At 59.3% G+C, this 113496-nt stretch carries 109 protein-coding genes and 1 riboswitch (1 of these 110 running past the window's edge); of the genes, 63 read left to right on the top strand and 46 right to left on the bottom strand.

Annotated elements, in window-relative coordinates; genetic code table 11:
• Window positions 1-58: 58 nt before the first annotated feature.
• Window positions 59-379 carry a thioredoxin gene (gene trxA, locus QD336_RS10920; RefSeq protein ID WP_269347108.1) on the top strand — a complete coding sequence of 107 codons (321 nt, stop codon included), beginning with the start codon at window positions 59-61 and terminating at the stop codon, window positions 377-379.
• Between the two features lie 48 nt (window positions 380-427).
• Here the strand turns inward: trxA and QD336_RS10915 are convergent, their stop codons facing one another.
• The 8 genes from QD336_RS10915 to QD336_RS10880 form a co-directional block, all read right to left on the bottom strand.
• Window positions 428-1807 carry a bifunctional folylpolyglutamate synthase/dihydrofolate synthase gene (locus QD336_RS10915; protein ID WP_499170637.1) on the bottom strand — a complete coding sequence of 460 codons (1380 nt, stop codon included), beginning with the start codon at window positions 1805-1807 and terminating at the stop codon, window positions 428-430.
• An 88-nt stretch (window positions 1808-1895) separates the two neighbouring features.
• Window positions 1896-2792 carry an acetyl-CoA carboxylase, carboxyltransferase subunit beta gene (gene accD, locus QD336_RS10910; protein WP_499170636.1) on the bottom strand — a complete coding sequence of 299 codons (897 nt, stop codon included), beginning with the start codon at window positions 2790-2792 and terminating at the stop codon, window positions 1896-1898.
• A gap of 27 nt (window positions 2793-2819) precedes the next feature.
• Window positions 2820-3659, bottom strand: coding sequence for a tryptophan synthase subunit alpha (trpA, locus tag QD336_RS10905; RefSeq protein WP_499170635.1), 840 nt, complete (start codon window positions 3657-3659; stop codon window positions 2820-2822).
• 4 nt (window positions 3660-3663) lie between these two features.
• The gene (gene trpB, locus QD336_RS10900) at window positions 3664-4884 is read right to left on the bottom strand and encodes a tryptophan synthase subunit beta (RefSeq protein ID WP_499170634.1); all 1221 of its coding nucleotides are present in this window, start codon (window positions 4882-4884) and stop codon (window positions 3664-3666) included.
• Between the two features lies 1 nt (window position 4885).
• Window positions 4886-5548: a phosphoribosylanthranilate isomerase gene (locus QD336_RS10895; RefSeq protein ID WP_499170633.1), complete on the bottom strand. Its 663-nt coding sequence runs from the start codon at window positions 5546-5548 to the stop codon at window positions 4886-4888.
• 102 nt (window positions 5549-5650) lie between these two features.
• On the bottom strand, window positions 5651-6418 hold the full coding sequence (locus QD336_RS10890; protein ID WP_499170632.1) for a M48 family metallopeptidase: 768 nt from the start codon (window positions 6416-6418) through the stop codon (window positions 5651-5653).
• Window positions 6419-6487: 69 nt separating this feature from the next.
• A complete protein-coding gene (locus QD336_RS10885; protein ID WP_499170631.1) occupies window positions 6488-7720 on the bottom strand; it encodes a polyhydroxyalkanoate depolymerase in 1233 nt (410 codons plus the stop codon).
• Between the two features lie 125 nt (window positions 7721-7845).
• Window positions 7846-8688: a fumarylacetoacetate hydrolase family protein gene (locus QD336_RS10880; protein WP_499170630.1), complete on the bottom strand. Its 843-nt coding sequence runs from the start codon at window positions 8686-8688 to the stop codon at window positions 7846-7848.
• A 128-nt stretch (window positions 8689-8816) separates the two neighbouring features.
• Here QD336_RS10880 and QD336_RS10875 point away from each other — a divergent pair, with 128 nt between their 5' ends.
• On the top strand, window positions 8817-9419 hold the full coding sequence (locus tag QD336_RS10875; protein ID WP_499170629.1) for a nitroreductase family protein: 603 nt from the start codon (window positions 8817-8819) through the stop codon (window positions 9417-9419).
• A 104-nt stretch (window positions 9420-9523) separates the two neighbouring features.
• On the opposite strand, the gene gyrB is transcribed toward QD336_RS10875, so the two are convergent.
• From gyrB to QD336_RS10850, 5 genes are all read right to left on the bottom strand, one after another.
• Window positions 9524-11959 carry a DNA topoisomerase (ATP-hydrolyzing) subunit B gene (gene gyrB, locus QD336_RS10870; RefSeq protein ID WP_269347118.1) on the bottom strand — a complete coding sequence of 812 codons (2436 nt, stop codon included), beginning with the start codon at window positions 11957-11959 and terminating at the stop codon, window positions 9524-9526.
• Window positions 11960-12115: 156 nt separating this feature from the next.
• Window positions 12116-12481, bottom strand: a complete 366-nt coding sequence (locus QD336_RS10865; protein WP_006311080.1) for a helix-turn-helix domain-containing protein — start codon at window positions 12479-12481, stop codon at window positions 12116-12118.
• Window positions 12478-13047, bottom strand: a complete 570-nt coding sequence (locus QD336_RS10860; RefSeq protein ID WP_499170627.1) for a Smr/MutS family protein — start codon at window positions 13045-13047, stop codon at window positions 12478-12480. Before QD336_RS10860 ends, QD336_RS10865 begins: the two co-directional genes overlap by 4 nt.
• Complete coding sequence (gene mltA / locus QD336_RS10855; RefSeq protein WP_499170626.1) at window positions 13044-14156, bottom strand: murein transglycosylase A; 1113 nt, start codon at window positions 14154-14156, stop codon at window positions 13044-13046. The genes QD336_RS10860 and mltA overlap by 4 nt, the downstream gene beginning before the upstream one ends.
• A complete protein-coding gene (locus QD336_RS10850; RefSeq protein WP_499170625.1) occupies window positions 14153-14851 on the bottom strand; it encodes a Tim44/TimA family putative adaptor protein in 699 nt (232 codons plus the stop codon). The genes mltA and QD336_RS10850 overlap by 4 nt, the downstream gene beginning before the upstream one ends.
• Window positions 14852-14991: 140 nt before the next feature.
• On the opposite strand from QD336_RS10850, the gene QD336_RS10845 reads away from it, so the two are divergent.
• Both QD336_RS10845 and secB read left to right on the top strand, forming a co-directional pair.
• Window positions 14992-15522: an FxsA family protein gene (locus QD336_RS10845; protein WP_499170624.1), complete on the top strand. Its 531-nt coding sequence runs from the start codon at window positions 14992-14994 to the stop codon at window positions 15520-15522.
• 103 nt (window positions 15523-15625) lie between these two features.
• The gene (secB, locus tag QD336_RS10840) at window positions 15626-16108 is read left to right on the top strand and encodes a protein-export chaperone SecB (protein WP_004444254.1); all 483 of its coding nucleotides are present in this window, start codon (window positions 15626-15628) and stop codon (window positions 16106-16108) included.
• A 99-nt stretch (window positions 16109-16207) separates the two neighbouring features.
• Here the strand turns inward: secB and dnaQ are convergent, their stop codons facing one another.
• From dnaQ to QD336_RS10815, 5 genes are read right to left on the bottom strand one after another with little or no spacing between them, the layout of a single operon-like run.
• Window positions 16208-16906: a DNA polymerase III subunit epsilon gene (gene dnaQ / locus QD336_RS10835; protein ID WP_499170622.1), complete on the bottom strand. Its 699-nt coding sequence runs from the start codon at window positions 16904-16906 to the stop codon at window positions 16208-16210.
• 20 nt (window positions 16907-16926) lie between these two features.
• Window positions 16927-17508 (bottom strand): dephospho-CoA kinase, encoded by a 582-nt coding sequence (gene coaE, locus QD336_RS10830; RefSeq protein ID WP_499170620.1) that lies wholly within the window; start codon window positions 17506-17508, stop codon window positions 16927-16929.
• Window positions 17508-18368 carry a shikimate dehydrogenase gene (locus QD336_RS10825; RefSeq protein ID WP_499170619.1) on the bottom strand — a complete coding sequence of 287 codons (861 nt, stop codon included), beginning with the start codon at window positions 18366-18368 and terminating at the stop codon, window positions 17508-17510. The genes coaE and QD336_RS10825 overlap by 1 nt, the downstream gene beginning before the upstream one ends.
• Window positions 18361-18960, bottom strand: a complete 600-nt coding sequence (locus QD336_RS10820) for a Maf-like protein (protein WP_499170618.1) — start codon at window positions 18958-18960, stop codon at window positions 18361-18363. Before QD336_RS10820 ends, QD336_RS10825 begins: the two co-directional genes overlap by 8 nt.
• A gap of 31 nt (window positions 18961-18991) precedes the next feature.
• Window positions 18992-19813, bottom strand: coding sequence for a pyruvate, water dikinase regulatory protein (locus QD336_RS10815; protein WP_269347127.1), 822 nt, complete (start codon window positions 19811-19813; stop codon window positions 18992-18994).
• 408 nt (window positions 19814-20221) lie between these two features.
• Here QD336_RS10815 and hemE point away from each other — a divergent pair, with 408 nt between their 5' ends.
• The 8 genes from hemE (at window position 20222) to QD336_RS10775 (ending at window position 28981) form a co-directional block, all read left to right on the top strand.
• Window positions 20222-21256, top strand: coding sequence for a uroporphyrinogen decarboxylase (hemE, locus tag QD336_RS10810; protein WP_499170617.1), 1035 nt, complete (start codon window positions 20222-20224; stop codon window positions 21254-21256).
• Window positions 21253-21798 (top strand): protoporphyrinogen oxidase HemJ, encoded by a 546-nt coding sequence (gene hemJ / locus QD336_RS10805; RefSeq protein WP_499170615.1) that lies wholly within the window; start codon window positions 21253-21255, stop codon window positions 21796-21798. The genes hemE and hemJ overlap by 4 nt, the downstream gene beginning before the upstream one ends.
• Window positions 21799-21984: 186 nt before the next feature.
• Window positions 21985-23250 carry a transcription termination factor Rho gene (rho, locus tag QD336_RS10800; protein ID WP_004444236.1) on the top strand — a complete coding sequence of 422 codons (1266 nt, stop codon included), beginning with the start codon at window positions 21985-21987 and terminating at the stop codon, window positions 23248-23250.
• 89 nt (window positions 23251-23339) lie between these two features.
• Window positions 23340-24665 carry a tRNA uridine-5-carboxymethylaminomethyl(34) synthesis GTPase MnmE gene (gene mnmE / locus QD336_RS10795; RefSeq protein ID WP_499170614.1) on the top strand — a complete coding sequence of 442 codons (1326 nt, stop codon included), beginning with the start codon at window positions 23340-23342 and terminating at the stop codon, window positions 24663-24665.
• Between the two features lie 60 nt (window positions 24666-24725).
• Window positions 24726-26609: a tRNA uridine-5-carboxymethylaminomethyl(34) synthesis enzyme MnmG gene (gene mnmG, locus QD336_RS10790; protein WP_499170613.1), complete on the top strand. Its 1884-nt coding sequence runs from the start codon at window positions 24726-24728 to the stop codon at window positions 26607-26609.
• Between the two features lie 12 nt (window positions 26610-26621).
• Complete coding sequence (gene rsmG / locus QD336_RS10785; RefSeq protein WP_499170611.1) at window positions 26622-27239, top strand: 16S rRNA (guanine(527)-N(7))-methyltransferase RsmG; 618 nt, start codon at window positions 26622-26624, stop codon at window positions 27237-27239.
• A 19-nt stretch (window positions 27240-27258) separates the two neighbouring features.
• Window positions 27259-28053: a ParA family protein gene (locus QD336_RS10780; protein WP_269347133.1), complete on the top strand. Its 795-nt coding sequence runs from the start codon at window positions 27259-27261 to the stop codon at window positions 28051-28053.
• Window positions 28054-28099: 46 nt separating this feature from the next.
• Entirely contained in the window at window positions 28100-28981 is an 882-nt protein-coding gene (locus tag QD336_RS10775; RefSeq protein WP_269347134.1) for a ParB/RepB/Spo0J family partition protein, read from the top strand.
• Window positions 28982-29042: 61 nt separating this feature from the next.
• On the opposite strand, the gene QD336_RS10770 is transcribed toward QD336_RS10775, so the two are convergent.
• The gene (locus QD336_RS10770; RefSeq protein WP_269347135.1) at window positions 29043-29255 is read right to left on the bottom strand and encodes a DUF1674 domain-containing protein; all 213 of its coding nucleotides are present in this window, start codon (window positions 29253-29255) and stop codon (window positions 29043-29045) included.
• Window positions 29256-29383: 128 nt separating this feature from the next.
• On the opposite strand from QD336_RS10770, the gene htpX reads away from it, so the two are divergent.
• The 4 genes from htpX (at window position 29384) to purH (ending at window position 35291) form a co-directional block, all read left to right on the top strand.
• On the top strand, window positions 29384-30349 hold the full coding sequence (gene htpX, locus QD336_RS10765; RefSeq protein ID WP_499170609.1) for a zinc metalloprotease HtpX: 966 nt from the start codon (window positions 29384-29386) through the stop codon (window positions 30347-30349).
• Window positions 30346-31731, top strand: a complete 1386-nt coding sequence (locus QD336_RS10760) for an RsmB/NOP family class I SAM-dependent RNA methyltransferase (protein ID WP_499170607.1) — start codon at window positions 30346-30348, stop codon at window positions 31729-31731. The genes htpX and QD336_RS10760 overlap by 4 nt, the downstream gene beginning before the upstream one ends.
• Before the next feature lie 125 nt (window positions 31732-31856).
• The gene (locus QD336_RS10755) at window positions 31857-33524 is read left to right on the top strand and encodes a heparinase II/III family protein (protein ID WP_499170667.1); all 1668 of its coding nucleotides are present in this window, start codon (window positions 31857-31859) and stop codon (window positions 33522-33524) included.
• Between the two features lie 150 nt (window positions 33525-33674).
• Window positions 33675-35291 (top strand): bifunctional phosphoribosylaminoimidazolecarboxamide formyltransferase/IMP cyclohydrolase, encoded by a 1617-nt coding sequence (gene purH, locus QD336_RS10750; RefSeq protein WP_269347138.1) that lies wholly within the window; start codon window positions 33675-33677, stop codon window positions 35289-35291.
• 87 nt (window positions 35292-35378) lie between these two features.
• Here purH and QD336_RS10745 read toward each other — a convergent pair whose 3' ends face one another.
• Entirely contained in the window at window positions 35379-36911 is a 1533-nt protein-coding gene (locus tag QD336_RS10745) for a UxaA family hydrolase (protein WP_499170606.1), read from the bottom strand.
• A 42-nt stretch (window positions 36912-36953) separates the two neighbouring features.
• A complete protein-coding gene (locus QD336_RS10740; protein ID WP_499170666.1) occupies window positions 36954-37646 on the bottom strand; it encodes a FadR/GntR family transcriptional regulator in 693 nt (230 codons plus the stop codon).
• Window positions 37647-37900: 254 nt separating this feature from the next.
• On the opposite strand from QD336_RS10740, the gene QD336_RS10735 reads away from it, so the two are divergent.
• The 9 genes from QD336_RS10735 (at window position 37901) to QD336_RS10695 (ending at window position 47250) form a co-directional block, all read left to right on the top strand.
• Complete coding sequence (locus QD336_RS10735) at window positions 37901-39466, top strand: sugar ABC transporter ATP-binding protein (protein ID WP_499170605.1); 1566 nt, start codon at window positions 37901-37903, stop codon at window positions 39464-39466.
• Window positions 39467-39474: 8 nt separating this feature from the next.
• A complete protein-coding gene (locus QD336_RS10730) occupies window positions 39475-40497 on the top strand; it encodes an ABC transporter permease (RefSeq protein ID WP_499170603.1) in 1023 nt (340 codons plus the stop codon).
• A 76-nt stretch (window positions 40498-40573) separates the two neighbouring features.
• Window positions 40574-41515, top strand: coding sequence for an ABC transporter substrate-binding protein (locus QD336_RS10725; RefSeq protein WP_499170602.1), 942 nt, complete (start codon window positions 40574-40576; stop codon window positions 41513-41515).
• Between the two features lie 96 nt (window positions 41516-41611).
• Entirely contained in the window at window positions 41612-42625 is a 1014-nt protein-coding gene (locus QD336_RS10720; RefSeq protein ID WP_499170601.1) for an aldo/keto reductase, read from the top strand.
• Window positions 42626-42629: 4 nt separating this feature from the next.
• Entirely contained in the window at window positions 42630-43451 is an 822-nt protein-coding gene (locus QD336_RS10715) for an amidohydrolase family protein (RefSeq protein WP_499170600.1), read from the top strand.
• A 3-nt stretch (window positions 43452-43454) separates the two neighbouring features.
• Window positions 43455-44465, top strand: a complete 1011-nt coding sequence (locus tag QD336_RS10710; protein ID WP_499170599.1) for a zinc-binding alcohol dehydrogenase family protein — start codon at window positions 43455-43457, stop codon at window positions 44463-44465.
• The gene (locus QD336_RS10705; RefSeq protein WP_499170598.1) at window positions 44462-45595 is read left to right on the top strand and encodes a mannitol dehydrogenase family protein; all 1134 of its coding nucleotides are present in this window, start codon (window positions 44462-44464) and stop codon (window positions 45593-45595) included. Before QD336_RS10710 ends, QD336_RS10705 begins: the two co-directional genes overlap by 4 nt.
• Window positions 45596-45606: 11 nt before the next feature.
• Entirely contained in the window at window positions 45607-45936 is a 330-nt protein-coding gene (locus tag QD336_RS10700; RefSeq protein ID WP_010972585.1) for an L-rhamnose mutarotase, read from the top strand.
• Between the two features lie 36 nt (window positions 45937-45972).
• Window positions 45973-47250 (top strand): L-fuconate dehydratase, encoded by a 1278-nt coding sequence (locus QD336_RS10695; RefSeq protein WP_499170597.1) that lies wholly within the window; start codon window positions 45973-45975, stop codon window positions 47248-47250.
• Here the strand turns inward: QD336_RS10695 and cobD are convergent.
• Window positions 47232-48278, bottom strand: a complete 1047-nt coding sequence (gene cobD, locus QD336_RS10690) for a threonine-phosphate decarboxylase CobD (RefSeq protein WP_499170595.1) — start codon at window positions 48276-48278, stop codon at window positions 47232-47234. The genes QD336_RS10695 and cobD overlap by 19 nt on opposite strands.
• On the opposite strand from cobD, the gene cbiB reads away from it, so the two are divergent.
• Window positions 48277-49233 (top strand): adenosylcobinamide-phosphate synthase CbiB, encoded by a 957-nt coding sequence (cbiB, locus tag QD336_RS10685; protein WP_499170594.1) that lies wholly within the window; start codon window positions 48277-48279, stop codon window positions 49231-49233. The two genes, cobD and cbiB, sit on opposite strands and share 2 nt — an antisense overlap.
• Here cbiB and QD336_RS10680 read toward each other — a convergent pair.
• Both QD336_RS10680 and cobO read right to left on the bottom strand, forming a co-directional pair.
• Window positions 49220-50677: a cobyric acid synthase gene (locus QD336_RS10680; RefSeq protein ID WP_499170593.1), complete on the bottom strand. Its 1458-nt coding sequence runs from the start codon at window positions 50675-50677 to the stop codon at window positions 49220-49222. The two genes, cbiB and QD336_RS10680, sit on opposite strands and share 14 nt — an antisense overlap.
• 1 nt (window position 50678) lies before the next feature.
• On the bottom strand, window positions 50679-51296 hold the full coding sequence (gene cobO / locus QD336_RS10675; protein ID WP_499170592.1) for a cob(I)yrinic acid a,c-diamide adenosyltransferase: 618 nt from the start codon (window positions 51294-51296) through the stop codon (window positions 50679-50681).
• Between the two features lie 134 nt (window positions 51297-51430).
• A riboswitch (cobalamin riboswitch) is annotated at window positions 51431-51649 on the top strand.
• A gap of 159 nt (window positions 51650-51808) precedes the next feature.
• Between cobO and QD336_RS10670 the strand changes: the two genes are divergently transcribed.
• From QD336_RS10670 to QD336_RS10640, 7 genes are all read left to right on the top strand, one after another.
• Window positions 51809-52195: a DUF1636 family protein gene (locus QD336_RS10670; protein ID WP_499170591.1), complete on the top strand. Its 387-nt coding sequence runs from the start codon at window positions 51809-51811 to the stop codon at window positions 52193-52195.
• Window positions 52192-53229 (top strand): cobalamin biosynthesis protein CobW, encoded by a 1038-nt coding sequence (gene cobW / locus QD336_RS10665; protein ID WP_499170590.1) that lies wholly within the window; start codon window positions 52192-52194, stop codon window positions 53227-53229. Before QD336_RS10670 ends, cobW begins: the two co-directional genes overlap by 4 nt.
• Window positions 53230-53293: 64 nt before the next feature.
• Window positions 53294-56644 (top strand): cobaltochelatase subunit CobN, encoded by a 3351-nt coding sequence (gene cobN, locus QD336_RS10660; protein ID WP_499170589.1) that lies wholly within the window; start codon window positions 53294-53296, stop codon window positions 56642-56644.
• Window positions 56644-57999, top strand: coding sequence for a precorrin-3B synthase (gene cobG, locus QD336_RS10655; protein ID WP_499170665.1), 1356 nt, complete (start codon window positions 56644-56646; stop codon window positions 57997-57999). Before cobN ends, cobG begins: the two co-directional genes overlap by 1 nt.
• Window positions 57996-58628, top strand: a complete 633-nt coding sequence (locus QD336_RS10650) for a precorrin-8X methylmutase (RefSeq protein ID WP_269347158.1) — start codon at window positions 57996-57998, stop codon at window positions 58626-58628. Before cobG ends, QD336_RS10650 begins: the two co-directional genes overlap by 4 nt.
• On the top strand, window positions 58625-59392 hold the full coding sequence (locus tag QD336_RS10645; protein WP_269347159.1) for a precorrin-2 C(20)-methyltransferase: 768 nt from the start codon (window positions 58625-58627) through the stop codon (window positions 59390-59392). Before QD336_RS10650 ends, QD336_RS10645 begins: the two co-directional genes overlap by 4 nt.
• On the top strand, window positions 59389-60150 hold the full coding sequence (locus QD336_RS10640) for a precorrin-3B C(17)-methyltransferase (protein ID WP_499170587.1): 762 nt from the start codon (window positions 59389-59391) through the stop codon (window positions 60148-60150). The genes QD336_RS10645 and QD336_RS10640 overlap by 4 nt, the downstream gene beginning before the upstream one ends.
• Here the strand turns inward: QD336_RS10640 and QD336_RS10635 are convergent.
• Window positions 60117-60899 (bottom strand): cobalt-precorrin-6A reductase, encoded by a 783-nt coding sequence (locus QD336_RS10635; RefSeq protein ID WP_499170585.1) that lies wholly within the window; start codon window positions 60897-60899, stop codon window positions 60117-60119. The genes QD336_RS10640 and QD336_RS10635 overlap by 34 nt on opposite strands.
• On the opposite strand from QD336_RS10635, the gene cbiE reads away from it, so the two are divergent.
• The 3 genes from cbiE to cobM are packed head-to-tail and all read left to right on the top strand — an operon-like array spanning window position 60898 to window position 63340.
• Complete coding sequence (cbiE, locus tag QD336_RS10630) at window positions 60898-62157, top strand: precorrin-6y C5,15-methyltransferase (decarboxylating) subunit CbiE (RefSeq protein WP_499170584.1); 1260 nt, start codon at window positions 60898-60900, stop codon at window positions 62155-62157. The two genes, QD336_RS10635 and cbiE, sit on opposite strands and share 2 nt — an antisense overlap.
• Entirely contained in the window at window positions 62151-62570 is a 420-nt protein-coding gene (locus tag QD336_RS10625; protein ID WP_269347248.1) for a cobalamin biosynthesis protein, read from the top strand. The genes cbiE and QD336_RS10625 overlap by 7 nt, the downstream gene beginning before the upstream one ends.
• On the top strand, window positions 62567-63340 hold the full coding sequence (cobM, locus tag QD336_RS10620) for a precorrin-4 C(11)-methyltransferase (RefSeq protein ID WP_499170583.1): 774 nt from the start codon (window positions 62567-62569) through the stop codon (window positions 63338-63340). The genes QD336_RS10625 and cobM overlap by 4 nt, the downstream gene beginning before the upstream one ends.
• Here cobM and QD336_RS10615 read toward each other — a convergent pair.
• Complete coding sequence (locus tag QD336_RS10615) at window positions 63295-64425, bottom strand: cobalt-precorrin-5B (C(1))-methyltransferase (protein WP_499170581.1); 1131 nt, start codon at window positions 64423-64425, stop codon at window positions 63295-63297. The genes cobM and QD336_RS10615 overlap by 46 nt on opposite strands.
• Window positions 64426-64483: 58 nt before the next feature.
• Here QD336_RS10615 and cobA point away from each other — a divergent pair, with 58 nt between their 5' ends.
• From cobA to QD336_RS10600, 3 genes are all read left to right on the top strand, one after another.
• Window positions 64484-65272 (top strand): uroporphyrinogen-III C-methyltransferase, encoded by a 789-nt coding sequence (gene cobA, locus QD336_RS10610; RefSeq protein WP_499170579.1) that lies wholly within the window; start codon window positions 64484-64486, stop codon window positions 65270-65272.
• A complete protein-coding gene (locus QD336_RS10605; protein ID WP_499170577.1) occupies window positions 65269-66585 on the top strand; it encodes a cobyrinic acid a,c-diamide synthase CobB in 1317 nt (438 codons plus the stop codon). Before cobA ends, QD336_RS10605 begins: the two co-directional genes overlap by 4 nt.
• Before the next feature lie 222 nt (window positions 66586-66807).
• Window positions 66808-68058: a cytochrome-c peroxidase gene (locus QD336_RS10600; RefSeq protein WP_499170576.1), complete on the top strand. Its 1251-nt coding sequence runs from the start codon at window positions 66808-66810 to the stop codon at window positions 68056-68058.
• Here QD336_RS10600 and leuB read toward each other — a convergent pair.
• The 3 genes from leuB to QD336_RS10585 all read right to left on the bottom strand — a co-directional run bounded on the left by leuB (window position 68039) and on the right by QD336_RS10585 (window position 70375).
• Complete coding sequence (leuB, locus tag QD336_RS10595; RefSeq protein WP_269347172.1) at window positions 68039-69151, bottom strand: 3-isopropylmalate dehydrogenase; 1113 nt, start codon at window positions 69149-69151, stop codon at window positions 68039-68041. The two genes, QD336_RS10600 and leuB, sit on opposite strands and share 20 nt — an antisense overlap.
• Window positions 69152-69372: 221 nt before the next feature.
• Window positions 69373-69978, bottom strand: a complete 606-nt coding sequence (leuD, locus tag QD336_RS10590; protein ID WP_010972565.1) for a 3-isopropylmalate dehydratase small subunit — start codon at window positions 69976-69978, stop codon at window positions 69373-69375.
• Window positions 69979-70144: 166 nt separating this feature from the next.
• On the bottom strand, window positions 70145-70375 hold the full coding sequence (locus QD336_RS10585; RefSeq protein ID WP_269347173.1) for a hypothetical protein: 231 nt from the start codon (window positions 70373-70375) through the stop codon (window positions 70145-70147).
• A gap of 110 nt (window positions 70376-70485) precedes the next feature.
• On the opposite strand from QD336_RS10585, the gene QD336_RS10580 reads away from it, so the two are divergent.
• On the top strand, window positions 70486-71397 hold the full coding sequence (locus QD336_RS10580) for an HpcH/HpaI aldolase/citrate lyase family protein (protein WP_499170664.1): 912 nt from the start codon (window positions 70486-70488) through the stop codon (window positions 71395-71397).
• Entirely contained in the window at window positions 71394-71600 is a 207-nt protein-coding gene (locus QD336_RS10575) for a DUF1737 domain-containing protein (protein WP_499170574.1), read from the top strand. The genes QD336_RS10580 and QD336_RS10575 overlap by 4 nt, the downstream gene beginning before the upstream one ends.
• Window positions 71601-71618: 18 nt before the next feature.
• On the opposite strand, the gene QD336_RS10570 is transcribed toward QD336_RS10575, so the two are convergent.
• Window positions 71619-72059, bottom strand: a complete 441-nt coding sequence (locus QD336_RS10570) for a metallopeptidase family protein (protein ID WP_269347174.1) — start codon at window positions 72057-72059, stop codon at window positions 71619-71621.
• A 332-nt stretch (window positions 72060-72391) separates the two neighbouring features.
• On the opposite strand from QD336_RS10570, the gene rplU reads away from it, so the two are divergent.
• The 14 genes from rplU (at window position 72392) to QD336_RS10500 (ending at window position 84618) form a co-directional block, all read left to right on the top strand.
• Complete coding sequence (rplU, locus tag QD336_RS10565; RefSeq protein ID WP_065114387.1) at window positions 72392-72706, top strand: 50S ribosomal protein L21; 315 nt, start codon at window positions 72392-72394, stop codon at window positions 72704-72706.
• Window positions 72707-72746: 40 nt separating this feature from the next.
• Window positions 72747-73016 carry a 50S ribosomal protein L27 gene (gene rpmA, locus QD336_RS10560; protein ID WP_003492686.1) on the top strand — a complete coding sequence of 90 codons (270 nt, stop codon included), beginning with the start codon at window positions 72747-72749 and terminating at the stop codon, window positions 73014-73016.
• Between the two features lie 131 nt (window positions 73017-73147).
• Entirely contained in the window at window positions 73148-73780 is a 633-nt protein-coding gene (locus tag QD336_RS10555) for a GNAT family N-acetyltransferase (protein WP_269347177.1), read from the top strand.
• On the top strand, window positions 73777-74367 hold the full coding sequence (locus QD336_RS10550) for a GNAT family N-acetyltransferase (protein WP_499170572.1): 591 nt from the start codon (window positions 73777-73779) through the stop codon (window positions 74365-74367). Before QD336_RS10555 ends, QD336_RS10550 begins: the two co-directional genes overlap by 4 nt.
• A gap of 214 nt (window positions 74368-74581) precedes the next feature.
• Window positions 74582-75652, top strand: coding sequence for a GTPase ObgE (gene obgE / locus QD336_RS10545; RefSeq protein WP_269347181.1), 1071 nt, complete (start codon window positions 74582-74584; stop codon window positions 75650-75652).
• Window positions 75649-76818, top strand: a complete 1170-nt coding sequence (proB, locus tag QD336_RS10540; protein ID WP_499170571.1) for a glutamate 5-kinase — start codon at window positions 75649-75651, stop codon at window positions 76816-76818. The genes obgE and proB overlap by 4 nt, the downstream gene beginning before the upstream one ends.
• Window positions 76811-78097, top strand: a complete 1287-nt coding sequence (locus QD336_RS10535) for a glutamate-5-semialdehyde dehydrogenase (protein ID WP_499170570.1) — start codon at window positions 76811-76813, stop codon at window positions 78095-78097. Before proB ends, QD336_RS10535 begins: the two co-directional genes overlap by 8 nt.
• Window positions 78098-78139: 42 nt before the next feature.
• On the top strand, window positions 78140-78724 hold the full coding sequence (locus QD336_RS10530; protein WP_499170663.1) for a nicotinate-nucleotide adenylyltransferase: 585 nt from the start codon (window positions 78140-78142) through the stop codon (window positions 78722-78724).
• Between the two features lie 69 nt (window positions 78725-78793).
• Window positions 78794-79282: a ribosome silencing factor gene (gene rsfS, locus QD336_RS10525; RefSeq protein ID WP_269347186.1), complete on the top strand. Its 489-nt coding sequence runs from the start codon at window positions 78794-78796 to the stop codon at window positions 79280-79282.
• Window positions 79283-79441: 159 nt separating this feature from the next.
• Window positions 79442-79924: a 23S rRNA (pseudouridine(1915)-N(3))-methyltransferase RlmH gene (gene rlmH / locus QD336_RS10520; RefSeq protein WP_499170569.1), complete on the top strand. Its 483-nt coding sequence runs from the start codon at window positions 79442-79444 to the stop codon at window positions 79922-79924.
• A 158-nt stretch (window positions 79925-80082) separates the two neighbouring features.
• Window positions 80083-81480 (top strand): murein hydrolase activator EnvC family protein, encoded by a 1398-nt coding sequence (locus tag QD336_RS10515; protein WP_499170568.1) that lies wholly within the window; start codon window positions 80083-80085, stop codon window positions 81478-81480.
• Entirely contained in the window at window positions 81470-82798 is a 1329-nt protein-coding gene (locus QD336_RS10510) for a S41 family peptidase (RefSeq protein ID WP_269347189.1), read from the top strand. The genes QD336_RS10515 and QD336_RS10510 overlap by 11 nt, the downstream gene beginning before the upstream one ends.
• Before the next feature lie 62 nt (window positions 82799-82860).
• Window positions 82861-84060 carry a divergent polysaccharide deacetylase family protein gene (locus QD336_RS10505; protein WP_499170567.1) on the top strand — a complete coding sequence of 400 codons (1200 nt, stop codon included), beginning with the start codon at window positions 82861-82863 and terminating at the stop codon, window positions 84058-84060.
• A 45-nt stretch (window positions 84061-84105) separates the two neighbouring features.
• Complete coding sequence (locus QD336_RS10500) at window positions 84106-84618, top strand: RNA pyrophosphohydrolase (protein WP_499170566.1); 513 nt, start codon at window positions 84106-84108, stop codon at window positions 84616-84618.
• A gap of 43 nt (window positions 84619-84661) precedes the next feature.
• Here QD336_RS10500 and bfr read toward each other — a convergent pair whose 3' ends face one another.
• The 4 genes from bfr to QD336_RS10480 form a co-directional block, all read right to left on the bottom strand.
• A complete protein-coding gene (bfr, locus tag QD336_RS10495; RefSeq protein ID WP_269347192.1) occupies window positions 84662-85147 on the bottom strand; it encodes a bacterioferritin in 486 nt (161 codons plus the stop codon).
• A complete protein-coding gene (locus QD336_RS10490) occupies window positions 85113-85424 on the bottom strand; it encodes a (2Fe-2S)-binding protein (RefSeq protein ID WP_269347193.1) in 312 nt (103 codons plus the stop codon). The genes bfr and QD336_RS10490 overlap by 35 nt, the downstream gene beginning before the upstream one ends.
• 267 nt (window positions 85425-85691) lie before the next feature.
• Entirely contained in the window at window positions 85692-86417 is a 726-nt protein-coding gene (gene phbB, locus QD336_RS10485; protein ID WP_499170564.1) for an acetoacetyl-CoA reductase, read from the bottom strand.
• A 127-nt stretch (window positions 86418-86544) separates the two neighbouring features.
• The gene (locus QD336_RS10480; RefSeq protein ID WP_499170563.1) at window positions 86545-87726 is read right to left on the bottom strand and encodes an acetyl-CoA C-acetyltransferase; all 1182 of its coding nucleotides are present in this window, start codon (window positions 87724-87726) and stop codon (window positions 86545-86547) included.
• Between the two features lie 241 nt (window positions 87727-87967).
• On the opposite strand from QD336_RS10480, the gene phaR reads away from it, so the two are divergent.
• Complete coding sequence (gene phaR / locus QD336_RS10475; RefSeq protein ID WP_269347196.1) at window positions 87968-88543, top strand: polyhydroxyalkanoate synthesis repressor PhaR; 576 nt, start codon at window positions 87968-87970, stop codon at window positions 88541-88543.
• 60 nt (window positions 88544-88603) lie between these two features.
• Here phaR and QD336_RS10470 read toward each other — a convergent pair whose 3' ends face one another.
• Together QD336_RS10470 and QD336_RS10465 are read right to left on the bottom strand one after the other, a co-directional pair.
• A complete protein-coding gene (locus tag QD336_RS10470) occupies window positions 88604-89980 on the bottom strand; it encodes an MFS transporter (protein WP_499170561.1) in 1377 nt (458 codons plus the stop codon).
• Between the two features lie 106 nt (window positions 89981-90086).
• Entirely contained in the window at window positions 90087-94847 is a 4761-nt protein-coding gene (locus QD336_RS10465) for an NAD-glutamate dehydrogenase (protein ID WP_499170559.1), read from the bottom strand.
• Between the two features lie 542 nt (window positions 94848-95389).
• On the opposite strand from QD336_RS10465, the gene QD336_RS10460 reads away from it, so the two are divergent.
• Entirely contained in the window at window positions 95390-95959 is a 570-nt protein-coding gene (locus QD336_RS10460; RefSeq protein WP_003505223.1) for a CarD family transcriptional regulator, read from the top strand.
• A 73-nt stretch (window positions 95960-96032) separates the two neighbouring features.
• On the opposite strand, the gene QD336_RS10455 is transcribed toward QD336_RS10460, so the two are convergent.
• The gene (locus tag QD336_RS10455) at window positions 96033-96536 is read right to left on the bottom strand and encodes a L,D-transpeptidase family protein (RefSeq protein WP_499170661.1); all 504 of its coding nucleotides are present in this window, start codon (window positions 96534-96536) and stop codon (window positions 96033-96035) included.
• 286 nt (window positions 96537-96822) lie between these two features.
• On the opposite strand from QD336_RS10455, the gene QD336_RS10450 reads away from it, so the two are divergent.
• Window positions 96823-97506: a response regulator transcription factor gene (locus QD336_RS10450; RefSeq protein WP_003505216.1), complete on the top strand. Its 684-nt coding sequence runs from the start codon at window positions 96823-96825 to the stop codon at window positions 97504-97506.
• A gap of 138 nt (window positions 97507-97644) precedes the next feature.
• Window positions 97645-98100, top strand: a complete 456-nt coding sequence (locus QD336_RS10445) for a cyclic nucleotide-binding domain-containing protein (protein WP_499170557.1) — start codon at window positions 97645-97647, stop codon at window positions 98098-98100.
• A 21-nt stretch (window positions 98101-98121) separates the two neighbouring features.
• Here the strand turns inward: QD336_RS10445 and QD336_RS10440 are convergent, their stop codons facing one another.
• The 6 genes from QD336_RS10440 to tesB all read right to left on the bottom strand — a co-directional run bounded on the left by QD336_RS10440 (window position 98122) and on the right by tesB (window position 105570).
• Complete coding sequence (locus tag QD336_RS10440; protein ID WP_499170556.1) at window positions 98122-98925, bottom strand: exodeoxyribonuclease III; 804 nt, start codon at window positions 98923-98925, stop codon at window positions 98122-98124.
• 160 nt (window positions 98926-99085) lie between these two features.
• Window positions 99086-99811: an outer membrane lipoprotein carrier protein LolA gene (locus QD336_RS10435; protein WP_269347205.1), complete on the bottom strand. Its 726-nt coding sequence runs from the start codon at window positions 99809-99811 to the stop codon at window positions 99086-99088.
• Between the two features lie 49 nt (window positions 99812-99860).
• Entirely contained in the window at window positions 99861-102527 is a 2667-nt protein-coding gene (locus tag QD336_RS10430; protein WP_499170554.1) for an FtsK/SpoIIIE family DNA translocase, read from the bottom strand.
• Window positions 102528-102743: 216 nt separating this feature from the next.
• Window positions 102744-104093, bottom strand: a complete 1350-nt coding sequence (locus tag QD336_RS10425; RefSeq protein ID WP_499170553.1) for an ammonium transporter — start codon at window positions 104091-104093, stop codon at window positions 102744-102746.
• Between the two features lie 29 nt (window positions 104094-104122).
• On the bottom strand, window positions 104123-104473 hold the full coding sequence (locus QD336_RS10420) for a P-II family nitrogen regulator (protein WP_269347210.1): 351 nt from the start codon (window positions 104471-104473) through the stop codon (window positions 104123-104125).
• A gap of 212 nt (window positions 104474-104685) precedes the next feature.
• Window positions 104686-105570, bottom strand: a complete 885-nt coding sequence (gene tesB / locus QD336_RS10415; RefSeq protein WP_499170552.1) for an acyl-CoA thioesterase II — start codon at window positions 105568-105570, stop codon at window positions 104686-104688.
• Window positions 105571-105656: 86 nt separating this feature from the next.
• Between tesB and QD336_RS10410 the strand changes: the two genes are divergently transcribed.
• From QD336_RS10410 to fdxA, 4 genes are all read left to right on the top strand, one after another.
• Entirely contained in the window at window positions 105657-106871 is a 1215-nt protein-coding gene (locus QD336_RS10410; protein WP_499170551.1) for a ubiquinone biosynthesis hydroxylase, read from the top strand.
• A gap of 457 nt (window positions 106872-107328) precedes the next feature.
• Complete coding sequence (locus tag QD336_RS10405) at window positions 107329-110409, top strand: helicase-related protein (protein WP_499170660.1); 3081 nt, start codon at window positions 107329-107331, stop codon at window positions 110407-110409.
• Window positions 110410-110413: 4 nt separating this feature from the next.
• Window positions 110414-110830, top strand: coding sequence for an RNA-binding S4 domain-containing protein (locus QD336_RS10400; protein WP_499170550.1), 417 nt, complete (start codon window positions 110414-110416; stop codon window positions 110828-110830).
• A 157-nt stretch (window positions 110831-110987) separates the two neighbouring features.
• Window positions 110988-111326: a ferredoxin FdxA gene (fdxA, locus tag QD336_RS10395; RefSeq protein WP_004444038.1), complete on the top strand. Its 339-nt coding sequence runs from the start codon at window positions 110988-110990 to the stop codon at window positions 111324-111326.
• 68 nt (window positions 111327-111394) lie between these two features.
• Here the strand turns inward: fdxA and holA are convergent, their stop codons facing one another.
• The 3 genes in view from holA to leuS are tightly spaced (at most 11 nt apart) and all read right to left on the bottom strand, a layout consistent with a single transcriptional unit that may run on beyond the window.
• Entirely contained in the window at window positions 111395-112432 is a 1038-nt protein-coding gene (gene holA / locus QD336_RS10390; protein WP_499170549.1) for a DNA polymerase III subunit delta, read from the bottom strand.
• Between the two features lie 11 nt (window positions 112433-112443).
• Window positions 112444-112989: a hypothetical protein gene (locus tag QD336_RS10385; RefSeq protein WP_499170659.1), complete on the bottom strand. Its 546-nt coding sequence runs from the start codon at window positions 112987-112989 to the stop codon at window positions 112444-112446.
• On the bottom strand, window positions 112982-113496 hold the end of the coding sequence (gene leuS / locus QD336_RS10380) for a leucine--tRNA ligase (RefSeq protein WP_499170548.1). The gene runs 2116 nt beyond the window's last position; 515 of the gene's 2631 nt are visible here — the last part of the coding sequence; the start codon falls outside the window, past its right edge; its stop codon occupies window positions 112982-112984. Before leuS ends, QD336_RS10385 begins: the two co-directional genes overlap by 8 nt.

The raw sequence follows: 113496 nt of genomic DNA, 5'->3' as shown, positions 1-113496 counted from the left end.
TTCGACGCGCCCGCATCACATCGATAGCGGAAAAGATTAGCTGAAAGGAGAGCCAGATATGGCTACCGTAAAAGTCGATGCCGCAAACTTCCAGTCTGAAGTCCTTGAATCTGCCGAACCCGTCGTGGTGGATTTCTGGGCCGAATGGTGCGGTCCGTGCAAGATGATCGCGCCGAGCCTTGAGGAAATTTCCTCCGAGCTCGCCGGCAAGGTCAAGGTTGCGAAGCTCAACATCGACGAAAACCCGGAACTGGCCGCCCAGTTTGGCGTTCGCTCGATCCCGACGCTCGCCATGTTCAAGGGTGGCGAAGTGGCCGATATCAAGGTTGGCGCAGCACCCAAGACCGCGCTTTCCGCCTGGATTTCCAGCGCCGCTTGAGCATCATCCGATGGAATGAAAAAAGCCCGGCATCATCGCCGGGCTTTTTTATTGGGGAACCGTGCCGTTGAAGGCAAGGGCGTTTCCGGCAAGATAAAGCGACCCGCCGATCAGGATGCGCGGCGGCGGTCCTTCGGGATCGACACGGCGCGACAGCTCCTCCAGAGCGTGCGTCAATGACGATGTGGGCGCGGCCACCAGACCGGCATCAAAGGCAGCATGGGCAAGCACGACAGGGTCGATCGCCGCATCCGTGCCGCCAATCGGTACGGTGAAGACATATTCGGCGATATCGGCAAAAGCCTTGAAATAACCCACCGGATCCTTGGTATTGATCATGCCCGCAATGATGAAGAGCGGGCGCGGCGTCTTTTCCTCAAAACCTGCCATGGCCTCGGCAATCACTTCGCCCGCGCCGGGGTTGTGACCGCCATCGATCCAGATTTCCGCGCCCTTCGGGGCGATTTCCGCGATTTTGCCGGTCAGGATGCGCTGAAGGCGGCCGGGCCATTCCACTGAGGTCATGGCCTTTTCGATCATCCGTTCCGTCACTTCGAAACCGGCGGCCTTGACGGCGCGGATCGCAGCTGCCGCATTGGCGAGCTGATGACGGCCGGGAAGCCGCGGCAAAGGTGCATCAGCCAAGCCGAACTCGTCCTGATAAACCATGCGGCCGAATTCTTCATGTGCGGAAAAATCCTGTCCGTAGACGGAAACGGGGCAGCCAAGCCGCTCGGCCGTAGCGACGAGCGTTTCACGCGCCGCGTCATATTCCTGATGGCCGATGACGACGGGTGAGCCCTTTTTCATGATGCCAGCCTTTTCAGCGGCAATCAGCTCCACGCGATCGCCGAGATAAGCTTCATGGTCGAGCGAAATCGGCATGATGATGGAAACGGCAGGGTTATTGATTACATTGGTCGCATCGAAGCGACCGCCCAGTCCGACCTCGACGATCGCAGCGTCAGCCGGATGCTCCGAAAAAAGCAGAAACATGACGGCCGTCAAAATTTCGAAAACGGTGATCTTCTGCCCATCATTAGCGACTTCGATGCGACGCAGGGCGTCCGCGAAGACAGCGTCCTCAACAAAGCGGCCCCTCTCACCGGCGACGCCGAGACGATAGCGCTCATGCCAGTTGACGAGATGCGGCTTGGTGTGGACATGGACAGGAAGTCCGGCTGCTTCCAGTAGTGCCCGACAAAAGGCAGAGACAGAACCCTTGCCATTGGTGCCCGCCACATGGATTACCGGCGGCATTCTGTTTTGCGGATTGCCGAGTTTTTCGAGAAGACGGGAAATTCTATCGAGTGAAAGATCAAACCCCTTGGGGTGGAGCTGCATCAGCTCTTCAATGATCTTTTCGGCCTCACCGATCGCGGGCTTCGTCATGTCTTCCATTCGCCTTTCAGGCGTTTTGCTTGCCATTTGTCCGCCGCCCCAAAAAATGAAATCAGGCAACGTTATAGCATCATCCCGAAGGCAGTTTATGCCTCCGGGCGACATATTTTTTTCCTCAGGCCGAAGCGGCCAGCGGAACCACAGCGTTTGCATTGTCAGCAGGCGCTTTGGTCATGATCTTCAGCATGCTGGCCAGCGTGTCCGGGATTTCGCGACGATCAATGACCATATCCACCATGCCGTGTTCCAGCAGGTATTCCGAGGTCTGGAAGCCTTCCGGCAGCTTTTCGCGAATGGTCTGCTCGATGACGCGTTTGCCGGCAAAGCAGATTTCCGCACCCGGCTCGGCAATATGCACATCGCCCAGCATGGCGTAGGAGGCCGTGACGCCACCCGTGGTCGGGTTTGTCAGAACCACGATATAGGGCATGCCGGCTTCTTTCAGCATGTTCACTGCAACCGTCGTGCGCGGCAGCTGCATCAGCGAAAGAATACCTTCCTGCATGCGGGCACCGCCGGATGCAGGGAACATGACGAGCGGGCAACGCTCGGAGATGGCGCGCTCAAAAGCCTTGACGATAGCCTCACCGGCGGCAATGCCGAGCGAGCCGCCCATGAACTGGAATTCATGCACGACGGCAACAATCTTCAGGCCCTTCAGCAGGCCAACACCGGCAAGGATCGTATCTTCCTGCTCGGTCTTTGCACGGCTGTCGCGCAGGCGATCGGTGTATTTCTTGGAATCGCGGAATTTCAGCGGGTCCTGCGCCACTTTCGGCTGCGGCAGTGCCTCATAGACGCCGCCATCAAAAAGATCGGCAAGGCGCGCCTTGGCCGGCATCTTCATGTGGTAGCCGGAAGCCGGGATGACCCACTTGTTGTCTTCCAGATCCTTGTGGAAGACCATCTCGCCCGTTTCCGGGCACTTGATCCACAGGTTCTCCGGAACCTCCGGGCGGCGGCCGAGCATGGAATTGATCCGCGGCCGAACGTAATTGGTGATCCAGTTCAACTGTCTACTCCTGACTGGGCCGCGCGCTTATTCCGCAGCGGCGAGGCGCGATGCACGCACGCCCGTTGAAAGTCCTTTTACCAGCGTCGTAACGGCCGGCACAGTGTCGGCGGTCGCCTGCCCGTCCTTGGTCAGGCTGCCCGCAATCTGGTTGACGATGGCGGAACCTACCACCACGCCATCCGCCACGGCGCCGATTGCCTTCGCATGATCGGCCGTCTTGACGCCAAAACCGACACAAACCGGCAGTTCCGTATGCGCCTTGATACGACCGACTGCGCCCGAGATCAACGAGGGATCGGGAAGTGCTGAGCCGGTGATACCGTTCATCGAGACGTAATACACGAAACCTGAGGTATTTTTAAGGACGGTCGGCAGACGCTTGCCATCCGTGGTCGGCGTCGCCAGACGAATGAAATTGATGCCGCGCGCAAGTGCGGGAATGCAGAGTTCGTCGTCCATTTCCGGCGGCAGGTCGACCACGATCAAGCCATCGATGCCACAGGCAAGCGCGTCGTCCAGGAACTTTTCGACGCCATAGATATAGATCGGATTATAATATCCCATCATCACGATCGGCGTTGCATTATCTTGCCTGCGGAACTCGCGGGCGAGATCGAGCGTGGTCTTCAGCGTCTGTCCGCCCTTCAGCGCGCGCTGGCCGGCCAGCTGAATGGCCGGGCCATCCGCCATCGGGTCGGAAAACGGCATGCCGAGTTCGATAACATCGGCGCCCGCTTCCGGCAAGGCCTTCATGATGCCGAGCGAGGTCTGGAAATCCGGATCGCCGCCCATGAAATAGGTAATCAGGGCCGGGCGATTTTCAGCGCGCAGATCGGCAAAGCGCTTGTCCATACGTGCAGTCATGATCTTATACATCCATTCCAAGGAATTTGCTGACGGTGTGGACATCCTTGTCGCCGCGGCCGGAGAGGTTCATCAGGATGATCTCATCCTTGCCCATCTTCGGCGCACGCTTGATGACCTCGGCCAAAGCGTGGCTCGGTTCCAGCGCCGGAATGATGCCTTCGAGGCGGGTCAGCATCTGGAAGGCGTCCAGCGCTTCATGGTCCATGATCGGCACATATTCGACGCGGCCGATATCGTTCAGCCAGGAATGTTCAGGACCGATACCGGGATAGTCGAGACCAGCGGAGATCGAATGACCTTCCTTGATCTGGCCGTCCTCATCCTGCAGCAGATAGGTACGGTTGCCATGCAGCACGCCCGGCGAACCGGCAGTGATCGAGGCGCAATGTTCGTCGCCCGAAAGACCCTTGCCGCCAGCTTCGACGCCAACGATGCGGACATTCTTGTCGTCAAGGAAAGGATGGAAGATACCGATGGCGTTCGAGCCACCGCCAACGGCGGCAACGACCAGATCCGGCAGACGGCCTTCCGCCTCCAGCATCTGTGCCTTGGCTTCCTCGCCGATGACCGCCTGGAAATCGCGAACCATTTCCGGATAGGGATGCGGGCCGGCTGCGGTGCCGATCAGGTAATACGTATCCTCGACATTGGTGACCCAGTCACGCAGTGCCTCGTTCATGGCGTCCTTGAGCGTGCCATGGCCGGCCGTGACCGGCTTTACCTCGGCGCCCAGAAGCTTCATGCGGAAAACGTTCGGGGCCTGACGGGCAACATCGGTTGCGCCCATGTAAACGACGCAGGGCAGGCCGAAGCGTGCAGCGACGGTTGCCGAGGCGACGCCGTGCTGGCCGGCACCGGTTTCGGCAATGATGCGGGTCTTGCCCATACGCTTGGCAAGCAGGATCTGGCCGAGGCAATTGTTGATCTTGTGCGAACCGGTATGGTTCAGCTCTTCGCGCTTGAAATAAATCTTCGCGCCGCCGAGTTCCGCCGTCAGGCGCTCCGCGAAATAAAGCGGGCTCGGGCGGCCGGTGTAGTGCGCGCCGAGATGCTTCAGTTCCGCCTGAAACTCGGGATCGCTCTTGGCCTTGTCCCATTCCGCCTGCAAATCCAGAATAAGCGGCATCAGCGTTTCGGCAACGAAGCGGCCTCCGTAAATGCCGAAACGGCCGTCCTCATCGGGACCAGCACGAAAAGAATTGGGTGTTGGCGCGTCGTTCACTTCAAGCTCCCTTTGGGCCTTTCGACCAATCATTCACCACATCGAAAAAAGCATCGATCTTGGACAAATCCTTGACGCCCGGCGCGCTTTCCACACCGGACGACAAATCCAGCCCGCTTGCCCTGGTCTCCGCCAGTGCCTCGGTGACATTATCCTTGTTTAGCCCCCCGGAAAGCATGTAATTCACACTTTCGTCAAGTGAGCGCAGGATCGTCCAGTCGAACGAGACGCCGTTACCGCCCGGAAGCTCGGAACCGGCGGGCGCCTTGGCATCCAGCAGGAAACGATCGGCTATGCCGATATAAGGCTCGATTTTGGCAAGATCAGCGGCATCGCGAATGGAAATCGCCTTCATGACAGGCAGGCCGTAAAGCGCCTTGATGTTCAGCAGCCGCTCCGGGCTTTCACTGCCATGCAGTTGCAGGATATCCGGCCTTACGAGATCGACGATTTCATCGAGATAATCATTGTCGGCATCGACGGTGACGGCAACCACCTTGGCGGCGCCGCGGGCGGCTTCTGCCAGTCTGCCGGCAAGATCCGGCTCGACGTAGCGTGGGCTTTTTTCAAAGAAAATAAAACCGACATGGGACGCACCGCGCCGGACGGCGCGCTCCAGCGTTTCCGGTGTCTTCAATCCGCAAATCTTGATATCCGGTTTCATACCCGCGACCTGACATGAAATGCGACAAGAGTCGAGCCAAATCGCATCCATTTTTGATGGAATGTTTCACGTGAATCCAGATGGCGATGCACGTCGCCGGTTTCAATCGAAATCGATGGCGTGAAGTTTGGAGCCATGGCGTTTTAGCCAGTCCTTGGCTTCATTGGTGTGCGGGCAGAGCTTTTCGCACAGCGCCCAGAATTTCGGGCCGTGGTTCATTTCGCTCAGATGCGCGACCTCATGGGCTGCGAGATAATCGATAACCCTTTCCGGGGCCATGACGATACGCCAGGAGAAACTCAAGTTTCCATCATGGGAACAGGAGCCCCAGCGGCTGCGCGTATCCTTCATGCTGATGGACCGCACCGGCCGGCCGGCAGCGCGGGCGTGAATGGCAACCAGCCGTTCCAGATCGGCCTTTGCTTCCTTTTTCAGGAAGGTCGCGATCCGCCGTCTCAGATGCTCTGGCGTGCCGCTGACTTTCAGGACGACCGCTCCATCAGCATCTTTCGCGACGTGCGTCAGGCCCCGCAGGCTGCCGGTATGCTCAATACGATGGGAAATGCCGCGAATATCGATGGTCGCACCGGGGCGCAAACCATCGTCCGGGCTGAACTTCAAAAGCTTGCCTTCCAGCCAGCCTTGGTGCCTTTCGAGAAAATCGTCGACCTGGCGGTGATGCAGGCCCATCGGGATCGTCAGCTTCAGCGCCCGGCCACCCGGCTCGATGCGCAGCGTGATGCGCGTGGCCCGCGGGTTTTCCTTGACCGTGATCGGTACCTGCCGGCCCGCAACCGCGACGGTGCGCTGGCTCGGCGCGACCTTTTTTGGCGCCGGCGACTTCAGGGATTTTCTGAGGAGCGAAAACATGAAGCCTTCATAACCGATTCGTTCATCCCTTGGCCACGCAAATGCGAGGCCTCACCTGCCGTTTCACCCTCAGGCCGTCTGGTGTTTGCCGATGAAATCCAGCATGCGCGGCACGATTTCCTTGCGGAAGCGCGAACCGTTGAAGACGCCATAGTGCCCCACATCCGGCTGCATGTAGTGAGCGCGTTTGTCTTCAGGAATGTTCCGGCAGAGATCATGGGCCGCCTTCGTCTGGCCGACACCGGAGATATCGTCATTCTCCCCTTCGACGGTGAACAACGCGACATTGCGGATCGCGGCGGGATCGACCGCCCTGCCCCTATGCTGCATGTTTCCCTTCGGAAGCGCATGGTCGATGAAGACGGTTTCCACCGTCTGCAGATAAAATTCCGCCGTCAGGTCCATGACGGCCAGATATTCATCGTAAAATTCGCGGTGTTTTTCGGCGGAATCGCCGTCATTCTTGACGAGGTTCAGGTAAAAATCCTTGTGCGCCGTCATGTGCTTGTCGAGGTTCATGGACATGAAACCCGACAGCTGCAGGAAACCCGGATAGACATTGCGGCCGAAAGCCGGCTGCGGCCACGGCACCTGCATGACGACATTGTCGCGGAACCATTCGATCGGCTTGGCCTTGGCAAGGCCATTGACGGCGGTGGGATTGATGCGCGTATCGATCGGCCCGCCCATCAGCGTCATGGATGCCGGTGCAAACGTATCGCTATCCGCTTCCATCAGGGAAACGGCAGCCAGAACAGGCACCGACGGTTGGCAGACGGCGACCACGTGGGCGCCGGGGCCGATGTGCCGCAACATCTCGATGACATAGTCGATATAATCGTCGAGATCGAAGCTTCCGTCTGTCGCCGGTACCACACGGGCATCGGCCCAATCGGTGATGTAAATATCGGCCGCGGGCAACAATGCTTCCACGGTGCCGCGCAACAGGGTTGCATAGTGGCCGGACATCGGCGCCACCAGCAGCACCTTCGGGTCGGACTGGCGGGCCGGATCAAGCTCTTTTTTGAAATGAAGCAGATTACAGAACGGGCGCGACCAGACGATCTCCTCCGTGACGGCAACGGTCTTGCCATCGACGACCGTGGAGCCGAGGCCGAATTCCGGCTTGACGTAACGGCGGGTCAGTCGTTCAAAAACCTCGAAACCGGCATCAAGGCTTCTGCCGAAAGCCGTGCTGGACAGCGGGTTGAGAGGATTGTTGCAGGCCTGGCGCATCATATCGGCACCGGCGCGCAGCGGCGCCATGGCCGCGTGGTTCATTTCATAGAGGTGGTAGAACACTGATGACGCCTCCCTCGCGATCACGCTCTTTTTTCAACCATAGCAGCTTTTCGCAGGTGCACAAAATTTAAGGCGCCAGCGGTTTCCCGCCGGCGCCTCACTTTTCGTTGAATACCTGCCGGCGATCAGATGTCGGCGACGAAAGTCTGTTTCTGGGAACCGAGGCCCTCGATGCCGAGTTCCACGATATCACCAGCCTTCAGGTAACGCGGCGGCTTCTGACCCATGCCGACGCCGGGAGGGGTGCCGGTGGAAATGACATCGCCGGGGTGCAGCGACATGAACTGGCTGAGGTAGGAGACAACGTGGGCGACGCCGTAAACCATGGTCTTGCTGGAACCGTCCTGCATGGTCTGGCCGTTGACCTTCAGCCACATGCCAAGGTTCTGCGGATCGGCGATTTCTTCCTTCGTCACCAGCCAGGGGCCGATGGGACCGAAAGTGTCGCAGGACTTGCCCTTGGTCCACTGACCGGCACGCTCCGTCTGGAAGGCGCGCTCGGAAACATCATGCGAAACGCAGTAACCGGCGACATAATCGAGAGCATCCGCCTCGGAGACATATTTCGCGGTCTTGCCGATGACGACGCCAAGCTCGACTTCCCAGTCGGTCTTTTCCGAACCACGCGGAATGGTGACGTTATCGTTCGGACCGACGATGGCAGACGTCGCCTTCATGAAAATGACCGGTTCCGGCGGTACGGTAGCACCCGTTTCGGCAGCGTGGTCGGAGAAGTTGAGGCCGATGCAGATGAATTTTCCGGTGCCGGCAACGCAGGCGCCGATGCGCTCTTCGCTCAAGACCGGCAGGCTGGAAAGATCGATCGCGGCGATCTTCTTGAGACCCTCGGGAGAAATCGCGTCGCCGCCGATATCTTTCACATGGGCGGACAGATCGCGGACTTTTCCTTCCGCGTCGAGGATTGCTGGTTTTTCCTGGCCGGGCTGGCCAACACGCATCAATTTCATGGAACTCTCTCCCGGTTGTCAGACAAGGTGATGCATATATGAACGATGCATTCATACTTGTCACCCCTTGACTGCGCCAACTTTCGAAAAATACCTTTTCCTTCCCGGCAATCAAAAGGACACGGCCCGTGACGAACAGCAACTCCCGGCAATCCGAATATCCCGTCGACCCCCTCTTCCTCGACCGCTGGTCTCCGCGTGCCTTTGATGGCAGCCCCATGCCGACCCAGCATCTGATGACCATTCTGGATGCGGCGCACTGGGCGCCCTCCGCTTCCAACTATCAGCCGTGGCGGTTTGTCTATGCACGCAAGGATAGTGAAGACTGGCCGCTTTTTGTGGAACTTCTCATGGAAGGAAACCAGCGCTGGGCAAAAAACGCCTCCGTGCTGCTGTTTGTCGTTTCCCGCGACCACAACATCTCGCGCGAAGGTGAGAAAAAACCTTCGGCGACCCATTCCTTCGACGCCGGAGCGGCCTGGTTTTCGCTTGCCATGCAGGCGCACCTGCTTGGTTACCACGCCCATGGCATGGCTGGCATATTGAAGGACAAGATCGTTGAAAAGCTGAACATCCCGGAAGGTTATAAGGTGGAGGCCGGGGTTGCGATCGGCACGCTGACCGACAAGTCCGTTCTTCCTGATGATCTGGCGGAACGGGAGGTGCCAAGCAAGCGCCTGCCCCTTTCGGATGTTGCTTTCGAAGGACGTTTCACGGGCAAGGCCGACTGATTTCCGATCCTCCGCAAAAACAAAAGGCCCGGCGGGAATTGCCCGCCGGGCCTTTTGTTAAATTTTCGTTTCACGTGAATCGTTACGCGAAACACCCCACAGGATTAAATATCGAGGTTGGCGACGCTCAGGGCATTTTCCTGAATGAAGTCGCGACGCGGCTCCACCTCGTCGCCCATCAGGCGGGCGAACAGGCCGTCGGCGTCGGTTGCGTCGCTCACCCGCACCTGCAACAGGGAGCGAACATTGGCATCCAGCGTGGTTTCCCACAGCTGTTCGGCGTTCATCTCGCCAAGGCCCTTGTAACGCTGCATGGAAAGACCCTTGCGGCCGGCTGCGAAAATCGCATCCAGAAGTGCCCGCGGACCGGCCAGTTCCATGGTGCCGTCCTTGCGCTGAAGAACCGGCGGCGTGGCATAGATATCCCGCGTGCGGCCTGCGAGCTGATCGATATGGCGAGCATCGGCGGAACCAAGCAGACCCATATCCAGCGTCGAGACTTCCTTGACGCCGCGTACCATGCGCTCGAAACGCAAACCGCCATCCTGCAGCACCGTACCGGACCAGCCGCGTTCGGTTTCTTCCGCGATCATGTCCAGACGCCGGGCCACTTCGGTAACGGTTTCCTGTGCCCGGGCGGCATCGGCCGAAAGCTCGGGGTTCAGCGCGCCGGCAATGGCCGCCTGTTCCACGATCGAGCGGCTGTAACGCGAATGCAGGCCATCGATCAGCGAGCGCATGCGCACCGCGTCCAGAATGACTTCACGCAGATCGGCGCCGACGCGGACTTCACCGGTGCCGAGCGTCAGCGATGCTTCCTCGATACCCATGGAGATCAGGTACTCTTCCAGCGCCTTTTCGTCCTTCAGATACTGCACGGATTTGCCGCGCGTGACCTTATAAAGCGGCGGCTGGGCGATATAGAGATGGCCGCGTTCGATCAGTTCCGGCATCTGGCGGAAGAAGAAGGTCAACAGCAGGGTACGGATATGGGCGCCGTCGACGTCAGCATCCGTCATGATGATGATCTTGTGATAACGCAGCTTGTCGGCGTTGAACTCATCCTTGCCGATGGAGGTGCCGAGCGCGGTAATCAGCGTGCCGATTTCCTGGCTGGACAGCATCTTGTCGAAACGGGCGCGTTCAACGTTCAGGATCTTGCCGCGCAGCGGCAGGATGGCCTGGCTTTCGCGCGAACGACCCTGCTTTGCGGAGCCACCGGCCGAGTCACCCTCGACGAGGAAAAGTTCGGATTTCGCCGGATCGCGCTCGGAGCAGTCGGCAAGCTTGCCGGGCAGAGAGGCAATATCCAGCGCACCCTTGCGGCGGGTCAATTCCCGCGCCTTGCGGGCGGCTTCACGGGCAACAGCCGCTTCCACCACCTTGCCGACGAGGATTTTCGCATCGGACGGATGTTCCTCCAGCCAGGTGGAGAGCGCCTCGTTGACGAGGCTTTCCACGACCGGGCGTACTTCCGAGGAAACCAGCTTGTCTTTGGTCTGCGAGGAGAACTTCGGGTCAGGCACCTTCACGGACAGGATGGCGGTCAGGCCTTCGCGGCAGTCTTCGCCCTGCAGGCTCACCTTTTCCTTTTTCATGATGCCGGAGGTTTCGGCATAGGAGGTGACCTGGCGGGTCAGCGCGGCGCGGAAACCGGCCATGTGGGTGCCGCCATCGCGCTGGGGAATGTTGTTGGTGAAGCACAGCACGTTCTCGTGGTAGCTGTCGTTCCACCACAGCGCGACTTCGACGGTAATGCCGTCCTTTTCGCCCTTGATGGCAACGGGCTTGTCCACCAGCGGTTTCTTGGAGCGATCGAGATAACGGACAAAAGCCTCAAGGCCGCCATCGTAAAGCAGCTCTTCCTGCTTGACGTCGGAATGACGCTTGTCGGTCAGCAGAATGCGAACGCCGGAATTCAGGAACGCGAGTTCGCGCAGGCGGTGCTCGAGCGTCGCATAATCATATTCCGTCATGGTGAAGGTTTCGGAGCTTGCCAGGAAGGTGACTTCCGTGCCCGAGCGGCCTTCATATTCGCCAATGACAGAGAGCGGTGCGTCGGCGACACCATGGGTGAAGCCGATTTCGTGCAACTTGCCATTGCGGCGGATGCGAAGCTTCAGCCAGACCGAAAGCGCATTGACCACCGAGACGCCCACGCCATGCAGACCGCCAGACACCTTGTAAGAGTTCTGGTCGAATTTACCGCCCGCATGCAGCTGGGTCATGATGACTTCGGCAGCCGAAACGCCTTCGGAGGAATGAATGTCGGTCGGAATGCCGCGTCCGTTATCGGTCACCGTCACGGAGCCGTCGGCATTCAGCGTCACCGTCACCAGATCGGCATGGCCAGCGAGTGCCTCATCGATGGCATTGTCGACGACTTCATAGACCATGTGATGCAGGCCGGAACCGTCATCGGTATCGCCGATATACATGCCGGGCCGTTTGCGCACGGCATCAAGGCCCTTGAGGACCTTGATCGAATCGGCTCCATATTCTGCGTTCGCGCCGACTTCGCTTGACGATGTTTCGGTCATAAGTACTCTTTCCAAAGTTTTCCTGGCCAGGCTTTCAGTGAGAAGGCCTGAAGCCAGCGAATCACTCAAATCCGACATGCGACTATAGAAATTCTACACCCAATCCCAAAGGCCGCATGCTTCAGGATGCTGAATAAAGCAGGGGATAGAGGGGTTTCAATCGCAAGAACGGCTTTTTTGCAGCACGGCTGACAGTTCCTCTACCACACTCGGCGGCAGCTTGCGAATATCCCGTGCAAGACGGTTGGCGAAAGCCGTATATTGCGGCGGCAGGCCCACCGTATCGATCACCACCTTCGGGTCTGACGAACCGGCCAGAAAGAACAATTCCTCCGCCTCGTCCCAGATGATGTTGAAATAACCGGCAATGCGCTGCAGCAGATCGAAGCTCGGTTTGCCGCGCTTGCCATGCTCCAGCGCCGAAAGATAGGCCGGCGACACGCCGATGGCTGCAGCCATTTCCTTCTGCGTGACGCCCTTGCGCTCGCGAAGCTGCCGTACGGCTTCCGCAAAGGGGGTCATGATTTTTCACCACGCCGCCGCGAAAGCCGCACATAAAGCGCACCATCGCCACCGTGATTGGCCGACGCATCCTCATAGGACGAGATCAGATGGCGATATTCCGGCTTGGAGAACCACATGGGCACCGCCCTTTTTAACGCACCATCGCTGCCGATGGAGCGCCCCTTGCCGGTGATGACCAGCACATGGCGAAGACCTCGCTCATGTGCCCGCAGCAGGAAATCAAGCAGTACCGCATGGGCTTCGCTCTGGAACATGCCGTGCAGGTCGATCCGCCCTTCCAGCGGCAGCAGGCCACGGGTGAGCTTGCGCTTGACCGGTTTTTCCATCGGCTGATGGGTTTTCGGCTTTTTATCCGGAGTCACGGCCAGCGCTTCCGCCGCTTCCACAAGCATGCGCGGAAAGGCGCTTTTGCCGGTTTGCGGGACAACGGGCTCGGCAGGCATCTCTTCTATGTCATCGAAAGCCAGCAAGTCTTCCAGCCTGCCGGAAATAGGCCGCGTGGTTTTTGCGACCTTTCCCCACAGAACACGTTCTTCCTTGCCGAGCTTGCGACTGCCTTTCATCGCCGATACCTTTCCGCAGCGACCCGCGGCAGCAATATATAAAAATCGGCCTCGTTGCGCACCGTGCCGGCAAGCTCTCCCGCTTCGAAACCGGAACCGGTGAAAATATCGCCGCGTGCCGGGCCGACGATGGCCGAACCCGTATCAAGCGCCAGCATCAGCCGGGCGAACGGCTTTCCATCATCGAGATGGGTCAGCGTCGGCGCATGGATGAAGAAAGGCAGACCGAAAGTGTGGATCAGCCTGTCCACTGCAAGCGCCCGACCCGCCACCAGCGGCACCTTGGCGGCCGCGATCGGCCCCATGTTCAAACCGGCGACATCCGCCTCCCGGAAAAAAATGTAGGAGCGGTTGTGCCACAGCACCCCATCCACCTCATCGGGATGGTCGGTGAGCCATTTGCGGATCGTCTGCATCGAGATGGTTTTAGGGTCGAGTTCGCCGCGATCGAGAAGCAGCCGCCCGATCGGCGAAAAGGCGTGACCGGCCTTGGCCGCATAGGTGATGCGCTTTATCGCGCCATCCGGAAACACCAGACGCGCCGCACCCTGCACATGGACGAAGAACAGGTCGACCTTCGATCTCGCCCAGGCGATCTCAAGACCCCTACCCTCCAGATATCCCTCATCGATGGCGCGGCGATCGGGAAAATGGGAAATGCCATTTTCATCCGCCTTGCCGAAAGCATAGGACGGATCAAAGCCATTTGGCCGATTATTGTCGTCGATATCCACCAGTTCCGGCGGCCGTTGGTAGATCGGGTAACGCCAGACATCATCGGGTGTGGCGGAGACTTCCAGTTCGGGCTCGTAAAAAGCGGTCACGAAACCGCTTTTTCCCTGAGCCGGGGAAATCCTGAACGGCACACAATTGGTTTCGAAAAACTGGCGCGCCTGTTCCGGGCTGTTTACCTGGCTTTTTTCCGCGAGTTCCAGAAGTGAAACCAGCTCCGCCGCCGTTATCCCAAGCGCACCGGTCCGGTAGGGTTTCGCATTGCGAAGATGAGAGAGGATGGTTCCCATCGCCGGAAAAAGCTTGTGGGGATCGTCTTCCCGCCATCCGGGCAGATCGCGGAAAGAAACTTCGTCGATCAAAAAGGGCGTATTCATTGCTCGGATTCGGTGGCGATCAGCTTCCAGTTCGGATCGCGCGAGCGGATGTCGCGCGAGAAGGTCCAGATGTCATCCACCTCCGCAACCGCCTCCGGATCGCCATCCACCAGCTTGCCGTCCTTGTCATAGGTTGCCGAAATCAGCTGGCTGACAATCCTCAGCGTAACCTGCACTTCGGAATCGCGAACGCTCGCCTGGGTGATGTCGGCTTTCTCGATGCCAACGAAGGTGGATTTCACCACTTCACCACGGCTTTCCCGTTCGGAAATCGCCGCCTCGAAACCGTCGAAGACCTCCTTCGACAGAAGGTTTTTGAGTGTCTTGCGGTCGCCGTCGGCAAAACCCATGACGATCATTTCGTAGGCCATGCGGGCGCCGTTCAGGAATTCCTTGGGCCGGAAGGACGGATCCTTGGTCATCACGTCGCGCAGCGATGCATTGAGCGGTGTATCGGCAGGCGCAAGCGCATCCGCCTCAGCAAAGCGGTTCTCATCCTCCGCCTCGCTGCGCTTCGGCAAGGTCACGACCTTGTTATCGTCCGCGACAGGACCCTTTGCCACGTCACGGGGGCTATAGGGGTCGAATGGCGGCTTTTCATTGCCCGTGCGACGGCCAAGGACACTGCGCAGCTGAAAGAAGATCAGCACCGCTGCAACGAGAAAAAACAATGTGATAAAGTCACTGAAGCCCATCTTTTACCAAAACCGCCATTTAAATTCGAAAACCACACCATCATATAGTCTGCATCTTATCATCATTCAAATGTGCAGATTCAATCATCGGTGTCCCGGGAACCGGCAATCTGCCAGAGATGCACACGCAAGGCTAGAAGATGCGTTTTTCCTTTCTCCCCATCGTCATCCTGATAATGCCCATTCTCGAAATTGCCGGCTTCATCATCGTCGGCAAGGCGATAGGCCTGTGGCTGACGTTGGCGCTTGTCCTGTTCACCTCGTTCCTGGGGTTGCTCATACTGCGTCTCGGCGGCATCGGCATGGTGAGAAATCTTCAGGATGCGGGCCGCACTGGTGCGCAGCCGGCGGATGAACTCGTCAACGGCGCCATGCGCGTTGTCGCAGGCATCCTGCTGTTCATCCCCGGCTTCATCACCGATATTCTTGGCCTCCTGCTTCTGTCGCCGGCCATTCGCCGGTTTTTCTGGAAGGCTTTCGGACCACGCGTGGTCGTCTCTGGCTCATTCAGGCAGTCCGGCCCCCAGTCGGGTTCCGGGTTTCGAAATGACCGGGGACCTGCGGGCAATTCGAAGGTGGTGGATCTGGATGAAGAGGAGTTTCACCGCGAGGGGCCGAAAGATTCTCCCTGGTCGCAGAAGCCCGATGATCGCGACCTGCCCAAACCCTGACCGCCCGGCGGAATGGGATGGCGATGACCGATCACGGAGGGTTGTAAGCCCCCGGTCGAAATGATAGACCGCCTTCCACGAATTCACGCCGCGAGGAACCGTAATGACCGCTGAAAATGGCGCACAGGGCGCAGTTAGCCCTTCTCTCAACATTCTTGCCCAGTACATCAAGGATCTGTCCTTCGAAAATCCGGGTGCTCCCCGTTCGCTGCAGGCCCGTGAGAATGCGCCGTCGATCAACATCAATGTCAATGTCAACGCAAACCCGATCTCCGGTTCGGATTTCGACGTTGTTCTGACGCTGAATGCGGAAGCCAAGGATGGCGACAAGGTCCTGTTCGCAGCCGAGCTGGTTTATGGCGGCGTGTTCCGCATCGCCGGTTTCCCGCAGGAACACATGCTGCCGGTCCTCTTCATCGAGTGCCCACGCCTGCTCTTCCCCTTCGCCCGCCAGATCATTGCCGACGTCACCCGCAATGGCGGTTTCCCGCCGCTGATGATCGACCCGATCGATTTCGCGCAGATGTTCGCGCAGCGCGTCGCCGAAGAACAGGCGAAGGCCCAGGTTCAGGCCGTACCGAACTAAGCGGCGCCCAAGGCTCTGCATGGCAGATAAAACAAAACCCGGGTTCTTCGCMCGGGTTTTTCTTTGGCCAGATTTGCGGTTTCAGCAACCGAGTAAACCTCAGTTCTGGTAGCGGTTCCAGATCGCCTTGTCGCCCATGCCGAGAACGAGTTTGCCATGGGCCGCAGCCGTCTCCGCGTCGAGCCTCGATGGCAAGGCTCTCGGTCGTTGCAGAGGCTCCAGCGGAACGTCTTCCTCAATGATGATGGTTTCCTGTCGCGCCGCGGAGCCGAAACCGAGCGCCGTCTGACGTCCACCAATCATTTCGATATAGACTTCGGCCAGAAGCTCGGAGTCGAGAAGCGCCCCGTGCTTGGTGCGGTGGGAATTGTCGATGCCGTAACGTCGGCAAAGTGCATCCAGCGAATTCGGCCCCATGGGGTGCTTGCGGCGGGCAAGCGAAAGTGTGTCCGTCACCAGATCGGCAGAAACCGGCTCGATGCCAAGGCGCGCGAATTCCGCATTGATGAAGCCCATATCGAAGGTCGCATTATGCGCCACCCAGCGCGCACCATCGAAGAAGTCACGGATCTGTTCGACAACGTCTCCGAATTTCGGCTTGTCCTTCAGAAACTCATCGGTAATGCCATGAACGGCAAGCGCATCCGGGTGAACCTTGCGATCCTCCGGGCTGATATAAAGATGCAGCGTGCGGCCGGTGGGAAAATGATTGATGAGCTCGATGCCGCCGATTTCGATCACACGATCCAGCTTCGATTCGAGGCCCGTGGTTTCCGTATCGAAAATGATCTCACGCATTCATCTCTCCGCGGCGCGACTCAAGCGCCCAGTTTCTGCAAAATCTCTCTTACCTGATCCCGCGCCGCTTCGACACCATTTCCGGAATCGATGATGAAATCGGCGCGCCGGCGCTTCTCCGCATCGGGCATCTGCCGCGCAAGGATCATTTCGAATTTCTCCTCCGTCATGCCGGGTCGGGATAAAACCCGCTCACGCTGGATTTCCGGCGCGCAACTCACCACCACGACTTTATCGACACGGCCTTCCGCCCCGGTTTCGAACAACAGGGGTATGTCGAGCAAAGCGAATTGCCGCCCTTCTTTCCGCGTCTCCGCCAGAAAGGCTTCCTGTCTTTTGCGCACCAGCGGATGAACGATCTCTTCCAGCCTGCTAAAATTAGCCGGATTCTGCCGCAGTGTATCGCCGAGTTTCTGGCGGTCGACCATGCCGGCGATGGTGGTGCCCGGAAAGGCGACCTCGATCAAGGGAACGGCTTCCGCACGATAAAGCCCGTGCACGACCTCATCGGAATCGAGAACTGGAACACCCTCTTCGGCGAAGAGCCTCGCCGTCGTCGTTTTTCCCATTCCAATCGAGCCGGTGAGACCAATGACGATCATCAATGTTTCTCCATATCCTCGATGATGAGGGAGCGGAGAGTTTCATCCACCTCCGGCATCCTGCCGAACCACCGCTTGAAACCGGGTTTCGCCTGATGGAGCAACATGCCGAGCCCATCGACGGTAGCCATGCCCTGCTCTTCCGCCATCTTCAGGATCGGCGTTTTCAACGGAACGTAGACGATATCGGTGACGACGGCATTGGCGGCCATCGGCGAAAAATCGAGATGTGGCGCCTCGGTTCCATCCATACCGAGCGATGTCGTATTCACGAACAGCCCGGCACCCTGCATGACCTCCTGAAGAGCTGCCTGGGGATGGGAAAAGACCCGCGGGCCAAAACGGTCAGCCAGTTCGCGGGCACGTTCGACCGTGCGGTTCAGGACGTGAATTTCGGAAATACCCCGATCACGCAGGGACTGAATGACCGCCCGGCTTGCACCACCGGCACCGAAAACCACCGCCCGATCGGTATTGTCCCAGCCCTTATGCCGTTCATCCAGGTTCGAGACGAAACCGTATCCATCCGTATTGGTAGCCTGGAGTTTCCCCTCCTCCATCCAGATGGTGTTGGCGGCGCCGAGTTCTTCCGCCAAAGCGTCGGGCCTGTCCGCCAGCCGGTAAGCCGCTTCCTTGTGGGGAATGGTGACATTGCCGCCGACCGCTGCACCGGGCTTTCCTTCTTTCAGCGTCGCAATGAAATTCGCGAAATCGTCCGGGGAGACCTCAACGGCCTTATAGGAACCGGCGATACCGAATTTTTTCAGCCAATAGGAATGGATGATCGGCGACCGGGAGTGCTTGATCGGGTAACCGACAACGAAGGCATCTATGGTTAATGTTTCACGTGAATCAGCCATCGATGACATCCATGTCGCGCAGTTTCGTTAAAAGAGGCAGGAGTGGCAGGCCGAGGATCGTGAAATAGTCCCCCTCGATGGAGGTGAATAGCTGGATTCCCTCTCCTTCGAGCTGGTAAGCGCCAACACTGCTCAAGGCTTTTTCTCCCACCCGCTGCAGGTGACGGGAGACAAATTCGGGAGTCAAACTCCGAACCAAAAGCTCGGCGCTGGAAATGGTCTTCCACACGACCTCACCCTTGCGAACAAGAACGGCCGCACTGTTCAGACGATGGGCCTTGCCGGACAATGAAAGCAGATGCGCTTCGGCTTCCGCCATTGTTTTTGGCTTGTGATAGACACGGGAACCGAGCGCCATGGTCTGGTCGCAGCCGAGAACCAGCGCCTGCGGATGAAGCGCACTGACCGCAAGGGCCTTGGCCCTTGCGAGTTCCAGTGCGACCTCTTCCGGGCTGGCGCCTTCTCGCTCCAGCTGCTCATCAAGCGCGCGCTCATCAATATCCGCCGGGATCGCCGAAAATGTCAGCCCCGCATTGCGCATCAACATCTGGCGGGATGCGCTGGACGAGGCGAGGATCAACTCTTGTTTCATCGACTGTCTGCTCCGAATGGTGCAATCGGGATTATCGCGTCCTCGGGCGAAGGGCAAGGATCGCCGCGGCCGTTTCCTCGATGGAACGGCGTGTGACGTCGATCAGCGGCCAATTGTTGCGGGCGCAGAGCGCCCGCGCATATTTCAGCTCTTCCATGATGGTGGCGCGATCCGTATAACGGCCGCTGTCAAATCCACCCGTTGCACCCAACTCCCGGTTTTCACGAACCTGCGATATGCGATCCGATGTCGCGACGAGACCAACGATCAAAGGCCGGGTGGTGGCATAAAGGCTGTCAGGCAAAGGCACATTGGGAACAACCGGAATATTGGCGGTCTTTATGCCCCTGTTGGCAAGATAGATGCTGGTCGGGGTTTTCGACGTACGGCTGATGCCGATGATGACGACATCCGCCTCGTCATAGGTCTCCGGCATCTGTCCGTCATCATGGTCCATGGCAAAATTGAGCGCTTCGATTCGCGCGAAATAATCGGCATTCAGCGCGTGCTGCGCCCCTACCCGCCTTCTCGACGGCGCACCGAGATAGGTCTGAAAGATACCGATGATCGGTTCGAGGACATTGACGCAGGGCACGCCGATCGCATGGCAGCGCAGATCCAGGAATTCGGCCAGCTGCTGATCAACGATAGTATAAAGAACGATGCCGGGTTCCTTGTCGATGAGATCAACGACCTGCGCGAGCTGTTTCTGGTTGCGGATCATCGGATAGACATGTTCCACCGGCATGGAGGCATGGAACTGAGCCGAGACGGCGCGGCCGGCCGACATCAGAGTCTCTCCCGTTGAGTCCGAAATCAGGTGCAGATGGAAGAAGCTTTTTTTGTTCTCCACGCTGTTTTTCTCCCCCTGTTGATAAACCGGGACAAGTTTCTGAATTGTCCGACGGATCGAACCGCGCCGTGAATAAAGTGGTGTTTTTCCACAATCCGCAAGTGGCTTCTCTCGCCTTCGCGGCGCCTGTGAATTATTGGAAGAATGCGAAACTATTCAAAATTTTCCCCAGATTATCCACAGATACGGGGTTTTTCTATTTAGATATAACTATTTGAAATTATTTATCTAATTTCTGTTTTCCAGATTATTGACAAACAGACGCGGCAACAATCTGCGCAGGCGCGTTTAAAACGTCACGACTGCGGCATTTCGACTGGAATGATTTTAATCCTTGCTACCCACAGACTCTAAGAAATAGAAAATCTTTTAAATCTCTTTGATTTTATTTTTTAGAAGCTGGGTGCCATGAGCGAACGCAAGGTAATGACGGTGTTGAACGGGAAGACGGTCACACCGCCGCCCATATGGCTGATGCGCCAGGCTGGACGTTATCTTCCGGAGTATCGGGAAACGCGGAAGAGTGCCGGAAGTTTCCTGGATCTCTGTTATAACCCCGAACTGGCGAGTGAAGTGACCCTTCAGCCCATCCGCCGGTTCGGGCTGGATGCCGCCATTCTCTTTTCCGACATTCTGGTGATACCCGACGCGCTTCATCGCAACGTGTCCTTCAGCGAAGGCAAAGGTCCGGCAATGGACCCGATCGACGTGAGCGGTATCGAAAAGCTCGATGCCTTGAATGTCATGGCGCATCTTTCGCCTGTTTTCGAAACGGTCTCGCGTCTGCGCAGCTCATTGCCGGATGAAACGACGCTTCTCGGTTTTTGTGGTGCGCCCTGGACGGTTGCGACCTACATGATCGCCGGTCACGGAACGCCGGACCAGGCGCCGGCGCGGCTGTTCGGTTATCAGGAGCCGGCCGCCATGGAAAAGCTGCTGGCTTTCCTCGCGGATGTCTCTGCCGATTATCTGGTGGCGCAGATCGATGCCGGGGCTGACGCGGTTCAGATATTCGATTCCTGGGCCGGTGTGCTCGGCGAAAAGGAATTCGAGGAATATGCGATAAAGCCGGTCGCTCGAATTATCGCATCGGTGCGTGCCCGCAGGCCTTCGGCAAAGATCATCGCTTTTGCCAAGGGTGCGGGTTATCTTCTGAAAGATTATCGCCGCAAGACGGGTGCTGACGCTATTGGCCTCGATTGGTCCGTACCATTGAGCTTCGCCAGGGATTTGCAGAAGGAAGGCCCGGTGCAGGGCAATCTCGACCCGATGCTGATGGTGGCAGGTGGTAAGGCCTTGCAGGATGGCATCGATGCCGTTCTGCAGGCGCTCGGGCAGGGCCCGCTGATTTTCAATCTCGGCCATGGCATCACCCCGCAGGCTAACCCGGAAAACGTCACCCGGCTGGTTGAACGGGTGCGCTCGGTTGGAGGCGCGGGATGAGCGAGGAAAAACAGACCTCGGCACGCTCCGGAAACAAGGCGGCTTTGCGTGCCGGCGTCGCACTCGGTGTGTTTGCCGCTTTCATCGCGCTGCTGTTTTACGCCGATCCCGCCGATCTCTATCTCTGGATCAAGGCGCTGCATATCATCGCGGTGATTTCCTGGATGGCGGCGATTTTTTACCTGCCGCGGCTTTTTATCTATCACACCGATGCGCCCGTCGGTTCGCAGCAATCGGAAACCTTCAAGGTGATGGAGCAGCGGCTGATCAGGGTGATCATGAACCCGGCGATGATGATAAGCTGGGTTTTGGGGCTTTATCTCGCATGGTCGGTTTATGGTTTTTCCGGCGGCTGGCTGCATGCGAAGATTGGGCTGGTGGTGCTCCTGACCGCGACCCATGTTTATTTCAGCCGCAGTGCGAAACGTTTCGCACGCGATGAAAATAAAAGACCGGCCCGTCACTGGCGGTTGATGAACGAAGTTCCAACCGTTCTGATGATCCTGATTGTCATACTTGTGGTTGTGAAACCCTTTGGTTAAGACGGTGAGGCGATAAATTTCGCGGAATTCGTGCTTTCCTCTTGCAGCGGCCGTGTTCAATCGCTATTTTCAGGCCACTCATCTTCGTGGCATGTGAATTATTCAGTCATCTGCGGTATCTCCCACAGCATCTGATTCGCGAACACGCCCTCCCCCGACATTACATTATCAAACGGTCTTCCCTTCATGGCTGAAATGAAGCTTCAGGAACTTAAGAGCAAATCGCCTACCGACTTGCTGACTTTTGCCGAATCCCTGGAAGTTGAAAATGCGAGCACCATGCGCAAGCAGGAGCTTATGTTCGCAATCCTCAAGGTTCTCGCGAGCCAGGACATCGAAATCATCGGCGAAGGCGTCGTTGAAGTCCTGCAGGACGGGTTCGGGTTCCTGCGTTCCGCAAACGCAAACTATCTGCCGGGCCCGGACGATATCTATATCTCGCCCTCGCAGATCCGCCGCTTCTCGCTGAAAACAGGCGACACGGTCGAAGGGCCTATCCGTGGCCCCAAGGAAGGCGAACGTTATTTCGCGCTTCTCAAGGTTAATACGATCAATTTCGATGACCCGGAAAAAATCCGTCATAAGGTTCACTTCGACAATCTGACGCCGCTTTATCCCAATGAGCGCTTCAAGATGGAACTGGATGTTCCGACCTCGAAGGATCTGTCGTCGCGTGTCATCGATCTCGTTGCACCGCTCGGCAAGGGCCAGCGCGGATTGATCGTGGCGCCGCCGCGCACCGGTAAAACGGTTCTGCTGCAGAACATTGCCCATTCCATCACGGCAAACCATCCGGAGTGTTATCTGATCGTTCTGTTGATCGACGAGCGTCCGGAAGAAGTGACCGACATGCAGCGTTCGGTGAAGGGTGAGGTTGTGTCCTCCACCTTCGACGAACCGGCTGTACGCCACGTCCAGGTCGCCGAAATGGTCATTGAAAAGGCAAAGCGTCTTGTGGAGCATGGCCGTGACGTCGTCATCCTGCTCGACTCTATCACGCGTCTTGGCCGCGCTTACAACACCGTTGTTCCCTCCTCCGGTAAGGTTCTGACCGGTGGTGTGGATGCCAACGCCCTGCAGCGTCCGAAGCGTTTCTTTGGTGCTGCGCGTAACATCGAAGAAGGCGGTTCGCTGACAATCATTGCGACGGCGCTTATCGATACCGGCAGCCGTATGGACGAAGTTATCTTTGAAGAGTTCAAGGGTACCGGTAACTCGGAAATCGTGCTTGACCGCAAGGTTGCCGACAAGCGCATCTTCCCGGCGCTGGATATTCTGAAATCCGGCACGCGTAAGGAAGACCTGTTGGTGCCGCGCCAGGATCTGCAGAAGATTTTCGTTCTTCGCCGCATTCTCGCGCCGATGGGAACGATGGACGCCATCGAATTCCTGATCGACAAGCTGAAGCAGACCAAGAACAATTCGGATTTCTTCGAATCGATGAATACCTGATCCGAACCTTAGTCGGATTCATCATAAGAGCTTTAAAGCCGTATCCGTTCATTCGGGTGCGGCTTGACTGTTTTAGACCGAGGTGAACGATGTCAGCTTCCGCCGATACGATTTATGCGCTGTCCAGTGGCGCCCTGCCGGCAGGCGTTGCCGTTCTCAGGATCAGCGGTTCCAGGGCTTTTGATGCCTTGAAGACGTTGACAGGTCGTGACCTTCCTTCACCCCGGAAAACAAGCCTGTGTTCGATTCGGAATCGAAACAATGATATTATCGACCAGGGACTGGTGATTGTCTTTCCGGGTCCTAATTCTTTTACGGGCGAAAATTGTGTTGAGATCCACAGCCACGGTAGCCGTGCGGTTATCGCTTCGATTTTTACCGAACTCGAGAATCTCGAAGGACTGCGGCCCGCGGAAGCCGGTGAATTTTCCCGCAGAGCCTTTGAAAATGGCAAAATAGATCTGCTCGAGGTCGAAGGCTTGGCCGATCTGTTGCAGGCGGAAACGGAAATGCAGCGGCGGCTTGCGGTTGAGCAGAGCACCGGCCAATTGTCGGAGCTCTATGACGGCTGGGCCAGCCGTTTGACCCGTGCCCGTGCCTTCATCGAAGCGGAACTGGATTTTGCCGACGAGGAGGATGTTCCGGATTCCGTTGCAGCCCAAGTTTGGGACGCGATGGTGGAGCTGAAGGGTGAAATCAGCCGTCACCTGGAGAGTGGTGGAAGCGGCGAAATCATCCGCGATGGTTTTAAAGTGGCGCTTATGGGCGAACCGAATGCGGGTAAATCGACGCTGCTTAACGCGTTGAGCGGCCGCGACGTAGCGATTGTGACCGACATCGCCGGTACGACAAGAGACGTTCTAAGTGTCGACATCAATCTGGACGGCTATCTGGTTCGGATATTCGATACGGCGGGAATTCGCGAGACGCAGGATGTGGTGGAACAGGAAGGCGTGCGGCGTGCGGTTCTGACTGCGGAAACCGCCGATCTTATCTTATTGCTGCAGGATAAAGATTCGATTCCGAAACGATCCACTACGTTCGAGAACCGGAGTTATTTGCACGTCAGAACCAAAACGGCACTTTTTTCTCCCGATTCGAATAATGGTTTTGATCTGTCTATCTCAGCCAAGGAAGGCATAGGCCTTGACCAATTGCGCTCAGTGATCAAGCGGGAGATAGAAAAGAGGGTTGGTGCCGGGCAGACATTGGTTCCCGCGCGTGCCCGTCATAAAAAACGACTTGAAGAGACGCTGAACTATGTTAGTGATGCGCTCGATTCTGAGACCCTCGACCTTGCGATAAGGTCGGAATATTTAAGACTCGCGGCAACATCGCTTGGACGGATCACCGGCCGCGTCGATGTGGAAGATTTGCTCGGCGTGATCTTTTCGGAATTCTGCATAGGAAAATGATTCACGTGAAACATTGGCGACCGAAGGGTAGTGCCGATGTTGAGAACAGGGCGCAGGAATATGCACCAGTCATTCGATGTCATTGTTATTGGGGGTGGTCATGCGGGCAGCGAAGCTGCGGCTGCTGCTGCGAGACACGGCGCTAAAACAGCGCTGGTAACCCATAAACGCGAGACCATTGGCGTCATGTCCTGTAACCCGGCGATTGGTGGGTTGGGCAAGGGGCACCTGGTTCGTGAAATCGATGCACTGGACGGTTTGATGGGTCGGGTCGCCGATGCGGCTGGTATCCAGTTTCGCATGCTCAACCGCAAGAAAGGGCCTGCGGTCCGCGGCCCGCGGACACAGGCCGACCGAAGACTTTATCGCGAGGCCATGCAGCGCGAGATAGATGCCATTGAGAATCTCACCATTATTGAAGGCGATGCTTTCGATATTGAAATGGGCAATGATCGGGTGGCGGCCGTTATCATGAAAAATGGTAGCCGGATTCCTTGCGGTGCCGTCGTGCTGACGAGCGGCACCTTTTTGCGTGGCCTCATTCATATCGGCTCCGAAAAGATTCCCGCCGGCCGTGTTGGGGAAATGCCGTCTCTCGGCCTTTCTGATACGCTCGCACGGCTCGGCCTTGTTATGGGGCGCCTCAAGACGGGCACCCCTGCCCGGCTGGACGGCCGTACGATCGATTGGACTGCCGTGGATAGACAAGCGGCGGATGAAGATCCCGTTCCGTTTTCCTTCATGACGGATCGCATCGTCAATCCGCAAATCGAATGTGGCGTGACCCGTACCACGCCGGCGGGGCATAAGATCATTCAGGACAATATTCACCTGTCGGCCATGTATTCCGGGCAGATCGAAGGGGTGGGCCCGCGTTACTGCCCGTCAATCGAAGATAAGATCACCCGTTTTGGTGAGCGGGATGGTCACCAGATATTCCTGGAACCGGAAGGTCTGGACGACCACACCATCTATCCGAACGGTATTTCCACCTCCCTGCCGGCTTTCGTGCAGGAACAATTTATCCGCACCATTCCCGGTCTCGAGCAGGTAGCCATTCTCCAGCCCGGTTACGCGATTGAATATGACTATGTCGATCCCCGGGAGCTGAAACCGTCTCTTGAGTGCCGCAAGATTTCGGGATTGTTTCTTGCCGGTCAGATCAACGGCACGACGGGTTATGAAGAAGCCGGCGCCCAAGGTCTTGTTGCTGGATTGAATGCTTCGCTCTATGCGAGCAATACGGATCCAATCTATTTCAGCCGGACGGAATCCTATATCGGCGTGATGATCGACGATCTGACATCCAAGGGCGTTAGCGAACCCTATCGCATGTTCACATCCAGAGCGGAATATCGGCTTTCATTGCGTGTGGATAATGCCGATCTGCGACTTACACCGGTCGGCCAGGCGGCGGGTATTATCGGGCGCGCGAGGAACGAACGCTTTGCAGAGTTCATTTCCGATCTGGATCGCGGTCGTGACATGATGAAAGAACTTTCCATTAGCCCGTCCCAGGCGGCGAAACAGGGGTTGAAACTCAATCAGGATGGTCAGCGGCGCTCGGTTTATGAACTGCTTGCCTATCCTGATATGACCCTGGAAGCGCTGACGCAACACTGGCCGGAACTCGCGGCTCTTGATGGCAAGGTGGCCGAGGTTCTGCAGATCGAGGCAAGTTATGCGGTCTATATGCAGAGGCAGAGTGCGGATATCATCGATATCAAACGGGACGAGGACAGGAAGATCCCCACGGACTTTGATTTTCAAAGTCTGTCCGGTCTGTCCAACGAGCTTAAACAAAAGCTGGAAAAAGCTCGCCCGGAGAATATTGCCCAGGCTGCCCGTGTTGACGGTATGACACCGGCTGCGATATCGCTGCTGCTCGCACTTCTGCGGAAGAGTTCCATTGCGCGAAGTGAAAAATTGCATATGCACCAATAGCGAGTCGGGATTATGAAGATAAACGGCCAGAGTGTTTCACGTGAAACACAAGAGAGGCTCGAGCATTTTGTCGAGCTTTTCAAAAAGTGGAACAAAACCACAAATCTGGTGGCGCCTTCAACTCTTACCGAGCTATGGAGTCGGCATGTCGCAGACAGTGCGCAAATCTTTCAGCTCTCCTCCCAGCCAAAAAAATGGATTGATCTGGGCAGCGGTGGTGGCTTCCCTGGCGTCGTTACGGCGATTTTTCTAGCCGAGCTTGGCGACGGTTGGGTTGATCTGGTCGAAAGCAACAATAAAAAGGCTGCTTTTCTGCGAATCGCGCTGAAGGAAACCGGCGCACGAGGCGCTGTTCATCCCGTCAGAATCGAAAAAGCACACGAGACCATCAAAAATTGCGATGCCGTTTCGGCGCGTGCGCTTGCCGATCTGGACCTGCTCTTCGATTATATTCACCCTTGGGCGCAAAATAATCCAAATCTCAAGGCCTACTTTAATAAAGGCCGGGATTATGATTCCGAAGTGCAGAAAGCACATGGCCGCTGGGAGTTTGATCTGGTAAAACACCAGAGTGCCATTGAGGCAGATTCTGTTGTTCTTGAAATCAGCAACCTCGCTTTGAGGCGCTGACAAGCTGGCCAGGTGCGGCATGACTTTGGAAAAAAACCGGATTATCGCAGTAGCAAACCAGAAGGGCGGCGTTGGAAAAACAACGACGGCCATTAATCTGGCCACTGCGCTGGCGGCTATTGGTGAGCGTGTGCTGATCATTGATCTGGACCCGCAGGGCAATGCCAGCACAGGGCTTGGTATTGACCGCAAGGAACGCAAGCTTTCCTCCTATGATCTTCTGGTGGGTGACAATAATATTGCGGAGATCGCTGTTCCTACGGCGGTCCCGAGTCTCGATATCGTCCCCTCAACCATGGATTTGCTCGGCTTCGAGATGCAGGTCGCCAATGTTGCCAACCGCGTATTTCTTTTGCGAGCTGCCTTGGAAACTGAGGAGGCGCGTGCCTATTCCTATATTCTCGTCGATTGCCCGCCCTCTTTCAATCTGCTGACCATGAACGCCATGACGGCCGCACATTCCGTGCTGGTACCGTTGCAATGTGAATTTTTTGCCCTGGAGGGCCTTAGCCAATTGCTGGATACGGTCAGTCAGATACGCGCTTCGGTCAATCCACAGCTCGATATACAGGGCATCGTTCTGACGATGTTCGATGCACGTAACAATCTCGCCCAGCAGGTGGTTACGGATGTGCGCACGCATCTCGGGGAAAAGGTTTATCACACGCTCATTCCGCGCAATGTTCGTGTTTCCGAAGCGCCGTCCTATGGTAAACCAGCCATTCTTTACGATCTGAAATGCGCCGGCAGCCAGGCTTATTTGCAGCTGGCGTCCGAAGTGATCCAGAGAGAACGTCTGCGCAAGGCTGCCTGAAGTTTGTTGGCCTGACGTTTTACTGGGATGTATGGAGTAATATCTTATGAGTGATGATCTTTCCAAGCGTCGGCTCGGGCGCGGTCTTGCTGCATTGATCGGCGAAATGGATCAGCCGGTACCGGTGGGTGAACCTCAGCGTGCGGTGAACGCTGATCGCACCATTCCGATCGAATTCATCGCTCGCAGCCAGAGAAACCCGCGGCGTCATTTCGACGAAAATGAGTTGCAGGATCTTGCTGCCTCCATTCGTCAGCACGGCATTGTTCAGCCTGTGGTCGTAAGAACGGTTGGAGTCAACCGTTACGAGATTATTGCCGGTGAGAGGCGCTGGCGCGCGGCGCAGTTGGCCGGATTCACCGACGTACCCGTCATCGTTCGTGATGTGGATGATCGCACGGCGCTGGAGCTCGCCATCGTCGAAAACGTTCAGCGTTCCGATCTCAACCCGCTTGAAGAAGCGATGGGTTACGAGCAGCTGATCGCCGAGCACGGTTATACCCAGAACGATCTTGGTGAAATCATCGGCAAGAGCCGAAGCCATGTTGCCAACAGTCTGCGGCTGCTCAAGCTGCCCGATCCGGTGCGGGATATGCTGGCGGATGGTTCGCTGTCTGCCGGCCACGCGCGGGCGCTGGTTTCCACATCCGATCCGGCCACGCTGGCGCGGACGATTGTGTCCAAGGGACTTTCGGTGCGTGATGCCGAGCGTCTGGCGCAAAACGATATCAAATCGCAGGGTGAGATTGCCGAAAAGCGCCCCGCTGCGGAGAAGGATTCCGATACGATTGCGCTGGAACGCAGCCTGTCCGATGCGCTCGGCCTTGATGTGAAGATCAGCCACAAGGGTGGTTCGGGGCAAATCCGCATCGGCTACCGTACGCTGGAACAACTCGAGGCCGTCTGCCGGTTGCTGGAACAGAAATAATTAAATATCTGTTTTAATTGATAAATACCCGCCATTGGCGGGTATTTTTKTTTYCTGGGGCTCAAAAATCGATGGCCCTGCCTTTTATTTCGTAATCCCCGAAACGCACGGGTTCCGCGCCGCCGCGGCCGCCCGTTTCCGGCGGCAACTGAAGATCGGCCTGTTGTCGGCGTCGTTCTTCCGCCTCTTTCAACGCCCGTTCCGCTGCGGGTGAAAGCTGCTTCACCCTTTCCGCGGTCTTCTCCGCGCCATTGTCATTATCCGCATTCTGCATGAAATCCTCCCTATGACGGGATATTGAAATATGTTTGCCGTTCACCAGATTATATAATCAGACGGGCTTTATAAACCCCGGAATATTCCCGGTGAGTAACCCGGTAAGCGACAAGGAGAATTTGACGGATGAACATGATGCGCACGGCAATGCTTCTGGCCTTCATGACCGCATTGTTCATGGGTGTCGGTTTTCTGATCGGCGGCAAGGGCGGCATGATGATCGCCTTCCTTATTGCGGCGGGTATGAATCTGTTCTCCTACTGGAATTCGGACAAGATGGTCCTTTCCACCTATCATGCGCGGGAAATAGACGAGGCGAATGCGCCCGAGTTTTTTCACATGATCCGCGATCTGTCGCAGAATGCCGGACTGCCGATGCCGAAGGTCTATATTTACGACAGCCCGCAACCCAATGCCTTCGCAACGGGGCGGAACCCGCAGAACGCTGCCGTTGCAGCGTCGACGGGCCTGCTGGAACGCCTCACGCCCGAGGAGGTGGCCGGCGTTATGGCGCATGAACTGGCGCATGTGCAAAACCGCGATACGCTGACCATGACGATCACCGCCACGCTGGCGGGCGCGATTTCCATGCTCGGCAATTTTGCCTTCTTGTTCGGCGGCAACAGGGAAAACAACAATAACCCCCTGGGCTTCATCGGCGTACTGGTTGCGATGATCGTGGCACCGCTCGCCGCGATGCTGGTGCAGATGGCGATCAGCCGTACCCGGGAATATTCCGCCGACCGTCGCGGCGCGGAAATCTGTGGCAACCCGCTCTGGCTTGCATCTGCCCTGCAGAAGATTTCAGGCATGGCGCAGCAAATTCACAATGATGATGCCGAGCGCAATCCGGCAACGGCGCATATGTTCATCATCAATCCGCTCTCCGGCGAGCGAATGGACAATCTCTTCTCCACTCACCCGAACACGGAAAACCGTGTGGCGGCGCTGCGCGCCATGGCACAGGAGTTTTCCCCGCGAGGATCGACGCCGCCGCCATCGGGTGATAGACCGGTGCGCAAATCAGGCTCCGTTCCCAAGACGGGCTGGGGACGAGGCAATGAAAACGAGCGCAAGGGGCCGTGGTCTTGACATCCGATACTCAGAATAAGCCGGCGCGGTCCAAGAAGCCGAGGCCGGCACATGGGAGGGGCCGTGAAGACGGCCCTTCGTCTTTCCAGGACAAGCCGGGCCTTGCTGCGCGCATTGCCGCCACCCGCATTCTCGCGGCCGTTCTGGAAAAGAAGACCTCTCTGGATGGGATGCTCGACAGCGAAAACGGTAATCCGGTCTATCGTGCGCTGTCGCTTGCGGACCGGGCACTGGTGAGGGCTATCGTCAACAGCGCGCTTCGCCATCTTCCGCGCATCGAGACGGCTTTGTCGATGCTGCTGGACGGACCATTGCCGCAGGGCGCGCGATCGCTGCATCACGTTCTCGTTGTCGGTGTCGCGCAGATGCTTTATCTCGATGTGCCGGATCATTCCGCTGTCGATCTTGCCGTGGAACAGGCGCATCGCGATCCGCGCAACCGGCGTTTCGTCAAGCTGGTCAATGCGGTTTTGAGAAGGCTCGGCCGTGAAAAGGTGGAGATCGAAAAGGCTATCGCTGACGTTCCGGTCTTGCCGGACTGGTTTTATGCTCGGCTTGTTTCCGCTTACGGCGATGAGGTGGCCCAAAGGATCTCGCAGGCGCAGCTGACACCATCTTCCATTGACCTGACGGTGAAGGCTGATCCCGCTCTCTGGGCGGAGAAACTGGGCGGTACGCTGATGCCGAACGGTAGCGTGCGTCTGGGTGAATTCGAAGGTCAAATCCCTTCGCTTGAAGGTTTTTCCGAAGGCGCATGGTGGGTGCAGGATCTTGCGGCCAGCATGCCGGTAAGGCTCCTCGGCGATATCGCCGGCAAGCGTGTTGCCGATCTCTGTGCGGCCCCCGGCGGCAAGACTGCCCAGCTAGCGCTGGCGGGCGCCGAGGTGACGGCGCTGGACCAGTCCGGCAATAGACTTCGCCGCCTGCGGGAAAATCTCGATCGGCTTGGCCTCAACGCCGAAACGGTGGAGGTCAACATGATGAAGTATCGGCCGGAACAGCTTTTTGATGCTGTGCTGCTCGATGCACCCTGTTCTTCCACGGGCACGCTGCGCAAACATCCCGATGTCTGCTGGACCAAGGATGAGAACGACATTGCCAAACTTGCCGCTCTTCAGGGCCAGATGCTGCGGCACGCATTGACCCTGGTAGGTCCCGGCGGCCTCGTCGTCTTTTCCAATTGCTCGCTCGATCCTTCGGAAGGGGAAGCGATGATCGCGGAGGTTCTGGCGGAAAATCCCGATGTGGAGCGCGTTGCCGTCCGCAGGGAAGATTGGCCCGGAATGGAGACGGCCATCAGTTCGCAGGGCGATCTGCGCACGACACCGGACATGTTCGGCGGTGTCGATGGGTTTTTTAGCAGTGTCTTGCGTAAGAAGTAGAAAAAAGCCAAGCTTTCGCGAATCATTAGATATTTATCGAAAACGTTCCGGTCATCGCGGTTCACTGATAAAAACAAAACATGTGAAACGGGAAACACAGCTTGGTAGGGTCCTTTGCAGGCAGCATGAATGCCGCCGGTCTTCTTTCGCGGATGGCATATCGTCATCTGTGTGTCGGCCTCACCCCATTGCGCCTGCATCTGTCGCGGTTTGCCAACCGCGTGCCCGAGGGTCTGGTAGCGGCGCCCACCGATCTGAGGGCCATCGATCCTTATTTTGCCGAGGAATTGCTGCGCGGCCGCATCGCGCTGGCCGGACGGGTCGTTGAAACCGGTGGCGCCTCGCCGTTTCAGGTGGATTTCCCCTCGGCGGTTTTTGAAGAACGGCTGCATGCATTCAGCTGGCTGCGGCACATTCGGTCCGATAAATCGAGTGAGGCCTGCAAGCGGGCGCGCCGCATTGTTGCCGAGTGGATGGCGCTGCACGGCAAGCGGGTTACCGGCACCGCCTGGTCGCCTGACATAGCGGCGCAGAGGCTGATTGCCTGGCTTTCGCATTCTCCCGTGGTTTTATACGAGGCCGATGCAGGCTTTTATCGTCGTTTCCTGAAAAGTCTTGCCTTTCACGTGCGTTATCTAGAGCGGATCGTCAAACATGCGCCGGATGGCGAAACGCGGCTGCGGATCAGGATAGCGCTCGCCATGGCCTCCATCGCCATGCCGACCCGCCTGTCGCGGATCACCCGCAACGGAATGAAGCTGGCTCAGGAAATGGAACGCCAGATTCTTCCCGATGGCGGGCATGTCTCCCGCAATCCACGGGTCATGCTGGATTTGCTGCTCGATCTTCTGCCGCTGCGGCAAAGTTACATCAATCTCGGCCATGACCTGCCTTCTGGGCTGGTGCCGGCGATAGACCGCATGTTTCCGGCAATCCGGTTTTTCCGCCATCAGGGTGGCGATCTTGCGCTGTTCAACGGTGCGACGGCGACACTCGCCAATGAGCTTGTTTCCGTGCTGCGTTATGATGAAACAGCCGGCCGGCCTTCCAAGGTCCTGCCGGATGTGAATTATCACCGGCTCGCCACTGATGACACGGTCATTATTGTCGATACGGGTTATCCCGGCTCGGCGGAGCTTTCGCGCAGTGCCCATTCGGGATGCTTGTCCTTTGAAATGTCCTGCGGCAAGAACCGGTTCATCGTCAATTCCGGGTTTCCGCGCAATGCCGCGCCGGAATATCAGCGGGCAAGCCGTTCCACCGCGGCGCATTCCACCGTCACGCTTGCCGATACCTCGTCCTGCAGATTGTCGCGCTCGAGGCTGCTTGGCCCGATCATGGTTTCCGGCGTCAGCGAAGTCGATAGCCGACGCGGAATGGACGCGAACGGTAATGACATCCTCTGGGCCTCCCATGATGGATATTTGCAGAATTTCGGCTGCTATCACGAGCGCGAAATAGAACTGAATGCGGCAGGCACGAAGATAAAAGGGCGCGACCTGCTTCGGGCTGACGAAGTGGCAGTGAAGGCGCAATTGCAATCCGTCTCGGCGGTTTCACGTTTCCACATCCATCCTCATATACAGCTTCAGCAGCGCGATGAGGAATCCGTATATCTGGAAGCGGCGGATGGAACGGCCTGGCTGTTTTCCGCTCCGGGGCTGGAGCTTTTTGTGACCGAGGATGTCTTCATGGCGGATGCCTCGGGCATGCGGCCATCGCAGCAGATCGAGTTACCGTTCAACCTTGCCAATACGCGGGAAATCCGCTGGATCATCGAACGCAAGGCTTAGGTATTTCGGGCGTTCCGCGCAAAAACCACCATAGTTTCCACCGTTCGGCGTCCCCGCTGTTTATTAATCCGGTAAGCTGTGTTAACGCGGCGGCAATTGCTGGAGCAATCCCATTCCAGCCTGTCCTCCCCGTTAAACGGAGTATGCCTGATGGCCGTCGTGTCCAAGAAAATTCCCGCCCCCGATAAGGTCAAGATTCGCACGGCGCTTCTTTCCGTGTCCGACAAGACGGACATTATCGAGCTGGCAACGGTGCTCTCCAAGCTCGGCGTCAAGCTCCTGTCGACCGGCGGTACGGCAAAAGCCATTGCCGAAGCGGGCCTGCCGGTGACGGACGTTTCCGACGTGACCAATTTTCCGGAAATCATGGACGGCCGTGTCAAGACGCTGCATCCCAACGTGCATGGCGGGCTTCTGGCCATCCGTGATGATGCGGACCATGTTGAGGCGATGAAGGCGCATGGCATCGAGGCGATCGATCTTTCCGTCATCAATCTCTATCCCTTCGAGGAAGTTCGCGCCAAGGGCGGCGATTATCCGACGACGGTCGAGAATATCGACATTGGCGGCCCGGCAATGATCCGCGCTTCCGCCAAGAATCATGCCTATGTCACGGTGGTTACTGATCCGTCCGACTATCCCGACCTGGTTGAAGCCCTGCAGGCTGACGACGGCCAGACTTCCTATGCGCTGCGCCAGCGTTTCGCCGCCAAGGCCTATGCCCGCACGGCTGCTTATGACGCCGTGATTTCCAACTGGTTTGCCGAAGCACTGGCGATCGAGACGCCGGACTACCGCGCCATCGGCGGAGTGCTGAAGGAAAAGATGCGTTATGGTGAAAACCCGCATCAGAGTGCCGGCTTCTACCTGACCGGTGAAAAGCGCCCCGGCGTTGCGACCGCGACGCTTCTTCAGGGCAAGCAGCTTTCCTACAACAACATCAATGATACGGATGCGGCTTACGAGCTGGTGGCGGAGTTCCTGCCGGAAAATGCACCGGCCGTTGCCATCATCAAACATGCCAATCCCTGTGGCGTTGCGACCGGCCCGACGCTTGCCGAAGCCTATCGGCGCGCGCTGGCATGCGATTCCGTTTCCGCCTTTGGCGGCGTCATTGCGCTCAACCGCACGCTCGATGCAGAAACGGCGGAAGAGATCGTCAAACTCTTCACCGAAGTTATCATCGCGCCTGATGTTACCGAAGAAGCCAAGTCCATCATCGCCCGCAAGCCGAACCTGCGCCTTCTGGCCGCTGGCGGCCTGCCTGACCCGCGTGCGGCTGGCCTCACGGCAAAGACCGTTTCCGGTGGTCTTCTCGTACAGAGCCGTGACAATGGCATGGTCGAGGATCTCGAGCTCAAGGTCGTCACCAAGCGTGCGCCGACCGCGCAGGAGCTTGAGGACATGAAGTTCGCCTTCAAGATCGCCAAGCATGTGAAATCCAATGCCGTGATCTATGCCAAGGACGGCCAGACGGCGGGCATCGGCGCTGGGCAGATGAGCCGCGTGGATTCCGCCCGCATCGCTGCCCAGAAGGCGGAAGATGCAGCCAAGGCTCTCGGTCTTGCCGAACCTCTCACACGCGGTTCTGCCGTTGCTTCTGAAGCGTTTTACCCGTTTGCCGATGGTTTGCTTGCTGCAATCGCTGCCGGCGCTACCGCTGTTATCCAGCCGGGCGGCTCCATGCGCGACCAGGACGTGATCGACGCCGCAAACGAGCATAATGTGGCAATGGTCTTCACCGGCATGCGCCACTTCCGCCACTAAGCGCGGATATAGTGAGCAATGATAAAGGCCCGGAAAGCGATTTCCGGGCCTTTTGTTTCACGTGGGACAGTCTTGAATGCTGCGGTTTCAGGTCACCGCGCCGACCTGCCACGGCACGAATTCATTGTCGCCGTAGTCGTAAATCTCGCTCACCGTCTTGTCGCCGGAAGCGACCGCAAGAATATGTTCGAAAATTCGTTTGCCGGATTCTTCGATGGTTTCCGTTCCCGTGACGATCTCGCCGCAGTTGATATCCATGTCTTCCTTCATGTGTTCATACATTTCGGAATTGGTGGCGATCTTGATGCAGGGAGAGGGTTTGAAACCCGAAACCGAGCCGCGGCCGGTCGTGAAACAGATGACGTTGCAGCCGCCGGCGACCTGTCCGGTGACGGCAACGGGGTCATAGCCGGGCGTATCCATGAAAACGAAGCCCTGTTCCGTCACCGTCTCGGCAAATTCATAAACTGCCTTCAGCGGCATGGAGCCGCCCTTGGCGACCGCGCCCAGCGATTTTTCCAGAATGGTGGTCAGGCCGCCGAGCTTGTTGCCGTGAGAGGGATTGTTGTTGAGTTCGTCGCCATTGCGGGCGGTATAGTCCCGCCACCAGTCGATGCGCTGCAGCAGCTTTTCGGCGACGGCTGGCGTGACGGCGCGTTTGGTCAGCAGGTGTTCGGCGCCGTAGATTTCGGGAGTTTCGGAAAGCACGGTCGTGCCGCCATTGCGGACGATGAGGTCGGATGCATAACCCAGGGCCGGATTGGCGGATATGCCGGAATAACCATCCGAGCCGCCGCATTCCAGTGCGACCTTGAGCTTGGAAAGTGGTTGTTCCGTACGGCGAGCAGCATTGACCATAGGCAGCATCGCCTTGATCTCGGCGATTGCCGCATCAATCGTCTTGCGGGTGCCGCCATGTTGCTGGATGGTCATGGTGCGCAGCCGTTCGCCCTCTTCCATCTTGTAATGTTCGAGGATGGGCGCGATCTGGTTGGTTTCGCAGCCGAGGCCGATCAGCAGAATGCCGCCAAAATTCGGATGACGGGCATAACCTTGGATGGTGCGGATCAGAAGGCGGTAACCTTCCGACTTGGTATTCAGTGCACAGCCGCCGCCATGGGTCAGTGCCACGACGCCATCGACATTGTCAAAGCCGTCAAGGCCGCCCTGTTTGTTGAAATAGTCGGCGATGTAGCGCGATACGGTGGCGGAACAGTTCACCGAGGCGATGACACCGATATAGTTGCGTGTGCCAACGCCGCCGAGACCACGGTCGTACCCCATGAAGGTCCGGCGTTCGGCTTCCGGCACCATGCCCTTTTCTTCGATGTCGATGCTGAACTGATGTGCATGTTCGGAGGGCACCATGGCGAGGTTGTGCAGGTGCACATGCCGGCCGGGCTCGATGTCCTGGGTGGCGATGCCGATCACCTGCCCGTATTTCAGCACCTCGTCTCCGGATTTAATGAACTTGAGGGCCACCTTGTGCCCGCGCCCGATCAGCTCGAGCGCTGCCAGATCGCCCCTGCCCGTCGCGCCGCCAGCCGGAATGGACCGACGCGCCACCGCGACATTGTCGTTGGCGTTCAGCAAAATGGTTGCCTCAGAATTCTCACTCACGGGTTTTCCTCCTCCCTATACATTGCCTGCTATGTTTGTCATTCAGCTATCCACCCAGCGGCGTTTCGAGCCTTCCAGATGGATGTGCATGGCGGCCTGCGCCAGCAGCGGATCCTTGAGTTCCAGCGCAGTCAGAATGGCTTCGTGTTCCTGCAGGGCGCGGGTCCAGGTGTCGCGATCTTCGAATTTGACACGAAGCTGCGCCGAAATGGGGCTGTGGCGTTCATCGAAGAGGTTCGCCACCAGCCGCGCCAGAACGCTGTTGCCGGATTGTTCGGCAATGGTGACGTGAAACAGACGATCCTGATCGAGGGGTTTGCGACCGGCCTCGATTTCCCTTTGCATGGTGTTGAGGATCTGGCGGAGGGTCGCGATCGTCTCATCGGTCATCCGGCTTGCCGCCAGCACGATGGTCGCGCCCTCCAGCGCGCCGCGCGCCTGCATCAGTTCGGAAGGGCTGTCACCCAGCGATTTGGTGTGATGGGTCGTCTGCAGCGCTTCGGCTGACACATAAACGCCGGAACCCATGCGGATTTCAACGGTATTATCGATTTCAAGCGCAATCAGTGCTTCGCGCAGCGATGGCCGTGACACGCCGAGTTTCTGCGCCAGTTCCCGCTCGGCGGGAAGCCGTGTGCCGGGCAGGAATTCACCCATGTCGATGAGTTCGCGTATCTGGTCCGCAATCTGCTGATAAAGCCTGCGCGGTTCCGCTATTTTGGCCTGACCATTCATGTGTTTTTCGACGAGTCCTGTCTGCAACATATATTTGGCCTTACCGTAACGCCAAGCGTGCCAATACGCAAGAAATTACGTAAATATCTGAAAATACGCGTTAATTGTCATACATACTTTTGTATCCTTTACCTTCTTCGCTACGGCGATCTTCAGTTTTTCACTAATTGGCTTGACCATTATAAAAAACCGGCCTAACCATTTGCCCTGTTCATGACCCCGGTGGAGCGGGGAGCAGAGTGGGAGGTTTCCAGATGTCGCAGGGCGCATCGACAATTCGGGGCGATTTTTCGCCTGAGGAGATGGCGCGTGCGGAGCGTTCGGTCCTTCTGCGTCTCGAAAATATCAGCAAGGAATTTCCCGGCGTAAAGGCGCTGTCCAACGTTCATTTCGATCTGCGTGGCGGTGAAGTGCATGCTGTCTGCGGCGAGAATGGCGCGGGAAAATCGACGCTGATGAAAATCATCAGCGGTGTCTACCAGCCGAGCGAAGGCACCATCCTGCACAAGGGCGTGAAGGTGCAATATGCATCGCCGCTGGAATCTGAAGCTGCTGGTATTGCCATCATCCATCAGGAACTCAACCTCGTTCCGCATCTTTCCGTTGCCGAGAATATCTATCTGGCGCGTGAGCCGCGCCGGGGTTTTCTCGTGGACCGCAAGAAGCTGCGGCTCGATGCCAAACGCTGTCTCGACCGGCTGGGCGTCGATATCAACCCCGACCAGATGGTCCGCGGTCTTTCTGTCGCGCAATGTCAGATGGTGGAAATTGCCAAGGCGCTCTCTCTTGATGCGGAAGTGCTTATCATGGATGAGCCGACCTCCTCGCTGACCGAGCAGGAAACCCGGCTTCTGTTCAAGGTCATCCGCGATCTCAAGGCCTCCGGCGTCGGTATCGTCTATATTTCCCATCGTCTCGATGAGATGGCCGAGATCGTCGACCGCGTGACGGTGCTGCGCGACGGACGATATATTTCGACCGACGATTTTGCCTCGATCACCGTTGATGACATTGTCACACGCATGGTCGGGCGTTCGCTGGAAGACAAATTCCCTGAGCGCACCTCGCGCCCGACGGACGATATTCTCTTTTCCGTCGAAGGGCTGACCCGCAATGGCGTGTTCAGTGACGTCAGTTTCTCCCTGCGGCGCGGCGAAATCCTCGGTTTTGCCGGTCTTATGGGCGCGGGGCGAACGGAAGTTGCGCGGGCAATCTTCGGGGCCGATCCGCTCGATGCGGGCAAGATCGTTTTCAACGGGCGCGAACTTTCCATCGGCTCGCCCCAGGACGCCATCGAGGAAGGCATTGCCTATCTCTCGGAAGATCGCAAAAGCGATGGTCTCGCCATCAAGATGTCGGTGGCGGCCAATACGACGCTCGCCAATCTCGGCGAGGTTTCCAACCGTTTCGGGCTGATCGATTTCAAGAAGCATGATGATGTGGCGAAGCGTTACGTCGATCTGCTGAACATCCGCACCCCTTCGATCGATCAGACGGTGCGGCTGCTTTCGGGTGGCAACCAGCAGAAAATCATCATCGGCAAATGGCTGTTCCGGCAGTCGCGCGTGCTGTTCTTCGACGAGCCGACGCGCGGCATCGATGTCGGCGCAAAATTCGCGATCTACAAGATCATGGATGAACTGGCCGCACAGGGCATCGGCGTCATTCTCATCAGCTCGGAACTGCCGGAAATTCTGGGACTGACGGATCGTATCGCGGTGTTCCATCAGGGCCGTATCACGGGCGTGCTCGAAACCGCCAAGACCAATCAAGAAGAAATCATGCGGTATGCGTCCGGTTACGGCCGGGCCGCGCAGTGAGGAACGACATGGCCAATATTGCAGAACCCAAGAAGGGCTTCGCCGTCAGCGATCGCCAGAAGGATATCATCCAGAAATTTGCGGCGCTCGGCAGCCTCTTTGCGCTGGTCGCGGTCTTCTCCGCAACCAGCAGCGCCTTCTTCACCGTCAATAATGGCATGACGATCGCCTTGCAGGTGACGTCCATCGCGCTGCTCGGCATTGGCGCCACCTGTGTCATCATCACCGGCGGCATTGATCTTTCGGTCGGTTCGGTGCTCGCGCTTGCCGGCGTTGTCGCAGCCCTTGCGGTGAAGGAACTCGGCATGCCGGTGCCTATCGGTATGTTGCTCGGCATTCTGACGGGGTCGCTTTGTGGTCTCATCAACGGTCTTTTGGTGACGCGCTTCAAGCTGCCGCCCTTCATCGCCACTCTTGGCATGATGCTGATTGCCCGCGGTGTTGCCCTGCAGATCACCGGTGCGCGCGCCGTCTCCGGTCTCGGCGAATCCTTCGGTGAACTTGGCAACGGCGCTCTCTTCCGCATCGTCAATATCGGTGACGATGGCTTTCCGAATGTCGTGTTTCCCGGCATTCCCTATCCGGTCATCCTGATGGTGGTGATTGCGCTTGCGGTTTCCTTCATGCTCAACCGCTCGATCCTCGGGCGCCACATCTATGCCGTGGGTTCCAATGCGGATGCTGCCCGCCTTTCCGGCGTCAACGTCGCTCGCGTCACCAATTTCACCTACATCCTGTCCGGCACGCTTGCCGGACTGACGGGCTGCGTGCTGATGTCGCGCCTCGTCACCGCCCAGCCGAACGAAGGTGTGATGTATGAGCTGGATGCCATTGCCAGTGCGGTCATCGGCGGCACATCGCTGATCGGCGGCGTGGGCACGATTTCCGGCACGGCCATCGGCGCCTTCGTCATCGGCATTTTGCGCAACGGTCTCAATATGAACGGCGTTTCCGCCTTCACGCAACAGATCATCATCGGCCTCGTCATTCTGGTCACCGTCTGGATCGACCAGCTGCGCAACCGCCGCTGATCCAAAGGGCTGCGGACCCTTTCCGCAAACAAGATCGGCAGGGGAGGCCCGGTATGCCGACATCACGGAGGAAGAAATGAAGAAAATTACGACTGCCCTTCTGACATCCGCAATCGCGCTGTGGAGCGTTTCCACCGTGCAGGCCGGTGAAATCGCCGTCATCGTCAAGACCGTCAACTCCACGTTCTGGCAGAACGTCCAGAAGGGCGCTGACGCGGCGATGAAGAACTCTTCCGGCAACACCATGACCTTCCAGGGCCCGGCTGCCGAATCGGCGATTGCCGACCAGGTCAACATGGTCGAAAACGCCATCAACCGTAAGGTTGCCGGCATCGTTCTGGCGCCTTCCGATCCGGATGCGCTGGTGCCTGCCGTCAAGAAGGCCTGGGAAGCCCGTATCCCGGTGGTTCTGATCGACTCGCAGCTCGCCAAGGGCTCGGAGCAATATTATCAGTCGTTCCTTGCGACCGATAACAAGAAGGCCGGCGAACTCGCAGCGCAGGCGCTGATCGACAAGGTGGGTACGGAAGGCAAGATTGCCGTCATGTCCTATGTCGCCGGCGCCGGTTCCGAAATCGGCCGCGTCGGTGGTTTCACCGATTACATCCAGATGCATTCGAAGCTTCAGATCGTTGGCCCGTTCTATTCGCAGTCGCAGATGGCGACCGCGCTGAACCAGACCACCGACGTTCTGGCCGCCAATTCCGACCTGAAGGGTATTTTCGGCGCCAATGAGCCGACCGCCATCGGTGTCGGCCGTGCGCTTGCCCAGTCCGGCAAAGCCGGCAAAGTCGTTGCCATCGGCTTCGACGGCAATCAGGACCTGCAGAACTTCGTCAAGGACAGCACGCTTTCCGGCATCGTCGTTCAGGGTTCCTACCAGATGGGTGAAAAGGGCGTGGAAACCGTGACCAAGCTCATCAACAAGGAAAAGGTCGAGAAGTTCGTCGATACCGGCGTCGTTGTTGTCACCAAGGACAATATCGAGAAGCCGGAAGCAAAGAACGTGCTTTACTGATACCGACGGCGCGCCGCCGTCTGGTGGCGCGCCTCACCCTTTGAGATGCGGTTTTCACCATCCGCTCCATGCTTAAGAATTCAGGAAGTCCCTGCGATGAAAGTCTCCGATACACGTAAATTGCCGCGCCGCGCCGTAGACGTCACCGTCATGGGCCTCGGTTGCGCCCAGATGGGCAATCTCTACCGCGTCACGCCCTATGAAGAGTCCAAGGGTGCGTTCGACAAGGCATGGGAAAGCGGCATGCGTTATTTCGATACCGCGCCGTTTTATGGTTATACGCGGTCGGAGCGTCGCCTCGGCACCATGGTGACCGAGCATGATCGGGGCAACTATACGCTCAGCACCAAGGTCGGCCGCGTCATGGTGCCGGATGAGACCGTGGGCCCGGAGGAGGATGCCTATATTGCGCCTTTGCCGTTCCGCCCGGTCTATGATTATTCCTATGACGGTATTCTGCGGTCCTTCGAGGCAAGCCAGCAGCGGCTGGGTATCCTGAAGCCGGATATTCTTTATGTGCATGATATCGGCTCCCATACCCATGGCGAAAAACACCAGCACTACTGGGAGCAGCTGACGACCGGTGGCGGGTTCCGTGCGCTCGGCAAGCTGCGCGAAGAAGGATCGACCGGGGCTGTCGGCCTCGGCGTCAACGAGTGGGAAATCGTCAGCGACGCCATGGATGTTTTCGACATCGATGTCGCCATGCTGGCCGGCCGTTATACGCTGCTCGAACAGCAGAGCCTTGCTTTCATGAACCGCTGCGCTGAAAGCGGCGTCGCCATCGTCGTCGCCGGCGCTTTCAACTCCGGCATTCTGGCTGGCAACCGCAAATTCAATTATGCCGATGCGCCCGCCGATATCCTCAAGCGTGTGGATGCGCTGCACAGCGTATGTGAGGAGCTGGGGGTCTCGCTGCAGGCCGCCGCGCTTCAGTTTCCGCTTGCCCATTCGGCGTCTGTCACGGTCGTTTCAGGTGCGCGCAATGCGCAGCAACTCGCTTCCAATATCGAATGGTTCGAGCAGTCCATCCCGGATGAATTCTGGTCCGAGCTGCAGAAGCGGGGCCTGATTGCCGAAGGTGCACCCGTGCCCGGCGGAAAGGCCTGAGGCAATGCTCATCGACGCCCACCAGCATTTCTGGCTGATGAAGGATCGCGCCGGGCAATGGCCGCCGCCATCGCTGGCCGCCATTTACCGGGATTTTCTTCCGGCCGATCTGTCGCCATTGCTGGCGGCTGCCGGGGTTTCCGGTACGGTGCTGGTGCAGACGATGGAGACGGCGGCCGATACGGATTTCATGCTGGAACTGGCGGAAAAGACCGATTTCATCAAGGGTGTGGTCGGCTGGCTGGATATGAAGTCCGCTGAAGCGGCGGCGGAAATTGCCCGCCGGGCGAAACATCCGGCCTTCAAGGGCGTGCGCCCCATGCTGCAGGGCATGGAAGATGTCGCCTGGATCGACGATCCGGCGCTGGATGCTGCCGTGGAAGCACTGGTGAAACACGATCTGGTGTTTGATGCGCTGGTCCTGCCGCCCAATCTACAGCATCTCCTCTCTTTTGCCCGCAGGCATCCGGACTTGCCGATCGTTATCGATCATGGCGCAAAGCCTCTGATTGCCACCGGTCACTATAATGATTGGCGGCGTGATATGGCGGCTCTCGCGAGCCTTCCCAATGTCCATTGCAAACTATCCGGCCTGCTGACCGAGCGCGGCGAACAGCGCCCGGAAGCGGTGCGGCCCTATGCCGAGACCATTCTCGACCTGTTTGGCGGCGAGCGCGTGATTTTCGGCAGTGACTGGCCGGTGCTGCGCCTCGCGGGTGATTATCAGGGCTGGCTGGATTTCTGCCGCGATATCGTGCCGGCGAAGGACCATGCGGCAGTTTTCGGCGGCAACGCCATTCGTTTTTACTCCCTTACTGACAGGTGATGCATGCTGGCGATTTTCTGTGACACTCCCGGTCAATTAACCGCCAAGGATCTGCCGAAACCCGTGCGCGGTGAAGGCGAAGTCCTGGTGCGTATTCGCCGCATCGGTGTTTGCGGCACCGACTTGCACATTTTTACCGGCAACCAGCCCTATCTCTCCTACCCGCGTATCATGGGCCACGAGCTCTCCGGCACGGTTGAGGAGGCGCCCGCTGGCAGCCACCTTTCCGTTGGCGATGTGGTGACCATCATTCCCTATATGTCCTGCGGAAAATGCAATGCCTGCCTGAAGGGCAAGAGCAATTGCTGCCGCAATATCGGTGTGCTCGGCGTCCATCGCGATGGCGGCATGGTGGAATATCTGAGCGTGCCGCAGCAATTCGTGCTGAAGGCGGAGGGGTTGAGTCTCGACCAGGCGGCCATGACGGAATTCCTGGCGATCGGCGCCCATGCGGTGCGTCGCGGTGCCGTCGAAAAAGGGCAGAAGGTTCTGATCGTCGGCGCCGGTCCGATCGGCATGGCGGTTGCAGTCTTCGCCGTTCTCGATGGCGGCGAAGTGACGATGATCGACGGTCGCACCGACCGGCTGGATTTCTGCAAGAAACATCTCGGTGTCGCCCATACGGTCGTCCTTGGCGAAGGCGACAAGGATCGTCTGTCCGATATCACCGGTGGCGATTTCTTCGATGCGGTCTTTGATGCGACCGGCAACCCGAAAGCCATGGAGCGCGGGTTTTCTTTCGTCGGCCACGGCGGCTCCTATGTTCTGGTGTCCATCGTTGCGAGCGATATCAGCTTCAACGACCCGGAATTTCACAAGCGTGAGACGACGCTGCTCGGCAGCCGCAACGCGACGCCGGAAGATTTCGAACGGGTGCTTCGCGCCTTGCGCGAAGGGAAAGTGCCGGAGGCGCTGATCACCCATCGCATGACACTTGCTGATGTTCCCTCGAAGTTCGCGGGCCTGACCGATCCGAAAGCCGGAGTCATCAAGGGCATGGTGGAGGTCGCATGACGCCCGATACGCCCATCCTGCAATTCGGCACCAGCCGCTTTCTTCTCGCCCATGTGGATCTGTTCGTTTCGCAGGCCCTGGACAGGGGAGAGGCGCTGGGGCGCATCGCAATCGTTCAGACGACCGGCAATGCGGAGAGCCTGAAACGTGTTGCGGCGCTGAATAGCGGCGCACCCTACCCCGTGCGCATTCGCGGCATTCGCGATGGGCAGGAAGTGGACGAGGAGATTGAGGGCAAAGGTGTCGCGCGGGCTTTGACTGCCGCGACCGACTGGGCCGAGATACGCCGTCTCACCTGCGTGGCCGAGGTCATTCTGTCCAACACGGGTGATCGCGGTTATGAGCTGGATTCGGCTGATGGACCCGGGCTTGCCGCCGATTTCACGATCGTGCCGAAAAGCTTTCCGGCGAAACTCTGCATGCTGCTGCTGGAGCGTTTTCAGCGCAATCCGGAAGCACCCGTCTCGATTTTCCCCTGCGAGCTCGTGCCGCGCAACGGCGAAAAGCTGAGCCAAGTCATTCGCCGGCTTGCGGATGAATGGCAATTGCCGGCGGGTTTTGCCTTCTATCTGAATGAGAAGTGCCGTTTCGCCAATAGTCTGGTGGATCGCATCGTCTCAGAGCCGATCGATCCGGTCGGCGCTGTGGCGGAACCCTATACGCTCTGGGCGATCGAGAGACAGGAAGGTCTCGTCCTTCCCTGTACCCATCCCGCGGTGGTGCTGACCGACGATCTCGACCACTATGAAAAGCTCAAGCTGTTCCTGCTCAATCTCGGCCATTCCTATCTGGCGGAGCGCTGGGCGCAGGATGCACGCCCGAAGGACGAGACGGTGCGGCAGGCCATGGCCGACGACGCTCTGGTGGCGGATCTGGAAGTGCTCTGGCGTGACGAGGTTCTGCCGGTCTTTGCGGCTGAAGGCATGGGAGACGAGGCGCAAACCTATATCGGCGTGTTGCGGGAGCGTTTGCGCAATCCCTTTCTCGCGCATCGCCTCGCCGATATCGCCGGCAACCATGACGAAAAGAAGCGCCGCCGCTTCGCGCCGGTCATCGCCGCCGCCGAGAGGCTGGAATTGAAGTTGCCGCAGTCGAAGCTGCGTGCGGCGCTTGCCACCATCAAGCAATAACGGAGTTTTTCATGCAGCGCATGGGCATGGTCATCGGCGTCAAGCCTGAGATGATCGCGGAATATAAAAGGCTGCACGCCGCTGTCTGGCCGGAGGTTCTGGCATTGATCAGCGAAAGCAACATTCGCAACTACACGATCTTCCTGCGCGAGCCGGAAAATCTGCTTTTCGGCTATTGGGAATATCACGGCAGCGATTTCAGCGCCGATATGGCGAAGATAGCTGCGAGCCCGAAGAACCAGGAGTGGTGGTCTTTCACCATTCCCTGCCAGCAACCGCTCGAAAGCCGTAAGGAAGGCGAGTGGTGGGCGATGATGGAAGAGACCTTCCACCTCGATTGAACGATTTTCTTTGACACTGACCGCGAGTAACCGGCCATGACCAAAATTACAGATCTGCGTGTTTTCGACCTGCGTTTCCCGACCTCACAGAGCCTTGATGGTTCGGATGCGATGAACCCCGACCCGGATTATTCGGCGGCTTACGTCATTCTCGATACGGACGAGCCGGGCCTGAAGGGCCATGGCCTGACCTTTACGATCGGCCGCGGCAATGACATCTGCTGCATGGCCATCGAAGCGATGCGCCATCTGGTCGTCGGCACCGATCTTACCACCGTTACGGAAAATCCCGGCAAATATTGGCGGCACCTGACGAGCGACAGCCAGCTGCGCTGGATCGGCCCGGATAAAGGCGCGATGCATCTCGCCACCGGCGCTGTCGTCAATGCAGTGTGGGATCTGCTGGCCAAGAAGGCCGGCAAGCCGGTGTGGCAGCTCGTCGCCGATATGAGCCCGGAAGAAATCGCCGATATCGTCGATTATCGTTACCTGACCGACGTGCTGACCCGCGACGATGCGCTGGCGATCCTCAGAAAGGCCGAAGCCGGCAAGAAGGAACGTATCGAGACGCTGAAGAACGAAGGTTATGCCTGCTATACGACGTCGGCCGGCTGGCTGGGTTACGACGATGCCAAGCTGCGCCGTCTTTGCCAGGAGGCGATCGACGCCGGTTTCAACCATGTGAAGATGAAGGTCGGCCGCGATCTGGAAGACGATATCCGTCGTCTCACCATCGCTCGTGAGGTGATCGGCCCAGACCGTTACCTGATGATCGACGCCAACCAGGTATGGGAAGTGGATCAGGCGATCGACTGGGTGAAGAAGCTTGCCTTCGCCAAGCCGTTCTTCATCGAAGAGCCGACCAGCCCGGATGATGTCGCCGGCCATCGCAAGATCCGCGCCGCCATCGGCCCGGTGAAGGTGGCGACCGGTGAAATGTGCCAGAACCGCATCATGTTCAAGCAGTTCATCGCCGAAGGCGCAATCGACGTTGTACAGATCGACAGCTGCCGCATGGGTGGTCTGAACGAGGTGCTGGCGGTTCTGCTGATTGCCGCCAAATACAATCTGCCGGTCTGGCCGCATGCGGGTGGCGTCGGCCTTTGTGAATATGTGCAGCACCTGTCGATGATCGACTATCTCGTGGTGTCGGGCACCAAGGAAGGCCGCGTGATCGAATATGTCGACCATCTGCACGAGCACTTCATCGAGCCCTGCGATATCCGCAACGCCGCTTACATGCCGCCGAAGCTGCCGGGCTTCTCCATCGAAATGAAGCCGGAGTCGATTGAGACCTACACTTTCGAGGAGTGATCGAAAGATTGCAGCGCCTCCTCGAGGCGCCGCCACTCCGCTTCGCTGCCGGGAAGGCCGAAACGCATGTCGTTCGGCCTTTCGTCAAAGATGCGTACCAGAATGCCGCGACGGCCGAGATGGTCGAACAGTGCCCTGGCGCGCTCGTCCCGCACCAGCGTGAACAGGGACGTGCCGCCGGCGATTTTCAGTCCTGCCTTTTCCAGCAGTTTGTTTATGCGTCCTGCTTCCTCCGCAAGCCGCAGACGCATGGATGATTGCCAGTCTCTGTCAGTCATGGCTTCCGCAGCGATGTGCAGAGCCGGGCCGGAAACCGCCCAGGGGCCAAGCCTTGCTTCCAGTTCGGCAGCGATGTCGGGATGCGTAATTGCGAAACCCAAACGCACGCCCGCCATGCCGTAAAATTTTCCGAAGGATCGCAGGACCACCAGCGCGTCGCCATTTGTTGCATCCGCAAGGCTTTTGGCACCGCCCGCTTCGATGAAGGCTTCATCCACGACGAGCAGGCCGCCTTCGCGACCTATCGCTCCGGCGAGCGCGAATAAAGCTTCGCGGTCCGCGATGCGACCATCGGGATTGTTGGGATTGACCACCACCGCATAGCCATAAGCCGACAGGTTGTTGATGTTTTCCTCTTCGGTGACGGTAAGCCCCGCCATGCGGGCGGTGCGGGCATGTTCCGCATAGGCGGGTGAAAGCACGGCACCGCTTTGGGCGCCACGATTGATGGCGATCTGCGCCAGCAGAGGCATCAGCATCTGGGTGCCGGGAGAGAGCGTAACGTGCTGCGCGGAAGGCGCGCCGAAATGGGCTGCCGCCAGCTGTTTCAGTTCCTCAGCAGCGCCGGGTTCCGGCAGGCGGGCGAATGCGCTGGCAGGAATGGGCGAATGCGGATAGGAGTGCGGGTTGATCCCGGTCGAAAGGTCGATCCACGGTTCAGGCGCTTCCGGAAACATCAGGCGCGCCTTGCCGAGATTGCCGCCGTGACGGATCGCTCCTTGAGCTTTTTCTGGTACTGTCTCGCCCATGTTCTTTGCTCTCGCTTTCCTGTCGCTCGTGATCGAACGCCTGACCGGCTATCCGGACTGGCTGTTCAAACGCATCGGCCACCCCGTCACCTGGATCGGTTCGCTTATCGCGCTCATGGACAAAAAATGGAACCGGGAGAGTGCGTCATTTTCTCAGCGTAAGGCCGCAGGTGTTGCGGCGCTGGTTGTTTTTGTCGGGCTGACGGTGATCCTTGCGTGGTTTGCGCAATCGGTTCTGCTTGTCCTGCCCTTCGGTCTGCTGGCCGTGGCGATACTCGGCGCTTCGCTTCCGGCGCAAAAAAGTCTGGAACAGCATGTGGAGGCAGTCGCCACTGCTCTGGAGCGCGAGGGGGTGGAAGGCGGCCGCAAGGCGGTTTCGATGATCGTCGGACGTGATCCGCAAAAGCTGGATGAGGCGGCGATCTGCCGGGCGGCGATTGAAAGTCTCGCCGAGAATTTCTCCGATGGCATCGTCGCCCCTGCCTTCTGGCTCGGACTTCTGGGTCTGCCGGGCGGTGCGGCTTATAAGGCGATCAATACGGCCGACAGCATGATCGGCCATCGTTCGCCGCGCCATGAGGCCTTTGGCTGGGCCTCGGCCCGGCTGGATGATCTCGTCAATCTGCCGGCTTCAAGGCTGAGCGGCAGCCTCTTTGTGGTCGCCGCATTTTTTGTCGAGGGCGCGTCGCCAAAAGCGGCCATTGCTGCGATCCGTCGCGATGCCCGCCACCACCGCTCCCCCAATGCCGGCTGGCCGGAGGCGGCGCTGGCCGGCGCCCTCGGTTTTGCACTTGCCGGGCCGCGTTCCTATGGCGGGCAGATGATCGAGGCGCGTTTCATGGGCGAAGGCGGAAGGTCGGCGCTGGTTGCCGGTGATATTCGCAAGGCACTGCGGCTGGCGCGGATCGCGGACCTGTTGCTGATCGGCCTGTTCGGGCTTCTTATCGCGCTATAGCAAGCAGCCTGTCGAGATCGAGGTGCTGCTCCATATGCGCAGCCAGACGGTCGAGAACCGCATCCACCTGCGCGTCATAGTTCAGATCCGTATCTTGCCCGCCGAGACGCTCCAGCCATGCGCCGCGCTGACGGTCATCCGCGAAAAGGCCGTGAATATAGGTGCCAAAGACGCGACCATCGGGCGAGATGGTACCATCGTCATGCCCGTCGATCGTCGAAAACGCCAGATTACCCGCCGTTCCCGTGGTTTCACCGACATGCATTTCGTAGCCGGATAAACCAACACCATCAAAACTTGCGCCCTGAACGGAAACGAGCCGTTTGTCACCCGTCAAAACCGTGTCGACATCCAGCAGGCCGAGCCCGTCGACAGTCGCCGGCGGCCCTTCGATGCCATCGGGATCGGCAACGGTTTTTCCAAGCATCTGATAACCGCCGCAAAGGCCGAGAACGTAGCCGCCGCGCCTCAAATGCGCTTTTATATCGATGTCCAGACCCGCATCTTGCAGCACGGCGAGATCGGCAATCGTGGATTTCGAGCCGCACAGCAAAACAAGCCGGCAATCGGCGGGGATCGTCTCACCCGGCGGCACGCGGATCAGTTCCACATCCGGTTCCATGTCGAGGGGATCGAGATCGTCGAAATTGGAAATATGCGGCAGGATTGGTACGGCGATGCGGATTTTTGCGCCGGGTTTCCGTTGGGCCGGGCCGGAAAGCCCCAGCGCGTCTTCCGCCGGCAGTTTCGCGGCATCGGAAAAATGCGGCAGAAGCCCTATGGAGGCCCAATCGGTCTTTTCCGCAATCATCCGCATACCATCGGAAAACAGCGCCGGATCGCCGCGAAAGCGGTTGACGATGAAACCTTCGATCATTGCCGCATCATCGGCGTCGAGTACCGCCCTGGTGCCGACGAGGCTGGCGATGACGCCGCCGCGGTCGATATCGCCGATCAGGATCACCGGCGCATCGGCTGCCCGGGCAAAACCCATATTGGCAATGTCATTGGCGCGCAGGTTGATTTCCGATGCGCTGCCAGCCCCTTCCACCAGCACCAGATCAGCCTGTTGTTTCAGGTGCTCGAAGCTTTCCAGCACGCGCGGCATCAGCCCGGCCTTCATGTGCTGATAGTCAGCCGCCTTGGCATTACCGACGATCTTGCCCTGCACCACCACCTGTGCGCCGGTTTCGCTCTGCGGCTTCAGGAGCACGGGGTTCATGTGTACGGAAAGCGGCACGCCCGCTGCCCGCGCCTGCAGGGCCTGGGCGCGGCCGATCTCGCCACCATCGGCGGTGACAGCGGCATTGTTCGACATGTTCTGCGGCTTGAACGGCATGACGGAGAGGCCGCGCCGGGTGAATGCGCGGGCAAGGCCGGCCACCATCAGCGATTTGCCGACATCGGAGCCGGTTCCCTGAAACATCAGCACCCGGGCTGCCATATCAGAATTCTATCCCGGCCTGAGCCTTCACGCCGGCCTTGAAATGATGTTTCACCAACGTCATTTCCGTCACCATGTCGGCGGCGTCGATCAGCGGCTGCTTGGCGTTGCGGCCGGTGACGATGACATGCAGATCGGGCCTGCGGTTGGAAAGCGTTGCGACGACCTCTTCCAGCGGCAGGTAATCGTAGCGCAGCGCGATGTTCAGCTCGTCAAGGATCAGCAGGCCGATGGTCTCGTCGGCCATCAGGGTTTTGGCCTCTTCCCAGGCCTTTGCCGCTGCCGCGACATCACGCTTCAGATCCTGTGTGTCCCAGGTGAACCCTTCCCCCATGGTACGCCAGACGACTTTGTCGCCAAAGAGCGTCAGGGCCTGCTGTTCTCCCGTCGACCATGCGCCCTTGATGAATTGCACGACGCCCACCCGCCGCCCGGTGCCGAGCATGCGCAATGCCAGGCCGAAAGCGGCCGTGGACTTGCCCTTGCCGGGGCCGGTGTTGATCATCAGCAGGCCTTTTTCGATGGTCTTTTCCGCAACTTCGGCATCCTGCACCGTCTTGCGGTTGACCATTTTCTGCCGGTGGCGTTCGGCTTCGCTGTCGCTGATGTCGCGGGTCATCGCCTTTTCCTTCTCATCCAGCGGCGCGGGACCTTATGCCCCTGCCATTCGGAGCGGCGACTATACTCAATTTGCCGCACCCGGCAATGTGCTGGGAAGGGGCGTGCGGCATTGACCCTCACACCCGTTCAGCCTAAGGGTAAGGGACTGACGGTCTTTTCCCGGCAACGGGAAAAGCTAAGAGGGAACACGGTTCCACCCCGATAACGGGTCATTCCGTGGCTGCCCCCGCAACTGTAAGCGGTAAGCCCGCACCGTAAAGCCACTGGACCTTTGTGATCGGTTCGGGAAGGCGGTGTCTGGGTGTTGATCGAGCCGCAAGCCAGGAGACCTGCCGTTTCAGGAAAAAACGTCTGCCGGGCGGGGTGCTCCGGTCAGTCGGTCAGATCGAACAGCCGGTTTGCGCCTGTCCGCACACCGTTTTCGATATCCGCACCCCGATGAATTTTAACTTGGCGCGGGAACGGGACGGTTTGGATATTTCAGCGACATCTTCATGTGCAAACGCGAACGTGCAGGGCGAAACGACGCCCGGCGTGACCGTCTTCGTTTGCCGCAGCTGTCGCGATGACGCTGATCCCACTGCCGAACCGCGTCCCGGTTCGCGTCTTGCCGATGCCGTCATCGCAAAGGCGGAGGAAACCGGCATTGCCGTTCGTTCCGTCAATTGCCTTGCCAATTGCAAGCGTGGCCTCAGCGCCGTGCTGCGCAGCGCCAATGGCTGGTCTTATGTGTTTGGCGGGCTGACGCCCGATGATGCGGAAGACCTGCTGACGGGCGCGCGACTGCTTTCTGCCGCATCCGATGGCCTGATGCCCTGGCGTGGCCGCCCCGAACCCTTAAAGTGCGGCATGGTGGCGCGCATTCCCCCATTCGATTTTACCGAGGAGAGATCATGAGCACCCTTCTGGACCGCGTTCCCTGCACCATCGTCACCGGCTTTCTGGGGGCCGGAAAAACCACGCTGCTGCGCGGCCTTCTCGAAAAGCTGGATGGCAAGCGGCTCGCCATCATCGTCAATGAATTTGGCGATATCGGCATCGACGGCGAAATTCTGAAAGGCTGTGGCATTGAAAGCTGCCCGGAGGAAAACATCGTCGAGCTGGCCAATGGCTGCATCTGCTGCACGGTGGCGGATGATTTCCAGCCCGCCATCGAACAGATCCTCAGCCGTCAGCCGAAGGTGGAGCATATCCTCATCGAGACTTCCGGTCTTGCCCTGCCGAAGCCCCTGGTGCAGGCCTTCCAGTGGCCCGCCATCAAGAGCCGCGTGACTGTTGATGCCGTGGTCGCCGTGGTGGATGGTGCGGCGCTCGCCGAAGGTCAGGTTGCCCACGACATGGAAGCGCTTGCTGCCCAGCGCGCCAATGATGAGGCACTTGATCATGACGATCCGGTCGAAGAGGTCTTCGAGGATCAGGTCGCCTGCGCCGATCTCATCGTGCTCACCAAGGCCGATCTTCTGGATGATGCCGGCCTCGACAAGGCCAGGGCGCATATCCTTGACCATCTGCCGAAGGCGGCGAAGATCGTTGTCGCTTCGAATGGCGCCATCGATCCCGCCGTGCTGATCGGCCTCGGCCTTGCGGTGGAAGAAGATATTGAAAACCGCCGCACCCATCATGATGGCGAACTCGACCATGAACATGATGATTTCGACAGCTTCGTCATCGACCTGCCGGCCGTTACCGATCCGGAGGCGCTGGCAGCCCGTATCGCCGAGACGGCCGCTGCCGAAAATGTGCTGCGCATCAAGGGCTTCATCGAAGTCGCCGCCAAGCCCATGCGTCTGCAGGTGCAGGCTGTCGGCAGCCGCGTCAACCACTATTACGACCGCCCCTGGGCGGCGGGTGAAGAGCGCCGCAGCCGCCTCGTCGTCATCGGTGAAAAGGGTATCAACCGCGAAAAGATCGAACAGATGCTGGCCGCCTGACATAAGCCAATTGCGCATTGTCCGGACGCAAAACCGCGACGTACTTTTACTGGAAATGCCTTAGATGCATATTCTCGCCACCACATCCTCGTCTCTGGACGACCTGATCGAGCCGGTTGATCTCAACCAGCCCCGCTCGGATGTGGTGGTGCTGTCTTTTTCGGCAAGCGATCTTGCCGGGTTTGAGCGGGCGTGGCGGCAGGCGGGAGATAAGCTCCCTTCCCTCTCCGCCGCGAACCTGTCCGAGCTTCGGCACCCGATGTCGGTTGATCTCTGGATCGAAAAAACGGCGGAACATGCCCGTGTTATCCTTATCCGGATTCTTGGCGGCGCGGAACGCTGGCGATATGGGGTCGATCAGCTGGCCATTCTGGCGCGCAGGCGGGGCATCAAGCTTCTGCTTTTGCCGGGGGAGTGCAGCGAAAGGGACGAAAAGCTCGAGGCGGCCTCTACGGTCGACAAGCCGACGCTGACCTCCGTTCTCTCCTTCTTCCGCGAAGGCGGAGGGGAGAATATGGGCCGTCTGGCCGCGGGCCTGACTGTTCTGGCGGGTGGCGGGGATTGGCCGGATATAAAGGCCGGACCCCTGCCGAAAGCCGGCTTTTATCGGCCGGATCTGGGTGTCGTGCGGCAGGAAGAGGCTTGTGCCGGGTTTCCTGCCGGTGCGTCTGTTCTGCCCATTCTCTTTTACCGCTCCATGCTTCTGGCGGAAGATGCAGCACCCGTCGATGCGCTGTTTCAGGCGCTCTCTGTGCGTGGGTTTGCGCCCCTGCCGATTTTTGTCAGCGGGTTGAAGGATGGGGAAGCGATCCGTTTCCTCGAAACCGTGCTGCCGGCTCTTCAGCCTGCCGCCATCATCGCCGCCACGGCTTTTGCCAGCCAGACGAATGATAGAGGCGAGACACTGTTCGACCGCCTCGGCGTTCCCGTTTTCCAGGTGGTGATGGCAACCACCCGGCGCGACGGCTGGGCGGAAAATGCGCGCGGGCTCAATCCGTCCGATCTTGCCATGCATGTCGTCTTGCCCGAACTGGACGGGCGGATTCTTGCAGGGGCGATTTCGTTCAAACAGGCACGGACGGATGGCGGCGTCAGCCTTCTGAATGTGCCCGAGGCGGATCGTGTGGAGCAGGTGGCGAACCGCATCGCGGCCTTTCTGCGAATGAAATCTGCGCCACCTCGGGATCGCCGCATCGTCATCCTGATGCCGGATTATCCCGGTGCCGCGCCGGGGCGCACCGGTTATGCCGTTGGTCTTGATGTACCGCAAAGCGTGCTCGAAATGCTGCGTGATCTCGCCGATGCCGGTTATGCGGTGGAGGAGATTCCCGAAACAGCGCGGGCGCTGCTCGATCGTATCGAGAGCCAGAATGCGACAGTCGATCTTTCCGACTATCGGGATTTTCTTGCAGCCTTGCCGGCGGCGGCTGCCACCGCCGTGCATGCGACGTGGGGAGCCGCGGAACAGGACGAAGCTTTCGCCGATGGCGCTTTCCATTTCCGCGTTGCCCGCTTCGGCCAGGTCTTCGTAGCGCTCGCGCCGGATCGGGGACGAAACGAGGATCGGCGGGTGGATTATCACGATCCCGCCCTGCCGCCACGCCACGCGCTGGTCGCCTTCGGCGCATGGATGCAGCGTGTGGCAGCGGCGCATGCCATCGTGCATGTTGGCGCGCATGGCACGCTGGAATGGTTGCCGGGCAAGACGGTTGCGCTTTCCCGCGATTGTTTCCCGGAAATCGTCACCGGCCCGCTGCCGGTCGTCTATCCTTTCATCGTCTCCAATCCCGGTGAGGCGGCGGTTGCCAAGCGGCGCATCGCCGCCGTCACCATCGGCCATGTGCCTCCGGTGCTTGTCAATGCCGGGCTTTCGCCGGAACAGTCGGCGCTGGAACAGCTGGTCGATGAATATGCGCAGGCGGATGGCCTTGATCGCCGCCGTCGCGACCGGCTGGCGAAGCTGATTGTCGAAAAGGCGCTGGAAACCGGGCTGGCGGCGGAGGCGGGCGTGGGCGTGAAGGATGACGCCGATACGGCCCTCTCACGCATCGACGCCTTTCTCTGCGACCTCAAGGATTTCGCCATCAAGGACGGCCAGCATGTTTTCGGCCGCTCCCCCGAAGCTGAGGCCGATCCTCTCCGGCTTCAGAGCGCCAAGGCCGAGAAGTCCGCGCTGCTCGCGGCGCTCGATGGCCGGCACATCGCCCCCGGCCCTTCCGGCGCGCCGGCGCGAGGGCGTCTCGATGTCCTGCCCACCGGCCGCAACCTTTATGCCGCTGATCCCCGCACCATGCCGACGCCAACCGCGTTCGAGTTGGGCCGCATGGCGGGCGAAGAAGTGCTTCGGCATCATCTGCAATCCCATGGAGACTGGCCGAAACATCTGGTGTTCGATCTCTGGGGCAGCGCCAGCCTTCGCAATGGCGGTGAGGATGTGGCGCAGGCGCTGCATCTGATGGGGGCGAGGCCGATCCATGATCCTGCTACCGGTCGCGTCACCGGCATCGAGGTTCTGCCGCCGGCGAGCCTCGGGCGGCCGAGGGTCGATGTGACGTTTCGCATTTCCGGCCTGTTCCGCGACATGTTCCCGGCGCTGATCGCGCTTCTCGATGCTGCCGCTAAGGCGGTTGCACGGCGGGATGAAGCGCCGGGCGACAATCCGCTGGCGGAAGAGGCTGCAGCGCTTGGGCATATCCCTGCCCGCATCTTCGGTTCTGCGCCGGGTACCTATGGCGCCGGTATCGAGGAAAAGCTTGCCAGTGGTGCGTGGGATGAACGCGAGGAGCTGGGGCAGGCGTATCTCGATGCGGCGAACCATGCCTTTGGCGGCGCCGATGGGCTTGAGATATTCGAGGACGCTGGCTTTACGGAACTGGTGCGTCGGGCAGATCTTCTGGTTCATACCGGCGACGATCCCGGTCGTGATCTTCTCGACGGTTCTTCCGATGTCGCCTTCATTGGCGGTTTTTCCGCTGCGAAGGCCGTACTTGGCGGCATCGCCGATATCGTCGCACTGGATACGACCGATCCGGCGCGCCCGCGTGCGAGATCAATGACACAGGCGCTGACGCGGGTGGTGCGCGCACGTGCCGTCAATCCGCGTTTCATTGCCGGCCAGATGCGGCACGGCCCACGCGGGGCAGCGGAATTTGCAGAAACGGTGGACCGGCTGGTTGGGTTTGCCGAAACGACCCATGCGGTGTCCTCCTCGCTGATCGAGGCGCTTTACGATGCCTATTTCGGCAATGAGGAAGTGCGCGATTTTATCCTGCGGGAAAATCCGAAGGCAGCCGAGGTGATGGCCACGCGCTTTTTATCCGCTCGCCGCCGCGGCCTCTGGCACAGCCGCCGTAATGCGGTGGATGCGGAGCTTGAAATGCTGATCCCGCCCCGATCCGAAAGGGTGGGTGCATGATGGTGGCCGCTGCCGATCCCGTTCAGCCATTTGGCCGCCGTGGCCTTTGTCCGGCCTTGTCCGCCCCCATGCAGACCGGCGACGGTTTTTTGTCGCGGGTCGCGTTCGAGGCGGATATCTCGCCCCGTGCCATGGTGACGCTTTGTGGTCTCGCCGAGCGCCACGGCAATGGGTTGATTGACATTACCGCGCGCGGCAGCCTTCAATTTCGTGGCCTGACGCCGGAAAGCGCCTGCGCCTTGGAAAAAGATGTTCTGGCGCTTGATCTGCCGCTACGCGAAGGGCTTGCGGTCGAAACTTCACCCCTTGCCGGCCGGGATGATGCGGAAATCGCGGATGGTCGTTTTATCGCCGAGGAGATTCGAAAAGGGGCTGACGCCCTGGCGCTGCATGACAAACTCGCGGCCAAAACCTCTGTCGTCATTGATGGTGGCGGACACCTCTCCATGGGCGACTTGCTGGCCGATATTCGTTTGAAAGCGATCCGGCTGGAAGGTCGAACCTTCTGGCAATTGCTTGTTGGCGGGCCGGAAAGCAAGGCGTTGAATGCGGGATTGGTTGAGCCGGTTGCGGCGGCCGGTGTGGTCCTGTCGCTTCTTGTTTTTCTGGCTGAAAAGGGACCGCTTGCCCGTGGTCGCGATCTGGATCAGCAGACCGTGAAGGCGGTTTGCGGTGAGCGCCTGCTGGATCGGGTAAGTGAGGGCAAAGCCCAGACACCTTTTTCACCCTTGGGCATGATGAAGACGGAAGAGGGCCGCTTCGCCGTTGGTATCGCGCCTGCTTTCGGACAGGTTCGAGGTGCCGACTTGGCGCATCTCTGTAAGCGGGCCGATACGCTTGGTATCAAGGCCCTGCGGCCATCACCAAACCATAGCCTGCTATTTTTTGGGTCGTCGTCGGCCTGTGAGGCTTTGCTTAAGACCGCGGGGGCATCCGGCTTCGTCGCGACTGCTGGTGATGCGCGGTCCTCCATCGCGGTCTGTCCCGGCGCGCCGGGCTGTGCCTCGGCTTTTCTTCTCACACACGAACTGGCGGCTTTTGCTGCCGAAGAATGTGCCACGTTGCTCGATGGTTCCTTCACGCTGCATATTTCCGGCTGCGGCAAGGGCTGCGCACATCCCTCCCCCTCGTTTTTGACTCTCTCGGGCACTTCGGATGGCCTGGCATTCTCGATTTCTGGCCGCGCCGGTGACCCGCCAGTCGGGATTTTGCCCTTTGAGCAACAGAAGGCTGCGCTTTCGCGGCTTGCCCGTCTCTACGAAAAAGAACATAAGCCCGGTGAAAACGCCGCCGACCTTCTTGCCCGTCTGGGCCGGGAGGAAATCGGTGCGGCGCTTCGACAGGATAACCAATGACCGACTATGATTATATTCGCGATGGCAATGCGATCTATGAGCGCTCTTTTGCCATTATTCGCGAAGAAGCGGATTTATCCGCCTTTACCGCAGAGCAGGCGGATATCGCCATTCGCATGATCCATGCCTGCGGGCAGGTAGAGGCGGCAGGCCATTTCCGCTTCTCGCCGGATTTCGTTTCGGCGGCGCGCGGCGCCTTGCTCGCCGGCAAACCCGTTCTGTGTGATGCCCAAATGGTTGCCCATGGCGTGACGCACGCAAGGCTTCCGGCTGATAACGCTGTCATCTGCACGCTTCGCGATCCACGCACGCCGGAACTTGCGAAAAACATTGGCAACACCCGATCCGCTGCCGCGCTCGATCTCTGGGCGGATCATCTGGAAGGTGCGCTGGTCGCTATCGGCAACGCGCCGACGGCGCTGTTTTATCTGCTGGAAATGCTGGAAAAAGGCGCCCCACGCCCGGCCGCCATCATCGGCATGCCGGTCGGTTTTGTAGGTGCGGCGGAATCGAAGGATGCGCTGGAGGCGAGTGCGCTCGGCATTCCCTATGCCATCGTCAAGGGACGTTTGGGTGGCTCGGCCATGACGGCAGCGGCCATCAACGCGGTTGCGAGGGCTGGCCTGTGAGTGCTGCTCTTTTTGAACAGGCCAAGGGTAAACTCGTCGGCGTTGGCACCGGTCCCGGTGATCCGGAACTTCTGACGCTGAAAGCCGTGCGCGCCATCGAAAATGCCGATGTTCTCGCCTTTTTCTGCAAGAAGGGCAGCACCGGCAATGGCCGTGGCATTGTCGAAGCCTTTATTCGTCCCGGCACGCTGGAAATGCCGCTGGTCTATCCCGTCACCGTCGAAAGCGACAAGAACGGCGAGGATTATCGCGGTGCGATTGCCGCGTTCTTTGATCAGTCGGCGAAGGACATTGCCGTGCATCTCGATGCGGGACGCACTGTGGCCGTACTGTCTGAAGGTGATCCGCTGTTTTACGGCTCCTATATGCACCTCCATCTGAGGCTTGCGCCGTCCTATGAGGCGGAAGTCGTCGCCGGCATCACGGCCATGTCCGGCTGCTGGTCGATGGCCGGCCTGCCGCTGGTGCAGGGCGATGATATTCTGAGCGTGCTTCCCGGCACGCTGGCAGAAGATGTACTCGCGGAGCGGCTTTCCGGCACGGACGGTGCCGTGATCATGAAGGTCGGCCGCAATCTGCCAAAAATCCGCCGTGCGCTGGAAGTGGCCGGCAAGCTCGAAGAGGCGCTTTATGTCGAGCGCGGCACCATGGCAAACAGTCATGCCGTGCGGCTCATTGAACGTGATGCCTCGCCCGCGCCCTATTTTTCGCTGGTTCTGGTGCCGGGCTGGAAAACCAGACCTTCCGGGGGCGAAGCGCCATGACCGGCAAACTCGTCGTTGTCGGGCTTGGTCCCGGCAATCTGGATCAGGTGACGCCTGAGGCACTCGCCGCCGTCGAGGCTTCGGAAGACTTTTTCGGCTATATTCCCTATCTCGATCGTCTGTCGCTTGGCGCTCACCAGCGGCACCACGCTTCTGACAATCGTGAGGAAATCTCCCGTGCCGAACAGGCACTCACGCTTGCGGCCGAAGGTGGCAAGGTCTGCGTGGTTTCTGGCGGCGATCCCGGTGTTTTCGCCATGGCGGCAGCCATCTGCGAGGCGATTGAAAACGGGCCTTCCGAATGGCGCGACATTGATTTTTCCGTCGTGCCGGGTGTGACCGCCATGCTGGCCGTAGCCGCTAAAGCCGGTGCGCCGCTCGGCCATGATTTCTGTGCTATTTCGCTTTCGGACAATCTCAAGCCCTGGGGCATCATCGAAAAACGGCTGATTGCGGCGGCCGAAGCCGGATTCGTGATGGCCTTCTACAATCCCGTCAGCAAGGCACGGCCGCACCAGCTTGGTACTGCCTTTGATCTGTTGCGCAAACATTTGCCCGGCCCGGTGCCGGTGATCTTCGGTCGCGCCGCAGGCCGGGCGGACGAGCGCATTCGGGTCGTGCCGCTCTCGGAGGCGTCGAGCGACATGGCCGACATGGCTACCTGCATCGTCGTCGGCTCGGTGGAAACCCGCCTGATCGCGCGTTCCGGCAAGGAACCGATCGTTTATTCGCCACGGTTTTCGAAAAGGGAAAGCTGATGGCGTATGGCGGTGAGCGCACTGGCGATATCCGGCACGGTCACATTATTTGCGGGCGTATCGTTCAATTGTTGCGGCCGTTCGATCATGATGACCGGCAGGCCAAGCCGTCTTGCCGCTTCGATCTTGCCGTAACTGGCGCTGCCGCCCGAGTTTTTCGATATCACCACCTCGATGCGGTTTTCCTCCAGCATGCGGATTTCATCTTCCGTCAGGAAAGGACCGCGCGCAGTGATGTAACGCGCATCCGGCGCCTTCAGCGGCGGTTCGACCGGGTCGACGCTGCGGATGAGGTAGCTATGCTGGGGCGCGGCTTCGAAAGGAAGAAGCTCCTGCCGTCCGAGGGCCAGAAACACGCGTCTGCTGTCGCTGCCGAGCGCGGCAACGGCCTGACCGATGGTATGGACGCTCTGCCATGTATCACCCGGCAGACGCGGCCAGACGGGACGCGAAAGAACGATCAGTGGAATGTCAGCAAGCCTTGCCGCCTCGACGGCATTGGCGGAAATTCTGGCCGCATAGGGATGAGTGGCATCCACCAGAATATCGAAACCCTCTGTGCGGATGAAATTCGCCAGCCCCGTCGCGCCGCCAAATCCGCCGCTGCGCATCGGCACGGGCTGTTCCACCGGCGAGAGCGTGCGCCCGGCCATGGACAGCAGAATTCGGTAGCCGGAGTCCTCGGCCAGCTGGCCGGCCAGAATGCGGGCATCCGCCGTGCCGCCAAGGATGAGTATGGAGCGTGTCATGATGTCTGAATATTCCGGAACGGCAAAGGCTTCCACTGAAAAGAACGAAAAGCCGTGGCTTTCCATCGTCGGTATCGGCGAGGACGGGCTTAAGGGGCTGGGTGAAAACGCGCTCCGCGCCATAGAGGCGGCCGAGGTGGTTTTCGGCGGCAAACGCCATCTGGAACTGGCGGCACCGGCCATTCGCGGCGAAGCCCGCGCCTGGCCGGTGCCGTTCGATGTGGAAATGAGCGATGTTCTCGCGTTGCGCGGCCGCCGGGTGTGTGTGCTGGCCTCGGGCGATCCGTTCTTTTATGGCGTCGGGGTCACGCTTCTGCGGCGGATTCTTGCGGAGGAAACGGTCTGTTATCCCTCGCCTTCCGCCTTTTCGCTGGCCGCGGCTCGGCTCGGCTGGGCCCTGCAATCGGCTGAATGCGTTTCGCTGCATGGTCGCCCCATCGATCTGTTGCGGCCACATCTGCATCATGGCGCGCGGATCATCGCGCTGACCTCCGATGAGCGCGACCCGGCCTTGATTGCGCGGCTGCTGTCCGAGTCCGGCTTCGGCCGTTCGGAATTCGTCCTGCTTGAAGCATTGGGGGGCGACCGGGAAGAGCGGCGGCAGGTCCGGGCAGCTGATTTTGGCTTTAAAGATATTGATCCGCTGAACGTCGTGGCGATCGAAGTCGTGGCGGATGAGGGCGCACGTGTCCTGCCGTTTACTCATGGGCTTGATGACGGCCTGTTCGAACATGACGGGCAGATCACCAAGCGTGAAATCCGCGCCGTCACGCTCTCCTCACTCGCCCCCCGCCGGGGAGAGCTGCTGTGGGATATTGGTGCGGGCTCCGGCTCGATTGGCATCGAATGGATGTTATCGCACCCTTCGCTGCGCGCCATCGCCATCGAGCAGCATCCGGAAAGGGCAGAGCGGATCGCCCGCAATGCCGATGCTTTCGGTGTCCCAGGGCTCGAGGTCATGATCGGCAGGGCACCGGCGGCTTTTGAAGGCTTGTCTCCGCCGGATGCGATTTTTATCGGGGGCGGTGGCAGTGAGACGGGCGTGCTGGACGCCGCCATGGACGCCCTGAAACCGGGCGGGCGGCTGGTGGCCAATGCGGTGACGCTGGAAATGGAGGCGGTGTTACTGGCTACCCATGCGAAATTCGGCGGTTCGATGATCCGGCTGGAAGTCTCGCGGGCTGCTGCTGTCGGTTCCATGTCCGGCTGGCGTCCGGCCATGCCGGTAACACAATGGAACTGGGTCAAGCCATGGTGACCGTGGCCGGTATAGGCTGCCGCAAAGGTGCCGCCTCGGATGCGATTATCGCGGCTGTGCGGGCTGCTGAGCGTGCCTTTGGCATGACGGTCGACCATCTGGCGACTGCGCCGCTCAAGGCCGAGGAGGCCGGTCTTGTGGCGGCGGCGAAGGGTCTGTCTCTGCCGCTTGAAATCGTAGCGCAGGAACGGCTCGAAGCGGTTGCCGCCGAGACAATGACATTTTCACAGGCCAGCCTCGATCACGCTGGTTCGCCAAGCGTCAGCGAAGCAGCGGCGCTTGCGGCGGCTGGGGCAAGTGCAAGGCTGGTTGCGCCACGCCTTGTGGTTGGTGAGGTAACTGTGGCTATCGCAACGACGATCGCCGCGCCGCGTGGTAGCTGCAGCGCCATCGAATACGGAGAACAAGAATGACGGTTCATTTCATCGGCGCCGGTCCGGGTGCTGCCGATCTCATCACGGTGCGCGGGCGCGATCTTATCGCGGCCTGCCCGGTCTGCCTTTACGCCGGTTCGCTGGTTCCGAAGGCCTTGATTGACTATTGCCCGCCGGGTGCCCGCATTGTCGATACGGCAGCACTTTCGCTCGACGAGATCGAGGCGGAGTTCGTGGCGGCTGCGAAGGCCGGCAAGGATGTGGCGCGGTTGCATTCCGGCGATCTTTCGGTCTGGAGCGCCATGGGTGAGCAGATCCGCCGGCTGGAGCGCCTGGGTCTCGCTTATACCGTAACCCCCGGTGTGCCCTCCTTCGCCGCCGCCGCTGCCACCCTGCAGCGGGAGCTGACGGTGCCGGAAGTGGCCCAGAGCCTGGTGCTGACCCGTATTTCCGGCCGCGCTTCAAAAATGCCCGAGGATGAGACGCTGAAGGCTTTCGGCGCGACAGGCGCAACACTCGCCATCCATCTCGCCATCCATGCCATCGGCAAGGTGGTGGAGGAGCTGACGCCGCTTTATGGCTCCGATTGCCCGGTCGCCATTGTCGTGCGCGCCTCCTGGCCGGATGAACGGGTCATTCGTGGCACGCTTTTCGATGTCGAGGGCAAGCTTGTGGCCGAGCCGGTGGAGCGCACGGCGCTGATCTTCGTCGGGCGTGGTCTGGCCTCGACGGATTTCCGCGAAAGTGCGCTTTATAGTACCGACTATGTACGCCGGTTCAGATCCCCGAAGGAGGATGCTGCGGGCTGATGCGACGGTGTGGAGGCGGTGCGCCCCTTGAGGACACCCTGACGATCAAACACCAGAATATCGAGCGCGATGGCTGGCGTTTTCAGCGCGGCGGCGGCGGTCACCCAGGCTTTTTCCGCAACGATCGCGCCGAGGTTTATCCCCGCGCTTTCGGCGAGCTGAAAGGCGTGCGCGACCATGTTTGCCTGACGGATGGCAATGGCGAGATTGTCATCCCCTCCCGCCTCCGTGGCCAATGCCGCCAATGCTTCAAGGTCGGCAAGGCCCTTTTTGGAATGCACGTCGAGCATGCCCTGGGCGAGCTTGGTCATCTTGGCGACGCCACCGGCGATCGTTACCCGCTCGACCGGGTGGCTGCGCAGATATTTCAGCATGCCGCCGATGAAATCGCCCATGTCGATCAGAGCGGTTTCCGGCAGGCCGTAAAGCACCTGCCCGGCCTTTTCGGATGTATTGCCGGTGGCGCCGAGCACATGGGTGCAACCGGTCGCGCGGGCCACATCGATGCCGCGCCAGATGGAGTGAATCCAGGCCGAGCAGGAAAAGGGAATGACGACGCCGGTGGTGCCGAGGATGGAAATGCCGCCGAGGATGCCGAGCCTGCCGTTCAGGGTTTTTTCCGCCAGCTTCTCGCCGTCGCGGACGGAAATCTCGATCTCGAAATCGGCATTCTCGCCGGCCACTTCGCGAATGGCGGTCTCGATCATCCTGCGCGGAACGGGGTTTATTGCGGGTTCTCCCGGTGGCAGGGGCAGGCCCGGCCTCGTGATCGTGCCGACGCCCTTGCCGGCCCTGAAAGTGATGCCGCTTCCCGGTTCGCCCCGTCTGACCGTGCTTTCGATCAGCGCGCCGTGGGTGACGTCGGGATCGTCGCCAGCATCCTTGACGACACCGGCGCGCGCGAAGTTTTCACCTTTTTCCTCGGTGGCGAGGGAAAATGCCGGCCTCGCGCCGCTTGGAAGTTCCACTTCGACAGGGTAAGGAAACTCGCCGGTCAGAAGGGCGACGCAGGCCGCCTTCGTGGCGGCTGCCGCGCAGGTGCCCGTGGTCCAGCCGCGGCGAAGGGTCTTTCCATCCGTTTCCATATGAATTCCTATAGCCGGGACGGCTTTTTCCGTCATCGTTAAAAAGCAGCCAAGAACAATGTCGATACCGCAGATTTTAGATAGCATCGCCACAAAAGGTCCGGTCTTCGAAGCCGGACACGTCTGGCTCGCGGGTGCAGGGCCGGGCGACGTGCGTTATCTGACGCTCGAAGTGGCGCTCGCGCTGTCGCAGGCCGATATCATCGTGCGCGATGCGTTGGTGAGCGACGATGTCGTGGCGCTCGGTCCGCAGGCAGAGATTGTTTTTGCGGGCAAAAGGGGCGGCAAGCCCTCCGCGATGCAGGATGATATTACCGCCTCGCTGATCGATTTTGCCCGGCAGGGCAAAAAGGTGCTGCGGCTGAAGGGCGGAGATCCCTTTATTTTCGGGCGCGGTGGTGAAGAGGCGGAGGCGCTTGTCCACGCCGGCATTCCGTTTCGCATATTGCCGGGCATGACCTCATCGTTCACCGCGCTCGCTTCAGCACGCATTCCTGCCACCATGCGCGGCATCAGCCGCGCCGTGACGCTCGCTACCGGCCACGCAGCAGGTACTGAGGAGGATCTCGACTGGCTGGCACTGGCGAAAACGCAGGAACCCATCGTCGTTTATATGGGGCTGAAGAATATCGGCACGATTGCCGGTCTTTTGATGCAGGGTGGACGTTCGGGAAAAACGCCCGTCGCCGTCATCATGTCGGCAACCACTGCGCAGGAACGGATTTTCATCGGAACATTGCAAAGCATAGCTGACGATGCAAGGCGGGAAAGCTTCGAAGCGCCGGCTTTGATCGTTATCGGCGAGATTGTTTCGATGCGGGACCGTCTTGGAGTGTCCGGTCCATGACGGCGCGGGCAATCATCATTGGGGCGCCGCGCTCGGGCTCCGGCAAGACCAGCGTGACCATCGGCCTGCTCCGCGCCTTTGCGCGTCGCGGGGTCAAGGTGCGCGGCATCAAGACGGGGCCGGATTATATCGATCCCGGTTTCCATGCCTTCGCCACCGGCACGCCGGGTCTCAATCTGGACAGCTGGGCCATGCAGCCGGACCTGCTGCGGCATCTGTTTTCGCAGCAGACCGAGGGCGCGGAACTCATTCTCATCGAAAGCGCGATGGGTCTGTTCGACGGGATTCCCGTGGCGGAAAACCGTACCGGCTCGGCGGCGGATCTGGCGCGGCTGTTCGGCATTCCCGTGCTGCTGGTGCTGGATGTTTCCGGTCAGTCGCAGACGGCGGCAGCCATTGCCCATGGTTTTGCCCACTACGATCCTGATGTCACCATGGGGGCGGTGGTGCTGAACCGGGCCGGCAGCGAAAGGCACCGGACGTTATGCACGGAAGCCATCGAAAAAATCGGCCTGCCCGTTGTCGGCTGCGTTCTGCGCGATCCTTCCCTCATCCTGCCGGAGCGGCACCTGGGGCTGGTGCAGGCGAGCGAACATCCGGAAATTGACGCACATATAGACCGGCTCGCGGATGCGATGGAGAAATCCATCGATCTCGACGCCTTGTTTTCACTCGCCGCGCCGGTGGAGATGCCTTCTGGTTCGGTGGAGGCGGCAATTGCGCCACCCGGTCAGCGCATCGCGCTGGCGGAGGATGCCGCTTTCACCTTCCTTTATCCGCATCTCAGGAAGCATTGGCGTGCGGCCGGGGCAGAGATCGTGCCGTTTTCGCCGCTCGCCGATGAGGCGCCCGATCAGAGCTGCGATATCTGCTGGCTGCCGGGCGGCTATCCCGAGCTTTTTGCCGGAAAACTTGCCGGCGCTGCCGGCTTCAAGGCGGGTATTTCCCGTTTTGCAGAGACAAACCCGGTGCATGGCGAGTGCGGCGGTTACATGGTGCTCGGCGAGGCGCTGCAGGATGCTGACGGCGTGACCCATGCCATGACCGGTCTTCTGTCGCACGCCACGAGCTTTGCGACACGCAAGATGAATCTCGGTTACCGGCAGGCGACGATCGCGGCAGACGGCCCGCTCGGCGTGGCGGGGGATGTTCTGCGCGGCCATGAGTTTCATTATGCCCGGGTCACCGATCCCGGCCGCGATGAGCCCTTTGCCCAGATCGCCGACGGGCAGGGCCGCCCGCTCGGACCATCGGGCGGCAGGAGAGGTTTCGTCTCGGGCGCTTTCTTCCACGCCATCGCCCGAGGCGGTTAATCGTCTACGGTTCAGCTTCGTGGACGTGCGGCAAAGTGGAGCAAGCTGCGAAAGTTTGTAGGCTCCGATCACGGGAAAGTGCTATAGATCTTTTTATGGGATATGGAAAAGCGAGTTAGCGCCCGCTGCCCATGTCCGGTGAAGCGCGACAGGACCGAAAATCGCCTGACATTTCCCGGTTCGAGCCTGTTACTGCGCATTTTATTTCGAGCGTGCCTACCGATGATGAAACCCGGATTTTTTCTCTCTGCCGCTCTCGCGGCACCCATTCTGCTGACCCCTTTGGGCGCCGGGTTCGACGGCACCGCTGCCCATGGCGGTGAAGATTACGCGACGCTGGAAAAGCTCGGTGCGGCTCTCTTCGACGACCCCAATCTTTCGATGAACCGCACCATGGCCTGTTCCACCTGCCATATGCAGGCAGCCGGCTTTTCCGATGCGCGGGAGAGCGAAAAGGTCGGGCGGGATGTGTCGCTGGGCGATGACGGGATTTCTCTTGGCGACCGCAATGCGCCCACTGCGGCTTACGCGAAGTTCACGCCGCCTTTCAGCAAGAACGCGGCGGGAGAGTATGTGGGCGGGCAATTCTGGGATGGCCGCGCCTCGTTGCTGGAGGATCAGGCGGGTGGGCCGCCGCTCAATCCACTCGAAATGGGCATGCCGGATAAGGCCGCTGTCGTGAAACGGCTCAGGGAGAACGCGGATTACGTCGCGGCCTTTGGCACGCAGTTCGGCAAGGATGTGTTCCAGAGCGATGAAACCGCCTATGCCGCGATGACCAAGGCGCTGGCGAGCTTCGAGCACTCGGGTGAATTTTCCACCTTCGATTCGAAATATGACCGCTTCCTGCGCGGCGAAGAAAAGCTGACCGACCAGGAGGAACTGGGCCGCGTTCTGATTTCGTCTACGCAGTTCACCAATTGCAATACCTGTCATGAAATCCGTGGCGCCAAGGGTCTGGAAGACGGCCTCTTCACCAACCACAAATATTTCAACATCGGCGTCCCCGCCAATACGGCGGTCAGGGCCGTGAATGGCTCGAAGCCGGATGCTGTCGATCTGGGTCTGGCGCAGAATCCGGCCGTCGCCGGCGATCCTGCCCAGCGGGGCAAGTTCAAGGTGCCGACGTTGCGCAACGTCGCCGTCACCGGTCCTTATATGCATAATGGCGTATTCAAAGACCTGCGAACGGTGGTGCTGTTCTACGTGAAATATAAGAGCAAGAAGCCCAGCCGCCAGATCAATCCGGAAACCGGCAAGACATGGGATGCGCCGGAAGTGCCTGAGAACATCGCCATGACGGAGCTGACATCCGCGCCGGCGCTGGATGACAAGCGGGTGGACGCCATCGTGGCATTTTTGAAGACGCTGACCGACAGGCGGTATGAACATCTTCTGCCGAAGGAGGCCGGGCAGACGGCGGTGCCGCCTGCCCAGCCCGTTTCATCAAGCGTTACGCCGAAAGCGCCTTGAATTCGGCGAGAACCGCATCACCCATTTCAGAGGTGGCGACCTGACGGCAACCATCGGCCATGATGTCGGCGGTGCGGATGCCCTTGTCCAATACGTTGGCGATTGCTGCTTCGAGCTTGGTGGCTTCATCCACCATGTTGAAAGAGTAGCGCAGGCACATGGCGAAGGACGCGATCATGGCGATCGGGTTGGCAATGCCCTTGCCGGCAATATCGGGGGCCGAACCGTGCACCGGCTCATACATGGCCTTGCGCTTGCCGGTCTTGGCATCAGGTGCACCGAGCGAGGCAGACGGCAGCATACCGAGTGAGCCTGTCAGCATGGCGGCCACGTCGGACAGCATGTCGCCGAACAGGTTGTCGGTCACGATGACGTCGAACTGCTTGGGCTTGCGCACCAGCTGCATGCCGCCGGCATCCGCCAGCATATGCTCCAGCTGAACATCCTTGTATTTCGCAGCGTGGGTTTCGGTGACAACCTGGTTCCACAACACGCCCGACTTCATGACATTGCGCTTTTCCATCGAGCAGACGCGGTTGTCACGCGTGCGGGCCAGTTCGAAGGCGACGCTGGCGATGCGCTCGATTTCGAAGGTGTCATAGATCTGCGTGTCGATACCGCGCTTCTGGCCGTTGCCGAGATCGATGATCTGCTTCGGCTCACCGAAATAAACACCGCCCGTCAGTTCGCGGACGATGAGGATGTCGAGACCTTCGACCAGTTCCGGCTTCAGCGAGGAGGCTGCGGCAAGTGCCGGATAGCAGATGGCAGGACGCAGATTGGCGAAAAGTTCGAGATCCTTGCGCAGACGAAGCAGGCCGGCTTCCGGGCGATGCTCATAGGGCACGCCATCCCATTTCGGACCGCCGACGGCACCGAACAGGATCGCATCGGCGGCAAGCGCCTTTTCCATGTCTGCATCGGAAATCGCGACGCCGTGGGCGTCATAGGCCGAACCGCCGACGAGGCCTTCCGAAACGGTGAAGCCGGCATTGTGCGCGCTGTTCATATAATCGATCAGCTTGCGGACCTCGGCCATGGCTTCCGGGCCGATACCATCACCGGGCAGCAGGAAAAGCGAACGGACTGTCATGAGAACCCTCCTTGGGCGGCGCGCCGGAAAACATCCTGAAGGGTTTTCAATGGCGGCGAGCGCGGCGTCAAACTCGTTCCGTCCTGCGCATGCCAAGTCATATTGCTGCCGGACGGGATCGGGGGCTTCTTATCTCCGCCTCAAGGGCTTTTCAAGCAAAGCAAAAGCCGATCCGGTACGGTTTGGTACGGGATCGGCTTTTTTGAAGAGCGGAAATGTGGTCAGGCCCAGGGGCGGACCGAGGCGTTCGCCTTTTCAAAGGTGTCGATGGCGCCGGCATGTTCCAGCGTCAGGCCGATATCGTCGAGGCCGTTCAGCATGCAGTGACGCTTGAATTCATCGATCTCGAAGGTGATCGTGCCGCCATCGGGGCCGCTGATTTCCTGGCGCTCCAGATCGATGGAGAGAACCGCGTTCGATCCGCGCGAGGCGTCGTCAAGCAGCTTTTCGAGGTTCTCGGGGCTGACAACGACCGGCAGGATGCCGTTCTTGAAGCAGTTATTGTAGAAGATGTCGGCGAAGCTGGTGGAGATGACGCAGCGGATGCCGAAATCGAGAAGCGCCCATGGCGCATGTTCGCGCGACGAGCCGCAGCCGAAATTGTCGCCGGCGACGAGAATCTGGGCGTTCTGGTAGGCTGGCTTGTTCAGCACGAAATCGGGATTGGGCGAGCCGTCTTCGAGATAGCGCGACTCGGCAAAAAGGCCCTTGCCGAGGCCGGTGCGCTTGATGGTCTTCAGATAATCTTTCGGAATGATCATATCGGTGTCGATATTGACGACCGGCATGGGCGCGGCGACGCCCGTCAGCTTGGTGAATTTTTCCATCTGTCGCTTCCCGTGTTTCCCTTGAACAAAATCCGGCACTGACAAAAGCCTGCCGGATGTTCTCTGCTGGGAAATACTGCAAAACTCGGCGCTTTAGAAGCGCAAACCCGCGTTCTTCGGTACGCCTCGTTGGGCGTTTTCGCATCCTGACCGGATTAAACCGACCTCAGAGATCGATAATCGTACCCTTGCCGTCGTTCCAGACGCGCATGTCGCGCTGGTTACGGGGCTTGACCGGAATTGGGGCCGGCTTCAGACGCGCGGTAAGCAGGCGGGCAGCACTCAGAACCGCGAGTACACCGATAAATGCCACCGTCAGCGACGCGGTGAAAAGAGCGACCATCGCCAGAATGGCAATGCCGGATGCGGCGATGAAAAACGAACGTATGCCTTGCATGATCCAAACCTTTCTATCCAGACGAATGTGGGCCTTCTTCTTCCGGCTTGCAAGAGGATTCGGTGGATTGTCAGCTTGCAGATGTCACAAAAGCTTGACACAAGTGCGGCATCGTCAATTTTTCCGAAAATATTTCCGTGAGACCACGTCGTTCGTTGCTGTCAGTTCCGGCCATCAATGTCCGGGCACTCGAAAAAATCCGGGAGCTCGACTGTGATGGTGTGATCCTCGATCTCGAGGATTCGGTTGCGCCCGATATGAAGGGCAAGGCGCGGGACAATCTGGAAAAACTGTTCTCAGGTCCGTCTTTCGACGGACGGGAAACCATTATCCGCATCAATCCACTTTCGACGTCGGATGGAAAGGCGGACCTGCAGCTCGTGCTTTCCTGCCGGCCGGATGCGGTGCTGCTGCCGAAGGTGGAGCAGCCTTCCGACATTCATGAGGTGGCCGATCTTCTGGCTGAGGCGGATGCGCCCGAGCACCTGAAAATCTGGGCGATGATCGAAACGCCGCTTGGTGTCCTCAACGCCGCCTCGATTGCCGACGCGGCCCATACGCCGAATGCCCGGCTTGCCGCTTTCGTCATCGGGCTCAACGATCTTCGCAAGGAAACGCGGGTTCCGCGCCTTCCCGGCCGCACCTATCTCGTGCCGTGGATGACGCAGGTGGTTCTTGCCGCACGGGCTTATGGGCTCGATGTCATTGACAGCGTCTCGAATGATTTTCGCGATATCGAGGCTTTTGAAGCTGAATGCGAACAGGGGCGCGCCATGGGCTTCGATGGCAAGATGCTGATCCATCCGGCCCAGATCGAAGCGGCCAACCGGCACTTCGGCCCGGATGAGGCGGCGGTTGCGGAAGCGCGCGAGATCATTGCAGCTTTCGCAAAACCGGAATCTGTGGAATTGAACGTCATCAACATGAACGGTCGCATGATTGAACGGCTGCATGTGGTTGAGGCCGAAAGGCTGGTCGCCATGGCCGATACCATCGAACAAGGAAAGGCAAAACAGACGTGAAGGTCTATCGTTTCATCACGGGTCCGGACGACGCGAAATTCTGTCACCGGGTCACCGAAGCCCTGAACAAGGGTTGGGAGCTTGCCGGCTCACCCAGCTATGCCTTCAACGCCGCAAGTGGCGTCATGCATTGCGGCCAGGCCGTGACCAAGGTGGTCGAAGGCAAGGAATATCAACCGGACATGAAGCTCGGAGAGCAATGAGAGACAGCCGCCGCCCGATCAGCGATCGGTGGCGGCCTCGTCGGCGCTTTCCTCGATCCGCTCCATGTCATCGTCCGACAAGCCGAAATGGTGGCCGATTTCATGGATGAGGACGTGGGTGATGATGTCGCCCAGCGTTTCCTCGTTTTCGGCCCAATAGTCGAGAATGGGACGGCGATAGAGTGTGATGCGGTTCACCATCTCACCCGTTTCCATGGTGAAACGTTCGGAGATGCCGCGCCCTTCGAAGAGACCGAGAAGATCGAAGGGTGTTTCGAGTGCCATGTCCTCGAAGACGTCATCGGTCGGAAAATCGGCGATCTCGATGATGAGATCCTTCGTCAATGCGCGAAATTCTTCCGGCAGGTGGCCATATGCCTCGATCGCAAGCGACTCGAAGGCGGAAAGTGTCGGCGCATGGCGGTCCCGCCAATCGTCGGTCTGGTCTATGCGGGCCATTTCTGCTCCTTGTTGGAAGGCCCATATAAACACTTGCGGGGCAAATTTCGAGACCCGTCTGCTTCACCCGCCGAAAAAGCATGAAATTCTTGGCGTTACAGTTACTTTTCAAGCCGTCGTCATCTTGACATAAACGGGCGTCTCGCGTAATCGGCACCCAAATTGATGGCGTAGTGCGCCTTCCGTTTATTCCGCCCCTTAAAAGGCGGCTTCACCGGCAGATATTCAAAGGGGCATTCCGTCCCGACGGGTTTCTACCAAATTCCGACTGATAAAAAGACGGCCAGCTTGCATTTGCGGGCAGAGCCGGAACGAACATGAAAGGATAAACAATGTTCGCAGTCATCAAGACCGGCGGTAAGCAGTACCGCGTAGCGGCCGACGCCGTGCTGACCATCGAAAAGCTGGAAGCAGAGGCAGGCGCAACTGTAGAATTCACCGAAGTTCTCGTTGTTGGCGAAGGCGCCGACGCCAAGATCGGTGCTCCCTTCGTCAAGGGCGCCATCGTCAAGGCTGAAGTTGTCGAGCACAATCGCGGCAAGAAGGTCATCGCCTTCAAGAAGCGTCGTCGTCAGAACTCCAAGCGTTCGCGCGGCCATCGTCAGCATCACACTGTCGTCCGCATCACGGACATCGTTGCTGCCTGATCGGCGCGACACGGGAAACAAGGTTTAAAGGAGAACTCCAATGGCACACAAAAAAGCTGGCGGTTCCTCGCGTAACGGTCGCGATTCCGAATCCAAGCGCCTTGGCGTAAAGAAGTTCGGCGGCGAAGCTGTCATTCCAGGCAACATTATTCTGCGTCAGCGCGGCACGCAGTGGCATCCGGGCGCCAATGTTGGCATCGGCAAGGACCACACGATTTTCGCACTGACGGCAGGTAACGTGAACTTCCGTACGAAGGCTAACGGCCGCGTATTCGTATCCGTGGCTCCGAAAGCGGAAGCCGCAGAATAAGCCGGTAAGCGTCATATGCAGCCGGTGTCCCATCGACCCGGCTGAGACGTATCAGGTTCAGTCAAGAAAACAGGGGAGATGGGGCACCACCCAACTCCCCTTTTTCTTTACCCCCAAGGAGGGACTGAACCATGCAAGCTGAATTGTTGAGGGTTGACCAATCACGGTCACCCGAAGAGCGGCCGAGGCCCGATCGGTCGAGGAGCGATTGCCCCGTTTTACTGTCGCAGAGGCTGGTTTTACGCAAGCCTCACGAAGAAGACATCGACGCCCTTGCCCATCTTGCCAACAATGCCAATATCGCGACCATGGTGTCGCGTATGCCGCACCCCTACACGGCGAAAGACGCCGCGGACTTTGTGCGACGCTCCAAAGCTGGCGAGATTGGCAAGTGCGTCTATGCGATTACCCGCATGGACAATGGCGAGTTTTTAGGCTGCTGCGCGCTCGAACCCCAGGAAGACGAAAAGACGCTGGAGATCGGTTACTGGCTGGGGGAACCCTACTGGAACCACGGCTACATGACCGAAGCGGCGCATGCGCTGATCGACATGGCTTTCCGCACGCGTGAAATCGACCAGATTGATGCCCGTTGCCGGGTCACCAACATCGCGTCGCGCCGCGTCATCCAGAAATGTGGTTTCCAGTTCCAGGGCTCCGGCATGGTCGGTTCGCTGGCGCTCGGCGGCATGGTGCCGGTCGAATGGTACCGGCTGGATCGCAAGACCTGGGTTTCGCTGAAGAGCTGGGGGGATATGGGATGAGCGCGCTCGAACTGACCCGTCGCCGGACGGCCACCACCACGGCGCCGCCCGGCCCCTGCCCCGTCATCGAGACGCGGCGTCTGGTGCTGCGACCGCAGCGGCTTTCCGATGCCGGCAGCATCGCGGAATCGCTTGGTGATTTCGCCGTGACCAGAATGCTGGCCCGTGTTCCCGCGCCCTATCACAAGCAGGATGCGCTGGAATGGCTGGTCCTGCGCACCTCCGGCACCCTGCCCGACTGGGATTTCGCCATTACCAGTGGCGACGATACCCTGATCGGTGTCGTCTCGGTGGAATTGCGGCATGGCGAGTGGAATCTTGGCTACTGGCTGAACCGCTTCTACTGGGGCAAGGGTTACATGACCGAGGCGGTGGCCGGCGTGGTGGAGCGGTTCTTTCGCCGCATGCCGGGGGTAACCCTTCATTCCGGCGTGTTTGCGGATAATCCCGCTTCGCTGCGTGTGCAGGAGAAACTCGGCTTCCGGGTGACCGGTTGCCACCAGATCTACGCCACTGCGCGGGCCGCGATGGTGGCGCATATCGATACGGTGATCACGGCTGAAGATTTCATCCGGCCGCACCGCTGACACTGAGGAGCATCGGGCCGAAAACAGAGAGAGTTTTCGGCCCGATGCGTTAAACGAAGCCGGTTTGAGGCAAACCGGCCTTGTCCCGCGCAGGGGCTTGCCGCACGATAGTCTTTGACGTTGCGGAGAAGCGCTTGTATTCGAAACGACGATATTTTTGTTTGGCACAGCACGATTGGTTGGTGTGCCCGCAAACCGACAGAACGGCAGTCCGATGAAATTTCTCGATGAAGCAAAAGTCTATATCAAGTCCGGCGATGGCGGCGCAGGTGCCGTTTCCTTCCGGCGTGAAAAATTCATCGAATTCGGCGGCCCTGACGGTGGTGATGGCGGTCGCGGCGGCGACGTCTGGGTCGAGGTGGTCAATGGCCTCAACACGCTGATCGACTTCCGCTTCCAGCAGCATTTCAAGGCCTCGATCGGACAGCACGGCATGGGCAAGACCCGTACCGGCGCCAAGGGTTCGGATGTCGTGCTGAAAGTGCCGGTCGGTACACAGATATTCGAAGAAGACAATGAGACGCTGATCGTCGACCTCACCAAGGAAGGCCAGCGCTTTCGTCTTGCCGCCGGCGGCAACGGCGGCTTCGGCAATGCCTATTTCAAGTCGTCCACCAACCAGGCTCCCACCCACGCCAATCCGGGTCTTGCAGGTGAGGAAAAGACGGTCTGGCTTCGCCTGAAGCTGATCGCCGATGCCGGTCTCGTTGGCCTGCCCAATGCCGGTAAATCCACTTTCCTTGCGACGGTAACCCGCGCGCGACCGAAGATCGCCAATTATCCCTTCACCACGCTGCATCCGAACCTCGGCGTCGCGACAATCGACGGGCGCGAATTCGTGCTGGCCGATATTCCCGGCCTGATCGAGGGCGCGCATGAAGGCGTGGGCATTGGCGACCGCTTCCTCGGCCATGTGGAGCGCACCCGCGTGCTGTTGCACCTCGTTTCCGCGCAGGAAGAAAAGGTTGGCAAGGCCTATAAGACCGTAAAGGCGGAACTGGATGCCTATGGCGGCGGGCTGACCGACAAGGCGGAAATCGTGGCGTTGTCGCAGATCGACGTGCTCGATGAAAAAGAACTGAAAAAGAAGGCCAAGGAACTGGAAAAGGCCTGCGGCCGTCCGCCGCTTCTGTTGTCGGCCGCCGCGCATATCGGCATGACGGAAGCGCTTCGTGCGCTGCGTGATATCATCGTCTCGGCAAGCGAGGGCGGTGAGACCGCCCTGCCCGACCGGTCCATGCCACATGAGGATAGCGAGGCCGAGGAAGAGGACGACCGCCTATGAGCCTGACGCGCAAGTCGCTGGCGAGCCATCACCGGATCGTCATCAAGATCGGGTCGGCGCTTCTGGTGGACCGGAAGACCGGCCTGAAGAAAGACTGGCTGGATGCCATCTGCGAGGACATTGCCGCGCTCAAGAAAAACGGCGCGGATGTTCAGGTCGTGTCTTCGGGCGCCATCGCGCTTGGCCGCACCGTGCTCGGCCTGCCTTCCGGCGCATTGAAGCTGGAGGAAAGCCAGGCGGCGGCGGCTGTCGGCCAGATTGCGCTGGCGCGGGCATGGTCGGAAAGCCTGTCGCGGCACGAGATCGTTGCCGGCCAGATTCTGCTGACGCTCTCCGATACCGAAGAGCGCCGCCGTTATCTCAATGCGCGCGCCACCATTAACCAGCTTTTGAAGATCGGCGCCATTCCGATCATCAATGAAAACGACACGGTGGCCACCACCGAAATCCGTTATGGCGACAATGACCGTCTGGCAGCGCGCGTGGCCACCATGACGGGTGCCGATCTCCTGGTACTATTGTCGGATATTGACGGGCTTTACACCGCCCCGCCGCACCTCGATCCGGATGCGAAATTTCTCGAGACTATTGCCGATATTACACCAGAGATCGAAGCCATGGCGGGTGGGGCGGCTTCTGAGCTGTCGCGCGGCGGCATGCGCACCAAGATCGATGCGGGCAAGATCGCGACCGCCGCCGGTTGTGGGATGATCATCGCCTCCGGCAAGACGCTCAATCCGCTGAAGGCCATCGAAAACGGTGCGCGTTCCTCTTGGTTTGCGCCCTCTGGTACGCCGGTGACGGCGCGCAAGACCTGGATTGCCGGGCAATTGCAGCCGGCCGGCGAAATCCATGTGGATGCCGGGGCCGAAAAGGCGCTTTATGCTGGGAAAAGCCTGCTTCCTGCCGGTGTGCGGCAGGTGAAGGGCAATTTCGGACGCGGCGATGCCATCGCCATCATGGGTGCGGAAGGCCGTGAGGTCGCGCGTGGTCTTGCGGGTTACGACGCCGAAGAGGCGCGTCTCATCATCGGCCACAAGTCCAACGAGATTGAGGCGATCCTGGGTTATGTCGGACGGGCGGCGATGATCCATCGCGACGATCTTGTCATGACCGGTACCGCCGTCAAAGTTAAGAATGCAAAGAAGGATGAGGTCCATGCCTGAACAGGCCGTGAAGCAGAGCCATGATATCGATGCGCTGATGATGACCATCGGCGCTCAGGCGAAAGCTGCTTCGCGACCGTTGTCCATCGCCGGCACGGACCAGAAAAACCGTGCGCTTCTCGCCATGGCCTCTGCCATCGAGGCTTCGAAGGAAGCGATCCTCGCCGCCAACCGCAAGGATCTGGCGGCTGCGGAAAGCGCCGGTCTTGCCGCTTCGTTCGTGGACAGGCTGACGCTCAACGATGCGCGCATCGCCGGCATTGCCGAAGGCATCCGTTCGGTTGCCGCGCTGCCCGATCCGGTCGGTGAAGTCATCGCGGCCTGGGATCGGCCCAATGGGCTGAAAATCGAGCGCGTGCGCACGCCGCTTGGCGTCATCGGCGTGATCTATGAAAGCCGTCCGAATGTGACGGCGGATGCCGGTGCTTTGTGCCTCAAGGCCGGCAATGCCGTGATCCTGCGTGGCGGCTCGGATTCGCAACATTCATCGCGTGCTATTCATACCTGCCTGGTGGAGGGCCTGAAGATTGCCGGGCTCCCCGAGCATGCCATTCAGCTGGTGCCGGTAACCGACCGCGCTGCCGTCGGCGCGCTTCTCAGCGGCCTGAACAGCACGGTGGATGTGATCGTGCCGCGTGGCGGCAAGAGCTTGGTGGCGCGGGTGCAGTCTGAAGCCCGCGTGCCGGTTTTCGCGCATCTGGAAGGCATCTGCCATATCTATGTCGATACCTCGGCTGATCTCGACATGGCAAAACGTATCGTCGTTAATGCCAAGATGCGCCGCACCGGTATTTGTGGTGCAGCCGAAACCCTGCTGGTGGATGCCGCTGCCGTTTCCACGCATCTTGAGCCGCTCGTGAAAGCCCTGCTTGACGCGGGTTGCGAAGTGCGCGGTTCTCAGGCGGTTCGCGATGTCGTTGACGGCCTGAAGATTGCGACGGAGGAGGACTGGCGCACCGAATATCTCGATGCGATCATTTCGGTCGCCGTGGTGGATGGCATTTCCGGGGCGATCGATCATATCGGCACCTATTCGTCCAATCATACCGAGGCGGTGATCGCCGAGAATCCGGCCGTTGTGGGGCGTTTCTTCAACGAACTCGATTCGGCCATTCTGCTGCACAATGCCTCGACGCAATTTGCCGATGGCGGCGAATTCGGCATGGGTGCTGAAATCGGCATCGCCACCGGCAAGATGCATGCGCGGGGTCCGGTTGGCGTCGAGCAGCTCACTTCGTTCAAATACCGGGTGCATGGCACCGGCCAGACACGGACCTGATATTTGCCGGCCGATAAGCGCCTCGACAGACGTTATCTCACCATGCCGCATGTGGAACGCGGCATGGTCGTCGGGCTTTTCGGCGGCTCCTTCAATCCGCCGCATGCAGGCCACGCGCTCGTGGCGGAAATTGCACTGCGCAGGCTGGGTCTCGATCAGCTCTGGTGGATGGTCACGCCGGGCAATCCACTGAAAAGCCGCTCGGAACTGGCGCCTCTCGAAGATCGCATCGCGGCCTGCGAAAAGCTGGTTCACGATCCGCGCATCAAGGTCACGGCCTTCGAAAAATCACTGGGCATCAGCTATACGGCCAATACGCTCGCCAAGGTGAAAGCAAAAAATCCGCATGTGCGTTTCATCTGGATCATGGGGGCGGATAATCTGAAGAGCTTCCATCGCTGGCAGAAATGGCGCACCATCGCCGAGACTTTCCCGATCGCGGTGATCGATCGCCCGGGTTCGACCCTGTCTTATCTCTCCTCCACCATGGCGCAGGCTTTCAGTCAGGCGCGGATAGATGAGGATGATGCGGGGGTTCTGTGGAAAAAACGCGCACCCGCCTGGGTTTTCATTCACGGCCCGCGTTCGACGCTCAGCTCCACGGCCTTGCGTAATGGGCGCAAATGACACGTCCGATCACAAATGATGTATGGGGCGGCCGTCGAAGGCTCCATATCTTGAAAAGTTAATGCTTTGATGCCACCTTCATTGTGTGACGCAGAGAGTCGCGTCGCGCAGTGCCTGTTTTGTCATTCTTGGAAAGGAAAACCTCTGACAACAGTACACGCCAAGGGAAGAGCATTTGTTGCTATCCCGAAGGGCCAGGACAGTGGCGCCGATGCCGCCGGCCATGCCCTCGACACCGTCCTCGCGAGCCTCGAGGACTCCAAGGCTGAAGATATCGTATCTCTCGACATTGCCGGAAAATCGGCGCTTGCGGACTACATGGTTGTGGTCTCCGGGCGGTCGAACAGGCATGTCTCGGCGATTTGCGAACATCTTCTCAAAGATATGAAGGATGAAGGGTTCGGTAACGCCCGCGTCGAAGGTCTGGAGACCGGAGACTGGGTGCTGATCGATACCGGCGATATCATCGTTCATGTGTTCCGCCCGGAAATCCGCGCCTTCTACAACATTGAAAAAATGTGGGCGACGCCGGATATGCCGGAAGAGACGCTGCATTGATGCGGTGAGCCTTTGAGCGAGTGCGTCGTGTTTGCCGAAGATCGCTTCTGACTTCGGAAACGGTGCCTTTGGCCGGAAATCAGGCCGGCCGCATAGGAATCCGCAGACTATGCTGTTAAGAGCGGGACCCTGTTGGGTCACGACGAATGCAGGTTTGCGATGCGGATTTCAATTTTTGCGGTGGGACGGCTGAAATCCGGCCCTGAAAAGGATCTTGCGGCCCGTTATATCGAGCGCCTGGCCAAGACCGGCCCGGCGATCGGGCTGGAGTTTTCGCGGGTGATCGAGGTTGGCGAAAGCCGTGCTTCCAATGCCGAGACCCGCAAACGCGAAGAAGCGGCGATGCTGGAAAAGCATCTGGCCGATGGCGCAGCCCTTGTGCTGCTGGATGAGCGCGGGAAGGCGCTTGATAGTCCGGCTTTCGCTTCATTTTTCGGCGATCTGCGCGATAGCGGTAAACGTGATCTCGTGATCGCCATAGGTGGGGCCGACGGGCTCGATCCCGCGCTTTATGACAAGGCGACGGCCGTTCTCAATCTCGGCAAGCTGACATGGCCGCATCAGATCGTTCGCATCCTGATTGCCGAGCAGCTTTACCGTGCCGTCACGATCCTTTCCGGCCATCCCTATCACCGTGTTTGAACGGGTTTCGATTCCAGTAATTGTCTCAATTTCAACATGAAGCTCCGCAACACCGCTGGCTGCCAACGGCTTTCACGGCGGCCTTTTCAGGCCTCTTGGAAGATCACGGCAAAATCCCTAATATCGGCGCTCCCGCTTCGGCAGCAAAGAAAGTTCAAATGGACACCAGGCCTCAACGAAAACGGCACGCCGCCCTTGCGGGCGCGATTCTTGCTGCTTTCGTCATGGCAAGCGGTCCGACCCATTCGCGGGATGATGCGGGCGCCGTTCCGGCGGCAAGCGATGATTCGTCGCCGGATGCGCTGCAGGCGCTGGAGAAACGCCGCGACCAGAACCGGCAGGATCTGGAGGAGCTGGTCGACAGCATCGGGCTTTCGGAAGACAAGACAAGGAAGCTTGAAGAGAGCATCGCCTCCCTCGATCAGGACAGCGCCCGCATTCGCGAGGAGCTGATCGCATCGGCCGCCCGCCGAAAGGCGCTGGAAGCCAAGATCAGCGACGGCGAAGATCGTCTGGCCAAGCTCTCGGTGCGCGAGGATGGCGTCAAGGCATCGCTGCGGGAAAGACGCGGCGTATTGGCGGAGGTTCTGGCCGCATTGCAACGCATGGGCAGGAACCCGCCGCCTGCCCTTCTTGTTTCGCCGGAAGATGCGCTAGCTTCGGTGCGCAGCGCCATTCTTCTCGGAGCAGTCGTACCCGGCATTCGCGGCGAAACCGACAAGCTGGTCACTGCTCTCAACGAATTGACCGATCTCAGGCAGGCAATCGCTCGCGAAAAGGACGATCTTACGGGTATGATGACGGCAAGTCTGGAGGAGGAAAAACGCCTCGACCTGCTGATTGCCGAAAACGACCGCAGGAACACCCAGACGGCGGTGGAGCTGGAGGCGGAACGCAAGCGATCCGAAGAGCTTGCAGGCAAGGCGACAAGCCTTGAGGGGCTCGTCAGTTCGCTCGAAGGCGAGATTACCTCGGTGCGTGAGGCAATGGAAAAGGCGCGGGCGGAAGAGCAGCGTCTGGCCCGTCTTTCCGAGGCGGAACGGGAGAAGGAACGCGCCGCGGCCGAGGCCGGAATGCCCGATAAAAACCGCATTGCGCCCGCATATCCCTTCGCGAGTTTGAAGGGAAAGCTGGAGGTGCCGGTTGCGGGAGAAGTGCTTCGGCGCTTCGGTGATGCGGATGGCACGGGCCACTTTTCCAAGGGAATTGTTGTCGCGAGCGGACCGGAAGCCATCGTGACGGCACCTGCGGATGGTTTCGTGGTGTTTGCCGGAGATTTTCGCAGTTATGGCCGGATGATCATCCTTAATACGGGTGATGGATATCATGTGGTGATGACGGGCATGGACAATGTGAGGACACGGCAGGGCATGTTCGTATTCTCCGGAGAGCCCATCGCCTCCATGGGTGCAAAAAGAGTAGCGAGTGCAGCAGCATTGGCGCTGGAAACCGACAGGCCAACGCTCTACATTGAATTTAGGAAAGATGGTGTGCCGGTTGATTCCCAACCGTGGTGGACCGCAAAAAATACCGGAAGGGCGCACAATGATTCGTAAGGTTTCGCTTCTCCTTATCGGTGGGCTTATGGGCGCCACGGCGATGAGCGTGATTTATTCGGCGAGCATGCCGGCACAGGCGGCCGGGCCTTCGACCTATAAGGAACTGTCGATCTTTGGCGACGTGTTCGAACGCGTGCGCGCACAATATGTGACGCCGCCCGATGACGAGAAGCTGGTTGAAAATGCCATCAACGGCATGCTGAGCTCGCTCGATCCGCATTCGAGCTTCATGAATGCCAAGGATGCCAACGACATGCGCACCCAGACGAAGGGTGAGTTCGGCGGTCTCGGCATCGAAGTGACCATGGAGAACGAGCTCGTCAAGGTCATCACGCCGATCGATGATACACCGGCTTCCCGCGCAGGCATCCTCGCTGGCGACTTCATTTCGGAAATCGACGGTACGCCGGTTCGTGGCCTGAAGCTGGAACAGGCGGTCGAAAAGATGCGCGGCGCGGTCAAGACGCCGATCAAGCTGACGATCATCCGTCAGGGCGCCGACAAGCCGCTCGAATTCACCGTCATGCGCGATGTGATTGCCGTGCGGGCCGTTAAGTCCCGTGTTGAAGGTGACAATGTCGGTTATCTGCGCGTCATCTCCTTTACCGAGAAGACCTATGACGATCTCGAAAAGGCGATCAAGAAGATCAAGGCGGATGTGCCGGCCGACAAGCTGAAGGGCTATGTGCTCGACCTGCGCCTCAACCCGGGCGGCCTGCTCGATCAGGCGATCAATGTCTCCGACGCCTTCCTCGAGCGTGGTGAGGTCGTTTCGACCCGTGGCCGTAACCCTGACGAGACCCGCCGCTTTAACGCGACGGCCGGCGACCTGACCGATGGCAAGCCGGTGATCGTGCTCGTCAATGGCGGTTCGGCTTCGGCTTCGGAAATCGTCGCGGGCGCCCTGCAGGATCTGCGTCGTGCGACCGTGGTCGGCACGCGCTCCTTCGGCAAGGGTTCGGTCCAGACGATCATTCCGCTCGGTGAAGCGGGCGCGCTGCGCCTGACCACGGCGCTCTATTACACGCCGTCGGGTAAGTCGATCCAGGGTACGGGCATCGAGCCTGACATCAAGGTGGAGCAGCCATTGCCGCCTGAGCTGCAGGGCAAGATAACCACCGAAGGTGAATCGGGTCTTTCCGGCCACATCAAGGGCCAGAGCGAAACCGACGAAGGTTCGGGTTCCTCCGCTTATGTGCCGCCGGAAGCCAAGGACGACATCCAGCTCAACTATGCTCTGGACCTGTTGCGCGGCACCAAGACGGATCCGTCTTTCCCGCCGAATCCGGAAAAGGCTGTGGTCAACAAGCAGTAAGATAATGCGCCGGTCAGCCGGCGCATTCTGTCTATTGCCCAACCGTTTGGACGGATCGTTCATTGCCTTCGGACCTGCGAAAACCGCTTTTGGGTCGTCAGAAAAAAAGCGCCGGTATCAACCGGCGCTTTTCCGTCATTATGGCTCTGTCGGTGCTTGCGGTTTTCTCAATCGGCGGCTTGTCCGTCTATACGGCGCTTTCGCCCGGCAATTTGCAGAAGACGGCGACCGGGCCGGAGGCAAAACCTCAGCTTGCCGAAAAGACGCCTGCAGCGGCACCGGCCGATGTGACGGCTCCCGGCGACACCGCTGGCCTGCAGCCGCAAAGCGGGCGGTCGGGCGCCAATATCAATCGTGAGACAATGCCGGACGGTAATGTCGTATCGGTTTATTCTCCCCGCCCGCGCGAGGGCGACGGGCCGGTGCTGATGAGCGGCCAGACCTATGGTCAGGACCCGCGTATGGCGACGCGACCCAATGAGGAATTGCTGGAAGAGACCCCATTCGGCAAGTTGCCGATCATCGGCGCGGATGGTTTGCGGCCGATGGAGCAATATGCGCGGCCATGGTCCGGCGCACGCGGCACCCGGGTGGCGATCGTGGTCGGTGGCCTCGGTCTCAGCCAGACGGGATCGCAAAAAGCGATCCGGGAATTGCCGCCGGAGGTAACGCTCGGTTTTGCCGCCAGCGGCAACAGCCTGCAGCGCTGGATGCAGGAAGGGCGCCGTGAAGGGCATGAAATTCTTCTGCAAATCCCGCTGGAACCGTTCGGTTATCCGGGTACCAATCCCGGACCGGACACGCTGCTGGCGGGTGATCCAGCCAAGGTCAATATCGACCGGCTGCATCGCTCCATGGCGAAAATCACCAATTATACCGGCATCATGAATTATCTTGGCGGGCGTTTTCTTGCCGAGCAGGCGGCGCTGGAGCCGGTGATGCGCGATATCGGCAAGCGCGGCCTGCTGTTTCTGGATGATGGCTCTTCGGCGCAGTCGCTGAGCGGTGGTATCGCCAAGGCGATTTCCGCCCCACAGGGTTTTGCCGATATTTTGCTCGACGGCGAAGTGACAGAAGCTTCCATTCTGCGCAAGCTGGATGAGCTGGAGCGAATTGCGAGGCGTAATGGCCAGGCGATCGGCGTTGCTTCGGCTTTCGATGAAAGCATTGCGGCGATCTCGAAGTGGTCGCGCGAGGCTGGCGGACGCGGCATCGAGATCGTCGGCGTTTCTGCGCTTGTTTCCGGGCAGGCAGGGCAGTAAACCTTGCCTGCGCCATTTCCGGCGCCCAGATAGTGCGGGTTTCCCATGACAATCAAAGCAGAAGATTTGCCTTACCGTCCCTGTGCGGGAATTATGGTGCTGAACGCCGATGGCCTTGTCTGGGCCGGCCGGCGTATCAAGGAAGGCAATTCCGAATATGATGGCTCACCGCATTTGTGGCAGATGCCGCAGGGCGGCATCGACGACGGCGAACGGCCTTTGACGGCCGCCATTCGTGAGCTCTACGAAGAGACGGGCATGAAAACGGTGAGTCTGCTTGCGGAGGCGAGCGACTGGATTCACTACGATCTACCGCCCGAACTGATCGGTATAGGTCTGAGGGGCAAATATCGCGGTCAGGCACAGCGCTGGTTCGCATTCCGTTTCGAGGGTGACGAAAGCGAAATCCAGATCGATCCGCCACCAACGGGACATACAGCCGAATTCGACGCCTGGGACTGGAAGCCGATGGAAAGCCTTCCCGAATTGATCGTGCCGTTCAAGCGCGCGGTTTACGAGAAGGTGGTTACGGAATTCCAGCACCTTTCCGGCAAATAAAAAGGCGGCCAATGGCCGCCTTTCTCTTTTCAATGGTAAAGGCTTATTCTGCTTCGTTGGCGGAATCGGCGTTGAGCTGGCCGTATTTTTCAGCCCCGATCTTGCCGAGCAGTTCGAGCTGGGTTTCGAGGAAGTCGATATGACCTTCCTCATCGGCCAGCAGTTCTTCGAAAAGCTTCATGGAGACGTAGTCTCCGGCCTCATAACAGATTTCGCGCGACTTCTTGTAGGACGTGCGGGCGTCGTATTCGCCGGCGAGGTCCGATTCCAGAACTTCCTTGACGTTCTGGCCGATGCGCAGCGGCGCAACGGTTTGAAGGTTGGGATGGCCTTCGAGGAAGATGATGCGTGCGACCAGCTTGTCGGCGTGCTGCATTTCCTCGATGGACTCAGCGCGTTCCTTCTTGGCGAGCTTCGTGTAGCCCCAGTCTTCCAGCAGTCGATAGTGAAGCCAGTACTGGTTTACCGCACCGAGTTCGAGAAAAAGGGCTTCGTTAAGCCGCTCGATGACTTTTTTGTCGCCTTTCAATGTCCGCTCTCCTGTTCTCTTCATGGAATTGCTTCAGGCGGGACATAAAATCAAAAACATCGGCCTCAGTCGAGTGGCGACGGGCGTGATATTCTTCGGTGGTTTTGATGATCAGGTCGACAACGGTCGGAAAACAGCCGCAGCAGCGACCGCGTTTTTCCATGGCGTGATACACTTTTGCAGGAACGATGAGCTGCCAACAGTCCTCGTCGAGGAGTTCGTTGATGACGTCCCGGATCTCATGATCGGTAATGTAATTGCAGCTGCAAACCAGCATGATGGACTGCCTGTATGACGCAACACGTTGTTTTCATTCTTAAACCAAAACAGGACAGCAAATGTCAAGAAAAACCTCCTGGCGAACCGTCGCAAGTTTTCTAGACTCATTCTAAACTATACGGAAACTATCGTGTTTTCATTAGTTTAGGGTTTTGATCTTTCCGGTATTTTGTCTTCAAGTTTTTGTGCGCGGCACAATTGCCGGCGGCGATATCACGAAAAGTTTACTGGGTTTCGCCGGCCGGCAGGGCGGGGATCGATGCCCTCAGGCGAAATATTGCCCGCCATTGGCCGTCATCGTGGAGCCGGTGATGAAGCCGGCCTCGTCGGACACCAGAAACAGGACGCAGCGCGCGATTTCTTCCGGCTCGCCCAGTCGCCCGACGGGAATTTGCGGCACGATCCGTTCGGCCAGAACCTTCTCCGGTATCGCCCGCACCATCTCCGTGCCGATATAGCCGGGGCAGATGGCGTTGACGGTGATATTGCGGCTGGCGCCTTCCTGGGCAAGCGCCTTGGTGAAGCCGATATCGCCCGCTTTCGAGGCGGAATAATTGGCTTGTCCCGCCTGGCCCTTCTGGCCATTGATGGAGGAGATGTTGACGATGCGGCCGAAGCCACGGTCGCGCATGCCGGGCCATACGGGATGTGTCATGTTAAAGACGCCGGTGAGATTGGTGTCGATCACCTCGCGCCATTGCTGCGGCGACATCTTGTGAAACATCGCATCGCGGGTGATGCCGGCATTGTTGACGAGGATTTCGACCGGCCCGAAGGTCTCTTCCACCCTGGCGATGCCACCGACGCAGGCGTCGTAGTCACGCACATCCCATTGGAACGCCGGGATGCCGGTTTCCTTCTGGAAGGCTTCCGCCCTGTCCGTCGTGAAGGCGTAGTTGACGGCCACCCGGTAACCGGCCGCCTGCAAAGCGCGGGCAATCGCGGCGCCTATGCCGCTCGTCCCGCCGGAAATCAACGCAACCCGGCTCATATCGGCCTCCATTTCCAGAACTGCTTTAACCGTGCTCAACGGCCACAGAAATGCGGCCAATGGGAGGCCGCTTCTACCCTATTGTCCGTCGAACCGGAATTGCTTTTTGGAAAGCCGTAAAGTGGTTTCAGAGAGCCTCGATGCACATGGCGACACCCATGCCGCCACCGATGCAGAGCGTTGCGAGGCCCCTGGACACGTTACGGCGGCGCATCTCGTAAATCAGGGTGTTCAGGACACGCGCGCCAGAAGCGCCGATCGGATGGCCGATGGCGATTGCCCCGCCATTGACGTTGACGATCGCAGGATCGAGGCCCAGTTCGCGCACCACCGCGCAGGACTGGGCGGCAAAGGCTTCGTTGGCCTCGACAAGGCCGATATCACCGATAGACCAGCCGGCCTTGGCCAGCGCCTTGCGGGAGGCGGGGATGGGGCCGGTGCCCATGATCTGCGGATCGACACCCGCTGTCGCCCAGGAGGCGATACGCGCCAGCGGCTTGATGCCGCGCCTTCCGGCCTCTTGCTCGGACATCAAAAGTGTGGCGGCTGCGCCGTCATTCAGGCCGGAGGCGTTGCCGGCCGTAACCGTACCCTCCTTGTCAAAGGCGGGGCGCAGCTTGGCCATGGTTTCCAGCGATGCGCCGGCGCGAATGTGCTCGTCCGCATCGATGACGATGTCGGCCTTGCGACCCTTCACCGTGAAAGCCACGATCTCGTCGGTGAAACGACCAGCGTTTTGCGCGGCCTCGGCCTTGTTTTGCGATGCAACGGCGAACTGGTCCTGCTCGTCGCGGGAAAGCTGCCATTGCCGGGCGATATTTTCAGCGGTGATGCCCATGTGGTAGCCGTAAAAGGCGTCGGTCAGGCCGTCCTTCAACATGGTGTCGATCATCTTGAAGTCGCCCATCTTCACACCGCCGCGCAAATGCGCGCAGTGGGGCGCCATGGACATGGATTCCTGGCCGCCGGCAATGACGATGGCCGCATCGCCGGTGACGATCTGCTGCATGCCGAGCGCGACGGCGCGCAGGCCGGAGCCGCAGAGCTGATTGACGCCAAAGGCGGTCGCTTCCTGTGGGATGCCGGCCTTCATCGCCGCCTGCCGTGCCGGGTTCTGCCCCTCACCGGCTGTCAGAACCTGACCGAGAATGACCTCATCGACTTCACTGGCGGTGACGCCGGCGCGCTCGAGCACCGCATTGATAACGGTCGCGCCAAGCTCGTGGGCGGGCGTGTTGGCGAAGTGGCCATTGAAAGAGCCGACGGCGGTGCGGGCGGCACTGGCAATCACAATTGAAGGCAGGGTCATATCAATTCTCCTCACAGGCGGCGGAGACTGACAAAGCTTTTAATGCAAGTCAAATGGCGAAAGTTACTTTAAAAGATGTTGCTAAATTACACGAGAATCTTGCCGAAAATTGCTGCGCAAAAAACAAACTGTTGCGATGCACAAAACATTTGTCAGACGGCTTGTTTTGCGCATACACTTCGCGCGGGAAGAGCAAGAACACCAAAAAACAAGAAAATACCATCATCGCGAGGAGGCGGGCATGGCGAAACACGACGGCGAAACAATCATTAAAAAATATGCCAACCGGCGGCTCTATAATACCGGCACGAGCACTTACGTCACGCTCGATGATCTTGCGCAGATGGTCAAGCGCGGCGAGGAGTTCAAGGTACAGGACGCCAAGTCGTCCGAGGACATCACCCATGCGGTACTGACGCAGATCATCGTCGAGCAGGAGGCTAAAACCGGCAATACGCTGCTGCCGACGGCGTTTCTGCGGCAATTGATCTCCTATTACGGCGACCAGATGCAGATGGTCGTGCCGACATTCCTCGAACATTCGATGAAGACATTTTCCGACCAGCAGAGCCAGATGCAGGAGCATATGGCCAAGGCTTTCGGCGACGGTTCGCTTGCCCGCAATTTTCAGGCGCCGTTGCAGATGATGGAAGAGCAGATTCGCCGCAACACGGAACTTTTCCGGCAGGCCATGCAGGGTTTCACGCCTTTCGCAATGCCGCAGGCGCCGAAGGAAACCCGCAAGCCGAATGCATCCGAGATCGATGAGCTGAAGGCGCAGCTACGCGCATTGCAGCAAAAACTCGACCAGCTCTAATTCTGCCTTATCCAGGCCGATGCCGGATTGGACTACCGCATCGGCTGCTGCTTCAGACTTTCAGCCTGTCGTTCTTTCCGGCACGCGCAGCAGAAGCAGGAACCCAGCCCCCAGGAAAACGATGAGCGTGGCCATGCCGATATGGGCGGAGCCGCTTATATAGGTTGCTATGGAAAACGAGAGCGTGGCCATGAAACTCGTGGCGCGCCCGGAAAGTGCATAGATGCCGAAATAACGGCCGGCCTCTGCCACGGTGATGTTGCGGGCGAGATAAGAGCGTGAAGAGGCCTGAACGGGACCGAAAGCAAGGCCGATCAGCACGCCATACAGCAGATAGGCCTTTTCCGCGCCTGTCGCGAAGATACCGCCATTGTCGGCGGTCGATAATTGCACCCAGCCGAACAGGGTGGAACCCTTTTCCGTCGAGACAATGCCGACCGTGGCGAGCAGCAGCAGCACCAGACTGATGAGGATGGTGACGCGCGAGCCGAGCTTCTGGTCGACGCGGCCGGCGGCAAAGCAGCCAGCTATGGCGACGATATTGAGCAGGATACCGAAGAGGCCGATTTCCATTGTCGCCCAACCGAACATGCCGGCGGCAAAGGCGCCGCCGAGGATCAGCACGCCATTGACGCCATCCTGATAGAGCATGCGTGCTATCAGGAACCGCAACAGCGTGGGGCGGTAGCGAAGCTCGCGGAGCGTAATCTTCAGCTCACCAAGTCCAGAGCGGATCGCGGCTGCAAAGGGCAGGCCCTTTTCAGCATCCGGGGTCAAAAGGAACATCGGCAGAATGAAGACGAGATACCAGAGCGCGGCAAGCGGGCCGGTTATTCTGGCGTCCTCGCCGCTTGCAGGATCGAGACCAAAAAGAGGTTTGATACCGGCGATCGTCAGCCCCGTCTGCGGGTTGGCGGCGAGAAGTGCCACCACGGCAATCAGCACCACCATTCCACCGAGATAACCGAGCCCCCAGGCAAGATTGGAGATGCGCCCGACATTTTGCGGATTGGTCAGCCGCGGCATCATGGAATCATTGAAGACAATCGAGAATTCCGCCGCGATGGAGGCGAGGATCATGCAGATGACCGGCAGGATGACTGGCGAGCCCGGTGCCGCAAACCAGAGGAAAAACAGGCTGACGATCTTGATGACGGCAAAAAAGGCGATCCACGGTTTGCGCGCGCCGGATTGGTCGGCGATGGAGCCAAGGATGGGGGAGAAGAGGGCGATGATGATCGACGACACCGTCGCCATGTTGCTCCACGTCGCCTGCGCCGAAATCGGATCATCGGTGAGGCGGGCGACGAAATAAGGACCGAAAATGAAGGTGGTGACGACCGTGAAAAACGGCTGCGCCGCCCAGTCGAACATGACCCAGCCCCAGATGCCGCGTTTGGTAACCACTGTTTCCGCGTTTGGGGAGGGGACAGTCATTCATCGTCCTATCGGGAAATCGGGGGATAAAATGCGCGAGGCTGGCGCAAGTGCGTCGTTTGCCGCCATCCGGGCGATGACCCGGATGGCGTTGTTCGGGTGGCGATCAGCGTGCCTGAACGATATCACCAAGCAGCCCGGCTGCTACGGTCAGGCGGGCGAGGTTGGTGTCGCCGCTTTCACTGAGCGCGCCAAGTTCGGAGACGATGCGGTTTACCCGCACGCGGTCGGCGGCATACCATGCCTGAACCGGGTCCTTCTCCTTCGCATACTCGGTCAGGGCCGAGATGACGATACGGCGTCTCGACGAGGAAATCTGGTCCTGGCTGCGCAGGAGAGCCAGGCTCTCATAATGGTCCGCCGGCGTGATGCGCTGGCTGGCATCCAGCAGACGCGCCACACGGAAGGTCGAGGAGACGGTGGCATAGCTTTCAGCTGCGCGAGCGAGCGTTGTGCCTGCACTTTCCGCGATACGCATGATCTCCGGCACATAGACCAGCAGGGAAAGCGTATCCAGCTCTTCCAGAAGGCCGGCAGGAACCCCGTCGATTTCCGTAATTCCAAGCTCGCGGCGATATTTCGCCGCCGCCGGCGACAGCGTCTTGATCGCGGTTTTCAGGCGTTCGATCTCCCCCGCCATGTCACCCGTTGCCGCGCCGGCGCTGCCGGTCTGCAGGTAAAGCCTGCTCGCATCGGAGAAGATGCGGGTGATCGTGGCATAAAGCCCGTTCTGGACCTCACCGCCCACCTTGCCGTCAAGCGCATCGACCTCGCCCCACAGGCGTTTGAGGCCGAAACCGTCCTCGACGATCACCGCCGCCTTGACCACGTCGGCGGCGAGCAGACCGCTTGCATCCGCAAGTTTCTGCACGAAGCCCGGGCCACCGCGATTGACCACGGCATTGGCGAGCGCGGTCGCGACGATTTCGCGGTGCAGGCGATGCGCCTTGATATCGTCCGCATAGTTCTTCTGCATCTTGGCCGGGAAATAGTCGGCCAGCAGATGTTGAAGATAGGGCTCATCCGGAAGCGGGCTCGCTACCAATGCGTCGAACAGGGTCAGCTTGGCATAGGACAGCAGCACGCCGATTTCCGGCCGGGTGAGCGGCTTGCCAGCGGCGTATCTTTCGCTGAACTCGGCATTGTTCGGCAGAGTTTCCACCTTGCGGTTCAGCTGCCCGCTCGCTTCCAGCGCACCCATCAGGCGGCCGAGTTCCTCGCGGTTCGCCAGCCCCAGCCGCTCCGTCAGCGAGATCGCCAGCGATTGCAGGTAGTTGTTGCGCAGCACCAGCTGGGCCACTTCCGGCGTCATGGAGGCAAGAAGCTGGTTGCGTTTCGGCATCGTCAGGCGACCGCTGTTGACGGCGGAAGCAAGCGCGATCTTGATATTGACCTCTACGTCGGAGGAGTTGACGCCTGCTGAATTGTCGATGGCATCGGAGTTGCAACGCCCGCCCGCAAGCGCATAGGCAATGCGGCCCTTCTGGGTGATGCCGAGATTGGCGCCTTCGCCAATGACCTTGGCGCGCAGCTCCGTGGCGTTGACGCGGATCGGGTCGTTTGCCCTGTCACCCACCTCGGCATTGGTTTCCACCGCCGCCTTGATATAGGTGCCGATGCCGCCGAACCAGAGGAGATCGGTCGGCGCCTTCAGGATGGCCGTCATGATCTCGAAGGGCGTGGCGACGGATTTGTCGATGCCGATGGCGGCCACAGCTTCCGGCGTCAGCGTCACCGATTTTTCGGAGCGGGAGATAATCATCGCACCAGCCGAGAGAGCCGAACGGTCATAATCCTGCCAGCTGGAGCGTGGCAGTTCGAAAAGCCGCTTGCGTTCGGCAAAGGACCTGTCGGTATCGGGATCCGGATCGATGAAGATGTCGCGGTGGTCGAAGGCGGCGATCAGCCGGATCTTTTCCGATAGCAGCATGCCGTTGCCGAAAACGTCGCCGGACATGTCGCCCACACCGGCCACGGTGAACGGCGTGGTCTGGATGTCGGTGTCCATTTCACGGAAATGGCGCTTTACTGTCTCCCAGGCGCCACGGGCGGTGATGCCCATCTTCTTGTGATCGTAACCGGCGGAACCACCCGATGCGAAGGCATCGTCCAACCAGAAACCGGCTTCGCGGGCAAGGCCGTTCGCCGTGTCGGAGAAGGTAGCCGTTCCCTTGTCGGCGGCGACAACGAAATAGGGGTCGTCACCGTCGAGCCGTAACGTATCGGCCGGCGGCACGATGGCGTCGTCAACGATATTATCGGTAATCGAGAGCAGGGTGCGGATATAGGTCTTGTAGGCCTCGCGGCCGGCATTAAAGACCTCGTCGCGGGAGCCGCCGGCGGGCAGGTTCTTCGGGAAGAAGCCACCCTTGGCGCCGACCGGCACGATGACGGCATTCTTTACCTGCTGCGCCTTGACGAGACCAAGCACTTCGGTGCGGTAATCCTGACCGCGATCCGACCAGCGTAGACCGCCGCGCGCCACCTTGCCGAAGCGCAGGTGCACGCCTTCGACTTCGGTGCCGTAAACGAAGATTTCGCGGAAGGGGCGGGGGTCGGGCAGGCCATCCAGATGTTTCGGATCAAACTTGAATGCCAGAAGGTCACGCGGGGTACCGTCGGCATTTTTCTGGAAGTAGTTGGTGCGCAGCGTCGCATCGATGGCGTTGACGTAACGCCGCAGCGTGCGGTCCTCATCGAGATTGGGAACGCCGCTCAGCGCGGCTTCGATCGCCTTGTGAATCTCCGCGAGTTTCTTCACCCGCTTCTTTTCTTCGACGGATGGATCGAAGCCAGCCTTGAACAGCGCGAAAATATTCCGGGAAATCGCCGGATATTTATAGAGCGTTTCGGAAATATGCTCCTGCGAATAGACGATGCCGGTCTGGCGCAGATAACGGGCATAAGAGCGCAGCACGGAAACTTCGCGCACGGTCAGGCCGCAGGCGAGGATCAGGCGATTGAAGTTGTCATTGTCCACCTTGCCGGAGAAGGCGGCAAGGAAAGCTTCCTCGAGTTTCGGCCCGTAATGCGGAAGGTCGAGCGTCGTGCCGGCTGCGACGGAAAGTTCCATATCGTGCAGCACGATGTCGCGCTTTTCGCCTTCCGAAACGACACCGATATCGAAGGTGCGTTCGCTGATGACGTTGAAGCCCAGATTTTCGAGCAGAGGCACGCGCCTTGAGAGGGGAAGGTGGCCGTCGCGGTGGAAGATCTTCAGCGACAGCGTTTCGGCCGATTGGCCTTCCTGCTGATAGAATTCGATGCGGACCGGCTCACCCTTCGCAGCGCCCAGAATATCCTGCATGTCGCCGATCGCCTCTTCCGGCGTGAAGGCTTCCTGATAGGCCTGATCGACCTCCAGCACCGGCGCGCCGGGTTCGGAAAGGGCGATGAAATGGTCTATCCAGCGTGCCGCGATATCACTGACGGCGTCTTCAAGCCTGTCCTGGGCGATGCGCGGCGTCTTGCCTTCCGTGCGGCCGACGATGAAATGCACGCGGGCGACGGCGCCTTCCGGGAAGGCGGGGTAATAGGCGGAAATGTGCCCATCATAGACCTTGCTCAGATAGTCGCCGATCTTCTCGCGGACATAGGAGTTATATTCCTCGCGCGGCACAAAGATGATGGCGGAGACGAAGCGGTCGAAACGGTCGATACGGGCAAGCACGCGCACACGCGGGCGGTCGCTTAGTTCCATGATCTGCTCAATGAAGCGGATGAGGAGATCGGTCTCGATCTGGAAGAGATCGTCGCGGGGATAGGCTTCCAGCGTGTTTTGCAGGATTCGGCCGGAGTGGCTGTTCGGATCGAAGCCAAAATGCCGCTCGACTTCCGCCACCTTGGCGCGCAGCAGCGGAATCTGCTTGACCGAACGTGTATAGGCCGTCGCCGTGAACAGGCCGACGATGCGCAATTCGCCGATGACATTGCCGTCCTCGTCGAAGCGCTTGATACCGATATAATCCATATAGGCGCGGCGGTGCACGATGGATTTCACATTCGCCTTGGTGACGATGAGGAAATCCGGGCCGTCGAGGAAGGCGAGAATTTCGGGCGTCGTCGTCACGGCATTCTTGCCGAGGCGCAGGACGCGCACATCGGGATCACTCAGGCTGCCGAGGCCGACGCCGTCACCGCGTTCGACCTTCGCGTTCTTTCCCTTGCCGGAATAGGTGTAGTCGCGCATGCCGAGGAAGGTGAAATTGTCGTTGCGAAGCCAGTTGAGGAACTCGACGGCTTCTGCCCGCTCGGCCTTGCGCCGCGACGAGCCGCGCTTCGACAACTCATCCAGCGCTTCATCGAGTTTCGCCAGCATGGGACGCCAGTCGCGATAGGCGGATTGTACCTGCGCCAGCACGAAGCGCAGCCGCTCTTCCAGCGCTGCGGCGGCCTGCGGCGTCAGCGGCGCGATATGCAGCTGGATAAGGCTGATATTCTCGGCGGGATCGTCCTCGGGCTCGGCAAGGCGGTAACCGGCCTGTGCGTCCTCATCGCGAACGAGGATGGGGTGCACGGCGAGATAAAGGCCGCGATAGCTGCTGGTGACTTCGCCCATGACGGAATCGTAGAGGAAGGGCATGTTGCGGCCGATAATGGTCAGAACCGTTACCGGAATATCGCGCGGTGAAACTCCTTCCACCGGGGTGATGCTGATGTGGGGCGCTTCTCCGGTCCAGTGCGAAAGCGTCTCGAAGCTGTGGGCTGCGCTCGCCGCCAGCATCTCCGCGGAATAATATTCTATATCGTCGGCACTTGACCTTCCATAAAGAATACCTGGATCAAGAAATTGGACATTTTCGGCAATTGCCTGCTGACGCGCTTTTTCGATCTGTTTTTCGCGTTTTGGATTATTTCTGTAGCCCATTTGACGTGGATTCCTCCAAAAAATCACACTTTAATGTAAAAAAGCACCGCCAATTTACGGATTTTGCCTTTTCAGTCGAATCGGATATTGGCGTGGAATTACGAAGAGTTTAAGAGGCTTTCGTGTTTCTTCAGTCGGTAAGTGAAATTTTTTTGCTTCTTTTGCCATGAGGGTCTGTCGCGAAGCATTTGACAGTATTTTAGCGGCTAATTTTTAGGCGGTTCTTTGGCTGCCATGTGATGTTGCGGCCACGGTCGAAGCAAATTATTGATTTGCGCCTATTTTTGTGGTACACCAACGACACTGATCCACAGCGTGGCATTTGTGTGCCCAAAAACACCACGAAAGCAACACCTCTTTTGCACGCGGTTTCCGTGACATATCGAGCGTTTACGTTATCGAACCCCGCAAGACGGGAAGGTGTGTTTTTGCGTGCACGGCTGGACCAGTGCGGAGTCACCTGACGGTTCCCCCGTCTCATCAGGGCCTGACCGACCCAACCCCGGCATCCCCGGGTATGTAACAGGGAGTTTTTAGAACGAATGACGACCCAGCAGAAGAAATCTCCAGCACATCACGGTTTTAAAACCGGTGAAGCGATTGTGTATCCCGCTCATGGTGTCGGTACCATTTCTGCCATCGAGGAACAAGAAGTCGCCGGCATGAAGCTTGAGCTTTTTGTCATTGATTTCGAAAAAGACAAGATGCGTCTTAAAGTTCCCGTCGCCAAAGCCGTCAGCATCGGTATGCGCAAGCTTTCCGAAGGCGATTTTGTCGAGCGGGCACTGAAAGTGGTGCAGGGCAAGGCGCGTGTGAAGCGTACCATGTGGTCGCGCCGCGCGCAGGAATATGATGCGAAGATCAATTCCGGCGATCTCATCGCGATTGCGGAAGTTGTACGCGATCTCTACCGTGCGGAAAACCAGCCGGAGCAGTCCTATTCCGAGCGTCAGCTTTATGAAGCTGCTCTCGATCGCATGGCGCGCGAAATCGCCGCCGTCAACAAGATGTCCGAAACCGAGGCTGTCCGCCTGGTGGAAGTCAACCTTGCCAAGGGCCCCAAGCGTGGCAAGACCGTTGAAGAGGACGATTCTCAGGACGAAGCCGCTTAATAACCGGCCTTTTCCTTCTAAAAAAACCCGCCTTGATGGCGGGTTTTTTGTTGCCTGGTCGATAAGGCGCTCATCACAGGATGCGTATTTTCATGCCCTTGCGCAGATGCGGCAGAATGCGCCGCATGTCGCGGGGGTGCAGGGCGACGCAGCCTGCGGTCGGTTCGTATCCCGGCCGGATCAGATGCATGAAGATCGCCGAGCCGCGGTTGCGGCTTCTTGAGGTGATGTTCCAGTCCAGCACCAGACAGACATTGTAGAGGCCGTCCTTGCGCATCATCTCCTCATGGCTTGGGGCAAAGGGCGCCTTGACCAGCCTGTTGTAATTGGCGTCACGGGGCTCGTCGCACCACAGCATGGATTTTTGCGTCCGTTGCATCGGTAAAGCGGTGGTGACGCCGGTGTTACGGTCACCACGATAAAATCCGTGCAGCAGGCGGATGATGGAAATGGGGGATTTTCCGTCTCCTTCGCGTTTCAGCGCGGTGCGGCCATTGCGCCCGATGGCGGCGGGAAAGGTGAGATGCCCAAACTGGACGATCGCCCGGCTTATTTTCAAGGGTGCGGGCCGAACCATGAGCGTCAATGCGCGTTTATGTTGCTTCACGGGCTGTTTGCTCATGTTTTTCACGAGATTTTGCTTTGCAGGTTATCTAACGTGAAGTCATAGCACTTCGTTATATCATGGCAATGGGTTGACCTTTTATCGGCAAACCGCTGAATTGGCTGACAATTAGAGTACCATGCGTCCTTTGGGGCGTAGAGAGAACGCTCTAACTCTTTTAAACTAGGCATTGTGCTTTGCGAAAATCGAACGCGATTTTCGGGCCTGTGCGCTAAAGTAAGAAAGGCTGAGAATCCGAATGACGGCTCGCACTATCCTTCTGGTGGACGATGACGACGATCTTCGGGAGACGCTGACCGAGCAACTGTCTCCCTATGAGGAATTCTCGCTGCTCAGCGGTGCAAATGCCGCGCAGGCGATGCAGACCGCCAAGACCGCCCAGGTCGATCTTCTGATCATGGATGTCGGTCTTCCGGACATGGACGGTCGAGAGGCGGTGAAGCTATTGCGAAAGGGCGGCTTCAAGGCGCCGATCATTATGCTTACCGGTCATGACACCGATTCCGATACGATCCTCGGGCTGGAAGCAGGCGCCAATGACTATGTGACGAAGCCGTTTCGCTTCGCCGTGCTACTGGCGCGCATCCGGGCGCAGCTGCGCCAATATGAGCAGAGCGAGGACGCGGTTTTCACCGTCGGTCCCTATCAGTTCAAGCCCAGCCAGAAGCTGCTGACGACGGAAGACGGCAAGAAAATCCGACTGACGGAAAAGGAAGCGGCGATCATTCGTTATCTCTACCGCGCCGGCAGCACCGTCGTGACCCGCGATGTCCTGCTGGAAGAGGTCTGGGGTTACAATTCCGGTGTCACCACGCATACGCTCGAAACGCATGTCTATCGCCTGCGCCAGAAGATCGAGCGTGACCCCTCCAATGCCGAAATTCTGGTCACCGAGAACGGCGGCTATAAAATCGTTCCCTGAGAGCGGGCCCTTTCATTGCTGGAAAGCTTACGCCGCGCGTCTGAAAAGATGCGTGGCGTTCCAACATCTTGTATTTTGAGGACTGATATTGGAAAACCGCTATAGTGATGCAGGCGGTTTTCCGGAGTAACGAACGACATGGCCTTGACGGACGATATCATTCTGCTGGGGCAAGTGCCGTTGTTTGCCGGGTTCAGCGACGACCAGTTGCGGCTCATCGCCTTCGGTGCCGAACGCCGTCGCGTCTCGGCAGGCCAGACATTGTTCCGGGAACATTCGCCGGCCGAATGCGCCTTTGCGGTGACGGCCGGTCATTTCGAGCTTTTTACGGCCGGGCGGGATGGCAAGCCCGTGCTGCAGGCGACACCCGGCAAGGGGGCGCTGCTTTCGGAACTTGCGCTTTTCACCCTCTGCGAAAGAAAATTCACTGCCGTTGCGGCGGAAGATTCCGAAGTCATCCGGATAACGCGCATCCTCTTTCACCGACTGGTGGAGGAGTTTCCAGAGGTTGCCGATATCGTCTCGGCGCGTATTCGCGATAATATTGCGTCGCTGGCGGCGGGTGCGGCCCGTTTGCAGAACCGCTTCGTCTGACGCCAGTCAAACCCCCATTCTTCAGAAACGGAAATGGGCCGTGACCGGAACATGGTCCGACGGCCGGTTCCAGCCGCGGGCCTCGCGCAATATGTCGATTTTTTCGAGCGAGGAACCGAGATCCTGAGACGACCAGATATGGTCGAGGCGACGGCCGCGATCAGCCGCTTCCCAATCCTTGGCGCGGTAGCTCCACCAAGTATAGATCTTTTCCGTTTCCGGTACGTTCAGGCGCATCAGATCGAGCCAGTTGCCCTTCTTCATGATGTCCAGCATGCCTTCGGTTTCGATAGGCGTATGGCTGACGATCTTCAGAAGTTGCTTATGTGACCAGACGTCGTTTTCAAGCGGCGCGATGTTGAGATCACCAACGAGAATGGACGAGGTGCCGGGTGCGCCATCGGCGCGTAGCGCCTTCATCTCCTCGATGAAATCGAGCTTGTGGCCGAATTTCGGGTTGATCGACCGATCCGGCTCGTCGCCGCCGGCCGGAACGTAGAAATTATGCAGCCGCACGCGGCGCGATCCGACCTGGAAAATCGCGGAAATGTGCCGCGCGTCACCCACACCGCAATAGTCCTGCCGGTGATCTTCGGTCAGCGGAATTTTCGAGGCGATGGCGACGCCGTGATAGCCCTTCTGGCCGTGGATGATGACGTGTTCGTAGCCCAGCGCCTTCAGCGGCTTCATCGGAAACTCGCCATTCGGACATTTCGTTTCCTGCAGGCAGAGAATGTCGGGTTTGTAACGCACCAGAAACTGTTCGACGATCGGCATTCTGAGCCTTACGGAATTGATGTTCCAGGTGGTTATCGAAAACGACATGCATGTGCTCCGCTTTTACGGCCTTGAACCGCATGGTTCGCGGCAAGTTTCCGGGGCGCAGGCTTATAACATCGTGACGAAAACGGGAATGTATTTTAGCGGCAAAATGAAAAAGGCGGCCGTAAGGCCGCCTTTCGAAGCGTTTCCCGGGCTTGAAGCCTCAGCCGCCTTTGCGGACTTCTTCGTAGTTGATGTTGAAGACACGCTCATCGAGGTTCACGCCGGTCTGGACGTTGAAGATCATGACGGTCGTGTCCTTGTTCTGGGCATCAGTCGTGGTCCATTGCCGCAGATCGAAGGTTTTCGGATCAAACATCAGGGTAATGGTGGAATCGCCGAACACACTCTTGTCGCCGAGCACGATGGTGGTCAGGTCGGATTCTTCCTTCACGTCCCGGACCTTCTGGTTGCCGAGATCGATCTTGTCGGACAGAAGCAGGCTGAGCGGGGTCTTTGACAGCGGATAAAGATCCCATGTCTTCAGCTTCATATTGCCGATGACGACATTCTTGCCATCGGCGATGACGCGCATGGGCGAGGGGTCTTCATAATTGAAGCGAAGCTTGCCGGGGCGTTCGATGTAGAATTTGCCGCCGGTCTGCTCACCGCGCGGGCCGAACTGCACGAATTCTCCCATCATGGTTTTGACCGAAGAGAAGTGGTTGGCGATTTTCTGCGCGGTTGCGGTATTGCCGGCTGCCTGGGCGAATGCATCGAGCGGCGCGAGGCCGGCGATCACCGCAGCCATGGAAAATGCCGTCAGCACGCCACGTCGCGTCACGCCGCTCTGCGCCGCGTTTGCATTGGCCGTTTCGCCGGTGGTGAGGTCGTTCATTCTGTTCTCCTTCATCGCAGCGATTGTCCGCATAAAAGGCGGCGGCTTCATGACGTTGAAAGCGTGTAATAACGCTTCTCGGCCCCGCTTGGTTGCGGCTCTATCGCTCGATGATGTCTGCTTCTGTCGGTACGAGGATTTCGCGTTTTCCGGCATGATTGGCGGGGCCGATAATGCCCTCCTGCTCCATGCGTTCGATCAGCGAGGCGGCGCGGTTGTAGCCGATGCCGAGGCGCCGCTGCACATAGGAGGTGGAGGCTTTACCATCGCGAAGCACTACGGCCACGGCCTGATCGTAGGGGTCTTCGGAATCGGAGAAGCTGCCGCCGCCGACCGGGCCGCCGCCAGCACCGTCCTCGTCGTCTTCTTCGGTAATGGCTTCCAGATATTCCGGCGCGCCTTGTGTTTTCAGATAAGCGACGATCTCTTCAACTTCATTGTCGGAGACGAAGGGGCCGTGCACGCGCTGGATGCGTCCGCCGCCTGCCATATAGAGCATGTCGCCCATGCCGAGCAGCTGTTCGGCGCCCTGTTCTCCAAGGATGGTGCGGCTGTCGATCTTCGACGTGACCTGGAAGGAAATGCGGGTCGGGAAGTTGGCCTTGATGGTGCCGGTGATCACGTCGACGGACGGCCGCTGGGTGGCCATGATGACGTGGATGCCGGCGGCACGCGCCATCTGTGCCAGACGCTGCACCGCGCCTTCGATGTCCTTGCCGGCCACCATCATCAGGTCGGCCATTTCGTCGATGATGACGACGATATAGGGCAGGGGCTTCAGATCGAATTCTTCCGTTTCGTAGATCGCCTCGCCGGTCTGACGGTCGAAGCCGGTCTGCACCGTGCGGGTGAGGATTTCGCCCTTGTCCAGCGCCTGCTGCACGCGGCTGTTGAAGCCGTCAATGTTGCGCACGCCGATCTTCGACATCTTCTTGTAACGCTCTTCCATCTCGCGCACCGTCCATTTCAGGGCCACGACGGCCTTTTTCGGATCGGTGACGACAGGGGAAAGCAGATGCGGAATGCCGTCATAGATCGACAGTTCCAGCATTTTTGGATCGATCATGATCAGGCGGCACTGTTCCGGCGACATGCGGTAAAGCAGGGACAGGATCATGGTGTTGATGGCGACGGATTTACCGGAACCGGTGGTGCCGGCGACCAGTAGATGCGGCATCTTGGCGAGATCGGCGATGACGGGTTCGCCGCCGATGGTCTTGCCGAGCGCCATGGCAAGCTTGGCCTTGCTGTTTTCGAAGTCGCGGCTGCCGATCAGTTCCCGCAGGAATACGGTTTCGCGCGTCTGGTTCGGCAGTTCGATGCCGATGGCATTGCGGCCGGGAACGACGGCGACGCGGGCGGCGATCGCGCTCATGGAGCGGGCTATGTCATCCGCAAGGCCGATGACGCGTGAGGATTTGATACCGGGCGCCGGCTCCAGCTCGTAAAGTGTCACGACCGGGCCGGGGCGGACGTGAATGATTTCGCCCTTGACCCCGAAATCCTCGAGAACGCCTTCCAGAAGGCGGGCATTCTGCTCCAGCACTTCCTCGCTCAGCATGTTGTCACGCACGACATTCTTCGGCTCGGCCAGAAGATGGACGGTGGGCAGCTGGAAACCGTCGGCGGCGATGAAGGAGGCCTGCGCCTCTCTTGCCACGCGCTCGCTTGGTTTCGGTCGCGCGGAAGGCGCGGTAATTTTGGTCTGCCCGCGTCCCGGGGCTTGTCTGGCGGTAAATCTCTGGTCGGATTCGTCGTCGGAAAGAATGCCGTTCGGCAGGTTGCGTCCGTCTGCGTCAAAAGACGGCTCGTCATCCATGTCGTCGTCATGATCGAGCGCGATGGAGGGCGGCGACATCTGTCGGCGCGATGCGGCACGCTCTTCGAAAGACGGTTCTGCGCGCTGGTCGAGACGATTGATCGCGGTCTTCAGGCGCGATGGTTCGTTCAGCGTGCCGAATTCATATTCGTTGAAGTCGTAGGGGTGTTCGAATTCCTCATGCAGGGATTTCGACTTAAGGCCGAACAGGCGGCGGAAACGCGCCTGGGTGATGTACCAATAATGCGTCAGAGCGCCGAAGGCGAGCATGTTGGCGAAGAAACCTTCACCATCGTCCTCATCATCCTCTTCGGCTTCACGGGCAGCGCGGGCTTTGCTGGTGGCGACCGGGACAACTTCTTCCCGCTCCAGCTCGTCGTCTAGGCCACCGATAATACCGGCAGCGAACAGCATCAGCCAGGCGGCGGGAGCCGCGAATATGACGCCGAGCACGGTGGCGACTGTGCCGGTGGGGTAAGCGCCGATGAAAAGCGCGGGAAAGCGCAGGATCATGTCACCGATGACGCCACCGATGCCGTTCGGCAGGGGCCACGTGACGGGTGCCGGAAAACAGCCGAGCGAGGCGGCGCAGACGATGGCGCCCGCAACCCATGCGACGAGGCGGGCGGGTATGCGATTGAACTTGCGTCCGGCGATGAGCGCGATTGCCCAGGCGATGATGGGCAGGAATGCGATGATTGCGGAAAGCCCGAGGAACTGCATCACGATATCGGCGAAGATCGCGCCGCTGTAACCCAGAAGATTGGTGGGCTGGTTGCCCGTGGCGTAGGAGAGGCTCGGATCCGCCACATTCCATGTGGCGAGCGCGGCAATCCCCAGTGCTATCGTGGCCAAAAGAGCGAAACCGGCAAGAGCCATGATCTGACGCACGAAAAACGCCGTCAACACGAAGCGCGTGTGACGACCATCGAATGTCGGAGAATGCATTCTGCCCATGTCCCTGAACCCGTTGTTTTGTGGTTTCGGCAAGATCCGGCAGGGTGACCTGATCCCGGATTGACAGGGAAAACTAACCGCTTGCTGGTTAATGTCGTGTTAACCATGCGGCTTTTTGAGGCTGAGCACGGATTTGCGGCAAAGAAAAAGGCCCGCCGGAGCGGGCCTTCTTGCGGGAGAGGGGATGGAGAACCCCTTTTCCTGATATCAGGAGTGGTAAGCGGCTTCGCCGTGGGTTGCGAGGTCGAGACCTTCGCGTTCGGCTTCGACCGGGACCCGAAGACCAACGATCACGTCGACGATTTTATAGAGGATAGCCGAGACGACGGCGCACCAGACGATGGTGATGGCGACGGCAACGAACTGGGTCCAGACCTGCGAGGCGATGGAGAAATCGGCCTTGCCGGTGCCGCCAAGCAGCGGCGAGGTGAAGATGCCGGTGCCGAGTGCGCCGATGATGCCACCGATGCCGTGGACGCCGAAGACGTCGGCAGTATCGTCATAACCGAACTTGTTCTTCACCACGGAGACGAAGAAGTAGCAGATCGGCGAAACGATGAGACCGAGAACGATCGCACCCATCGGGCCGACGGAGCCGGCAGCAGGCGTGACGGCGACGAGGCCGGCGATCATGCCCGAGGCGGCGCCCAGCATGGAGGCCTTGCCGCGGGTGAAGCTTTCAACCAGCGACCAGGAAACGATGGCTGCAGCGGTTGCGAGGAAGGTGTTCATGGTTGCGAGAACCGCACCACCCGATGCCTCGAGGTTGGAACCGGCGTTGAAGCCGAACCAGCCGAACCACAGCATGGCCGCACCAACCAGCGTCAGCGTCATGGAGTGGGGAGCCATCATGTCCTTGCCGAAGCCGGTGCGCTTGCCAACCATGATCGCACCGATCAGGCCAGCGATACCGGCATTGATGTGAACGACGGTGCCGCCGGCGAAGTCGAGAGCGCCCATGCCGAAGATCAGGCCGTTTGCATCCCAGACCATGTGTGCGATCGGGAAATAAACGAAGGTGGCCCACAGGATGGTGAACAGGATGACCGCGGAGAACTTCACGCGTTCTGCAAAAGCACCGATGATCAGGGCCGGGGTGATGGCCGCAAAGGTCATCTGGAAGGCGATGAAGGTGTATTCGTAGATCACGACACCCTGCGAGAAAGTCGCGGAGGTGCTGTCAAGCGAAACGCCCGACAGGAACAGCTTGCCGAAGCCACCGAAATAGGGGCCGGTGCCGCCGCCGAAGGCGAAGGAGTAGCCGTAGATGACCCAGACGAGCATCATGACCGCGCCGATGACCGTGCACTGCATGAGAACGGAGAGCATGTTCTTGGTGCGGACCAGGCCGCCGTAAAACAGCGCCAGGCCGGGAATGATCATGAACAGCACGAGGATGGTCGCGACATACATGAAGGCGGTGTCGGCTTTTTCCGGAACAGGAGCCGCTGCCGCCACTGCCGGCGCTGCGTCCTGGGCAAAGGCGATGGCCGGGGCCATCAGGGCCGTCGCTGCGGCGCCCAGCTTGCCGAGCGTCAAAAACTTGTTGAGTTGCATAGTTTGAAAACTCCCCTGTCAGCCGTGCTTTAAAGCGCTTCTGTGTTGGTTTCGCCGGTACGGATGCGCACGGCCTGTTCGATAGAGTAGACGAAGATCTTGCCGTCACCGATCTGCCCGGTCTTTGCCGCAGACGCGATCGCCTCGATGGCCTTGTCGACGACGTCGGACGGAACCGCGATCTCGATCTTCAGCTTGGGAAGGAAGCTCACCGCATATTCCGTGCCGCGATAAATCTCGGTATGCCCCTTCTGGCGTCCGTAACCCTTTACCTCGGTCACGGTCAGGCCCTGGATGCCGACGCCGGTAAGCGCTTCGCGCACTTCATCCAGCTTGAACGGCTTGATAATGGCCATCACAATTTTCATCTGGTTTCCCATCCTTTGTTTGTCCTCGGCACGGAGCCGACTCTCCTTGCCGCTGGCAGATCAGTAACAGCGACTGCGGACATACATTCAAAGGGCGTGCCAGTTTTGGATGTGCACGTAACTTATTGAAATATAAAACTTATATGACGGACGTCTGAAAAAGGGGCATTTGTCGCCAAAAAAAGCGTCCATAAAATGTGCGATTTTTAGAAAAAGCACATTATTTAATCATTTGCCCTTTTGCGGATCAGACCCTCCTGCGCGACGGAGGCGACCAGTTCACCCTGTCTGGTGAAAATATTGCCACGGGTCAGGCCGCGCGCGCCGGATGCACTGGGGCTGTCCTGCGTGTAAAGCAACCAGTCGTCCAGCCGGCAGGGGCGGTGGAACCACATGGCGTGATCGAGGCTCGCCACCTGAATGGATGGATCGAAGATGGTCGTGCCATGGGCGTAGAGCGAGGTGTCGAGCAGCGTCATATCGGAAAGATAGGCGAGAATGGCCGATTGCAGACGCGGATCGTTCGGCACGTCGCCAACGGCGCGGACCCAGATATCCTGCTGCGGCTCCAGCTTTTCCTTCGAGATATAATGGGTCAGCGAAACCGGCCTTATCTCGATAGGCCGCTTGTTGCTCCAGTATTTGCGGATGGAAGCGGGCGCCTTGGCGAGGAAGGCCGCCTGCATCTGCTCCTCGCTCATCAATTTTTCGGGCGGCGTCACATCAGGCATCTTGATCTGATGGTCGAAGCCGTCCTCGAAGATCTGAAATGACGCCGACATGGAAAAAATCGCCTTGCCGTGCTGGATGGCGACCACGCGGCGGGTGCAGAAACTTGCGCCGTCGCGGATACGCTCCACCTGGTAGACGATAGGCACCAGCGGATCGCCGGGGCGCATGAAATAGGCATGCAATGAATGCACGAAACGGTCGTCATCCACGGTTCTTTGTGCGGCGATCAGGGCCTGTGCGATGACCTGGCCGCCAAAAACCCGCTGCCAGCCGATCTGCGGGCTTTCCCCGCGGAACAGGTTCTCTTCCAGCTTTTCGAGATTGAGCGTGGCGATGAGATTGGCCATCGGGTCTGACGTTTGCGAGGGATGCGACATTTTTTCGGCCTGCTCCGGCTGTAGGAAGACGTCACATGGTCTATAGTGCGCCGACGATGCGTGCACAAGATTTGAGGAGAAGCGCGATGCTGGACGTGGTGGTCGCAGGTGGCGGATATGTCGGTCTTTCCGTTGCTGTCGCAATTAAGCAGGCGGCCCCGCACCTTGATGTGCAGGTGGTCGAGGCCGCTCCCGAGGACGTCTGGAAGAAGGATATGCGCGCCTCCGCCATCATTGCCGCGGCCACGCGCATGCTCGATGTCTTCGGCATATGGAACGAGATCGAGCCCGAGGCTCAGCCGATCCACAAGATGATCGTTACCGATTCGAAGACCGCCGATCCGGTTCGCCCGGTGTTCCTGACCTTCGATGGCGCGGTGGAAGCGGGCAGGCCTTTTGCCCATATGGTTCCGAACGTCGCTCTGGTGGGTGCCTTGCGTGGCCTGTGCGAGCGCCTCGGTGTCGAAATGCGCCATGGTCTCAGCGTTTCAGGCTTTACCGCAGGGCCGCAATTGACGGCCATTGGCCTTTCGGACGGCTCGTCGCTCGAAACGCGGCTGCTCATTGCCTGTGACGGGGTTCGCTCGGCGCTCAGGGACATGGCCGGCATCAAGACCGTGCGCTGGGATTACGACCAGTCCGGCATCGTCACCACGGTCGAGCATGAGCGACCGCATGAGGGCTGTGCTGAAGAACATTTCCTGCCCTCCGGCCCCTTCGCCATTCTGCCGCTCAAGGGAAACCGTTCCTCGCTCGTCTGGACCGAACGCACGGCCGACGCCGAAAGGCTGGCCGCCTCCGACGATCTGGTATTCGAGGAAGAGCTGGAGCGCCGGTTCGGCCACAAGCTCGGTCCCGTCCGCCCGGTTGGTCCCCGCCGCGCCTTTCCGCTCGGTCTGACACTGGCGCGCTCCTTCGTTGCGCCACGGTTTGCGCTTGCGGGTGATGCGGCGCACGGTATCCATCCGATTTCCGGACAGGGCCTCAATCTCGGCTTCAAGGATGTGGCGGCGCTCGCCGAAACCGTGGTCGAGGCCGACCGTCTCGGTCTCGATATCGGCTCTCTCAACGTTCTTGAGCGGTATCAGTCCTGGCGTCGTTTCGACACGCTGCGCATGGGTGTGACGACGGATGTGCTGAACCGGCTTTTCTCCAACGATGTCGGACCCATCCGCATCATGCGCGATTTCGGTCTGGGCGTGGTGGATCGTTTGCCGGGTCTCAAATCCTATTTCATCGGCCAGGCCGCCGGCACGACAGATGCGAACGCGCCGCGCCTTCTTGCCGGGGAGGCGCTCTGACCTGACCCTTCGCCGGGCGGTGGAGAGGTCTCCTGACGATTGTCGCTTGACAGGCTGTTGGGGCATTCTCTGTCTTTTGCCGGTCACGGAAAGCTGAATCCGGGCAATGACTTACCCGGATTCACAATCTGGTATGAGGTATGGCTTCTCCAACCAGATATTGCGGAGAACAAAAGCGGAATCAGGCTGAGTCAGCGATTCGTATTCGATTCGTTCGCAGACTGTTCCGCAGCCGAATCGATTCCATTTTCGCCGGATTCTTTTTGAACCTTCAAGTCACTGAATATGAACGGAAAATTCGTCTGCGAAATCCTCCTCCGCTACTTTACGGGTGAGGCCTATTGCCTTTGTCGGCGGGCATTGCCATGTGTGGTGCGTGCGGCCCGCATCTGTGATGATTGGCGGTACGACAAGCAGATGAAGTCGATTCGCGGATACTACGTTGAATTTTCGCCCCATGATCCTGAGCGGCCGCGGTGTCACGGCCGTTCTCGGCCCCACCAATACCGGCAAGACCCATTACGCGATCGAGCGTATGGTCGCGCATGGCAGCGGTGTCATTGGCCTGCCGCTGCGTCTTCTGGCGCGGGAGGTCTATACCCGTCTGGTCGAGAAGGTGGGGGCGCCGAATGTGGCGCTGATCACCGGCGAAGAAAAAATCGCGCCGCCCAAGGCCAAATATTCCGTCTGCACCGTGGAAGCCATGCCGCGCGAGACGACTGCCGCTTTCGTCGCCATCGACGAGGTGCAATTGGCCGGTGATCTTGAGCGCGGTCATATCTTTACCGACCGGGTGCTGCATCTGCGTGGGCGGGAAGAGACGCTGCTTCTGGGGGCGGGCACGATGCGCCCGATCCTTGAAAAGCTGTTGCCCGGAATAACCGTGGTGGAGCGGCCGCGCCTGTCGCAGCTTTTTTATGCCGGCCAGAAGAAGATCACCCGCCTGCCGCAGCGCACGGCGATCGTCGCCTTTTCCGCAGACGAGGTTTATGCCATCGCCGAACTGGTGCGCCGCCAGCGCGGTGGAGCGGCGGTGGTGCTCGGCGCGCTTTCGCCGCGCACGCGCAATGCGCAGGTCGGGCTTTATCAATCGGGCGACGTCGAATATCTGGTGGCGACGGACGCCATCGGCATGGGCCTCAACCTCGATGTCGATCACGTCGCCTTCGCGCAGGACCGCAAATTCGACGGTTACCAGTTCCGCAATCTCAATCCGGGCGAGATCGGCCAGATCGCCGGCCGCGCCGGCCGTCATCTTCGCGACGGCACATTCGGCGTGACGGGTCGCGTCGATCCGTTCGACGACGAGTTGGTGGAGCGGATAGAAACCCATCAGTTCGATGCGGTGAAGGTTCTGCAATGGCGGACGAAAAACTTCGATTTTTCCTCCATCGCCAATCTGCGCACGAGCCTTGATGCCGCCCCGACGATCCAGGGGCTTTCGCGCGCCCTGCCGGCCATCGACCAGCAGGCGCTGGAATATCTGTCGCGCTACCCCGAGATCATCGACGTGACGACGACGGATGCGCGGGTAGAAAAACTCTGGGAGGCCTGCGCGCTGCCCGATTATCGCCGCATCGCCCCCGCACAGCACGCCGATCTGATTTCCACGCTTTATTTCGACCTCGTCAAGCGCGGGGCGGTGAACGAGGATTTCATGGCCGAGCAGGTGCGCCGCGCCGACCGCACGGATGGAGAGATCGATACCTTGTCTGCGAGGATTGCGCAGATCAGAACATGGACTTATGTATCGAACCGCCCAGGATGGCTTGCCGATCCGACACACTGGCAAGAAAAGACTCGGGAAATCGAGGATCGATTGTCCGATGCGCTACATGAAAGGTTGACGAAACGCTTTGTTGATCGCAGGACATCTGTGCTCATGAGGCGCCTGAGAGAGAATGCGATGCTTGAAGCTGAAATCAGTGTAAATGGTGATGTCTTCGTAGAAGGCCATCACGTCGGCCAATTGGCCGGGTTCCGGTTCACACCGGTGCCGGGAATGGAAGGGCCGGATCAGAAGGCCGTGCAGGCTGCAGCGCAGAAGGCGCTTGCGCTCGAATTCGAGGCGCGTGCCGCGCGTCTGCATGCCAGTGGAAATGGCGATCTCGCTTTGAGCTCCGATGGTCTGGTGCGCTGGTTGGGCGAGCCGGTTGCCCGCCTTTCGGCCGGCGACAACATCATGAAGCCGCGGGTGATCCTGCTTGCCGACGAGCAGCTGAACGGCAATGCCCGTGATCACGCGCTTGCGCGGATCGAGCGTTTCGTCAACCACCAGATCGCGACCGTGCTGAAGCCGCTGGATGACATTTCCCGCGCCGAAGACCTTCAGGGTCTGGCGAAGGGGCTGGCGTTCCAGCTCGTCGAAAATCTTGGCGTCCTGTTCCGTCGCGACGTTGCCGAGGACGTGAAGTCGCTTGATCAGGATGCGCGCGCTTCCATGCGCCGCTATGGTGTGCGTTTCGGCGCCTATCATGTCTTCCTGCCCGCGCTTCTGAAGCCCGCTCCGGCGGAGCTCGTCACGCTGCTTTGGGCGCTGAAGAATGATGGCCTCGGCAAGCCGGGTTATGGCGATCTCATTCCGGTGCTGGCCGCAGGCCGCACCTCGGTCGTGACAGATGCGAGCTTCGAGCGGATGTTCTACAAGCTTGCGGGTTTCCGTTTCCTCGGAAAGCGCGCTGTGCGTATCGACATTCTCGAGCGTCTGGCCGATCTCATCCGTCCGCTACTTCAGTGGAAACCCGGCCAGCAGCCGCGCCCGGAAGGTGCTTATGACGGCCGCCGTTTCACGACGACGACCGCCATGCTTTCCATTCTTGGCGCAACGCTCGATGACATGGAAGAAATTCTCAAGGGCCTCGGTTACCGTGCCGATCAGGTAACGGCCGAGGAGGCGCAGGCCTTCCTCGCGAGCCAGGCTGGTGCTGCCGCTCCTGCCGTCGCAGAAGCGGTGACGGGCGAAGACGAAAGCGCCGAGACCGAGCAGGACGAGCCCGCTTCCGAAGAGCAGCAGGCCGAAACGGTTGCTGCCGCTGAAGGCGAAGCTTCCGAGGCTCCGGTTGCGGAAGCTGCCGGTGAAGAGGTTGCCGCAAGCGAGACCGCTTCTGCCGAAGGTGCTGAGCCTTCCGAGCCGAAGCCCGTTCTTCTGTGGCGCCCGGGTGGCCGCAACGAAAATCAGCGTGGCGAAAACCGTCGCCCTGGCCATCGCGGTCAGGGTCGTGAAGGTGCACGTGAGCAGGGTGAGCGTCGTGGTGAAGGCCGTCGCGACAATCGTGACGGTGCAAATCGCGAAGCGGCCAATCGCGGTGGCGATGGCGAGCGTAAGCGTGACGGTGGTCGTCCCGATCGCGGCAACAACCGCAACAATGATCGTCATGATCGCGGGGAGCGCAAGGACCGGCCGGAACGCAACGACCGTGGCGGAAAGCCGCAGGGTCAGCAGCGATTCGAAGCCAAGCCGCCGCGCAAAGAGAAGCCGATGGATCCGGATTCGCCTTTCGCAAAGCTCGCTGCGCTCAAGGAGCAGCTGAAGAAGTAAGCCCATGGGAAGCAACGAACAGCCACTCGAAAGTACGCGACAGCGTCTGGACAAGTGGCTGTTCTTTGCCCGCATGGCCAAATCCCGGTCGCTGGCCCAGAGCTATATCCAGTCGGGCCAGGTGAAGGTCAACGGCACTGCCATCCGCCAGCCCAGCCACATGCTGAAGGTGGGCGACAGGCTGGAGATCGGTTTCGAGCGGATGGACAGGGTGCTCGTCGTCAAATCCGGCGGAGTGCGACGTGGACCTTATGAGGAAGCCCGGCTTCTTTATGACGACCAGACACCGCCGCGGGAGCCGTCCGACAGGCTCACCCCTCTCGAGCAGGCGCTGCGTGAGCCCGGTAGCGGGCGTCCGACCAAAAAGGAGCGCAGGGCGCTCGACAGGTTTCTGTCTGACAGTGACAGAAACAAAGATTAGAATAAACCTCCAGGTCGCATCCGTTTTTCAGAATTGTTATCCTTGCTATCTGCAAGCAAAGGCATTACGTCACTTGCGAAATTGCCCTGTCTGAATTCCGGGCGACGGCTTGTGTTCCGAAGCCCAAAGACCCGGCCTGCATATTCTGGAGTTCATCATGACATATGTCGTGACCGACAATTGCATCCGCTGCAAATATACCGATTGCGTTGAGGTCTGCCCCGTTGACTGCTTCTACGAGGGTGAAAATTTCCTCGCCATCAATCCCGATGAATGCATCGATTGCGGTGTGTGCGAACCGGAATGTCCCGCTGAGGCCATCAAGCCCGATACGGAGCCGGGTCTCGACAAGTGGCTGAAGCTCAACGCCGAATATGCCGCGATCTGGCCGAACATCACGATCAAGCGTGACCCCATGCCGGAAGCCAAGGAAATGGACGGCGTCGAAGGCAAGCTCGAGCTTTATTTCTCTGCTGAGCCCGGCAAGGGCGACTGACCTCAGATTTAAGAAGTCCCGAACCAACATTTGAAAAGCCCTCGTTGCATCAGCACGAGGGCTTTTGTTCATCCGCCTCGGCCGGACTGAAGTGTGGTCGACAGCAATGTCAGAAGGGCCACGCTTTCCTCCAGGCTTTGCCGCTGGCGGCTTTGCAGGATGGCGGCCTGCAGACGGTTCATCTCGCGGGCGATCGCCGCTGGCTGCCATGTCCGCAGCGCTCTTTCGATAATCGGTTTCCGGCGAAAATGGATATGGCGTCCGAGCGTCTGCATGACCTGACCGGCCTGCTGCTTTTTCTCATCCATTTCGGCCCGCATCTGGTCGAGCAGCTGGAATTGCTTGAGGCAGCCCTGAAGGACGAGGAAGATCGGTGTTTTTGATGAAATGATCTTCTGGGTGGCGTGGAAAAAGGCGTTCCTGTCGCCTTTCAGGATGGCGTCGACGGCATCGTCGGCGGAAACGGTGCTGGCATCGCCGATGATGGCCAGAACGTCATCTTCCTCGATTACCTCCGCACCCCGGGCATAAAGCGCAAGCTTGCGGATTTCGTTGCGCGAGGCGATGCGGTCGCCGCCGAGCGATTCGATCAGTCTTTGCCGTGCAGCCGGCGCAATGCGCAGACTATCTGCGGAGAGTTCCTGATCGATCAGTGCATTCAAGGATCGTGCATCGTCCGCATAACAGGGGATTGCGGCGATCGAGCGCGCAGGTTCTGCGATCTTGCGCAGCCCTGTGCCCTTTTTGACATCGCCCGCTTCGATGATCAGGAAGCTCGCCTCCGGCGGCGTGTCCGCCAGAATCTGGAGGGCGTCCACCAGCGCCTTTTCGGCGGAGGCGCCTTTGACCCACACGAGTTTTTCACCGCCGAAAAGGCCGATGGCGTTTACTTCATCGAGCAGGCGGCCAGGGTCACCCTGCAGATCAGATGCGGTCAGTTTCAGCGATGCGAAAGCATCATCGGGATCGATGCCGGTCTTTTTGGCGATGACGCCTGCCCGCTCCGATACCAGGCCACGATCCGGACCGTAGAGCACAAAAACGCGAAAGCGCTCCGCCGGATTTTCGGCGAAGCGCTCAAACTCATGCGACTTTATCTCCGCCATGGCCGCCGCTCTCAGCGGCCGAGGGTGGCGGCGATATCGGTGCGGATGATTTCAGCCAGTTCGCGGGCCGCACGGTTCTCGGCATCGCGGGTTGCCCGGATCTTGGCGAATTCCTGCTGCGGCAGATCCACCTGCGCCGTCACGCTGCGGCGCGCGGAACGCAGAATCTGACCGTCGGAAATGCGCGTCAGGACATATTGACCGCTCATAACGACGCGGCCGGGGTAGGGGCCGTCGTAATTGTTGTTCGAACGGGTCGTCAGATCGTAATTCTGCACTTCCGTCGAGGTGGCACTCGAACTTACGAAAACCTTGACGTTATACTGGGCCGTGGCCGGTTGGCCCGCGCCGCCGGCCATCAGGAAGATCAACTGGTTGCGGACTTCCTGACCAGCTCGGCCACCGGTCTCGGAAATGCTGACGGCCGCCAGCCTTTCCTTGGTCCCGGAAGCCTCGCCGTAAAGCGGGCGCACCTGGCAACCCGCCAGAAGAGCAGCCATCATCACGACGGAAATTGCTGCCGCGACGCGGCTCCATCTTGAAAAAACGTCAGACAACAATGTTCACAATCCTCTGCGGAACCACGATGACTTTTTTGGGCTCGCCACCGGCAAGAATGGATTTGACGGCATCCAGCGCAAGGGCGGCCGTGCGGACCGCATCTTGATCCGCATCACGCGCGATTGTCAATTCGCCGCGCTTCTTGCCATTGACCTGCACCGGCATGACCACGTCGTTTTCCTCGACCAGCGAAGCCACGAAGGTCGGCCACGGCGTCTGGGCCACGAGTCCCTCATTGCCCAATGCTGACCAGCATTCTTCTGCCAGATGCGGCGTCATGGGGGCGATGATGCGGATGAGGATTTCGACGGCATCGCGTGCCGCCGCCTTGACGTCCTCCGACTTGCTGCCGGAAGCGACATCCGCGAGCGGACCGGCCAGCGCATTGACCAGTTCGTAGATGCGGGCGATGGCCTTGTTGAAAGCCAGCTTGTCCAGATCGTCCTGAACGGCCTTCAGGGTCTTGTGCGCCGCCTTGGAGGCTGCCAGCCCTTCGCCTTCGG

The sequence above is a fragment of the Rhizobium sp. BR 250 genome, assembly GCF_047445855.1.
GTDB classification, from domain to species: domain Bacteria; phylum Pseudomonadota; class Alphaproteobacteria; order Rhizobiales; family Rhizobiaceae; genus Agrobacterium; species Agrobacterium tumefaciens_I.
This window is presented reverse-complemented; position numbering and strand designations above follow the sequence as displayed.

Bases quoted from the DNA above. Each gene is read 5' to 3' on its own strand.
- trxA (WP_269347108.1), top strand. From the start codon at position 59: ATGGCTACCGTAAAAGTCGATGCCGCAAACTTCCAGTCTGAAGTCCTT.
- QD336_RS10915 (WP_499170637.1), bottom strand. From the start codon at position 1,807: ATGGCAAGCAAAACGCCTGAAAGGCGAATGGAAGACATGACGAAGCCC.
- trpA (WP_499170635.1), bottom strand. From the start codon at position 3,659: ATGACTGCACGTATGGACAAGCGCTTTGCCGATCTGCGCGCTGAAAAT.
- QD336_RS10895 (WP_499170633.1), bottom strand. From the start codon at position 5,548: ATGAAACCGGATATCAAGATTTGCGGATTGAAGACACCGGAAACGCTG.
- QD336_RS10890 (WP_499170632.1), bottom strand. From the start codon at position 6,418: ATGTTTTCGCTCCTCAGAAAATCCCTGAAGTCGCCGGCGCCAAAAAAG.
- QD336_RS10880 (WP_499170630.1), bottom strand. From the start codon at position 8,688: ATGAAATTGATGCGTGTTGGCCAGCCCGGCCAGGAAAAACCAGCAATC.
- gyrB (WP_269347118.1), bottom strand. From the start codon at position 11,959: ATGACCGAAACATCGTCAAGCGAAGTCGGCGCGAACGCAGAATATGGA.
- QD336_RS10865 (WP_006311080.1), bottom strand. From the start codon at position 12,481: ATGACCCCCTTTGCGGAAGCCGTACGGCAGCTTCGCGAGCGCAAGGGC.
- QD336_RS10860 (WP_499170627.1), bottom strand. From the start codon at position 13,047: ATGAAAGGCAGTCGCAAGCTCGGCAAGGAAGAACGTGTTCTGTGGGGA.
- mltA (WP_499170626.1), bottom strand. From the start codon at position 14,156: ATGAATACGCCCTTTTTGATCGACGAAGTTTCTTTCCGCGATCTGCCC.
- QD336_RS10850 (WP_499170625.1), bottom strand. From the start codon at position 14,851: ATGGGCTTCAGTGACTTTATCACATTGTTTTTTCTCGTTGCAGCGGTG.
- QD336_RS10845 (WP_499170624.1), top strand. From the start codon at position 14,992: ATGCGTTTTTCCTTTCTCCCCATCGTCATCCTGATAATGCCCATTCTC.
- secB (WP_004444254.1), top strand. From the start codon at position 15,626: ATGACCGCTGAAAATGGCGCACAGGGCGCAGTTAGCCCTTCTCTCAAC.
- dnaQ (WP_499170622.1), bottom strand. From the start codon at position 16,906: ATGCGTGAGATCATTTTCGATACGGAAACCACGGGCCTCGAATCGAAG.
- coaE (WP_499170620.1), bottom strand. From the start codon at position 17,508: ATGATCGTCATTGGTCTCACCGGCTCGATTGGAATGGGAAAAACGACG.
- QD336_RS10825 (WP_499170619.1), bottom strand. From the start codon at position 18,368: ATGGCTGATTCACGTGAAACATTAACCATAGATGCCTTCGTTGTCGGT.
- QD336_RS10820 (WP_499170618.1), bottom strand. From the start codon at position 18,960: ATGAAACAAGAGTTGATCCTCGCCTCGTCCAGCGCATCCCGCCAGATG.
- hemE (WP_499170617.1), top strand. From the start codon at position 20,222: ATGAGCGAACGCAAGGTAATGACGGTGTTGAACGGGAAGACGGTCACA.
- hemJ (WP_499170615.1), top strand. From the start codon at position 21,253: ATGAGCGAGGAAAAACAGACCTCGGCACGCTCCGGAAACAAGGCGGCT.
- rho (WP_004444236.1), top strand. From the start codon at position 21,985: ATGGCTGAAATGAAGCTTCAGGAACTTAAGAGCAAATCGCCTACCGAC.
- mnmE (WP_499170614.1), top strand. From the start codon at position 23,340: ATGTCAGCTTCCGCCGATACGATTTATGCGCTGTCCAGTGGCGCCCTG.
- mnmG (WP_499170613.1), top strand. From the start codon at position 24,726: ATGCACCAGTCATTCGATGTCATTGTTATTGGGGGTGGTCATGCGGGC.
- rsmG (WP_499170611.1), top strand. From the start codon at position 26,622: ATGAAGATAAACGGCCAGAGTGTTTCACGTGAAACACAAGAGAGGCTC.
- QD336_RS10780 (WP_269347133.1), top strand. From the start codon at position 27,259: ATGACTTTGGAAAAAAACCGGATTATCGCAGTAGCAAACCAGAAGGGC.
- QD336_RS10775 (WP_269347134.1), top strand. From the start codon at position 28,100: ATGAGTGATGATCTTTCCAAGCGTCGGCTCGGGCGCGGTCTTGCTGCA.
- QD336_RS10770 (WP_269347135.1), bottom strand. From the start codon at position 29,255: ATGCAGAATGCGGATAATGACAATGGCGCGGAGAAGACCGCGGAAAGG.
- htpX (WP_499170609.1), top strand. From the start codon at position 29,384: ATGAACATGATGCGCACGGCAATGCTTCTGGCCTTCATGACCGCATTG.
- QD336_RS10755 (WP_499170667.1), top strand. From the start codon at position 31,857: ATGAATGCCGCCGGTCTTCTTTCGCGGATGGCATATCGTCATCTGTGT.
- purH (WP_269347138.1), top strand. From the start codon at position 33,675: ATGGCCGTCGTGTCCAAGAAAATTCCCGCCCCCGATAAGGTCAAGATT.
- QD336_RS10740 (WP_499170666.1), bottom strand. From the start codon at position 37,646: ATGAATGGTCAGGCCAAAATAGCGGAACCGCGCAGGCTTTATCAGCAG.
- QD336_RS10735 (WP_499170605.1), top strand. From the start codon at position 37,901: ATGTCGCAGGGCGCATCGACAATTCGGGGCGATTTTTCGCCTGAGGAG.
- QD336_RS10730 (WP_499170603.1), top strand. From the start codon at position 39,475: ATGGCCAATATTGCAGAACCCAAGAAGGGCTTCGCCGTCAGCGATCGC.
- QD336_RS10725 (WP_499170602.1), top strand. From the start codon at position 40,574: ATGAAGAAAATTACGACTGCCCTTCTGACATCCGCAATCGCGCTGTGG.
- QD336_RS10720 (WP_499170601.1), top strand. From the start codon at position 41,612: ATGAAAGTCTCCGATACACGTAAATTGCCGCGCCGCGCCGTAGACGTC.
- QD336_RS10715 (WP_499170600.1), top strand. From the start codon at position 42,630: ATGCTCATCGACGCCCACCAGCATTTCTGGCTGATGAAGGATCGCGCC.
- QD336_RS10710 (WP_499170599.1), top strand. From the start codon at position 43,455: ATGCTGGCGATTTTCTGTGACACTCCCGGTCAATTAACCGCCAAGGAT.
- QD336_RS10705 (WP_499170598.1), top strand. From the start codon at position 44,462: ATGACGCCCGATACGCCCATCCTGCAATTCGGCACCAGCCGCTTTCTT.
- QD336_RS10700 (WP_010972585.1), top strand. From the start codon at position 45,607: ATGCAGCGCATGGGCATGGTCATCGGCGTCAAGCCTGAGATGATCGCG.
- QD336_RS10695 (WP_499170597.1), top strand. From the start codon at position 45,973: ATGACCAAAATTACAGATCTGCGTGTTTTCGACCTGCGTTTCCCGACC.
- cbiB (WP_499170594.1), top strand. From the start codon at position 48,277: ATGTTCTTTGCTCTCGCTTTCCTGTCGCTCGTGATCGAACGCCTGACC.
- cobD (WP_499170595.1), bottom strand. From the start codon at position 48,278: ATGGGCGAGACAGTACCAGAAAAAGCTCAAGGAGCGATCCGTCACGGC.
- QD336_RS10680 (WP_499170593.1), bottom strand. From the start codon at position 50,677: ATGGCAGCCCGGGTGCTGATGTTTCAGGGAACCGGCTCCGATGTCGGC.
- cobO (WP_499170592.1), bottom strand. From the start codon at position 51,296: ATGACCCGCGACATCAGCGACAGCGAAGCCGAACGCCACCGGCAGAAA.
- cobW (WP_499170590.1), top strand. From the start codon at position 52,192: ATGAGCACCCTTCTGGACCGCGTTCCCTGCACCATCGTCACCGGCTTT.
- cobN (WP_499170589.1), top strand. From the start codon at position 53,294: ATGCATATTCTCGCCACCACATCCTCGTCTCTGGACGACCTGATCGAG.
- cobG (WP_499170665.1), top strand. From the start codon at position 56,644: ATGGTGGCCGCTGCCGATCCCGTTCAGCCATTTGGCCGCCGTGGCCTT.
- QD336_RS10650 (WP_269347158.1), top strand. From the start codon at position 57,996: ATGACCGACTATGATTATATTCGCGATGGCAATGCGATCTATGAGCGC.
- QD336_RS10640 (WP_499170587.1), top strand. From the start codon at position 59,389: ATGACCGGCAAACTCGTCGTTGTCGGGCTTGGTCCCGGCAATCTGGAT.
- cbiE (WP_499170584.1), top strand. From the start codon at position 60,898: ATGATGTCTGAATATTCCGGAACGGCAAAGGCTTCCACTGAAAAGAAC.
- QD336_RS10635 (WP_499170585.1), bottom strand. From the start codon at position 60,899: ATGACACGCTCCATACTCATCCTTGGCGGCACGGCGGATGCCCGCATT.
- QD336_RS10625 (WP_269347248.1), top strand. From the start codon at position 62,151: ATGGTGACCGTGGCCGGTATAGGCTGCCGCAAAGGTGCCGCCTCGGAT.
- cobM (WP_499170583.1), top strand. From the start codon at position 62,567: ATGACGGTTCATTTCATCGGCGCCGGTCCGGGTGCTGCCGATCTCATC.
- QD336_RS10615 (WP_499170581.1), bottom strand. From the start codon at position 64,425: ATGGAAACGGATGGAAAGACCCTTCGCCGCGGCTGGACCACGGGCACC.
- cobA (WP_499170579.1), top strand. From the start codon at position 64,484: ATGTCGATACCGCAGATTTTAGATAGCATCGCCACAAAAGGTCCGGTC.
- QD336_RS10605 (WP_499170577.1), top strand. From the start codon at position 65,269: ATGACGGCGCGGGCAATCATCATTGGGGCGCCGCGCTCGGGCTCCGGC.
- QD336_RS10600 (WP_499170576.1), top strand. From the start codon at position 66,808: ATGATGAAACCCGGATTTTTTCTCTCTGCCGCTCTCGCGGCACCCATT.
- leuB (WP_269347172.1), bottom strand. From the start codon at position 69,151: ATGACAGTCCGTTCGCTTTTCCTGCTGCCCGGTGATGGTATCGGCCCG.
- leuD (WP_010972565.1), bottom strand. From the start codon at position 69,978: ATGGAAAAATTCACCAAGCTGACGGGCGTCGCCGCGCCCATGCCGGTC.
- QD336_RS10585 (WP_269347173.1), bottom strand. From the start codon at position 70,375: ATGCAAGGCATACGTTCGTTTTTCATCGCCGCATCCGGCATTGCCATT.
- QD336_RS10570 (WP_269347174.1), bottom strand. From the start codon at position 72,059: ATGGCCCGCATAGACCAGACCGACGATTGGCGGGACCGCCATGCGCCG.
- rplU (WP_065114387.1), top strand. From the start codon at position 72,392: ATGTTCGCAGTCATCAAGACCGGCGGTAAGCAGTACCGCGTAGCGGCC.
- rpmA (WP_003492686.1), top strand. From the start codon at position 72,747: ATGGCACACAAAAAAGCTGGCGGTTCCTCGCGTAACGGTCGCGATTCC.
- QD336_RS10555 (WP_269347177.1), top strand. From the start codon at position 73,148: ATGCAAGCTGAATTGTTGAGGGTTGACCAATCACGGTCACCCGAAGAG.
- QD336_RS10550 (WP_499170572.1), top strand. From the start codon at position 73,777: ATGAGCGCGCTCGAACTGACCCGTCGCCGGACGGCCACCACCACGGCG.
- obgE (WP_269347181.1), top strand. From the start codon at position 74,582: ATGAAATTTCTCGATGAAGCAAAAGTCTATATCAAGTCCGGCGATGGC.
- proB (WP_499170571.1), top strand. From the start codon at position 75,649: ATGAGCCTGACGCGCAAGTCGCTGGCGAGCCATCACCGGATCGTCATC.
- QD336_RS10535 (WP_499170570.1), top strand. From the start codon at position 76,811: ATGCCTGAACAGGCCGTGAAGCAGAGCCATGATATCGATGCGCTGATG.
- QD336_RS10530 (WP_499170663.1), top strand. From the start codon at position 78,140: ATGCCGCATGTGGAACGCGGCATGGTCGTCGGGCTTTTCGGCGGCTCC.
- rsfS (WP_269347186.1), top strand. From the start codon at position 78,794: ATGCCACCTTCATTGTGTGACGCAGAGAGTCGCGTCGCGCAGTGCCTG.
- rlmH (WP_499170569.1), top strand. From the start codon at position 79,442: ATGCGGATTTCAATTTTTGCGGTGGGACGGCTGAAATCCGGCCCTGAA.
- QD336_RS10515 (WP_499170568.1), top strand. From the start codon at position 80,083: ATGGACACCAGGCCTCAACGAAAACGGCACGCCGCCCTTGCGGGCGCG.
- QD336_RS10510 (WP_269347189.1), top strand. From the start codon at position 81,470: ATGATTCGTAAGGTTTCGCTTCTCCTTATCGGTGGGCTTATGGGCGCC.
- QD336_RS10500 (WP_499170566.1), top strand. From the start codon at position 84,106: ATGACAATCAAAGCAGAAGATTTGCCTTACCGTCCCTGTGCGGGAATT.
- QD336_RS10490 (WP_269347193.1), bottom strand. From the start codon at position 85,424: ATGCTGGTTTGCAGCTGCAATTACATTACCGATCATGAGATCCGGGAC.
- phbB (WP_499170564.1), bottom strand. From the start codon at position 86,417: ATGAGCCGGGTTGCGTTGATTTCCGGCGGGACGAGCGGCATAGGCGCC.
- QD336_RS10480 (WP_499170563.1), bottom strand. From the start codon at position 87,726: ATGACCCTGCCTTCAATTGTGATTGCCAGTGCCGCCCGCACCGCCGTC.
- phaR (WP_269347196.1), top strand. From the start codon at position 87,968: ATGGCGAAACACGACGGCGAAACAATCATTAAAAAATATGCCAACCGG.
- QD336_RS10470 (WP_499170561.1), bottom strand. From the start codon at position 89,980: ATGACTGTCCCCTCCCCAAACGCGGAAACAGTGGTTACCAAACGCGGC.
- QD336_RS10465 (WP_499170559.1), bottom strand. From the start codon at position 94,847: ATGGGCTACAGAAATAATCCAAAACGCGAAAAACAGATCGAAAAAGCG.
- QD336_RS10460 (WP_003505223.1), top strand. From the start codon at position 95,390: ATGACGACCCAGCAGAAGAAATCTCCAGCACATCACGGTTTTAAAACC.
- QD336_RS10455 (WP_499170661.1), bottom strand. From the start codon at position 96,536: ATGGTTCGGCCCGCACCCTTGAAAATAAGCCGGGCGATCGTCCAGTTT.
- QD336_RS10450 (WP_003505216.1), top strand. From the start codon at position 96,823: ATGACGGCTCGCACTATCCTTCTGGTGGACGATGACGACGATCTTCGG.
- QD336_RS10445 (WP_499170557.1), top strand. From the start codon at position 97,645: ATGGCCTTGACGGACGATATCATTCTGCTGGGGCAAGTGCCGTTGTTT.
- QD336_RS10440 (WP_499170556.1), bottom strand. From the start codon at position 98,925: ATGTCGTTTTCGATAACCACCTGGAACATCAATTCCGTAAGGCTCAGA.
- QD336_RS10435 (WP_269347205.1), bottom strand. From the start codon at position 99,811: ATGAAGCCGCCGCCTTTTATGCGGACAATCGCTGCGATGAAGGAGAAC.
- QD336_RS10430 (WP_499170554.1), bottom strand. From the start codon at position 102,527: ATGCATTCTCCGACATTCGATGGTCGTCACACGCGCTTCGTGTTGACG.
- QD336_RS10425 (WP_499170553.1), bottom strand. From the start codon at position 104,093: ATGCAACTCAACAAGTTTTTGACGCTCGGCAAGCTGGGCGCCGCAGCG.
- QD336_RS10420 (WP_269347210.1), bottom strand. From the start codon at position 104,473: ATGGGAAACCAGATGAAAATTGTGATGGCCATTATCAAGCCGTTCAAG.
- tesB (WP_499170552.1), bottom strand. From the start codon at position 105,570: ATGTCGCATCCCTCGCAAACGTCAGACCCGATGGCCAATCTCATCGCC.
- QD336_RS10410 (WP_499170551.1), top strand. From the start codon at position 105,657: ATGCTGGACGTGGTGGTCGCAGGTGGCGGATATGTCGGTCTTTCCGTT.
- QD336_RS10405 (WP_499170660.1), top strand. From the start codon at position 107,329: ATGATCCTGAGCGGCCGCGGTGTCACGGCCGTTCTCGGCCCCACCAAT.
- QD336_RS10400 (WP_499170550.1), top strand. From the start codon at position 110,414: ATGGGAAGCAACGAACAGCCACTCGAAAGTACGCGACAGCGTCTGGAC.
- fdxA (WP_004444038.1), top strand. From the start codon at position 110,988: ATGACATATGTCGTGACCGACAATTGCATCCGCTGCAAATATACCGAT.
- holA (WP_499170549.1), bottom strand. From the start codon at position 112,432: ATGGCGGAGATAAAGTCGCATGAGTTTGAGCGCTTCGCCGAAAATCCG.